Annotated in this window: 108 protein-coding genes, 1 pseudogene and 1 riboswitch; of the genes and pseudogenes, 29 read left to right on the top strand and 80 right to left on the bottom strand. The window is 70.5% G+C overall.

Annotation, left to right across the window (positions count from 1 at the left end; genetic code table 11):
- Positions 1-453 precede the first annotated feature (453 nt).
- From KBX71_RS25775 to groES, 3 genes are all read right to left on the bottom strand, one after another.
- Positions 454-2,151 (bottom strand): molybdopterin-dependent oxidoreductase, encoded by a 1,698-nt coding sequence (locus KBX71_RS25775; protein ID WP_210820418.1) that lies wholly within the window; start codon positions 2,149-2,151, stop codon positions 454-456.
- 153 nt (positions 2,152-2,304) lie between these two features.
- Positions 2,305-3,945, bottom strand: a complete 1,641-nt coding sequence (gene groL, locus KBX71_RS25770) for a chaperonin GroEL (protein WP_124821690.1) — start codon at positions 3,943-3,945, stop codon at positions 2,305-2,307.
- 70 nt (positions 3,946-4,015) lie between these two features.
- A complete protein-coding gene (groES, locus tag KBX71_RS25765) occupies positions 4,016-4,330 on the bottom strand; it encodes a co-chaperone GroES (RefSeq protein ID WP_030330046.1) in 315 nt (104 codons plus the stop codon).
- Positions 4,331-4,589: 259 nt separating this feature from the next.
- On the opposite strand from groES, the gene KBX71_RS25760 reads away from it, so the two are divergent.
- The 8 genes and pseudogenes from KBX71_RS25760 (at position 4,590) to KBX71_RS25725 (ending at position 11,786) form a co-directional block, all read left to right on the top strand.
- Positions 4,590-5,786, top strand: a complete 1,197-nt coding sequence (locus KBX71_RS25760) for a methyltransferase domain-containing protein (RefSeq protein ID WP_210820417.1) — start codon at positions 4,590-4,592, stop codon at positions 5,784-5,786.
- A pseudogene (locus KBX71_RS34870) lies at positions 5,787-5,921 on the top strand (Cys-tRNA(Pro) deacylase); the annotation flags it as partial.
- Positions 5,922-6,119: 198 nt separating this feature from the next.
- On the top strand, positions 6,120-7,208 hold the full coding sequence (locus KBX71_RS25750) for a sugar ABC transporter substrate-binding protein (RefSeq protein WP_210820415.1): 1,089 nt from the start codon (positions 6,120-6,122) through the stop codon (positions 7,206-7,208).
- A 114-nt stretch (positions 7,209-7,322) separates the two neighbouring features.
- Positions 7,323-8,141 carry an ATP-binding cassette domain-containing protein gene (locus tag KBX71_RS25745; protein ID WP_124776161.1) on the top strand — a complete coding sequence of 273 codons (819 nt, stop codon included), beginning with the start codon at positions 7,323-7,325 and terminating at the stop codon, positions 8,139-8,141.
- Entirely contained in the window at positions 8,138-9,400 is a 1,263-nt protein-coding gene (locus KBX71_RS25740; RefSeq protein ID WP_210820414.1) for a sugar ABC transporter permease, read from the top strand. The genes KBX71_RS25745 and KBX71_RS25740 overlap by 4 nt, the downstream gene beginning before the upstream one ends.
- A 22-nt stretch (positions 9,401-9,422) precedes the next feature.
- Entirely contained in the window at positions 9,423-10,604 is a 1,182-nt protein-coding gene (locus KBX71_RS25735; RefSeq protein WP_210820413.1) for an ROK family protein, read from the top strand.
- A 19-nt stretch (positions 10,605-10,623) separates the two neighbouring features.
- Positions 10,624-10,920, top strand: coding sequence for a DUF1707 domain-containing protein (locus KBX71_RS25730; RefSeq protein ID WP_210820412.1), 297 nt, complete (start codon positions 10,624-10,626; stop codon positions 10,918-10,920).
- A gap of 125 nt (positions 10,921-11,045) precedes the next feature.
- The gene (locus tag KBX71_RS25725) at positions 11,046-11,786 is read left to right on the top strand and encodes a DUF4142 domain-containing protein (protein WP_210820411.1); all 741 of its coding nucleotides are present in this window, start codon (positions 11,046-11,048) and stop codon (positions 11,784-11,786) included.
- A 33-nt stretch (positions 11,787-11,819) separates the two neighbouring features.
- Here the strand turns inward: KBX71_RS25725 and KBX71_RS25720 are convergent, their stop codons facing one another.
- The 4 genes from KBX71_RS25720 to tsaB are packed head-to-tail and all read right to left on the bottom strand — an operon-like array spanning position 11,820 to position 14,284.
- On the bottom strand, positions 11,820-12,074 hold the full coding sequence (locus tag KBX71_RS25720; RefSeq protein ID WP_210820422.1) for a hypothetical protein: 255 nt from the start codon (positions 12,072-12,074) through the stop codon (positions 11,820-11,822).
- Between the two features lie 14 nt (positions 12,075-12,088).
- Entirely contained in the window at positions 12,089-13,135 is a 1,047-nt protein-coding gene (gene tsaD / locus KBX71_RS25715; RefSeq protein ID WP_210820410.1) for a tRNA (adenosine(37)-N6)-threonylcarbamoyltransferase complex transferase subunit TsaD, read from the bottom strand.
- Positions 13,128-13,610 (bottom strand): ribosomal protein S18-alanine N-acetyltransferase, encoded by a 483-nt coding sequence (gene rimI / locus KBX71_RS25710; RefSeq protein ID WP_210820409.1) that lies wholly within the window; start codon positions 13,608-13,610, stop codon positions 13,128-13,130. The genes tsaD and rimI overlap by 8 nt, the downstream gene beginning before the upstream one ends.
- A complete protein-coding gene (gene tsaB / locus KBX71_RS25705) occupies positions 13,607-14,284 on the bottom strand; it encodes a tRNA (adenosine(37)-N6)-threonylcarbamoyltransferase complex dimerization subunit type 1 TsaB (protein WP_210820408.1) in 678 nt (225 codons plus the stop codon). The genes rimI and tsaB overlap by 4 nt, the downstream gene beginning before the upstream one ends.
- Before the next feature lie 456 nt (positions 14,285-14,740).
- Here tsaB and KBX71_RS25700 point away from each other — a divergent pair, with 456 nt between their 5' ends.
- On the top strand, positions 14,741-15,445 hold the full coding sequence (locus KBX71_RS25700; protein WP_210820407.1) for a helix-turn-helix domain-containing protein: 705 nt from the start codon (positions 14,741-14,743) through the stop codon (positions 15,443-15,445).
- A 25-nt stretch (positions 15,446-15,470) separates the two neighbouring features.
- On the opposite strand, the gene ung is transcribed toward KBX71_RS25700, so the two are convergent.
- The 6 genes from ung to KBX71_RS25670 all read right to left on the bottom strand — a co-directional run bounded on the left by ung (position 15,471) and on the right by KBX71_RS25670 (position 20,919).
- Positions 15,471-16,172 carry a uracil-DNA glycosylase gene (gene ung / locus KBX71_RS25695; protein ID WP_124815494.1) on the bottom strand — a complete coding sequence of 234 codons (702 nt, stop codon included), beginning with the start codon at positions 16,170-16,172 and terminating at the stop codon, positions 15,471-15,473.
- A gap of 65 nt (positions 16,173-16,237) precedes the next feature.
- Entirely contained in the window at positions 16,238-16,720 is a 483-nt protein-coding gene (gene tsaE / locus KBX71_RS25690) for a tRNA (adenosine(37)-N6)-threonylcarbamoyltransferase complex ATPase subunit type 1 TsaE (RefSeq protein ID WP_210820406.1), read from the bottom strand.
- Positions 16,717-17,820: an alpha/beta fold hydrolase gene (locus KBX71_RS25685; RefSeq protein WP_210820405.1), complete on the bottom strand. Its 1,104-nt coding sequence runs from the start codon at positions 17,818-17,820 to the stop codon at positions 16,717-16,719. The genes tsaE and KBX71_RS25685 overlap by 4 nt, the downstream gene beginning before the upstream one ends.
- Entirely contained in the window at positions 17,817-18,935 is a 1,119-nt protein-coding gene (gene alr / locus KBX71_RS25680) for an alanine racemase (protein WP_210820404.1), read from the bottom strand. Before alr ends, KBX71_RS25685 begins: the two co-directional genes overlap by 4 nt.
- Positions 18,936-19,025: 90 nt before the next feature.
- Complete coding sequence (locus tag KBX71_RS25675) at positions 19,026-20,495, bottom strand: NAD(P)H-hydrate dehydratase (protein WP_210820403.1); 1,470 nt, start codon at positions 20,493-20,495, stop codon at positions 19,026-19,028.
- Between the two features lie 55 nt (positions 20,496-20,550).
- The gene (locus tag KBX71_RS25670) at positions 20,551-20,919 is read right to left on the bottom strand and encodes a holo-ACP synthase (RefSeq protein ID WP_124815487.1); all 369 of its coding nucleotides are present in this window, start codon (positions 20,917-20,919) and stop codon (positions 20,551-20,553) included.
- Positions 20,920-21,093: 174 nt separating this feature from the next.
- Here KBX71_RS25670 and KBX71_RS25665 point away from each other — a divergent pair, with 174 nt between their 5' ends.
- Together KBX71_RS25665 and KBX71_RS25660 are read left to right on the top strand one after the other, a co-directional pair.
- Positions 21,094-21,390, top strand: coding sequence for a hypothetical protein (locus KBX71_RS25665; protein WP_210820402.1), 297 nt, complete (start codon positions 21,094-21,096; stop codon positions 21,388-21,390).
- Positions 21,387-22,994: an alpha/beta hydrolase gene (locus KBX71_RS25660; protein ID WP_210820401.1), complete on the top strand. Its 1,608-nt coding sequence runs from the start codon at positions 21,387-21,389 to the stop codon at positions 22,992-22,994. The genes KBX71_RS25665 and KBX71_RS25660 overlap by 4 nt, the downstream gene beginning before the upstream one ends.
- 3 nt (positions 22,995-22,997) lie before the next feature.
- Here KBX71_RS25660 and glmS read toward each other — a convergent pair whose 3' ends face one another.
- Positions 22,998-24,911 carry a glutamine--fructose-6-phosphate transaminase (isomerizing) gene (gene glmS, locus KBX71_RS25655; RefSeq protein ID WP_124816105.1) on the bottom strand — a complete coding sequence of 638 codons (1,914 nt, stop codon included), beginning with the start codon at positions 24,909-24,911 and terminating at the stop codon, positions 22,998-23,000.
- A 575-nt stretch (positions 24,912-25,486) separates the two neighbouring features.
- Between glmS and KBX71_RS25650 the strand changes: the two genes are divergently transcribed.
- The 4 genes from KBX71_RS25650 (at position 25,487) to KBX71_RS25635 (ending at position 29,000) form a co-directional block, all read left to right on the top strand.
- On the top strand, positions 25,487-26,161 hold the full coding sequence (locus tag KBX71_RS25650) for an MmpS family transport accessory protein (RefSeq protein WP_210820400.1): 675 nt from the start codon (positions 25,487-25,489) through the stop codon (positions 26,159-26,161).
- Positions 26,162-26,201: 40 nt separating this feature from the next.
- Complete coding sequence (locus KBX71_RS25645) at positions 26,202-27,401, top strand: pyridoxal phosphate-dependent aminotransferase (protein WP_210820399.1); 1,200 nt, start codon at positions 26,202-26,204, stop codon at positions 27,399-27,401.
- Positions 27,402-27,419: 18 nt separating this feature from the next.
- On the top strand, positions 27,420-28,001 hold the full coding sequence (locus KBX71_RS25640) for an XRE family transcriptional regulator (protein WP_210820398.1): 582 nt from the start codon (positions 27,420-27,422) through the stop codon (positions 27,999-28,001).
- Between the two features lie 126 nt (positions 28,002-28,127).
- A complete protein-coding gene (locus KBX71_RS25635; protein ID WP_210820397.1) occupies positions 28,128-29,000 on the top strand; it encodes a trans-aconitate 2-methyltransferase in 873 nt (290 codons plus the stop codon).
- Positions 29,001-29,052: 52 nt separating this feature from the next.
- Here the strand turns inward: KBX71_RS25635 and glmM are convergent, their stop codons facing one another.
- The 9 genes from glmM to KBX71_RS25590 form a co-directional block, all read right to left on the bottom strand.
- Entirely contained in the window at positions 29,053-30,411 is a 1,359-nt protein-coding gene (gene glmM, locus KBX71_RS25630) for a phosphoglucosamine mutase (protein WP_210820396.1), read from the bottom strand.
- A 118-nt stretch (positions 30,412-30,529) separates the two neighbouring features.
- Entirely contained in the window at positions 30,530-31,012 is a 483-nt protein-coding gene (rpsI, locus tag KBX71_RS25625) for a 30S ribosomal protein S9 (RefSeq protein WP_210820395.1), read from the bottom strand.
- Between the two features lie 20 nt (positions 31,013-31,032).
- A complete protein-coding gene (gene rplM, locus KBX71_RS25620; protein ID WP_053653864.1) occupies positions 31,033-31,476 on the bottom strand; it encodes a 50S ribosomal protein L13 in 444 nt (147 codons plus the stop codon).
- A 209-nt stretch (positions 31,477-31,685) separates the two neighbouring features.
- Positions 31,686-33,068 (bottom strand): MFS transporter, encoded by a 1,383-nt coding sequence (locus tag KBX71_RS25615; protein WP_210820394.1) that lies wholly within the window; start codon positions 33,066-33,068, stop codon positions 31,686-31,688.
- A 142-nt stretch (positions 33,069-33,210) separates the two neighbouring features.
- Complete coding sequence (locus KBX71_RS25610) at positions 33,211-33,504, bottom strand: hypothetical protein (RefSeq protein ID WP_124778100.1); 294 nt, start codon at positions 33,502-33,504, stop codon at positions 33,211-33,213.
- A complete protein-coding gene (locus KBX71_RS25605; RefSeq protein ID WP_091403518.1) occupies positions 33,494-33,751 on the bottom strand; it encodes a DUF6364 family protein in 258 nt (85 codons plus the stop codon). Before KBX71_RS25605 ends, KBX71_RS25610 begins: the two co-directional genes overlap by 11 nt.
- Before the next feature lie 114 nt (positions 33,752-33,865).
- Positions 33,866-34,561 carry a class I SAM-dependent methyltransferase gene (locus KBX71_RS25600; protein ID WP_210820393.1) on the bottom strand — a complete coding sequence of 232 codons (696 nt, stop codon included), beginning with the start codon at positions 34,559-34,561 and terminating at the stop codon, positions 33,866-33,868.
- Between the two features lie 459 nt (positions 34,562-35,020).
- Positions 35,021-35,215 (bottom strand): DUF397 domain-containing protein, encoded by a 195-nt coding sequence (locus tag KBX71_RS25595; protein WP_210820421.1) that lies wholly within the window; start codon positions 35,213-35,215, stop codon positions 35,021-35,023.
- Positions 35,212-35,979: a DUF5753 domain-containing protein gene (locus KBX71_RS25590; RefSeq protein WP_210820392.1), complete on the bottom strand. Its 768-nt coding sequence runs from the start codon at positions 35,977-35,979 to the stop codon at positions 35,212-35,214. The genes KBX71_RS25595 and KBX71_RS25590 overlap by 4 nt, the downstream gene beginning before the upstream one ends.
- A gap of 270 nt (positions 35,980-36,249) precedes the next feature.
- Between KBX71_RS25590 and KBX71_RS25585 the strand changes: the two genes are divergently transcribed.
- From KBX71_RS25585 to KBX71_RS25560, 6 genes are all read left to right on the top strand, one after another.
- The gene (locus KBX71_RS25585) at positions 36,250-36,579 is read left to right on the top strand and encodes a hypothetical protein (RefSeq protein WP_210820391.1); all 330 of its coding nucleotides are present in this window, start codon (positions 36,250-36,252) and stop codon (positions 36,577-36,579) included.
- Between the two features lie 416 nt (positions 36,580-36,995).
- Complete coding sequence (locus tag KBX71_RS25580) at positions 36,996-39,155, top strand: molybdopterin oxidoreductase family protein (protein WP_210820390.1); 2,160 nt, start codon at positions 36,996-36,998, stop codon at positions 39,153-39,155.
- Positions 39,152-40,591: an FAD-dependent oxidoreductase gene (locus KBX71_RS25575; RefSeq protein ID WP_210820389.1), complete on the top strand. Its 1,440-nt coding sequence runs from the start codon at positions 39,152-39,154 to the stop codon at positions 40,589-40,591. The genes KBX71_RS25580 and KBX71_RS25575 overlap by 4 nt, the downstream gene beginning before the upstream one ends.
- A complete protein-coding gene (gene nirB, locus KBX71_RS25570; RefSeq protein ID WP_210820388.1) occupies positions 40,588-43,125 on the top strand; it encodes a nitrite reductase large subunit NirB in 2,538 nt (845 codons plus the stop codon). The genes KBX71_RS25575 and nirB overlap by 4 nt, the downstream gene beginning before the upstream one ends.
- Entirely contained in the window at positions 43,122-43,469 is a 348-nt protein-coding gene (gene nirD / locus KBX71_RS25565) for a nitrite reductase small subunit NirD (RefSeq protein ID WP_210820387.1), read from the top strand. Before nirB ends, nirD begins: the two co-directional genes overlap by 4 nt.
- Positions 43,469-44,557, top strand: coding sequence for a uroporphyrinogen-III synthase (locus KBX71_RS25560; RefSeq protein ID WP_210820386.1), 1,089 nt, complete (start codon positions 43,469-43,471; stop codon positions 44,555-44,557). The genes nirD and KBX71_RS25560 overlap by 1 nt, the downstream gene beginning before the upstream one ends.
- A gap of 45 nt (positions 44,558-44,602) precedes the next feature.
- Here KBX71_RS25560 and KBX71_RS25555 read toward each other — a convergent pair whose 3' ends face one another.
- From KBX71_RS25555 to KBX71_RS25540, 4 genes are all read right to left on the bottom strand, one after another.
- Positions 44,603-45,226 carry an ATP/GTP-binding protein gene (locus KBX71_RS25555; RefSeq protein ID WP_030329978.1) on the bottom strand — a complete coding sequence of 208 codons (624 nt, stop codon included), beginning with the start codon at positions 45,224-45,226 and terminating at the stop codon, positions 44,603-44,605.
- Positions 45,207-45,572, bottom strand: a complete 366-nt coding sequence (locus KBX71_RS25550; protein ID WP_007465174.1) for a DUF742 domain-containing protein — start codon at positions 45,570-45,572, stop codon at positions 45,207-45,209. Before KBX71_RS25550 ends, KBX71_RS25555 begins: the two co-directional genes overlap by 20 nt.
- Positions 45,573-45,662: 90 nt before the next feature.
- Positions 45,663-46,070, bottom strand: a complete 408-nt coding sequence (locus KBX71_RS25545) for a roadblock/LC7 domain-containing protein (protein ID WP_007465177.1) — start codon at positions 46,068-46,070, stop codon at positions 45,663-45,665.
- The gene (locus tag KBX71_RS25540) at positions 46,067-49,252 is read right to left on the bottom strand and encodes a sensor histidine kinase (RefSeq protein WP_210820385.1); all 3,186 of its coding nucleotides are present in this window, start codon (positions 49,250-49,252) and stop codon (positions 46,067-46,069) included. The genes KBX71_RS25545 and KBX71_RS25540 overlap by 4 nt, the downstream gene beginning before the upstream one ends.
- A 444-nt stretch (positions 49,253-49,696) precedes the next feature.
- On the opposite strand from KBX71_RS25540, the gene KBX71_RS25535 reads away from it, so the two are divergent.
- Entirely contained in the window at positions 49,697-50,875 is a 1,179-nt protein-coding gene (locus KBX71_RS25535) for an ABC transporter substrate-binding protein (protein WP_124819800.1), read from the top strand.
- 203 nt (positions 50,876-51,078) lie between these two features.
- Here KBX71_RS25535 and KBX71_RS25530 read toward each other — a convergent pair whose 3' ends face one another.
- Positions 51,079-51,936: an ABC transporter permease gene (locus tag KBX71_RS25530; RefSeq protein ID WP_210820384.1), complete on the bottom strand. Its 858-nt coding sequence runs from the start codon at positions 51,934-51,936 to the stop codon at positions 51,079-51,081.
- A 103-nt stretch (positions 51,937-52,039) separates the two neighbouring features.
- Positions 52,040-53,071 (bottom strand): ABC transporter substrate-binding protein, encoded by a 1,032-nt coding sequence (locus KBX71_RS25525; protein WP_210820383.1) that lies wholly within the window; start codon positions 53,069-53,071, stop codon positions 52,040-52,042.
- Between the two features lie 270 nt (positions 53,072-53,341).
- Between KBX71_RS25525 and KBX71_RS25520 the strand changes: the two genes are divergently transcribed.
- The 4 genes from KBX71_RS25520 (at position 53,342) to KBX71_RS25505 (ending at position 58,722) form a co-directional block, all read left to right on the top strand.
- The gene (locus KBX71_RS25520; protein WP_210820382.1) at positions 53,342-54,127 is read left to right on the top strand and encodes an ABC transporter ATP-binding protein; all 786 of its coding nucleotides are present in this window, start codon (positions 53,342-53,344) and stop codon (positions 54,125-54,127) included.
- A 2-nt stretch (positions 54,128-54,129) separates the two neighbouring features.
- Positions 54,130-55,080, top strand: coding sequence for an LLM class F420-dependent oxidoreductase (locus KBX71_RS25515; protein ID WP_210820381.1), 951 nt, complete (start codon positions 54,130-54,132; stop codon positions 55,078-55,080).
- Positions 55,077-55,385 (top strand): cupin, encoded by a 309-nt coding sequence (locus KBX71_RS25510; protein WP_124819805.1) that lies wholly within the window; start codon positions 55,077-55,079, stop codon positions 55,383-55,385. Before KBX71_RS25515 ends, KBX71_RS25510 begins: the two co-directional genes overlap by 4 nt.
- Positions 55,386-55,461: 76 nt before the next feature.
- Positions 55,462-58,722 carry a hypothetical protein gene (locus KBX71_RS25505; RefSeq protein WP_210820380.1) on the top strand — a complete coding sequence of 1,087 codons (3,261 nt, stop codon included), beginning with the start codon at positions 55,462-55,464 and terminating at the stop codon, positions 58,720-58,722.
- Positions 58,723-58,898: 176 nt separating this feature from the next.
- On the opposite strand, the gene thiC is transcribed toward KBX71_RS25505, so the two are convergent.
- The 7 genes from thiC to thiE all read right to left on the bottom strand — a co-directional run bounded on the left by thiC (position 58,899) and on the right by thiE (position 64,718).
- Complete coding sequence (thiC, locus tag KBX71_RS25500; protein WP_210820379.1) at positions 58,899-60,491, bottom strand: phosphomethylpyrimidine synthase ThiC; 1,593 nt, start codon at positions 60,489-60,491, stop codon at positions 58,899-58,901.
- A gap of 17 nt (positions 60,492-60,508) precedes the next feature.
- Entirely contained in the window at positions 60,509-61,294 is a 786-nt protein-coding gene (gene thiD / locus KBX71_RS25495; protein ID WP_210820378.1) for a bifunctional hydroxymethylpyrimidine kinase/phosphomethylpyrimidine kinase, read from the bottom strand.
- A complete protein-coding gene (locus tag KBX71_RS25490; protein ID WP_124819818.1) occupies positions 61,291-61,884 on the bottom strand; it encodes a thiamine phosphate synthase in 594 nt (197 codons plus the stop codon). Before KBX71_RS25490 ends, thiD begins: the two co-directional genes overlap by 4 nt.
- 89 nt (positions 61,885-61,973) lie before the next feature.
- Positions 61,974-62,753 carry a thiazole synthase gene (locus KBX71_RS25485; RefSeq protein ID WP_210820377.1) on the bottom strand — a complete coding sequence of 260 codons (780 nt, stop codon included), beginning with the start codon at positions 62,751-62,753 and terminating at the stop codon, positions 61,974-61,976.
- Positions 62,750-62,950: a sulfur carrier protein ThiS gene (gene thiS, locus KBX71_RS25480; RefSeq protein ID WP_210820376.1), complete on the bottom strand. Its 201-nt coding sequence runs from the start codon at positions 62,948-62,950 to the stop codon at positions 62,750-62,752. The genes KBX71_RS25485 and thiS overlap by 4 nt, the downstream gene beginning before the upstream one ends.
- A complete protein-coding gene (gene thiO, locus KBX71_RS25475; RefSeq protein ID WP_210820420.1) occupies positions 62,941-64,095 on the bottom strand; it encodes a glycine oxidase ThiO in 1,155 nt (384 codons plus the stop codon). The genes thiS and thiO overlap by 10 nt, the downstream gene beginning before the upstream one ends.
- A complete protein-coding gene (gene thiE, locus KBX71_RS25470; RefSeq protein ID WP_210820375.1) occupies positions 64,092-64,718 on the bottom strand; it encodes a thiamine phosphate synthase in 627 nt (208 codons plus the stop codon). The genes thiO and thiE overlap by 4 nt, the downstream gene beginning before the upstream one ends.
- Positions 64,713-64,822: riboswitch (TPP riboswitch) on the bottom strand. Its footprint overlaps the gene before it by 6 nt.
- Positions 64,823-65,134: 312 nt before the next feature.
- Between thiE and KBX71_RS25465 the strand changes: the two genes are divergently transcribed.
- Both KBX71_RS25465 and KBX71_RS25460 read left to right on the top strand, forming a co-directional pair.
- Positions 65,135-70,966, top strand: a complete 5,832-nt coding sequence (locus KBX71_RS25465; RefSeq protein ID WP_210820374.1) for a ThuA domain-containing protein — start codon at positions 65,135-65,137, stop codon at positions 70,964-70,966.
- A gap of 71 nt (positions 70,967-71,037) precedes the next feature.
- On the top strand, positions 71,038-71,595 hold the full coding sequence (locus KBX71_RS25460; RefSeq protein ID WP_210820373.1) for a hypothetical protein: 558 nt from the start codon (positions 71,038-71,040) through the stop codon (positions 71,593-71,595).
- 62 nt (positions 71,596-71,657) lie between these two features.
- Here the strand turns inward: KBX71_RS25460 and KBX71_RS25455 are convergent, their stop codons facing one another.
- The 3 genes from KBX71_RS25455 to KBX71_RS25445 are packed head-to-tail and all read right to left on the bottom strand — an operon-like array spanning position 71,658 to position 74,982.
- A complete protein-coding gene (locus KBX71_RS25455) occupies positions 71,658-72,620 on the bottom strand; it encodes an aldo/keto reductase (RefSeq protein WP_210820372.1) in 963 nt (320 codons plus the stop codon).
- Positions 72,621-72,656: 36 nt separating this feature from the next.
- Complete coding sequence (locus tag KBX71_RS25450) at positions 72,657-74,336, bottom strand: ABC-F family ATP-binding cassette domain-containing protein (RefSeq protein WP_210820371.1); 1,680 nt, start codon at positions 74,334-74,336, stop codon at positions 72,657-72,659.
- A gap of 40 nt (positions 74,337-74,376) precedes the next feature.
- Positions 74,377-74,982, bottom strand: a complete 606-nt coding sequence (locus KBX71_RS25445) for a class I SAM-dependent methyltransferase (protein ID WP_124822879.1) — start codon at positions 74,980-74,982, stop codon at positions 74,377-74,379.
- 304 nt (positions 74,983-75,286) lie between these two features.
- Here KBX71_RS25445 and KBX71_RS25440 point away from each other — a divergent pair, with 304 nt between their 5' ends.
- Positions 75,287-76,228, top strand: a complete 942-nt coding sequence (locus KBX71_RS25440) for a hypothetical protein (protein ID WP_307847308.1) — start codon at positions 75,287-75,289, stop codon at positions 76,226-76,228.
- Between the two features lie 12 nt (positions 76,229-76,240).
- Here KBX71_RS25440 and truA read toward each other — a convergent pair whose 3' ends face one another.
- The 41 genes from truA to KBX71_RS25235 all read right to left on the bottom strand — a co-directional run bounded on the left by truA (position 76,241) and on the right by KBX71_RS25235 (position 109,097).
- Entirely contained in the window at positions 76,241-77,071 is an 831-nt protein-coding gene (gene truA / locus KBX71_RS25435; protein WP_210820369.1) for a tRNA pseudouridine(38-40) synthase TruA, read from the bottom strand.
- Between the two features lie 68 nt (positions 77,072-77,139).
- Complete coding sequence (gene rplQ, locus KBX71_RS25430) at positions 77,140-77,697, bottom strand: 50S ribosomal protein L17 (protein WP_210820368.1); 558 nt, start codon at positions 77,695-77,697, stop codon at positions 77,140-77,142.
- Between the two features lie 34 nt (positions 77,698-77,731).
- Positions 77,732-78,754 carry a DNA-directed RNA polymerase subunit alpha gene (locus tag KBX71_RS25425; protein ID WP_053653923.1) on the bottom strand — a complete coding sequence of 341 codons (1,023 nt, stop codon included), beginning with the start codon at positions 78,752-78,754 and terminating at the stop codon, positions 77,732-77,734.
- Positions 78,755-78,852: 98 nt separating this feature from the next.
- The gene (rpsD, locus tag KBX71_RS25420; RefSeq protein WP_210820367.1) at positions 78,853-79,479 is read right to left on the bottom strand and encodes a 30S ribosomal protein S4; all 627 of its coding nucleotides are present in this window, start codon (positions 79,477-79,479) and stop codon (positions 78,853-78,855) included.
- Positions 79,480-79,492: 13 nt separating this feature from the next.
- Positions 79,493-79,900 (bottom strand): 30S ribosomal protein S11, encoded by a 408-nt coding sequence (rpsK, locus tag KBX71_RS25415; protein ID WP_030329919.1) that lies wholly within the window; start codon positions 79,898-79,900, stop codon positions 79,493-79,495.
- Between the two features lie 87 nt (positions 79,901-79,987).
- Positions 79,988-80,368, bottom strand: coding sequence for a 30S ribosomal protein S13 (gene rpsM, locus KBX71_RS25410; protein WP_030329917.1), 381 nt, complete (start codon positions 80,366-80,368; stop codon positions 79,988-79,990).
- 265 nt (positions 80,369-80,633) lie between these two features.
- The gene (gene rpmJ / locus KBX71_RS25405) at positions 80,634-80,747 is read right to left on the bottom strand and encodes a 50S ribosomal protein L36 (RefSeq protein WP_088952025.1); all 114 of its coding nucleotides are present in this window, start codon (positions 80,745-80,747) and stop codon (positions 80,634-80,636) included.
- Positions 80,748-80,838: 91 nt separating this feature from the next.
- Positions 80,839-81,060: a translation initiation factor IF-1 gene (infA, locus tag KBX71_RS25400; RefSeq protein WP_007073013.1), complete on the bottom strand. Its 222-nt coding sequence runs from the start codon at positions 81,058-81,060 to the stop codon at positions 80,839-80,841.
- A gap of 321 nt (positions 81,061-81,381) precedes the next feature.
- Positions 81,382-81,933 carry a DUF1707 domain-containing protein gene (locus tag KBX71_RS25395; protein ID WP_210820366.1) on the bottom strand — a complete coding sequence of 184 codons (552 nt, stop codon included), beginning with the start codon at positions 81,931-81,933 and terminating at the stop codon, positions 81,382-81,384.
- 125 nt (positions 81,934-82,058) lie between these two features.
- Positions 82,059-82,910, bottom strand: a complete 852-nt coding sequence (map, locus tag KBX71_RS25390; RefSeq protein ID WP_210820365.1) for a type I methionyl aminopeptidase — start codon at positions 82,908-82,910, stop codon at positions 82,059-82,061.
- Between the two features lie 87 nt (positions 82,911-82,997).
- The gene (locus KBX71_RS25385; RefSeq protein ID WP_088950228.1) at positions 82,998-83,651 is read right to left on the bottom strand and encodes an adenylate kinase; all 654 of its coding nucleotides are present in this window, start codon (positions 83,649-83,651) and stop codon (positions 82,998-83,000) included.
- Complete coding sequence (gene secY, locus KBX71_RS25380; RefSeq protein WP_210820364.1) at positions 83,652-84,980, bottom strand: preprotein translocase subunit SecY; 1,329 nt, start codon at positions 84,978-84,980, stop codon at positions 83,652-83,654.
- 232 nt (positions 84,981-85,212) lie between these two features.
- Positions 85,213-85,656 (bottom strand): 50S ribosomal protein L15, encoded by a 444-nt coding sequence (rplO, locus tag KBX71_RS25375; protein ID WP_030329906.1) that lies wholly within the window; start codon positions 85,654-85,656, stop codon positions 85,213-85,215.
- Positions 85,656-85,838, bottom strand: a complete 183-nt coding sequence (gene rpmD, locus KBX71_RS25370) for a 50S ribosomal protein L30 (RefSeq protein ID WP_007465262.1) — start codon at positions 85,836-85,838, stop codon at positions 85,656-85,658. Before rpmD ends, rplO begins: the two co-directional genes overlap by 1 nt.
- On the bottom strand, positions 85,838-86,452 hold the full coding sequence (gene rpsE / locus KBX71_RS25365; protein WP_007465263.1) for a 30S ribosomal protein S5: 615 nt from the start codon (positions 86,450-86,452) through the stop codon (positions 85,838-85,840). The genes rpmD and rpsE overlap by 1 nt, the downstream gene beginning before the upstream one ends.
- Before the next feature lie 33 nt (positions 86,453-86,485).
- Entirely contained in the window at positions 86,486-86,863 is a 378-nt protein-coding gene (rplR, locus tag KBX71_RS25360; protein ID WP_181518401.1) for a 50S ribosomal protein L18, read from the bottom strand.
- 8 nt (positions 86,864-86,871) lie between these two features.
- Complete coding sequence (rplF, locus tag KBX71_RS25355) at positions 86,872-87,414, bottom strand: 50S ribosomal protein L6 (RefSeq protein WP_210820363.1); 543 nt, start codon at positions 87,412-87,414, stop codon at positions 86,872-86,874.
- A gap of 16 nt (positions 87,415-87,430) precedes the next feature.
- Entirely contained in the window at positions 87,431-87,838 is a 408-nt protein-coding gene (gene rpsH, locus KBX71_RS25350) for a 30S ribosomal protein S8 (RefSeq protein WP_124816396.1), read from the bottom strand.
- A 115-nt stretch (positions 87,839-87,953) separates the two neighbouring features.
- Positions 87,954-88,139 carry a type Z 30S ribosomal protein S14 gene (locus tag KBX71_RS25345; RefSeq protein ID WP_007465272.1) on the bottom strand — a complete coding sequence of 62 codons (186 nt, stop codon included), beginning with the start codon at positions 88,137-88,139 and terminating at the stop codon, positions 87,954-87,956.
- A 1-nt stretch (position 88,140) separates the two neighbouring features.
- On the bottom strand, positions 88,141-88,707 hold the full coding sequence (rplE, locus tag KBX71_RS25340; protein WP_196929473.1) for a 50S ribosomal protein L5: 567 nt from the start codon (positions 88,705-88,707) through the stop codon (positions 88,141-88,143).
- Positions 88,707-89,027 (bottom strand): 50S ribosomal protein L24, encoded by a 321-nt coding sequence (gene rplX / locus KBX71_RS25335; protein ID WP_030489591.1) that lies wholly within the window; start codon positions 89,025-89,027, stop codon positions 88,707-88,709. Before rplX ends, rplE begins: the two co-directional genes overlap by 1 nt.
- Entirely contained in the window at positions 89,024-89,392 is a 369-nt protein-coding gene (gene rplN, locus KBX71_RS25330) for a 50S ribosomal protein L14 (protein ID WP_023358185.1), read from the bottom strand. The genes rplX and rplN overlap by 4 nt, the downstream gene beginning before the upstream one ends.
- A gap of 93 nt (positions 89,393-89,485) precedes the next feature.
- On the bottom strand, positions 89,486-89,764 hold the full coding sequence (rpsQ, locus tag KBX71_RS25325) for a 30S ribosomal protein S17 (protein WP_030489590.1): 279 nt from the start codon (positions 89,762-89,764) through the stop codon (positions 89,486-89,488).
- Positions 89,761-89,997, bottom strand: coding sequence for a 50S ribosomal protein L29 (rpmC, locus tag KBX71_RS25320; RefSeq protein ID WP_007465283.1), 237 nt, complete (start codon positions 89,995-89,997; stop codon positions 89,761-89,763). Before rpmC ends, rpsQ begins: the two co-directional genes overlap by 4 nt.
- Positions 89,997-90,422 (bottom strand): 50S ribosomal protein L16, encoded by a 426-nt coding sequence (gene rplP / locus KBX71_RS25315; protein WP_053653940.1) that lies wholly within the window; start codon positions 90,420-90,422, stop codon positions 89,997-89,999. The genes rpmC and rplP overlap by 1 nt, the downstream gene beginning before the upstream one ends.
- A 3-nt stretch (positions 90,423-90,425) precedes the next feature.
- Positions 90,426-91,298, bottom strand: coding sequence for a 30S ribosomal protein S3 (rpsC, locus tag KBX71_RS25310; protein WP_196929471.1), 873 nt, complete (start codon positions 91,296-91,298; stop codon positions 90,426-90,428).
- Positions 91,298-91,756, bottom strand: coding sequence for a 50S ribosomal protein L22 (rplV, locus tag KBX71_RS25305; protein WP_007465297.1), 459 nt, complete (start codon positions 91,754-91,756; stop codon positions 91,298-91,300). Before rplV ends, rpsC begins: the two co-directional genes overlap by 1 nt.
- 41 nt (positions 91,757-91,797) lie before the next feature.
- On the bottom strand, positions 91,798-92,079 hold the full coding sequence (gene rpsS / locus KBX71_RS25300; protein ID WP_007465299.1) for a 30S ribosomal protein S19: 282 nt from the start codon (positions 92,077-92,079) through the stop codon (positions 91,798-91,800).
- A gap of 12 nt (positions 92,080-92,091) precedes the next feature.
- The gene (gene rplB / locus KBX71_RS25295) at positions 92,092-92,931 is read right to left on the bottom strand and encodes a 50S ribosomal protein L2 (RefSeq protein WP_088950237.1); all 840 of its coding nucleotides are present in this window, start codon (positions 92,929-92,931) and stop codon (positions 92,092-92,094) included.
- A 12-nt stretch (positions 92,932-92,943) separates the two neighbouring features.
- On the bottom strand, positions 92,944-93,246 hold the full coding sequence (gene rplW / locus KBX71_RS25290; protein ID WP_007465304.1) for a 50S ribosomal protein L23: 303 nt from the start codon (positions 93,244-93,246) through the stop codon (positions 92,944-92,946).
- Positions 93,243-93,893 (bottom strand): 50S ribosomal protein L4, encoded by a 651-nt coding sequence (rplD, locus tag KBX71_RS25285; protein ID WP_007465305.1) that lies wholly within the window; start codon positions 93,891-93,893, stop codon positions 93,243-93,245. The genes rplW and rplD overlap by 4 nt, the downstream gene beginning before the upstream one ends.
- Positions 93,890-94,555 (bottom strand): 50S ribosomal protein L3, encoded by a 666-nt coding sequence (gene rplC / locus KBX71_RS25280; RefSeq protein WP_088987574.1) that lies wholly within the window; start codon positions 94,553-94,555, stop codon positions 93,890-93,892. Before rplC ends, rplD begins: the two co-directional genes overlap by 4 nt.
- An 11-nt stretch (positions 94,556-94,566) precedes the next feature.
- Positions 94,567-94,875: a 30S ribosomal protein S10 gene (gene rpsJ / locus KBX71_RS25275; protein ID WP_007073037.1), complete on the bottom strand. Its 309-nt coding sequence runs from the start codon at positions 94,873-94,875 to the stop codon at positions 94,567-94,569.
- Between the two features lie 349 nt (positions 94,876-95,224).
- The gene (gene tuf, locus KBX71_RS25270; protein ID WP_124816390.1) at positions 95,225-96,418 is read right to left on the bottom strand and encodes an elongation factor Tu; all 1,194 of its coding nucleotides are present in this window, start codon (positions 96,416-96,418) and stop codon (positions 95,225-95,227) included.
- Positions 96,419-96,630: 212 nt separating this feature from the next.
- Complete coding sequence (fusA, locus tag KBX71_RS25265) at positions 96,631-98,727, bottom strand: elongation factor G (RefSeq protein ID WP_210820362.1); 2,097 nt, start codon at positions 98,725-98,727, stop codon at positions 96,631-96,633.
- A 74-nt stretch (positions 98,728-98,801) separates the two neighbouring features.
- Positions 98,802-99,272: a 30S ribosomal protein S7 gene (gene rpsG, locus KBX71_RS25260; protein ID WP_030489583.1), complete on the bottom strand. Its 471-nt coding sequence runs from the start codon at positions 99,270-99,272 to the stop codon at positions 98,802-98,804.
- 1 nt (position 99,273) lies between these two features.
- On the bottom strand, positions 99,274-99,648 hold the full coding sequence (rpsL, locus tag KBX71_RS25255; RefSeq protein WP_007465318.1) for a 30S ribosomal protein S12: 375 nt from the start codon (positions 99,646-99,648) through the stop codon (positions 99,274-99,276).
- A 507-nt stretch (positions 99,649-100,155) separates the two neighbouring features.
- Positions 100,156-100,530, bottom strand: a complete 375-nt coding sequence (locus KBX71_RS25250) for a hypothetical protein (protein ID WP_210820419.1) — start codon at positions 100,528-100,530, stop codon at positions 100,156-100,158.
- Between the two features lie 703 nt (positions 100,531-101,233).
- A complete protein-coding gene (locus KBX71_RS25245; RefSeq protein ID WP_124816387.1) occupies positions 101,234-101,602 on the bottom strand; it encodes a hypothetical protein in 369 nt (122 codons plus the stop codon).
- Positions 101,603-101,697: 95 nt separating this feature from the next.
- Positions 101,698-105,585 carry a DNA-directed RNA polymerase subunit beta' gene (locus KBX71_RS25240; protein ID WP_210820361.1) on the bottom strand — a complete coding sequence of 1,296 codons (3,888 nt, stop codon included), beginning with the start codon at positions 105,583-105,585 and terminating at the stop codon, positions 101,698-101,700.
- Between the two features lie 89 nt (positions 105,586-105,674).
- Positions 105,675-109,097, bottom strand: coding sequence for a DNA-directed RNA polymerase subunit beta (locus KBX71_RS25235; RefSeq protein WP_210820360.1), 3,423 nt, complete (start codon positions 109,095-109,097; stop codon positions 105,675-105,677).
- Between the last annotated feature and the right edge of the window lie 514 nt (positions 109,098-109,611).

Genomic DNA, 109,611 nt, shown 5'->3' with positions numbered 1-109,611 from the left:
ATGCCCCTGACCCAGGCCGCGCAGACCGTCCAGGTCTCCGCCTACCCGGACGCCTACGCCCAGTGGGAGCAGCAGGCCACCGACCTCGTCACCCAGCACTGGAACAGCTGACCCGCGAACCCGCACCACCGCACCACCACAACCAGCACGACACCGACCGCTGGCACCGGCGGAGGCGGATGACGTCGACCAACCGGATTCGCCCGCAGATCTTGGACACTTTCCGTTCTGCGCTAACGGAAAGTGTCCAAGATCTGCGTGCACGGTCCGTATCGCCGGTCAGTCGGCTGGCCCGCAGGGCAGTCGCGGGAGCGCGCAGGACAGGTCCCCGACGCAGCCCGCCGACCCGCAGGTCACGTCACGGACGCAGCCCGCCGACCCGCACAGCACGTCGCGGGCGCAGCCCGCGGGTAGCGGCTGTTGTCGACCCGGGTGGTGACGCTGGGCCGTGGATCAGCGAACGTTGACGGTGATCGTGTGCCAGCCGGTGGCGCCGTCCGGGACGACGTCCTGCGTACGTTCGGTTTGGGTTTCGCCTGTCGCGTCCGTCGCTCGGACCTGGAGCCGGTGTTCGCCCGGTGTGGCGTCCCAGCGCCAGGACCACTGCACCCAGGTGTCCACCGACACGGTTGGCGCCAGCTCGGCCTGCTGCCACTGGCCGTTGTCGACGCGTACCTCGACTCGGCGGATGCCTCGGTGCTGCGCCCACGCCACCCCCGCGACGGTCACCGGTCCGGCGGTCAGCCGGTTGCGCCCCCGGGGCGTGTCGATCCGCGACTGGGTCTTGATCGGCCCTTGGGGGGACCAGCCGCGCGGCACCCAGTACGCGTCGAAGTCAGCGAACCGGGTCAGCTCCAGTTCGGTCACCCACTTGCACGCTGACACGTAGCCGTAGAGGCCCGGCACCACCACCCGGACCGGGAAGCCGTGCTCGACCGGTAGCGGTTCACCGTTCATTCCCACGGCCAGCAGCGCGTCCCGTCCGTCGCGCAGTGCGGCGGTGGGGGTGCCGCAGGTCCAGCCGTCGACGGACCGACCAACGACCTGGTCGGCGTCGTCGTCGGGCTCGACCTCGTCCAGCAGTTCCCGCAGGGGTACGCCGAGCCAGCGGGCGTTGCCGATCAGGTCCCCACCCACCTCGTTGGAGACGCAGGCGAGCGTGACGTACCGCTCGACCAGTGGTCGAGCCAGCAGGTCCGCGTAGCTGTAGGTGCGCTCCCTGCCGACCCGCCCGTGGATCCGCAGCCGCCACGTGTCCGGGTCGACCTGGGGCACCACCAGCGCGGTGTCGATCCGGTAGAAACCGAAGTTCGGGGTGACGTACGGGGCGAGCTGGGCCAGTGAAAGGTCCGCGCCTGCCGGCACGGCCGGTGCGGGGGCGACAGGCGCGGGCAGGCGGATCGCGTCCCGGGCCGCGGACACGCCGCGCCGGCCTGCCAGCCAGCGCCCGCCGAGACCGGCCACCACCGCCGTGCCGAGCAGCACCCCGCTTCCGGTGAGGAACCGCCGCCGCGACTCCGGGTCCACTTCGACGGGCCCGACCGGCTCGACCGCGCCCGTCGGCCCAGCGGGAGTCACCGGCACCGGACCGGCGGGCGACACCGGACCAGCGGACGGCACTGGGCCGGTGGGCGACACCGGGCCGGCAGGCGACACCGGGCCGGCAGGCGAGGCTGGGCTGGCAGGCGGAGTGGGTGGTGACCAGGACCAGGGGTTCAGCTCGAACGGGCCGGCGATGAACAGCCAGAGCACCAGGGCGCCGAGACCGGCGCCGACCAGGGACGGCAGCGCGTCGGCGAGGTCCGCGCCGGATCGGGTCAACGCGGCGGCCACGCCGATGGCGCCGAACGCGGCGATGCCGGCCAGGCCGAGTGTCAGTCGGCGAACCGCCAGTACGCCGAGGAGCGCGGCGAAGCCGCCCAGCAACAGGGCCGTGCCGACCAGCAGCGCGATCTTGTCGGCGGTGCCGAAGAGGTCGATGGCGAGTTGCTTCAGCGACTCGGGGACGGCGTCGACGATGACCCCGCCGACCGCGACCAGGGGCGCCGACCGGGGGCCGGTCAACACCGCGACCGGTTCGGCGATCCCGATCGCGACGGCGGCGGCGGTGATTCCGGCCAACGCGGCGTACCGCCGTGACGTGGTGCTCATCGGCCCAGTGTGCGCGATCATCTCGCCCGGTCGCCAACAACGTCAGCGTTCGGTAATGACCTACGGGCCCGCAAGAACGAGCCGGGCCCGCAAGAACGAGCCGGGGCACACCGCCGTACGACGGTGTGCCCCGGAAGGGGTGTCGCTACCGGATCAGAAGCCCGGGCCGTGCTGGTGGCCGTGACCGTGGCCGTGCCCACCGGCGCCGGCCGGCTCGGCCTGCTCCGGCTTCTCCACCACGAGGCTCTCCGTGGTGAGCAGCAGACCGGCGATCGAGGCGGCGTTGGTGACCGCGTTGCGGGTCACCTTCACCGGGTCGATGATGCCGGCCTTGACCAGGTCGACGTACTCGCCCTTGGCGGCGTCGAGGCCGTTGCCCCACTCGAGGTCGGCGACCTTCTGCGTCACGACGTAGCCGTCGTGACCGGCGTTCTGGGCGATCCAGCGCAGCGGCTCGACGAGCGCCTTGCGCACGACCGAGACGCCGACCTTCTCGTCACCGGTGAAGCCCAGGTCGTCGTCGAGCACCGAGCGGATCTGCACCAGGGCGGCGCCGCCGCCGGGCACAGTGCCCTCCTCGACCGCAGCCTTGGTCGCCGCGATGGCGTCCTCGATGCGGTGCTTGCGCTCCTTCATCTCGACCTCGGTCGCAGCGCCAGCCTTGATGACGGCGATGCCACCGGAGAGCTTCGCCAGCCGCTCGGCCAGCTTCTCCCGGTCCCAGTCGGAGTCGGAGGCCTCGATCTCCTTGCGGATCTGGGAGACCCGGTCGGTGACGTCGGCCTTCTGGCCACCGCCGTCGACGATCGTGGTGTTCTCCTTGTCGACCACGACGCGCCGGGCGGTGCCGAGCACCTCCAGGCCGACCTGGTCGAGCTTGTAGCCCAGCTCCGGGGCGACCAGCTCGGCGCCCGTGGAGATCGCGATGTCCTGGAGCATTGCCTTGCGCCGGTCACCGAAGCCCGGGGCCTTGACCGCGCAGACCTTGAGGGTCTTCCGCAGCGAGTTGACCACCAGGGTGGAGAGCGCCTGGCCGTCCACGTCCTCGGCGATGATCAGCAGGGGCTTGCTGTTCTGCAGGACCTTCTCCAGCAGCGGCAGCAGCTCCTCGATCGCCGAGATCTTCTGGGTGGTGACCAGGATGTACGCGTCCTCAAGGACGGACTCCTGACCCTCCAGGTCGGTGACGAAGTTCGGCGAGATGAAGCCCTTGTCGAACTGGAGACCCTCGGTCACGTCCAGTTCGGTGGTGAGCATCGAGCCTTCCTCGACGGTGATGACACCGTCGCGGCCGACGCGCTCCATCGCCTCGGCGATCAGATCGCCGATCGTGGAGTCCTGCGCGGAGATCGTCGCCACGTTCGCGATCGACTCCTTGCTGGTGACCTCGGCGGCGCGGCCGAGCAACGCCTCGGAGACCTTGGTGGCCGCCGCGTCGATGCCCCGCTTGAGGCCGGCCGGGTTGGTTCCGGCGGTCACGTTGCGCAGACCCTCGCGAACCATCGCCTGGGCCAGCACGGTCGCGGTGGTGGTCCCGTCGCCGGCGACGTCGTTGGTCTTCGTCGCCACCTCCTTGACCAGCTGTGCGCCAAGGTTCTCGTACGGGTTGGTGAGCTCGATCTCCTTGGCGATGGTCACACCATCGTTGGTGATCGTCGGCGCACCGAATTTCTTGTCCAGGACGACGTTGCGCCCGCGCGGGCCGAGGGTGACCTTGACCGTGTCCGCGAGGGCGTTGACACCGTGCTCCAGCAGGTGCCGGGCGTCGTCCGAGAAGCTCAGGATCTTCGCCATTAATGTCCCTTCGAAGCGCCATTGCCCCGGCCCGGCGAGCCGGACCGGGGCAATGGAACTGATCGGTTGCTTACTTCTCGATGACCGCGAGGACGTCGCGGGCGGAGAGCACCAGGTACTCCTCGCCGGCGTACTTGACCTCGGTGCCGCCGTACTTCGAGTAGAGGACGGTGTCGCCGACCTGCACGTCAACCGGAACCCGGTTGCCGTTGTCGTCGACGCGCCCCGGGCCCACAGCGAGGACGGTGCCCTCCTGCGGCTTCTCCTTGGCGGTGTCGGGGATCACGATGCCCGACGCCGTGGTGGTCTCAGCCTCGTTCGCCTGGACCACGATGCGGTCCTCGAGCGGCTTGATCGCAACCTTGGTCGCGGTAGTCACGGGCATACCCTCCTGGGGTACTGGTTTCGTTGCTGGTCAGCGGGGCTGACCAGCGTCAATCTGCCTCATGCCACCGGGCGGTGCCGTCGTCGCGGGTGCCGGTCCGCCTGGCGTGCGCACCCGGGTCGCGAGACCCGGAAGCTGGCACCCTCATGGTGAGAGTGCTAATCGCAGGTTATTCCGTGGCTAGCACTCCGTCAAGGAGAGTGCCAGCGAGTCGCGCCCCGCCAGCCCGGATTTCCGGGTTCACCCGGACAATGGCCGGGTGGATCTCGATCAGCTGGCGGCGCTGCGTACCCCCGAAGGGTCGGCCGCGCTCACGGCGGCGGCCGGGCTGGCCGGCGGTGACCCACTGGCCGCCGCATCGGCGCTGCGCGCGGCCGGGGTGCCGCCGACGTTGGCCGCGGCGGCACTCACCCAGGCCGAGCTGCGCCACCGGGCGGTCGGCAAGTTCGGCGTGGCCGCCGCTGGGATGTTCCTCACCCGTCCTGGCCTGGAGCAGGCCACCCGCCGGGTGGTCGCCGACCGTCGGGCCGCCCGGCTGCACGCGGCCGGCGTGCGCACCCTGGCCGACCTCGGGTGCGGGCTCGGGGCCGACGCGCTGGCCGCCGCCCGTGCCGGCATCCGGGTGTACGGGGTGGAGGCCGACCCGGCGACCGCCGCGATGGCCGCCGCCAACGCCACGGCGGCCGGGCTGGCCGAGCTGTTCACTGTCGAGTGCGGCGACGCGACCGGGTTCGACGTGTCAGGTGTCGACGGGGTCTTCTGCGATCCGGCCCGCCGCGCGACAGGCACCGGGCGGCGGATCTTCGACCCGCGCGCCTACTCGCCGCCGTGGGACTTCGTCACCGGGCTGGCCGAGCGGGTGCCGCGCACAGTGGTGAAGGTCGCGCCGGGCCTGGACCACGCGCTCATCCCGGCCGGCGCGGAGGCCGAGTGGGTCGGCGTGGACGGTGACCTGGTCGAGGCCGCGCTCTGGTGCGGCGAGCTGGCGGAGGTGCCCCGCCGCGCCACCCTCTACCGCCAGCGGGGCTCCGAGGCCCAGCGTCACCAGCTCACCGGCTCGGGTGCCGACGAGGCGCCGGTCGGGCCGCCGCGCCGCTACCTGTACGACCCGGATCCGGCGGTGGTCCGCGCGCACCTCGTCGCCGAACTGGCCACCGACCTGGACGCCACCCTGGGCGATCCGAGCATCGCCTACCTCTACGCCGACCAGCCGGTCCGCACCCCGTACGCGCGCTGTCTGGAGATCACCGACGTGTTGCCGTTCTCGCTCAAGCGCCTGCGGGCGCTGTTGCGCGACCGTCGGGTGGGCCGGGTGGAGATCCTCAAGCGGGGTTCGGCGCTCACCCCGGAGCAGCTCCGACGGGATCTACGGCTGGCCGGGGACGAGGCGGCGAGTCTGGTGCTCACCCGGGTCGCCGGCGCACCGACGGTGCTGATCGGCCGGCCGGTCGACTAGCGTCGCCGGTTGCCCACAGTGCTGGACGAATCCGCGCTGGGCCTCCCGACGATCTACGTCTCGGCTGGTCGGCGCGGTCTGCAACTCGAACTGGCCGCGGCGGATCTGGTGGCGCTGACCGACGCGCGTACCGCGCCGTTGCAGACCCCACTGACGACAGTCGTTACGTCGAACGCTCCGTGGGATACCCAGGGAGTAACAGTCGCGTTGCTGAATTGTTATCGCTCCCAACAAACTAGTGACCTGCGCGGTCTTGTGGAGCTGGTGTGACGCGAAATACGTTGCCGGACACAACAAAACAACACCTCCCCCACCTCCGAAAGGACCCTGCACATGCGTAAGGGGATCCTCACCATCGCCGCCGTGGGCCTGCTCACGACCGGCGGCTTGACAGCCTGTAGCGACGACTCCGGCAACGGCTCGGCCGACTCCAAGAAGACTCCCAAGATCGGCGTGATCCTTCCGGACAGCAAGTCCTCCCCCCGCTGGGAGACGGCGGACCGCCGCTTCCTGGAAGAGGCGTTCAAGGCCGCCGGCGTCCAGTACGACATCCAGAACGCCCAGAACGACAAGACCGCCTTCCAGACCATCGCCGACCAGATGATCACCAGCGGCGTCACCGCCCTGATGATCGTCAACCTGGACTCCGGCACCGGCAAGGCCGTGCTCGACAAGGCCAAGTCGCAGGGCGTCGCCACCATCGACTACGACCGGCTCACCCTCGGCGGCTCCGCCCAGTACTACGTCAGCTTCGACAATGAGTCCGTCGGGAAGCTCCAGGGCGAGGGTCTGGCCAAGTGCCTGACCGAGAAGGGCGCCAAGAACCCCGTCGTGGCGTACCTGAACGGCTCCCCCACCGACAACAACGCCACCCTGTTCAAGGCCGGCTACGACTCGGTGCTCAAGCCGAAGTTCGACTCCAACGAATACACAAAGGGCCCGGACGACGCCGTGCCGGGCTGGGACGGCCCCACCGCCGCGACCATCTTCGAGCAGCAGCTCACCGCGACCAAGGGCAAGATCGACGGCGTGCTGGCAGCCAACGACACTCTCGGCAACGCCGCCATCTCGATCCTGAAGAAGAACAAGATCAACGGCAAGGTGCCGGTGACCGGCCAGGACGCCAGCGTGGAGGGCCTGCAGAACATCCTCGCCGGTGACCAGTGCATGACCGTCTACAAGGCGGTCCGGGAAGAGGCCAAGGCCGCCGCGGACCTGGCCATCGCGCTGGCCAAGGGCGAGCAGAAGGACACCGGCCAGTCGGTGAAGGACGGTGACCGCGACGTCCCCTCGGTGCTGCTCACCCCGAAGGCCATCTACAAGGACAACGTCAAGGACGTCATCGCCGACGGCTACGCGACCAAGGAGCAGGTCTGCACCGGGGCCTACGCCAAGTTCTGCGCCGAAGCCGGCATCAGCTGACCGACGCCGCAGTACCCGCCGGAACGACCACCGCCGCCCGGCACGGGAGCACCCTCCCGTGCCGGGCGGCGCCCGCCGGACGGGCCCCGACCCTCCCTTAAGAAGGAGACCCCCGTGTCCGCGACCCCCCTGCTGGAACTCCGCGGGATCGACAAGAGCTTCGGTCCCGTCCAGGTGCTCCGCGACGTCGCCCTGACCGTCCACCCGGGCGAGGTGACAGCACTTGTCGGCGACAACGGCGCCGGCAAGTCGACCCTGGTGAAGTGCATCAGCGGCATCCACCCCTCCGACGCCGGAGAGTTCCTGTTCAACGGTGAACCGGTGCACATCGGCAGCCCCCGCGACGCCGCCACGCTTGGCATCGAGGTCGTCTACCAGGACCTCGCGCTCTGCGACAACCTGGACATCGTGCAGAACATGTTCCTCGGCCGGGAGAAGCGCAGCGGCATCGTCCTGGACGAGCCGACAATGGAACAGCTCGCCGCCGAAACCCTGGCCGGGCTCTCCATCCGCACCGTCACCTCACTCCGCCAGCACGTGTCCAGCCTCTCCGGCGGCCAGCGCCAGACCGTGGCCATCGCCAAGGCGGTGCTGTGGAACAGCAAGCTCGTCATCCTCGACGAGCCGACCGCGGCGCTCGGCGTGGCACAGACAGCGCAGGTGCTCGAACTGGTCCGCCGCCTCGCCGACAACGGCCTGGCCGTGGTGCTCATCTCGCACAACATGAACGACGTCTTCGCCGTCTCCGACCGGATCGCCGCGCTGTACCTCGGCCAGATGGTCGCCCAGGTGAAGACCACCGACATCACCCACGCCCAGGTGGTCGAGCTGATCACCGCCGGGCGCTCGGGCGGGCTCGGCCTCGCCACCGACCCGGGCAGCAACGGCGACGGCCCGCAGCCGGCCGACTCGATCTCAGGAGGCGTCCGATGACCACCACCGCCGTGCGGAAGGACGGCCCCACGGCCGTCACACCGGCGCCGACCGTCGGAGGCCACGTCCGCAACTACCTCAGTCGGGTACGCGGTGGCGACGTCGGCGCGTTGCCGGCCGTGCTCGGCCTGATCGTGCTCTGCAGCGTCTTCGCGATCCTGCGGCCGTCGTCGTTCCTGTCGGCCGGCAACTTCGCCAACCTCTTCACCCAGGGCGCGGCGGTCACGCTGATCGCGATGGGGCTGGTCTTCGTGCTGCTGCTCGGCGAGATCGACCTCTCCGCCGGCTTCGCCAGCGGCGTCTGCGCGGCCGTGCTGGCCAATGTGGTCACCGTGCTCGGCTACCCCTGGTGGGTCGCGGTGCTCGCCGCGGTCGCCACAGGTGTGGTCATCGGCACCACGCTCGGCATGCTCGTCGCGAAGATCGGCATTCCGTCCTTCGTGGTCACCCTCGCCGGCTTCCTCGCCTTCCAGGGCGTCGTGCTGCTGCTCGTGCAGGAGGGCACCAACATCTCCATCCGCGACGAGGTGCTGGTCGCCATCGCCAACCGCAACCTCGCCCCCGTCCTGGGCTGGACGCTGACAGCTGTCGCCGTCGTCGGCTACGCGGCGGTGCAACTGCTGCGCCACCGCACCCGGGCGGCCCGCGGTCTGATCACCGACCCGATCGCGGTGGTGGCGCTGCGGATCGGCGGGCTCGCCGTCATCCTCGGCACCGCGGTGTACGTGCTCAACCTGGAGCGCAGCCGCAACGTCCTCATCGTCTCGCTCAAGGGCGTGCCGATCGTGGTGCCGATCATCGCGGTGCTGCTGGTCATCTGGACCTTCGTGCTCCAGCGCACCAGCTACGGCCGGCACATCTACGCCGTGGGCGGCAACCGGGAGGCGGCCCGCCGGGCCGGTATCGGAGTCGACCGGATCCGGATCTCCGTCTTCGTGATCTGCTCGTCGATGGCCGCCATCGGTGGCATCGTGGCGGCCAGCCGGGCCAACTCCGTCGACCCCAACACCGGGGGCAGTAACGTACTGCTCTACGCGGTTGGCGCAGCGGTGATCGGCGGCACGAGCCTCTTCGGTGGCAAGGGCCGAGTCCTCGACGCCGTCCTCGGCGGCGCGGTGGTCGCGGTCATCGAAAACGGAATGGGCCTGATGGGGTACACCGCAGGAGTCAAGTACGTGGTCACCGGCGTCGTACTGCTGCTCGCCGCCAGCGTCGACGCGCTCTCCCGCCGCCGCGCGGCAGCCACCGGCACCCGCTGACCGCGCGGGAGGTAGCACCAGCATGCGCCCAGGACCGAGCCAGGATGACGTCCGACGGCAGAACCTCGGGGCCCTGCTACGCCACGTGCACGTCCACGGGGCGACCACGCGTGCCGAACTGACCACCACGCTGGGGCTCAACCGCAGCACCATCGGCGCGCTCACCGCCGACCTGTCCGCAGTGGGGCTGGTCAGCGAAGGGGCACCGAAGGAGACCGGCCGGGCCGGACGACCATCACTTGTCGTCCGGCCCGAGTCGGCCCGGGTCTACGCGTACGCGTACTCGGTGGAGGTGGACCGGCTACGCGCGGCCCGGATCGGGCTGGGCGGCGCGGTCCTGGACCGCCGGGATCTGGACCGGCCGCGCGGCCTGCTGGCCGCGGAGGCCGCACCGCTGCTGGCCGGCGCGGTCAAGGAGATGCAGCAGCTGGTCCCGGCGGACGCGATCTGCGTCGGTGCCGGCGTCGCGGTCTGCGGCATGGTCCGCCGGGACGACGGCCTCGTCCGGCTCGGCCCCACCACCGGTTGGGTGGACGAGCCGATCGGCGCGGCCCTCGCCGACGAGTTGGGCATCGACGTGCCGGTCACCGTGGGCAACGTGGCCGACGTCGCCGCGTTCGCCGAGCACGCGCGAGGTGTGGCCGCGGGTTGCGACAACGTCCTCTACCTGTACGGCGATGTCGGCGTGGGCGCCGGCATCATCGCCGGTGGGCGCCGGCTGACCGGGCACGGCGGCTACGGCGGCGAGGTCGGCCACATGAAGGTGGTCCGCGACGGCAGGCCCTGTGAGTGCGGCTCCCGGGGCTGCTGGGAGACCGAGATCGGTGAGCTCGGGATCCTGCGCGCCGCCGGACGCTCCGACGCCCGGGGCCGCGACGCGCTACTCGGGGTCTTCGACGCGGCCGACCGCGGGGACGCCCGGGCCCAGACGGCGGTACGCCAGGCCGGCGACTGGCTCGGCTTCGGGGTGGCCAACCTGGTGAACGTCTTCAACCCCGAGATGGTCATCTTCGGCGGCACCATGCGTGACCTCTACCTCGCCGCGGCGGCCCAGATCCGCAGCCGACTCAACTCGAACGCGCTCGGCGCCTGCCTGGAGCACGTCCGGCTGCGCACACCGAAACTGGGTACTGACGCGCCGCTGATCGGCGCCGCCGAACTGGCCTTCGAACGGCTCCTCGCAGACCCCCTCGACGTGGGCTGATCCGCGTACGCTGTCCGGCGTGGATGTCGAGCTGCGCGCCTCCGACGACGACCGCAACCGGGTGGTCGCCGCGCTGCACCAACACACCGCTGCGGGCCGGCTGACGTTGGACGAGTTCTCCGATCGGGCGGGTGCGGTGTGGACGGCCCGCACCCTCGGTGATTTGGCCGCGCTGACCCGCGACCTACCGGCCCTGCCCGACCCGATCGTCGACGCCGGCCCGATCCGGCGCGGGCGTCAGGAGTTGCTGATGGTCTTCGCCGCCGCGGCGCTCACCCTGCTGCTGCTCGGCGGCCTGCTCTCCGTCACCCGCTGATCCGGGTCGCCCCGCGATGAACTGATCGCGCGATCAGTCCGTACCAGTGGGCGGACGGGCAACCGGCAGGGTACGGCTGCCCGGCCCAGACGCGTTCCGGTCCGGACCGAGGAGGCACCACAGACATGGCACCGCTCAGATCCGCCCATCGCCGACTGGGCACCCGGACCCACCGAGCGGCGATGCTGCTCATCGCGATCATCGCGGCGGTGGGTGTCCTGCCTGGCATGGCCGTCGCCGCACCAGCCGGCGGCCAGCAGCTCAACGCCGCCGACATGACGTTGCTCAACGGGGTCCGGTTGGCCGGGTTGTGGGAGATGCCAGCCGGCCAGATGGCCGCCGAGAAGGGACAGTCGGCAAAGGTCCGGGAGATCGGCGCGGGCATCGCCGGCGAGCACCAGAAGCTCGACCAACTCACGGTGGACGCGGCCAACAAGTTGGGCGCGAGCATCCCCAGCGAGCCGACGGCCGAGCAGAAGGGCTGGCTGGCCGAGATGCAGAAGGCATCCGGCGCCCGGTTCGACCAGATCTTCGTCACCCGGCTCCGGGTCGCCCACGGCAAGATCTTCCCGGTGATCGGCGCGGTCCGGGCCAGCACCCGGGACGCCACCGTCCGCAAGCTCTGCGAGGAAGCCAACGCGTTCGTCCAGCACCACATGCAGATGCTGGAGAGCACCGGCCTGGTCCGTTGGCCGGAGCTGCCGCCGGCCGCGCTGCCCGCCCCGGGTGAGGACGGGCTCCTGGCCGCCGCCTCCGCCAACTCCGGCCCGCAGGTCGGAGTCAGCAGCACCGTCGTCTGGTTGGTCTTCCTCGCCGCGCTCGGCACAGGCGGAATCGCCACCTACCGAATGTTGCGCCGCAGCTGACCAGTCAGCCAGCGGCCTGGATGGTGGCTCGCGTCAGCGGTCTACCTGGGTGAAGTCCCAGGAGTGCGGGGCGCGGGCCACCAGCAGGGCTGGCGGGTCTGGCAGTGGGCGCGGATTGCTGCGCCACTTGGAGATGACCACCACGCGGTGGTCGGTGGAGGAGAAGACCTCGCTGGAGACGTGGAGCGGGTCGTGCTCCAACTCGGGCAGTGCGTTGTCGCACACCCAGGTGATCAGGTCGGCGACCCCGTACGCCTCGGCACGCGCCTCCCACATCCGCACGATCATGTCCGACGCTCCCGTCACACGCTGACCGTTGTCAACGGCAGTGCCGAATCGGCTGGCAGGTCCAGTCGACTCGGAGCGACCCCGGCGGCGACCAGGTGCGAACCGAGCGCGGCAACCATCGCGCCGTTGTCGGTGCACAGCTTCGGTCGGGGTACCCGGACCCGGATGCCGTACTTCTCGGCCCTCTGCTCGGCCAACGCCCGCAGCCGCGAGTTCGCCGCCACTCCCCCGCCGATGACAAGCGTCTCGATGCCCTGCGCGCGGCAGGCGGCGAGCGCCTTGCTGGTCAGGACGTCACAGACCGCCTCCTGGAAGGACGCGGCGACATCGGCCACCGGCACCGGCTCGCCGGCACGCTGACGGGCCTCGACCCACCGGGCCACCGCCGTCTTCAGCCCCGAGAACGAGAAGTCGTACCGGTGGGCGGCGAGGTCCTTCGCGGCGGTCAGGCCGCGGGGGAAGGCGATAGAGGCGGCGTCGCCGGACCGGGCCTCCCGGTCGATCGGCGGACCGCCCGGGAACGGCAACCCGAGCAGCCGGGCGACCTTGTCGAACGCCTCCCCGGCCGCGTCGTCGATGGTGGCGCCCAGCGGCGTGACACCCCGGGCCAGGTCGTCGACGAGCAGCAGGGACGAGTGGCCGCCGGACACCAGGAGCGCGATGGCGGGTTCGGGCAGCGGGCCGTGCTCAAGGGTGTCCACCGCGACGTGGGCGGCGAGGTGGTTGACGCCGTAGATGGGTTTCTCGGCGGCGACCGCGTACCCCTTGGCGGCAGCGACGCCGACCAGCAGCGCGCCGGCCAGCCCGGGCCCGGAGGTGACAGCGATCGCGTCGATGTCGGCAAGCGTGACGCCGGCCTCGGTCAGCGCCCGGTCCATGGTCGGCACGATGGCCTCCAGGTGTGCCCGGCTGGCCACCTCCGGCACCACGCCCCCGAACCGGGCGTGCTCCTCGACGCTGGAGGCGAGCGCGTCGGCCAGCAGGGTGTGCCCCCGCACGATGCCGACACCGGTCTCGTCGCAGGAGGTCTCGATACCCAGGATCAGTGGTTCGTCAGCCATGGTCGTGTGGTCCGTCCCCGGTCGGCTCGGCGTCGCGCCGCATGACCAGCGCGTCGGTGTTGCTCGGTTGGTAGTAGCCGCGTCGCACCCCGACCGGCTCGAACCCGTACGTGGCATAGAGCCGCTGGGCTGCGACGTTGTCCACGGCGACCTCCAGCAGGGTGCTGCGGGCGTCGCGCCGGACCGCCTCGGCGAGCAGTTCCTCCAGCAGGGCGCGGCCCACACCGCGCCGCTGGGCGTCCCGGCGGACGGCGATGTTCTGCACCCACACCTCGTCCGGCGGAGCTCCGGCGAGTCCGGCGTAGCCGAGCACCGACCCGTCCGAGTCGACGGCGACGCGGTAGTGGTGCCCGTTGGCGAGCTCGCTCCAGAACATGGCGGGCGACCACTTCTCGGCGCCGAAGAGGTCCGCCTCGATCGGCAACACGTCGTCGATGTGCCACCAGCGGAACGGTTCGAGCCGTACCGCCGTCATGGCAGGACCGGTTTGCGGCCGGTGGCCGCCACCGCGTCGGGGCGGCGCAGGTAGAGCGGGGTGAGCCGCTCACTGGCCGCGCCCGCCCGGATTCGCTCGGCGGCCAGCAGCGCCAACACTGTCGCGTCCGGGTAGCGCGGCTCGACCCGAACGGGCAGGTCCAGCACCTCGGCGTATCGGTGTGCCCCGTCACCGACCGCGATCGTCGCGCCCAGTTCGCGAGCGCGCGCAGCGGCGACCGCCGGTGCGGACACCTCAGGCCCGACGATCCGCTGACCGGCACCGTCGTAGACGGCCCAGTAGAGCTCCTTACGCCGAGCATCGCTGGCGGCCAGGAGCGGCGCGCCGGACGCCGCCGGGTAACCGATGGCGTCCAGCGAACAGACGCCGTACGTGGGGATGCCGAGCACCTGACCCATGGTCGCGGCGGTGACCAGGCCGACCCGTAGCCCGGTGAACGGCCCCGGGCCGAGCCCGGCGACGATGGCGGTCAGGTCACGGGGGCGTGCGTCGGCGTCGGCGAGGACCGCGTCCACCTGCGGCGCGAGCAACTCACCGTGCGCGCGGGCGTCGACCGTGCACCGGTGCGCCCGCGACGCCACGCCGTCTGCCGAGACCTCCACCAGCGCCGCGGTGACCGCGGGGGTCGAGCTGTCCACCACGAGTACGAGCACGGTAAGCCAGCCTAGCCGCCTCGTCCCGCGCCCCAGTCACGCCCCGCCCCGCCAGCGGCTGCGGACCTCGCCCCGCCGCAGGGCTGCCCCGCCGTCTCGTCCTGCTGCCCCGCCGCCTCGCCCTGGATACCACCACGCCCACAGCCGGTCGCCAGGGGCCCTGCCGGGGGCGGCCCCCACCCGTCCCCGGCCCCCACCCATCGCACGGCCTCAGCTGACCGACGGCCCGCCCGCACCGCCCAACCGACGGACGGACGGCAACAGGCCACATCGCCCCAGTGAGCGTGATGTCTCTGAATCATCCTGATGACTCACAGACATCACGCTCATTGAAGTAAGGCCCGCCATCCGCCGCCAGATCACGGACCGGGCGATTCTCGGGGCCGGATCGACGGCAAGCCGCCGATCTGCCGCAACGGGATCGCGGAGTGCTCGCCCTTGGTCCATCGTGCGGAGATGTCATCCACTCGCCTTGTCACCCTTCTCGGCGCTGCCGTGCGGCAGCAACGACATCTGCGCGACCTGAGTCAGCGTCAGTTGGCCGCGCTGGCCGAGGTCGACCAGGCAGCGGTGGCCCGGTTCGAACGCGGTGAGCGGGCGCCGACCATCGCCGTGCTGGAGCGGTTGCTTGCCGCGATGGATGTGCAGTTGGTCATCGGGGTCGAGCCGTTGGACGCGCACCTCGACGCCCGGATCGACGCCTTGGCCGCCCGGCCGATCGCCGAGCGAATCGACGGGCTGGGGTTGGATCGGCTGCTGGATCGGCTCACCGACTTCCCGCAGGTGATCACCGGAAGCACCGCGGCGCTGTTGCAGGGCGCGCCGGTGCCGGTCCACGCGCTGGAGATCGCCCTGCGCTGGCAGGACTCCAAAGCGTTCACCCGCTGGCTGGAGACGTCCTACGGCCAGCGGTGGAACGCCCGCTGGGGTGAGTTCGGCGGGGTGTGGTTGGAGCCCGAAGAGCCGGGCGAACACCTGTGGTCGACCCGGTACGGGGAGATCAGGGCCACGATGTGCGACGAGTTGCCCGAGACGATCGAGGTGCGCCACGGCGGGCGGAGTTACCAAGTGGTGCCGCTTGTCGAGCTGGAGCTGAGCGAGCCGCGCGCCGCAGAGTTGTTGCGCCGCTACCGGGCCCGGCAGCAGGCCAGCGACAGCTGAGCCACCTGCCGGCCCGAGTGCCGGCTCAGCCGGCGGTGCGCTCCCAGTCGATGGTGGGCAGGCCGGCGTCGGCGAGTGCCTTGTTGGCGGCGCTGAACGGGCGGCTGCCGAGGAAGCCGCGCGGGTTCATCGGGCTGGGGTGACCCGCCTCCAGCACCACGTGCTGCGGATTGGTGACAAGTGCGGCCTTCTTGCGGGCGTAGCCACCCCAGAGCAGGAAGACCACCCGGTCCGGTGCCGCGTCCAGTGCCCGGATGGTCGCGTCGGTGAACTCTTCCCAGCCGGCGTTGGCGTGCGAGCCCGGGGTGGCCTGCCGGACGGTCAGCACCGCGTTGAGCAGCAGCACACCCTGGGCGGCCCAACCGTCGAGGTTGCCGCTGCGCGGCTTGGCGACGCCCACGTCCTCGCCCAACTCCTTGAAGACGTTGCGCAACGACGGCGGCACCGTCACACCGTCACGGACGCTGAAGCTCAACCCGTGTGCCTGCCCGGCCCGGTGGTAGGGATCCTGCCCGAGGATGAGCACCCGGGTGCCCTGCGGCGGGCAGAGCCGGTATGCCGAGAACAGGTCCTCCAGAGGCGGGAAGACGGTCTGCGTCGCGTATTCCCGGGCGACGAACTCGGCCAGCGCGGCGGTGCGTGCCGGATCGAGGTGCGGGGTGAGCACGGCACGCCACTGCTCCGGCAGCAGGGCCAGCAGATCCAGGGCGGGAGCGTCGTCGGGCATCAGAAACCTCTCACAGCACGGGTCGGTCCCCCGCACTCTAGGCACCGGGTACGACAGCCACCGACCTAGCCCAGGTCGGCGAGCCGCCGGGCCCAGTCGCCGCCGATCGGGTCCAGCTCGACGATGCGGGTGTCGTCGTCGCGGCGGTCGATGCGAACCCGCAGGTGCGCGTCCACCAACTGCTCCACCAGGCCCTCGCCCCACTCCACAACTGTCACCGAGTCGTCCACCGACGCGTCGAGGTCCAGGTCGTCGATCTCGGCGCGCGGGTCGGCGGCGTCACCCAGCCGGTACGCGTCGGCGTGCACCAACGCCACCCGGCCGCCCCGGGCCGGGTCGGGGCGGTGCACCCGGGCGATCACGAAGGTCGGCGAGGTGATGTCCCCGAGGACACCGAGCCCGGCGCCGATACCCTGGGTGAGGGCGGTCTTGCCGGCGCCCAGCGGGCCGGTCAACAGCACCAGGTCGCCGGCGCGCAGCAGCCCGGCCAGCCGCCGGCCGAAGTCCCGAGTGTCCTCCACGGTCGGCAGCTTGACGACGTGACTCACCGTTCCTCCACGATCTGCAATGACTCCAGGAACCGCGCCAGGGCGGCGTTGACCTCGTCCGCGTGCTCCAACATCACCACGTGACCGCTGTCCTCGATCTTCACGAACTCGGCGTGCGGCAGCCGGCGGACGATCTCCTCGGAGTGGGTCACCGGAGTGATCATGTCCTTGTCGCCGACCACCACCAGTACCGGAGTCGCCGCCAACGCCGCCAGCGCCGGGAAGCGCGAGTGGGTGGCCAGGGTCCGCAGGTAACGGGTCACCGTGTCGGCCGACGTCCGGGAGTTCATCGTCTCCACGTAGGACACCAGCGACGGGCTGGGCTTGCGGGTGCCGAAGCCGTACTTGCGGGTCAACAGCCAGGCCACGTTCGACGTCGACTTGCGGGCCTTGTCGATCACCGGCCCGCCGTACCGGGTGGCGTTGCTGACCATGTACAGCACCGGGCCACCGACCCGGCCGAGCAGCGCGGGCGCGACGAGCTTGGTCTCCGCGATGAGCCCGCCCGACGTGGCCATCAGAACGGTGCCCACCACCCGGTCACCGAACAGCTCCGGGTACAACTCGGCGAACGCCATGATGGTCATGCCGCCCATCGAGTGGCCGACCAGCACCAGCGGCCCTTCCGGGGCGGTTCGGTCGATCACCTGGCGCAGTGTCCGGCCGAGCACCGCGAGGTCGTACTCCCCGGTCTCCAGCCGGCCGGACCGGCCGTGACCGGGCTGGTCGTAGGCAACGATCCGGTAGTCACCACGGGCGGCCAGCATCTGGCGCTGGAAGTGGAACGTCCCCATGTCCAGGCAGAAGCCGTGCACCAGCACCACCGTCGGGCGCCCCGGCACCGGTCGGGTCGGCTCGACCACCTCGACGTGGATGTCCGTGCCGTCCGGCAGCTCCAGGCGGAACGCCTCGTCGTACCGCTGCTTGTCGAACGTCTCGTGCGCGTAGCGGTCGGCCGGGTCAGCCTTGAGCCGGCGGACCAGAGTCCGCTCGGTCGCGACCCCGGCCGCCAGGCCCGCCGCGGCCACCCCCACCGCCGCGCCGACGATCCCGGCGACCCGGCCCACGGCCGTCCGCGGACGCGGAACGCGATAGCTCATGGTCTTTCGCCGTCGTAGACCCGGGGAACCCGCGTGCCACCGAACCGGGTGACGATCTCGTAGTTGATCGTGCCGACCGCCTCGGCCCAGTCGTCCGCGGTCGGCTCGCCGTCGACGCCGCTGCCGAAGAGTGTCGCCACGTCGCCGTCGGCCACCGGGTCGTCGCCGCAGTCGAGCACGAACTGGTCCATGCAGACCCGCCCCGAGATCGTCCGGCGTACGCCGCCGAGCTGCACCGGACCGGTGTTGGACGCGTGCCGGGGAACCCCGTCGGCGTAGCCGAGCGGCACCACGGCCAGGTTCGCGTCGGCTTCCGTCGTGTAGGCGTGCCCGTAGGAGATGCCGGTGCCGGCGGGCACCCGCTTGGTGAGCATCACCCGGGCGCGGGCGGTCATCGCCGGCCGCAACCCGTACGTCTCGCCGGCCACCGGGGACAGCCCGTAGATGGCCAGGCCGGGGCGGACCAGGTCGAAGTGGGTGTCCGGGCGGGTGAGGGTGGCGGCCGAGTTGGCGAGGTGCCGCCAGCGCGGTCGCAGCCCGGCCCGCTCGACCATGGCCAGCCCCTCGTGGAAGACGGCCAGTTGGCGGTCGGTGGTGGGGTGGCCGGGCGAGTCCGCGTACACGAAGTGGCTCCACACGCCGACCACCTCGACCAGGCCGTCGGCCTGTGCCTTCGCGGCGGCGTCCAGCAGCGCGGGCCAGTCGGCGACTGTCGCACCACCCCGCGACAGCCCCGTGTCGATCTTGAGATGCAGGCGGGCGGGGCGCCCGGCGAGGCGACTCGCCTCGATCATCTCGTCCAGTTGCGCCAGGCTGGCCGTGCCCAGGTCCACCCCGGCGCTGACCCCCTCGTGCAGCGGCAACCCGGGCGCGAGCAGCCAGGCCAGCACCGGCACTGTCACGCCGGCCCGCCGCAGGGTGAGCGCCTCGTCGAGGGTGCAGACGCCGAGCCAGTCCGCGCCGGCGTCGAGCGCCGCGCGGGCGGCCGGAAGCATGCCATGGCCGTACCCGTCGGCCTTCACCACCGCCATCAACTCGGCGGTGGTGCCGGAACGGAGCCTGCTCACGTTCTCGCGGATGGCGTCAAGATCGACGCGTACCTCGGCCTGCCACATGTGCCCAGCCTACTTTCCGCCGTGATCACCGCGGGCGGCGACGCACGTCCCGACGCGGCGATCCGGTCACCGCACCCGGAAGCGACAGGTTCAGCCCAGCCGGGCCAGCACCGGACGCAGCGCGGTTGCCACGTCGGGCGCGGTCACCGGCCCGCTCCGGGCCGCCTCCCGCCCGGCGAGCCCATGCAGGTACGCGGCCGAGGCGGCGGCCCGATCGGCGGGCACCCCGGCCGCCAGCAGCGAGCCGAGCAGCCCGGCCAACACGTCGCCGGTGCCGCCGGTGGCCAGCGCCGGGGTGCCGGTCGGGTTGACGTACGCCCGACCGTCCGGCGTGCCGATCACCGTGCGGTCGCCCTTGAGCAGCACCACCGCGTTCATCCAGGCGGCCAGCCGCAGCGCGGCGCCGACCCGGTCGGCGCCCGGTTCCTCCCCGCAGAGGCGCGTGAACTCCCGGTCGTGCGGGGTGACGACGATGGGCGCGTCCCGGCCGCGCAGGCGGTCGGCGAGCGAGCCGTCCACCAGCAGGGTCAGGGCGTCGGCGTCGAGCACCACCGGCACCGGGGCGGCCAGTACGGCACGCAGCTCGGCCGCCGCGTCGGCACCGGTGCCCAGCCCGGAGCCGCAGACCCAGGCCTGCACCCGGCCCGCGTCGGCGACCCGCCCACTGGCGATCACCGAGGGGTGCTGGTGCAGCACCTCGGCGCGGGCGCCGCCGGCGTAGCGGACCAGGCCGGTGGGACCGGCCAGGGCGCCGCCCACGGAGAGCACCGCCGCACCGGGGTAGGTCGCCGAGCCGGTCGCCACCCCCACCACGCCCCGTGTGTACTTCTCCGACGCCGGGCCCAGCTCGGGCCACCAGTCGACCAGGTCGGACCACTCGGTGACCCGCAGCGCCGGGGTGCCGCGCAGCCACGGGCGCAGCCCGATGTCGACAAGCTCGACCTGCCCGGCCAGCGCGGCGGCCGGGCCGACCACCAGGGCGGGCTTCAGCGCGCCGAAGGCCACCGTCACGTCCGCGCGGACCGCTGTGGGTCGGCCGGACGCGGACAGCGGCACGTGACCGGTGTCGACCGCGATCCCGCTGGGCACGTCGACCGCCAGCACGGTGGCCCGCTCCCCGTCGCGTCCGCGCAGGTCGCCGAGACGCTGGACCACCTCGTCCGCGTTGGCCCGGAGCCCGCCGGTGCCACCGATGCCGACGATGCCGTCGAGGACCAGGTCGACCGGGCCCGCCGGGCTCGGCACCAGCCGGCCGCCGGCGGCTCGCAGCGCGGCCAGGCCGGCGGCGTGCGCCCGCCCGGGGGTGAGCAGCAGCGCGGACACCTGGACACCCCGGTGGGCCAGCCGTTCCCCCGCGTACAGCGCGTCGCCCCCGTTGTCACCGGAGCCGACCAGCAGCAGCACCCGGCCGCCGTAGACCCCGCCCCGCTCGGCGAGCAGGAGCGCGGCGCGGCGGGCCAGGCCGGCGGCGGCCCGCTGCATCAGCGTCCCCTCCGGCAGCGCGCCCATCAACCCCGCCTCGGCCGCCCGTACGTCGGCCACCCGCCACACCGCTCTCATGCCACCGTGTCCCATTCCGTTCGCGGGCGGACCTGATCGGCCCTCCCGGCCGACGTCATCGTTCCGCGACCACCATCGCCGAGGCGATCCCGCCGTCGTGCGACAACGAGAGATGCCAGTGGTTTACCCCACGCGCGTCGGCCACCGCCGCGACAGTGCCGGAGACGGCCAGCCAGGGGCGGCCGTCCGGGTCGGGCACGATCTCGCAGTCGTGCCAGTTGAGCCCGGCCGGAGCGCCGAGGGCCTTCGCCACCGCCTCCTTGGCGGCGAACCGGGCGGCGAGCGATTCGGGCGAGCGCGGGTTGCCGGAGCGGGTGTGCCGCTCCGCCTCGGTGAACAGCCGGTCGGCGAGCAGCGGCGTCCGTGCCAGGGCCCGGGCGAACCGGTCGACCAGGACGACGTCGATGCCGACAGCGACGATCACCACACCACCCTACCGGCGGTCGGGGCCGCAGATTAGCCGTCGGGCTCGCGCTGGGCAACGCCTGTGGACACCCCGGGGTACGCCTCGACGCCGGCTGTCCACAGGGCACCGCGCGACCTCTGGCACGCGCCTAGCGTCAGCGCGTCGATGCCGATCGTCCACGGGGGTGTGGTCATGTCCGACGAGCCGTTCGCCGTCCGGCTGGAGGAGTTGCGGGCGGTCGCCGTCCTGCTCGACGACGAGGCGCGCCGGTTGGCGTCTGGCCTCGCGGGGCTGCCCGGGCTGGTGGTGGCGGCACCCGAGTGGCGAGCCGGCGCGGCCCTGGCCGGGTTGGAGGCAGCGGGGCACGCCTGGTTCTGCCGGCTGGGCGCCCGGGTCGCGGCGGCCTCCGGCGGGGTTCGGGCGGCGGCCGAGGCGTACGACACGGTGGACGATCGGGCCGCCGACCGGTTCGCCTCCCTGCCCCGGTGAGCGGCGTCGGCTACCGACAGCTGTGGGCTGTCGATCCGGACGGGTGGCGGGCCGCCGGGTCGGCGTGGGCGGGGTTGACCGGGCCACTCGATCGGCGCGTCGACGGGCTGCGCGCGGCCGGCGGGCGGTTGCGGGGCGGTTGGTCGGGTGCGGCAGCCACGGCGGCGGATGCCCGGCTCGCCGGTCTTCGTGACGAGCTGGCCTCGATCGCACCCGCGCTGATCGAGGTCGACCAGGTGCTGGCCGAGTTGGCCGATCGGCTGACGGTGGCGAAGGCACGGCTCACCCTGGCGGTTGCCCAGGCCGATGCGGCCGGTCTGCTGGTGGACCGCTCGGGCGCGGTGCGGGTCGATCCCGCCCGGGTTCGGCCCACCGACCGGGCCGGCGTGGCAGCGGCGGGGGTGGCGGTGGCCGGGGTGGCCGCGGCCCTGCGGGCCGCGCTCGACGCAGCAGCGGCAGCGGACCGGGCCGCCGCCGACCGCTTGGACGAGCTGACGAGGGCCGCCGAGACCGGCTGGGCGTCCCCGCCCCCGCCGGGCCAACCGGCCCCCGGTGCCGCGCCCGCGCTGGTCAGCGCCTGGTGGTCCGGGTTGACCCCGGCGCAGCGACGGTGGCTGATCGGGCACGAGCCGGCTCTGGTCGGCCGGTTGGACGGGGTGCCGGTGGCCGCCCGCGACCAGGCCAACCGGTTACTGCTCGACGTCTGGCGCGCGGAGTTGCTGGCCGAGCGGCGACGGCTGCTGTCCCGGGTGCCGCCGGGGGCGGTCGCGTCGATCCGGCTGCGCGGGGTTGCCGGACGGTTGGCCGGCCTGGACGCGCTGGTCGAGCGGCTGACGGCCGGCGGGGCGCCGCGGGCATACCTGCTGGGGATGGATCCGGCGGGTGAGGGCCGGGTGGTGGTGGCGCTCGGCGACCCGGACCACGCCGACCGGGTGCTGACCTACGTGCCGGGGATGACCGCCGGCCTGGACGACGCCCCCGGCGAGTTGGGCAGAGCCGCTCGGGTGCTGGACCGGTGTGCCGCGCTCGCCCCGGGTGAGCGCAGCGCGGCGGTGCTCTGGTTGGACTACGACGCCCCTGATCTGCTCAACGAGGCCGCCTCGGCGGGCCAGGCCCGGGACGCCGGCCCGGCGTTGCACCGCTTCCAGGAGGGGCTGCGCGCCAGCCACGACGGCCCACCGGCACGGCAGACCGTGCTGGGGCACAGCTACGGGTCGCTGGTGGTGGGGGTGGCCGCCCGGGAGCACGGGCTCGCCGCCGACGCGCTGGTCTTCGTCGGCTCGCCAGGCGTCGGCGCGTCGCACGCCGCCGAGCTGGGCGTGCCACCCGGGGAGGTCTGGTCGAGCACCGCACCCGACGACGTGATCCGGGCGGCCCGGCCACCGGAGGAGCTGGGCCGGCGGGCCCTGCTGCGTACGGTTCCGTTGGCCGCCGTGCTGGGCTGGCCCGACCAGACCGGGCACCAGTTGTGGTTCGGGCACGACCCGTCGGATCCAGGGTTCGGCGGTCGGGTCTTCGGCAGTGGGCGAGGCGGCCACACCGGTTACTGGGACCCGGGCAATCCCGCGCTGGACGGGATGGCCCGGGTCGTCCTGGGCCGCTGAGGCTTACTCGACGGTGACCGACTTGGCCAGGTTGCGGGGCTGGTCCACGTCGTGCCCCCGGGCGGCGGCGATCTCGGCGGCCAGCACCTGCAACGGCACGGTGGTGACGAGCGGGGCCAGCAGGGTGGGCGTACGCGGCACGTAGATCAGGTGGTCGGCGTACCGGACGACGGCCTCGTCACCCTCCTCCGCGATGACGATGGTCCGCGCGCCACGAGCCCGGACCTCCTGGATGTTGGAGACGACCTTGTCGTGCAGCATGCCCCGGCCGACCGGCGAGGGCACCACGCAGATGACAGGGGTGCCCTCGTCGATCAGGGCGATCGGGCCGTGCTTCAGCTCACCGGCGGCGAAGCCCTCGGCGTGCATGTACGCCAGTTCCTTGAGCTTCAGCGCGCCCTCCAGGGCCACCGGGTAGCCGACGTGCCGGCCGATGAACAGCACTGTCGGCTCGGACTTCAGCTCCCGGGCCAGCTCGCGGACGGGCTCGATCCGGTCGAGCAGCTCACGCAGCTTGCCGGGAATCTCCTGCAACTGCGCGACCACCGCGCCGACCTCGTCGGCGAACTTGATGCCGCGCACCTGGGCCAGGTGCAGGCCGATCAGGTAGCAGGCGACGACCTGGGTGAGGAACGCCTTGGTGGAGGCGACGGCGATCTCCGGCCCACCGTGGGTGTAGAGCACGGCGTCGGACTCGCGGGGGATGGTCGAGCCGTTGGTGTTGCAGATCGCCAGCACCCGGGCCTTCTGCTCCTTGGCGTGGCGCAGCGCCATCAGGGTGTCCATCGTTTCGCCGGACTGCGAGATGACCACGATCAGCGTGGACCGGTCGAGCACCGGGTCGCGGTAGCGGAACTCGCTGGCCAGCTCCACCTCGCATGGGATCCGGGTCCAGTGCTCGATGGCGTACTTGGCGACCATGCCGGCGTGGTAGGCCGTGCCGCAGGCCACGATGAAGATCTTGTCGACGTCGCGCAGATCCTGGTCGCTGAGGCGGACCTCGTCGAGGGCGATCTCACCGGTCTCGGTGAGCCGGCCGAGCAGCGTGTCGGCGATGGCCTGTGGCTGCTCCTCGATCTCCTTGAGCATGAACCAGTCGTAGCCGCCCTTCTCGGCGGCCGAGGAGTCCCAGTCGATATGGAAGTCCTTGCCGGCGGCGGGCTGGCCCTCGAAGTCGGTGATCTCGATGCTGTCACCGGTGATCAGCACGATCTGGTCCTGGCCCAGCTCGACCGCTTCCCGGGTATGCTCGATGAACGCGGCCACGTCGCTGGCCAGGTAGTTCTCTCCGTCGCCGCGACCGACGACAAGCGGCGAGTTGCGTCGGGCGCCGACCACCGCACCGGGCACCGAGGCGTCCACGGCGAGCAGGGTGAACGCGCCCTCCAGCCGCTGGCAGACCACGCGCATGCCGGCGGCGAGAAGTTGGGGGCTGTCCGGTTGGCCGGCGGCGCGTAGGTCGGCCAGCGCGGCGGCGAGCAGGTGCGCGGCGCACTCGGTGTCGGTGTCGCTGGTGAACTGGACGCCGTCGGCCTCCAGCTCGGCGCGGAGTTTGGCGAAGTTCTCGATGATCCCGTTGTGGATCACCGCGACCCGGCCGTCGGGGGCGACGTGCGGGTGGGCGTTGCGGTCGGTCGGGCCGCCGTGGGTGGCCCACCGGGTGTGCCCGATGCCTGTGGTGCCGTCACCGATGCCGATCGGGCTCGCCGCGCAGGAGGTCGGGTCGTCGGCGGCCCGCTCGGACAGCACCTTCTCCAGGTTGGCCAGCTTGCCGGCCTTCTTCTCGGTCAGCAGCTGGTCGTCGCAGACGATCGCGACGCCTGCCGAGTCGTAGCCGCGGTATTCCAGCCGCCGCAGCCCGTCGAGGACGATGCCGAGTGCAGGGCGCGCGCCCGCGTATCCCACGATTCCACACATGGCCCGCAGCCTAACCCAGTTTCACTCATGATGGGTGCTCGAAAGTCGGGTTATCAATCACGGAATCTGAGCGATCGGTGGTTGGAGGGCCGCAACGGGACGTGCGTCACAGGCCACTCGCGCCCCGCCCGGGACGCGGGGTTGCGACACGCCTTCGGGTACGACAGTCTCTCGGCGGGTTTGGCGCTCCCGTCCACGGCCCGCTCGTCCCATACCCACTCCCGCCCGGAGCAGCCATGTCCGACACGCCCCCGCCCGATCCATCCCCCTCCTCCGCACCGGACCCGGCCTCCTCCGCGCCCCCGCCGGATCCGACGGCACCGCCCTCCTCGGCTCCGCTCCCGGCCTCCGACCCGCTGGCCCCGGCCCAGCCGTGGGCACCGCCGGCCCCATGGTCACCGTCCCCGCCGGCAGCGCCGTGGGCGCCGACTCCGCCCGCCACCCAGTGGACGCCACAACCGCCCGCGACGCCATGGACGCCACAACCGCCCGGGGCACCGTGGACGCCCGACGCACAGACGCCCCCGTGGTCGCCCGACGCCTCGGGCCCGACACCCACCGGATCGACGCCCCCGGTGGGGTGGCCCACGCCCGGCGGGCAGCCGCCGGCCGCCGGCTGGCCGCCGCCCGGCACCGGATGGCCGCCGCCCGGCTATCCGCCGCCGTACGCCTACCCCGGGTATCCGCAGGTCCCCGGCAAGACGACCACGAGCAGCGGACGGATCGTCGGGATCGTCGTCGCGGCCGTCGTGGCACTCGTCCTCCTCGTGTGTGGCTGCCTCTGCGTGGGTGGCCTGTGGCTCGGCTCGACCAACCCGGACTCGGTCGCCGAGGATCCGTGGGTCGTCCCCGACGACGACGGCTGGACCCCACCGAGCGCCGGGCCGCTCATCCCGGAGCGACCCACCACCAGGCCATCCACCGCGGCGCCCACCCCCAGCAAGAAGCCGATCACCCGACCGACCTCGGGACCGGCGCCGGTGACAGTGGTCTACGAGGTGACCGGAGCGGGCACTGTCGACCTCGCGTACTTTGACGCCGAGAGCGACCTCATCCACGTCGACGGCCAGAAACTGCCCTGGCGCACCACCATCCGCACCAACGGCAAGAGCCGGGTCATGGTGGAGGCCAGATGGGCCGACGATGAGGGTGAGAGACCACTCGACTGCACAGTCACGGTCACCGGCGCGGGCAAGCCGGTCGTCAACAAGACTCGGGGATACTGGGCGACCAGTTGCGGGCCCGAGTGAGGCTGGGGTTCGGCCGGGGGGCACCCGTAGGCTTACGCAGGTGACGACGAGCACCGATGTCGACCCGCTGGTGGCCCGGATGCGGCCGTTCGGCACGACGATCTTCGCCGAGATGTCCGCCCTCGCCGTACGCACCGGCGCGGTCAACCTCGGGCAGGGCTTTCCCGACACCGACGGCCCGCCGGAGATGCTGGCCGCCGCCGCCGAGGCGCTGCGCGGCGGGCAGAACCAGTACCCGCCCGGTCCGGGGATCCCCGCCCTGCGCGCGGCCGTCGCGGCCCATCAGCGGCGGTTCCACGACCTGGCGTACGACCCGGACGGCGAGATCGTGATCACGGCGGGCGCGACGGAGGCGGTCGCGGCGAGCATCCTCGGCCTCTGCGAACCGGGCGACGAGGTGGTCTGCTTCGAGCCGTACTACGACTCGTACGCCGCCTCGATCGCACTGGCCGGCGCGGTCCGCCGGCCGGTGACGCTGCGTCCCACGGCCGACGGCCGGTACGCCTTCGACAGGGCGGCGTTGCGTGCGGCGTTCGGCCCGCGCACCCGGCTGGTGCTGCTGAACTCACCGCACAATCCGACCGGGAAGGTCTTCACCCCGGCCGAGTTGGCGCTGGTAGCCGAGTTGTGCCAGGAGTTCGGCGCGTACGCGGTCACCGACGAGGTGTACGAGCACCTGGTCTTCACCGACGCATCGAGCCCGCACGTGTCACTGGCCAGCCTGCCCGGGATGCGGGAGCGGACGCTGCGCATCTCGTCGGCCGGCAAGACGTTCTCCTGCACGGGGTGGAAGGTCGGCTGGGCGAGCGGCCCGGCGGCGCTGGTCTCGGCGCTGCTCCGGGTGAAGCAGTTCCTCACCTATGTCAACGCCGCGCCGCTGCAACCGGCGGTGGCTGTGGCGCTGGCCCTGCCGGACGACTACTACACCGGCTTCCGGGACAGCCTCCAGCAGCGGCGCGACCAGCTCGTCGGTGGCCTCACCGACGCCGGGTTCGAGGTGCTCGACTCGGAGGGGACGTACTTCGTCACCGCCGACATCACGGCCCTCGGCGGCCGGGACGGGGTGGAGTTCTGCCGGTCGTTGCCGGAGCGCTGTGGCGTGGTGGCGGTGCCCACCCAGGTCTTCTACGACGACGCCGACGCGGGGCGGCGGCTGGTCCGGTTCGCCTTCTGCAAGCGCCCCGAGGTGCTGACCGAGGCGGTCAACCGACTGCGCACCCTGACCCCGGCGTTGCATTAAGGGCATACCATCTTGCCCATGACGCAAGAAGATGGCGAGCTGGACAGCCTCGTACGCAAACGCCTCCGCGCCCTGCGGGTGGCGCAGGGCTGGTCCCTGGAGGAACTGGCCAGCCGCGCCCACCTCAGCCAGTCCTCATTGAGCCGCATCGAGAACGGCCAGCGCCGTCTCGCACTGGATCAACTGGTCACCCTCGCCCGCGCCCTGGACACCACGCTGGACCAACTCGTGGAGACCGCCACTGACGACGTCGTCACCAGCCCGATGATCGAGGGCACCCACGGAGGGTTGCGCTGGCTCGTGAAGGGTGACCCCGGCTTGAGCGTGGTGCGCCAGCGCATGACCGAGCCACCGCCCGAGAACCCGGCGCGCATGCGCGCCCATTCGGGGCGCGAATGGCTTGTCGTCCTGTCCGGCACAGCGATTCTCATGCTCGGCCACCGCAGCTTTCGCCTCGAGACCAACCAGGCCGCCGAGTTCCCCACGATGATGCCGCACGCGATCGGCACCGCGGGGGGACCGTGCGACATCCTGGGCATCTTCGACCGCGATGCCCGCCGCAGCCACCAGCGCGACGACAGCAGCGGCAGTCCCGAATGATGACGCGGGACGCGCCACGCTCCCGAAGTGATCACCTCTTGCGCGTCAGGCAGCAGACCTGACGATCTTCTTGCGCAAACAGGAAGGCAACGTGCCGCACACGCATAATCGCCCTAGCGTGAGGGCATGACCCACGCGCACCCGCACACCTCCCACCATGACGTTCCGCACGGACATCAGCACGGACACGGCACCGACGGCCAGGCAGAGATCCTCGACCTGGACGCAGAGGTCCTCGCCGAGCACATCGCCTCGATCACCGCATGGCTGCCACTGAAGACAAAGCCACGGCAGATCGTGGATCTCGGCTGCGGCACGGGAGCCGGCACCTTCGCCCTCCTCGACCGCTTCCCCGACGCGCACGTCACCGCCGTCGACGCGTCCGCCGAACACCTTCAGCGCCTGCGCACAACTGCGTGCGCCCGCGGCGTGGAGGAACGCGTGAGCAGGGTGCAGGCCAACCTCGATGACGCCGCCTGGCCCGATCTCGGCTCACCGGACTTGGTCTGGGCGTCGGCATCGTTGCACCACATGGCCCATCCGGCCCGCGTACTGCGCGCCGTCCACGACCTGCTCACTCCCGGCGGCCTGTTCGCCGTCGTCGAACTGGCCGGCTTTCCCCGGTTCCTCCCGGAAAGCGCCCCCGAGAACCGGCCCGGCCTGGAAGAGCGTTGCCACGCCGCGACCGACCGCCGCACCGCCGAGCACCTGCCCCACCGCGGCGCCGACTGGGGCCCGATGCTGACCGCCGCCGGATTCACGATCGAGGGCGAACACGCCATCGCCGTGAACATCGAGGGCTCCCGCAGCGCGGCGATCGGCCGCTATGCCCTCGGTGGCCTGCAGCGCATCCGCGGCGCTGTCGCCGACACGCTCGCCCCCGAGGACCTCACCGCCCTCGATCAGCTCCTCGACACCAGCAGCCCGCACAGCATCCTGCGCCGCCACGACCTGACGATGCGAACCGAGCGCACCGTCTGGGCCGCCCGCCGCGCCTGACGCCGAACAGCACCCATCACCCCAGGTTGACCAAGGCCCCTGGACAGCACACCTAGGACGTGACGGGGCTCGCGGTGCGGACCAGCTCGGCGATCCGCTCGGCGACCGCACGGGCGGTCTCCTCGGTGGCCGCCTCGACCATCACCCGGACCAGCGGCTCGGTGCCCGACGGACGCAGCAACACCCGCCCGGTCTCCCCCAGCTCCACCTCGGCCCGCTCGACCTCGGCGCGCACGGCCGGCGCGGCGGCGCCGACGGTCCGGTCGCCGACCGGCACGTTGATCAGCACCTGCGGCAGCTTGGTGACCACCGAGGCCAGCTCGGCGAGGGACTGGCCGGTGGCCGCCATCCGAGCCATCAGGTGCAGGCCGGTGAGCACCCCGTCGCCGGTGGTGGCGTGCGCGGGCATGACGATGTGGCCGCTCTGCTCACCGCCGAGCGCCAGCCCGGAGGCGCGCAGCTCCTCCAGCACGTACCGGTCGCCGACCTTGGTCTCGATCAGGCGGATGCCCTGCGCGGACATCGCGAGCCGCAGCCCGAGGTTGCTCATCACGGTGGCCACCAGGGTGTCCTGGGTGAGCGTGCCGGCGTCCCGCATGGCCACCGCGAGGATCGCCATCACCTGGTCGCCGTCCACCTCGTCGCCGTCAGCGGTGACCGCCAGGCAGCGGTCGGCGTCGCCGTCGTGGGCGATGCCCAGGTGGGCGCCGTGCTCGACCACGGCGGCGCGCAGCGCCTCGATGTGGTTGGAGCCACAGTCGTCGTTGATGTTCAGCCCGTCGGGCTCCGCGTAGATGGCGATGACCTCCGCGCCGGCCTCCCGGTAGGCGACGGGGGCGACCTCGGCGGCGGCGCCGTTGGCGCAGTCGACAACGACCTTGATCCCGTCGAGCCGGTGCGCGACGGTGCCCACCAGGTGCTGGACGTAGTGGTCGGCACCGTCGAGCAGGTCGTGTACGCGGCCGACGCCGGCGCCGATGGGCCGGTCCCAGGCGGTGGTGGCGTTCGTCTCGACGGCCGCCTCGATCTGCAGCTCGATCTCGTCGGGCAGCTTGTGGCCACCGGCGGCGAAAAGTTTGATGCCGTTGTCCGGCATCGGGTTGTGCGACGCGGAGAGCATCACACCCAGGTCGGCCTTGGCCTCGGCGGTGAGGAACGCCACCGCGGGGGTGGGCAGCACGCCGACCCGCACCACGTTGGCGCCGGCACTGGTCAGACCGGCGACCACCGCGGCCTCCAGCATCTCGCCGCTGGCACGGGTGTCCCGGCCGACGACGGCGAGCGGCGGATGGCTGCGGTCCTTCTCGGCCAGTGTGTGCGCGGCGGCCACCGCGAGCGCCAGCGCCAACTCCGGGGTGAGATCCGCGTTTGCCCGCCCGCGTACGCCGTCCGTGCCGAACAACCGACCCATACCCGCCAACCTCCGAATGAGCACTGCCTGTGAGGAGAAAGCGGAACGGCCGACCCGCCTCCCCCGCAGAGGGGAGGCGGACCGGCCGTCCGTCAGAAGTACAACGCGCTGGGAAAGATCAGCGCTTCGAGTACTGGGGAGCCTTACGGGCCTTCTTGAGGCCGTACTTCTTGCTCTCCTTGACCCGGGCGTCCCGGGTGAGGAAGCCGGCCTTCTTCAGGGCCGGGCGGTCGTCCGGCTCGTTGATGATCAGCGCGCGGGCGATGCCCAGCCGGAGCGCACCGGCCTGGCCGGTGGTGCCGCCGCCACGCAGGTTGGCGATGACGTCGAACTGCTCGGGCTTCTCGGCGGTGACCAGCGGGTCCTTGATGAGCTGCTGGTGCACCTTGCTCGGGAAGTACGCCTCGAGGTCCTGACCGTTGCAGGTGATCTTTCCGGTGCCCGGGACGAGGCGAACCCGGACGATGGCCTCCTTGCGGCGGCCCACGGTCTGGATCGGCCGGTCACCACGAGGCGCGCGGGCAACGGGCGCCGGCGCCTCGGTGACCTCGGGGGCCTCCGTGGCTTCCGGGGCGACCTCGGTCTCGATGATGTCCGTCATGCTGCTTCCTTCGCCCGCGCTCACTGCGCGATCTGCTTGATCTCGAACGGCACCGGCTGCTGCGCGAGGTGCGGGTGCTCGGCACCGGCGTAGACCTTCAGCTTCTTGATCAGCTGACGGCCGAGCTTGTTGTGCGGGAGCATCCCCTTCACGGCCAGCTCGATGGCCCGCTCGGGACGCTTGGTCAGCAGCTCGTCGTAGCCGATCTGCTTCAGACCACCCGGGTAACCGGAGTGGCGGTAAGCGACCTTGGTCTGGCGCTTGTTGCCGGTCAACGCAACCTTGCCCGCGTTCACGATGACGACAAAGTCGCCCGTGTCGACGTGCGGCGCGAAAGTCGGCTTGTGCTTACCACGCAGCAACGTGGCGGCGTGGGTGGCCAGGCGGCCCAGCACGACATCAGAGGCGTCGATGACGTGCCACTGACGCTCGATCTCACCCGGCTTCGGGCTGTACGTACGCACAGGTCTACCTTGTCTCGTCGTCGGTCTGGGGTCGCGCGCCGAGGTGACCAGATCTTGCAGGCCGGACCAGCGCGCACGAACGACCAAGCGTACCTGATGGGGCACGCCTCTGGATGTCGTACAACAGCAGGCAACGATACCCGGCGCCCCGTCCGCAGGTCAAAACGGGGGTGCGCTGCCGCGCGGCGACGCGCCGAGGGTGACCCGGCTCACACGTTGGCGAGTCGACCGGCCCGCGGCCGAAGGTAGACGACCCAGGTGACCGCGAAACACAACGCGTACCAGACGATGAACGCCAGATAGGCGGCGTCGGCGTTGCCCGAACTGAGGAACGACTGGCGGAACGCGATGTTGACCAGTACGCCACCGAAGGCGCCGATCGCACCCGCGACGCCGATCAACGCGCCGGTCATCCGACGCGCCCACCGCGCGGCGGCCTCCGGATCACGGTGACCCGTGGCCACCGCCTCCGCCGCGCGGGCCCGGAAGATCGCCGGGATCATCTTGTACGTGGAGCCGTTGCCGATCCCGGAGAAGACGAAGAGGGCCATGAACCCGGCCAGGTAGAGCCCGAACGAGCGTTCCCGGGCCGCGTACAGCACGATGCTCGCGCCGGCCGCCATCGCCACGAAGTTCCAGAAGGTCACCCGGGCCCCGCCCAACCGGTCGGCGAGGTGCCCGCCCAGCGGCCGGATCAGCGAGCCGACCAGCGGGCCCAGGAAGGTCAGCCAGGCGGCGTCGACCGGGGTGGGGAACCGCTCGGCGAACTGGAGCTGGAGCACCTGACCGAAGGCGAAGCCGAAGCCGATGAACGAGCCGAAGGTGCCGATGTACAGCAGCGACATCACCCAGGTGTGCGGGTCACGGGCCGCCGCGCGCAACGCGCCCGGCTCGTTGCGCGCCCCGGGCACGGTGTCCAACCAGCGGGCCGCCGCCAGTGCGGCCAACACGATCAGCGGCAGGTAGACCGCCGGCACCAACCGGGGGTACGCCGCGCCCGCGGTGGCGAGGACCGCCAGACCGACCAACTGCACGACGGGTACGCCCAGGTTGCCACCACCGGCGTTGAGCCCGAGCGCCCGACCCTTGAGCCGCTGCGGGTAGAACAGGTTGATGTTCGCCATCGAGGAGGCGAAGTTGCCGCCACCGACCCCGGTCAGGCAGGCCAGCACCATCAGGGTGGAGTAGGACACCCCGGGTTCCAGCAGCACAGTCATCGGCACCGCCGGTACCAGCAACAGCAGTGCGCTGATGATCGTCCAGCGTCGTCCGCCGAAGCGGGCCACCGCCAGCGTGTACGGCAGCCGCAGCACCGCGCCCAGCGCGGCCGGCACGGCGGTGAGCAGGAACTTCCCGGCCGGATCGATGCCGTACGCGGGGCCGAGGAAGAGCACGGTGACCGACCAGAGACTCCACACCGAGAAGCCGACGTGCTCCGCGAAGATCGAGACCCAGAGGTTGCGCCGGGCGATCGGCGCTCCGGTGGCCTGCCAGAAGTCCGGGTCCTCGGGGCGCCAGTCGTGCAGCGGTTGCCGGCGACCGGTGACGGCGGGCGGCTCGGCGGTGACTGCGGTGCTGGTGAGCGTGCTCACGGCGGCTCCTCCTCGTCGATGTGACGAGGGGAAACGCTAGGAACACCCGGTTACCTGGCAGTGCCCGTCGCGGGTCGGGCCGGAAACGGCTAACGCACCACGGGCCGGCGGCGATGGTGAGCACGCCACCAGGGTCGCGCGGTCAGAGCTGCTGGAGAATGCGCAGCGCGCGGCCGACCCGGAGCATGGTGTCGGTGTCAGCGACGTCCACGCAGCCGGTGAACCACTTCTTCATGGGCGAGGAGATCCGATCGGGCATCACGACGTACCGGCCCATCGACACGGCGAGCGGCGAGTCCCGGAGGAGCGACTCCTCGACCACCTCGACCACGATCACGATGGGCACGTCGGTGGAGTTGTAGACGTCCGAGCTGATCACGAGGCCGAGGCGTTCCCGGGCGCCCTCGATGCGCCAGATCTCACCCCTACGCAGCACGCGGCCGTCCGCCGGAGAACAGGTCGTTGACCATGCCCACCTCGCGGGCGTCGGCGAGGGCGGCGGACTCCAGATCGAGGCTGGCGCGGCCCACGGCGGCGGCGTGCGCGGTGAAGACCTCGCGCAGCGCCTTCTCCCGGGCAGCCTGGTCCATCCACGCGGAGAGCGACAGCCCCTCACGCTTGGCGAACCGCCGCGCCTCCTCGATCGTCTCGTCCGTGAACGAGAGAGTCACCTTGGCAGTCATGCCGAGCAGATTACCCACCGGTGTGACCAATAGTCATCCCCGCGTTTACCGGCTCACCCCGAGCGACGAAACGCACATTCCGCCGGGGCCTTACCCGGCCTGGCCACGCCGGGTCTACCCGGCCCGGCCGCCGAACACCGCGAAGCGCCACTCCTTGAAGTAGCAGTCGACGTCGACCAGGCCCGCCTCGGCGAGCCATCGGCACTGGTCGGCCACGGTCGCCGGTCGGTCGTGCCGCATCCGCTCCCGGGATGCCGCGATCTCGTCGGGCGACGCCCCCAGCTCGGCGATCCGCTGCATCCACACCTCGTCGTAGCGCCGGTCCAGCTCCGGCGTCGGGCCAGCAACCTGCTCGGCGTTGACGAACACCCCGCCCGGTGCCAGCGCGGCGGCGGCCCGCCGGTAGAGCGCACGCTTGCCGGCGTCGTCCAGGTGGTGGATCGCCAGGGCGCTGACCACTGCGTCGTACCGGCCGGGCGGCAGCTCGTCGGCCAGGTCGGCCCGGACCGTTCGGTGCGGCACGGACCGCGCGTCCAACTGGTCGGTGGCGCGGGCGAGCATCGCCGGTGCCCCGTCCACCAGGGTCAGCCGGACTCCGGGCACCGCCGCGGCCAGCAGCAGCGAGAGCAGCCCGGTGCCGGCGCCCAGATCCAACACCTCGGGGGTACGACCGGCGGCGAGCGCGGCGCGCAACGGCGGTGTGGCCACCTCGACGGCGGTGCCGTAGAAGGCGTCGAAGCAGGGAATCAGCCGCCGACGCGCCTCGTCGTAGGTGCCGGCAACCGCGTCGAAAACGTCCGTCACACTCATCGCGGACTCCCAAACTTTGAGACTGATTTCCCACATTATAAGCGCGCTGCGCCGGACGATGACGCTGATGTCGTCAGCGATTCAGCTCCAAAGGCTTCGGCTCACAGCTCCCGTCGCACGCCGAAGGCACCGCAGAGTCACCGCTCGATGCACGACCGCGCACGGGATCATCGACGTCACCCCGTGCGGCTCAAGGGCGCGCTCGACGAGGGTCCTTGGCCATCGTGACCCCGCCGATCTTGCACTTTCGGTCGCCGTTTTGTCGTACTCATCCTTTATGCCGCCACAGAAACTGCAAGATCGCCGCAGGGAGGGGGCGAGTCGGCGTCGTCGCGAGCGTTCTATGTGGTCAGTCTGGCCACGCTTGCGCTGCCTCGCGGTGGTTGACCTCGAACACGCAAAAGGCCCCCGGCGCTCCCCTTGGGTTCTAGGAGCCGGGGGCCGTTTGTGCTGCGTTGGTCAGCTGACGGGACCGATCGTCTTCGCCAGGTCCAGGAAGCCGGCCCATGCCGCCGGTCCGAAGGTCAGCGTCCCGCCGTCGCGGTCTTTGGTGTCGCGGACGAGGACGACGCCGGGGAGGTTGTCGGCAACCTCGACGCAGTTACCGCCGTTGCTGCCGCTGCGGGTGCTCTTGCGCCACTGCACGCCGGTCATGTCCATGCTGCCGCCGCTTTCCTGACGAGATCGAGAGACTGCGCCCTAGGTAGGGCTTCGCCAACTATGCGCGCCCACCTTCGCCCAAGGGTAGCAATTTCCGTCGTTTCGTCGATGATCTGAGCCCTGACCTGGCCGTCCACATGCGCAACCTGTGCGCCGTCGGGCATCTCGGCCATGGTGAACGGCCCACCGAGGCCGAGGTACATCGGCGTGTCAGCGGGTACGACGTGCACCTGCACGTGCGGCAGCTCGGCACACGTCGCGATGTGTTCGCACTGCTCCCGCATCAGCTCGGCACTGCGCCCGGCCCGTCGCCGCAGCACTGCCTCGTCGAGCACGGCAACGACCAGCGGCGGGCGGGATCGGTGCAGGATCGCGTGCCGCAGCATCCGCGCCGACACCTGGTCGTCGATCTCTTCAGAGGTCAGCGATTCCATGGCGAGCGTCGCCCGCGCGTACGCCTCGGTCTGAAGGAGGCCGGGCACCCATGCCAGCTCGAACCATCGCAGCGCGACCGCCTCGCGCTCGATGTCGATCCACGGCCGGAACCACGCTGGTTCCCGTCGGGTGAGGACGTCCGGCCAGAGGTCGGCGACTTCCCGACCGAGCACCTTGGCGACCTCGGCGCGGTGCCGGCTGCGCGGGATGCGTCCTGGATTGGCCCACCGTGCGGCGGTCTTCGGATCGACCCCGACCTGACCAGCAAGACTCTCGGCGGTCTCCCCCGCCTCGGCCATCGCCGCGATGAGTACCTGATTCATTCTCAGCCCCTGCCCGACGTCCCGAACGTCCCGAAGGAATGCTGCTACGGAGTGTGTGCGTCCCGCAACCCTGCGAGAGGGTGCTCTGTAGACGGCGCGGCCGGTAGGGAACCCGTAACCCGGCGGACGCGTTCGTACCGGGGCCGCCCTTGGCCTGCTAGAGATCTTGGACAGTTTCCGTTACGCGAGAACGGAAACTGTCCAAGATCTCCATGGGCGAGCACGCACGGGGCGGCCCCTTCCCAAGATGACGACCAGGGGGAGAGCGCCGTGCCGGACGAGCCGCCCGATCGGAAATCCAAGCCGAGGCCCGAACCGCGGAAGCCGCACACGGGCGACGTCCTGCACCTGACCCGCGCCGCGAGTGTGCAGTTCCTGTGCCCGATCTTCGTCCGCGTGATTCGGGTTCTCGACTGGCCGACGTACGACGGGTGGCTGTGGATTGACGGCTACGAGCTGGCCGCGAACGGTGATGCGGTCGCACGCCGGTCCCTGTTCGTGATGCCCGCGGGCCTGATCTGGCCGGACACGCCCGCCCCGGCGGCCCGTCGCCCAGCCACCCGCGCGCACGTGAGGCGCGGTCCGGTGAGGGTCGGATGAGTCGCCGCCCTCGCCCGCACCAACCGATGCGCCCGGCGTGGCTCTGCCGCAACTGCGCCGCCCCCTGGCCGTGCGCGCCGGCTCAGCTTCACCTCGCGACCGAGTTCTACGGCCATTCGATCGCCCTGGCGTTCTATCTGGCAGCGAACATGCAAGACGCGGTCGACGACCTGTACTCCCTCGGCGTTCGTCCTGACCCGCGAGCACTTCACGCCCGGTTCCTGGGCTGGCTGTCCCTGACCCGCCGACCACGCCGCGTCGACTTGCGCTGACCGTGGGATGAAGGCCGCCGCCGCCGCACCGATCGACCAGCTACCCGTCACACCTGCTGCTCCTGTGCGGTGTGAGCCCCACTTGACAGGACCGAAACAGAAGGGACCCGGACCGGAAACCGCCCGGCGGCACGCTTTCCCGACATGACAGACGGTGCACGGTCGGCAACTCCACCAGGGCTACTGCCCCGGGAAGTGGCGACGCACTGCCCGTACTGCGCACTGCAGTGCGGGATGACGCTGCGCTCGGACGACGCCGGGGTGACGGTCCACCCACGCCAGTTCCCCACCAACCGGGGCGGTCTCTGCCAGAAGGGTTGGACCGCCGCCGAACTGCTCGACCACCCGGAGCGGCTGACCACCCCGCTGGTGCGCGACCCGGCCACCGGCGAACTACAGCCAGCAAGCTGGGACACCGCGCTCGACCGGGTTGTCGCCGGCATCCGCGCCGTCCAGGACGACGCCGGCCGGGACGCGGTCGCCGTCTTCGGCGGTGGTGGCCTGACCAACGAGAAGGCGTACGCGTTGGGAAAGTTCGCCCGGATCGGGCTGCGCACCCGCAACATCGACTACAACGGACGGTTCTGCATGTCCTCGGCGGCAGCCGCCGGGATGCGCGCCTTCGGCATCGACCGAGGGTTGCCGTTCCCCCTCGCCGACCTGGGCCGGGCCGACACCCTGCTGCTGGTCGGGGCGAACCCGGCGGAGACCATGCCGCCGCTGGTGCGCTGGCTCACCGAGCAGCGCCGCAACGGCGGGAAACTGATCGTCATCGACCCCCGGGTCACCGCCACCGCCCGCCAGGCCGACCTGCACCTGCAACCGCTGCCCGGCACCGACCTCGCGGTGGCCAACGCGCTGCTGCACATCGCCCTCACCGAGGGTTGGGTCGACCGGGCGTACGTGGCCGACCGCACCACCGGGTTCGACGCGGTCCGACGGGGCGTCACCGCCTGGTGGCCGGCCCGCGCGGAACAGCTCTCCGGGGTGCCGGTGGCCGACCTGGAGGCGACCGCCCGCGCGCTGGGCACCGCCGGTCGCGTGATCATCCTGACCGCCCGCGGCGCCGAGCAGCACGCCAAGGGGGTGGACACGGTCACCGCGTACGTCAATCTCGCCCTCGCCCTCGGTCTGCCCGGCCGCGACGGTTCGGGGTACGGCTGCCTCACCGGCCAGGGCAACGGCCAGGGCGGGCGGGAGCACGGGCAGAAGGCCGACCAGCTCCCCGGCTACCGGAAGATCGACGACCCGGCGGCCCGGGAACACGTGGCCGGGGTGTGGGGTGTCCCGGCTGACGAGTTGCCCGGCCCGGGGGTGCCCGCCTACCAACTGCTCGACTCGCTCGGCACCCCGGGTGGCCCGCGCGCGCTGCTGGTGTTCGGGTCGAACCCGGTGGTCTCGGCGCCCCGGGCGGCCCGGATCGAGGGCCGGCTGCGCGACCTCGACCTGCTGGTCGTCGCCGACCTCCTGCTCTCCGAGACGGCCGCGCTGGCGGACGTGGTCCTACCCACCGCGCAGTGGGCCGAGGAGGACGGCACCATGACCAACCTGGAGGGTCGGGTGCTGCGTCGGCGTGCGCTACGCCCACCCCCGTCGGGCGTCCGGACCGACCTCGCCATCATCTCCGACCTGGCGGCGCGCCTGGCCGACGCCGAGTCGACGGACGCCAACCCGGCCAGCGTGCGACCGGCCGCCGTCGCGGCGGCCCGGTTCCCGGCCGACCCGGCCACCGTCTTCGCCGAGCTGCGTCGCGCCTCCGCCGGTGGGGCCGCCGACTACGCCGGCATCAGCTGGGACCGGATCGACGCCGACGACGGGGTCTACTGGCCCTGCCCGACCGAGGACGGGCCGGACACGCCCCGACTCTTCGCCGACCGGTTCGCCACCCCGGACGGCCGGGCCCGCTTCCACCCCGTCGACCACCGGCCGGCCGCCGAGGAGGTCTGCGCCACGTACCCGCTGCACTTCACCACCGGTCGTGTGCTGGCGCAGTACCAGTCGGGCACCCAGACCCGACGGGTGGCCGCGCTGCGGCGCGCCGCACCGGAGGCGTTCGTCGAGCTGCACCCCGACCTGGCCGCCCGGCTGGACATCGACGACGGCGACCCGGTGCGGGTCACCTCGCGCAGAGGTGAGTTCTCCGCTCCGGCCCGGCTCAGCGCCGGGATCCGACCCGACACCGTGTTCGCCCCGTTCCACTACGCGGGGAAGGGACGCGCCAACTCGGTGACCAACGACGCGGTGGACCCGATCTCCGGGATGCCCGAGTTCAAGATCTGCGCGGTCCGGGTGGAGAAGGCATGACCGCCCGGGTGGTCATCGTCGGCAACGGGATGGCGGGCGCGCGCCTCGCCGGTGAGCTGCACGCCCGGGAGGGAGACCGGAAGGTCACAGTGCTCGGGGCCGAGCCGCACCGCGCGTACAACCGGATCCTGCTCTCCACCCTGCTGGCCGGCCGGATCGACGAGCCGGACGTGGAGCTGACCGAAGCCGCCGGGCACGGCGTCGACCTGCGCAGCGGCGTACCGGTGACCGCTGTCGACCGGGCCGCCCGGGAGGTCCGCACCGACGACGGCGAACGCATCGGGTACGACCACCTGGTGCTGGCCACCGGCGCCCGTGCGGTGGTGCCGCCGCTGCCCGGCCTCGATCCGGCGAACCTGCCGGAGCGGGTGGTCCCCTTCCGGACCCTGGACGACTGCCGGCGGATCCTCGCCGCCGCGGACGGCGCCCGCACCGCGCTGGTGCTCGGCGGCGGGCTGCTCGGTCTGGAAGCCGCCCGAGGGCTGGCCACCCGGGGTCTGGCCACCACTGTGGTGCACCCGAGAGAGCACCTGATGGAACGGCAACTGGACCCGACGGCCGGCGCGGTGCTCGCGGGCACACTCGCCGGCTTCGGCGTCACCGTCCAACTGGGGGTGCCGGCGACCGGCGTGGCCGCGGACGCCAACGGCGTCCGCCTCGACCTGGCCGACGGCCGATCGATCCGCGCCGACCTGCTGGTGCTCTCCTGCGGTGTACGCCCCGACACCGCCCTCGCGCAGGCCGCCGGCCTGACCGTGCGGCGCGGTGTGGTGGTGGACGACCGGCTCCGCACCAGCGACCGGTCCATCTCGGCGATCGGCGACTGCGCCGAGCACGACGGCGTACTCACCGGGCTTGTCGCTCCGGCCTGGGCCCAGGCCCAGGTGCTCGCTGATGTGCTGACCGGAACGGAACCACTGGCCCGGTACCGGCCCCGGCCGGTGGTGACCCGGCTGAAGGCAGCCGGGATCGACCTGGCCTCGATGGGTGACGCGGCCGGTGCCGGGCCGGACGAGGAGTTGACCTTCGCCGACCCGACCCGGGGCACCTACGCCCGCTTGCGGATCCGGGACGAGCGGCTGGTCGGCGCGATCCTGCTCGGCGACAACCCGGCGGTCGGCACGGTGATCCAACTCTTCGACCGTGCTCAGCCGGTGCCGACCGACCGGCGGGCGCTGCTGCTCGGCCGGGCGCTCGGCGCGGTCGGCGCGACCCCGGCCGCCTCACCGGCGCTGATGCCGGACGCGGCCACGGTCTGTCAGTGCAACACGGTGAGCAAGGGCGCACTGGTCAGAAGTTGGCGCTCCGGCGCCCGGACTGTCGATGCGGTGGTGGCCGCGACCCGGGCCGGCACCGGATGCGGCGGATGCCGGGACGCGGTGAGCGGCATCGTCGACTGGCTGAGCCAGGCGGAATCGGTGGAGGTGACGCGATGAGCGGCGGCGAACTGGTCGTCATCGGCAACGGCATGGTCGGGCAGCGTTTCGTGGACGCGCTGCACGCCCGTGACCCACAGGGCAACTGGCGGGTGACAGTGCTGGCTGAGGAGGGGCGCCCGGCGTACGACCGGGTGCGGCTCTCGGCGTACTTCGACGGGGTGAGTGAGAGCGAACTCAACCTGCACACCCCGTACGACGGGGTGCGGCTGCGACTCGGCGAGCCGGCCACCGCCGTCGACCGGGACCGACAGGTGGTGACCACCGCCGTCGGCGAATACCGCTACGACGCGCTGGTGCTGGCCACCGGGTCGTACGCGTTCGTGCCGCCGGTGGCCGGCACGGAGCTGCCCGGGGTCTTCGTGTACCGGACCCTGGACGACCTGGCGGCGATCCGGGCGTACGCGCGGGGCCGGCGGGTCGGCGCGGTGATCGGTGGTGGGCTGCTCGGCCTGGAGGCCGCGAACGCCCTGCGACTGCTCGGCCTGAGCACCGACGTGGTCGAGTTCGCGCCCCGGTTGATGCCGGTGCAGGTGGACCAGGCCGGCGGGGCGATGCTCCGCCGCTACGTCGACGACTTGGGCGTACGGACTCATCTCGGGGTGGCGACCACAGCGATCCGTCAGGGCCCGGACGGCGGCGTCGCGGCCCTGGAACTCTCCGACGGCACCGCCCTCGACGCGGAGCTGGTGGTGGTGGCCGCCGGCATCCGGCCCCGGGACCAGTTGGCCCGGGAGGCCGGTCTGCCGCTGGGCCCGCGCGGCGGGGTGCTTGTCGACGCGACCTGCCGCACCGCCGACGAACGGATCTGGGCCGTCGGAGAGTGCGCGGCGGTCGACGGCACCTGCCACGGTCTGGTCGCGCCGGGGTACGCGACGGCCGAGGTGGTGGCCGATCGGCTGGTCGGTGGCGCGGCGACCTTCCCGGGCGCGGACACCGCCACCAAACTCAAGCTGCTCGGCGTCGACGTGGCCTCGTTCGGCGACGCCCACGGCGCGACCGAGGGCTGCCTGGACGTCACGTTCACCGACCCGGCCACCCGGGTCTACGCGAAGCTGGTCCTCTCCGACGACGCGCACACCCTGCTCGGCGGGGTGCTGGTCGGTGACGCCAGCGCGTACCCGACGCTGCGCGCCAGTGTGGGCGGTCCGCTGCCGGCCGCGCCGCTGGCGCTGCTGGCCCCCGACGGTGGCGGCGCGGACGCCGGGGCGCTGCCCGCCGCCGCGCAGGTCTGCTCCTGCAACGCGGTGACCCGGGGCGACGTGGACGCCGCCATTGCCGACGGTTGCGCGGACGTGGCGGCGGTGAAGGCGTGCACCCGGGCCGGCACCAGTTGCGGCTCCTGCGTGCCGATGCTCAAGCAGCTCCTGGACGCGGCCGGGGTGACGCAGTCCAGCGCGCTCTGCGAGCACTTCGACGTCAGCCGGCGGGAGCTGTTCGAGATCGTCCGCGTCCGCGGCATCCGCACCTTCTCCCGGCTGGTCGCCGAGCACGGCCGGGGCCGCGGCTGCGACATCTGCAAGCCGGTGGTGGCGTCGATCCTCGCCTCGCTGGGCAGCGGACACGTGCTCGACGGCGAGCAGGCGTCGTTGCAGGACACCAACGACCACTTCCTGGCCAACCTGCAACGCGACGGCAGCTACTCGGTGGTGCCCCGGATCCCGGGCGGCGAGATCACCCCGGAGAAGCTGATCGTGATCGGCGAGGTCGCCCGGGACTTCCAGCTCTACACGAAGATCACCGGTGGGCAGCGGATCGACCTGTTCGGGGCGCGGGTGGAGCAGCTGCCGCAGATCTGGCGGCGGCTGGTCGACGCCGGCTTCGAGTCCGGCCACGCGTACGGCAAGGCGCTGCGCACTGTGAAGTCGTGCGTGGGCGAGACCTGGTGCCGCTACGGGGTGCAGGACTCGGTGGGGCTGGCCGTGGCGCTGGAGTTGCGCTATCGCGGGCTGCGTGCGCCGCACAAGCTCAAGTCGGCGGTCTCCGGCTGCGCCCGGGAGTGCGCGGAGGCGCGCAGCAAGGACTTCGGCATCATCGCCACCGAGACCGGTTGGAACCTCTACGTCGGCGGCAACGGCGGCTTCCGGCCCCGGCACGCCGACCTGTTCGCCACCGACCTGTCGACAGATGCGCTGATCAGGCTGATCGACAGATTCCTGATCTACTACATACGCACCGCCGACCGACTGCAACGCACCGCCGGCTGGCTCGAGGCGATGGATGGCGGCCTGGACCACCTGCGCTCGGTGATCGTGGACGACTCGCTCGGGCTCTGCGCCGACCTGGACGCGGCAATGGCCCGGCACGTGACGTCGTACTCCGACGAGTGGCGCGACGTCCTGGACGACCCGGATCGGCTGCGCCGCTACACCTCCTTCGTCAACGCCCCCGACGTACCGGACCCGTCGATCACCTTCACCCGGGAACGTGGCCAACCGGTACCCGTACGCGACCAGTCCCCGACCGGATCCGAGCCGACCAACGGTCACCGTCGGCAACCGGTCACCCTCGGCCTACCGGAGGTACGGCGATGACCCAGACCCTCACGCTGACCTGGACCACCGTCTGCCTCCTCGACAGGTTGGAGCCGGACCGGGGCGTCGCCGCCCTGGTCGACGGGGTGCAGATCGCTCTCTTCCGGACCGCCGACGGGCTGTTCGCGATAGACAACCGCGATCCGGTCTCCGGGGCGTACGTGCTGTCCCGGGGCATCGTCGGCAGCCGTGACGGAGTGCCGACGGTCGCCTCACCGCTGCACAAGCAGGTGTACGACCTGCGCAGCGGGCACTGCCTCGACCTGCCCGGGGTGGCCGTGGCCCGACACGAGGCGCGTTGCCGCAACGGGCTGGTCGAGGTTCGGCTGCGACAGGAGGGTTGATGCGGGAAGAACTGGCGGGCTTCACCATCGGGGTGACCGCCGACCGGCGGCGCGACGAGTTGGCCGCGCTGCTCGAACGCCGGGGCGCCCGGGTGGTGCTCGCCCCCGCGTTGCGGATCGTGCCGTTGTCCGACGACACCGAGCTGCGCGAGGCGACCCGTGCCTGCCTCGACCAGCCGCCGGACATCCTGATGGCCAACACCGGAATCGGCATGCGCGGCTGGCTGGAGGCGGCCGAGGGCTGGGGGCTGGCCGAGCCGTTGCGCTCCGTGCTGGCCAGCTCGTACGTGGTGGCGCGCGGCCCGAAGGCACGGGGCGCGATCCGGGCGGCCGGGCTGCACGACCAGTGGTCACCCGCCTCGGAGAGCTGCGACGAGGTGGTCGACCACCTGCGCCGGCGGGGCGTCGCAGGGCAGGTGATCGCCATGCAGCTGCACGGTGAGCGGCAGCCCGAGTGCACGCTCGCGTTGGAGGCGGCGGGTGCCACTGTCATCGAGGTCCCGGTCTACCGCTGGGCGCCGCCGACCGACCCGGCACCGCTGCACCGGTTGATCGACCTGATCGCCGCCCGGCTGGTGGACGCGGTGACGTTCACGTCGGCGCCGGCGGCCGAGGCGTTGCTGCGGGCCGCCGGGGACCGCTCTGACGCGGTGCTGTCCGCGTTGCGCGGTGACGTGCTGGCCAGCTGCGTCGGGGCGGTGACCGCCGAGCCGTTGCTGCGGCACGGGGTGCCGGTGAGCGCGCCCGGTCGGGCCCGGTTGGGCGCGCTGGTGCGGACCATCGTCGACGAACTGCCCCGCCGGACCGTGACGTTCAAGGCCGGCGGGCACCTGCTCACGTTGCGCGGGCACGCCGCGGTGATCGACGGCGAGCTGCGGCCCCTCGCGCCCGCGCCGATGGCGGTGCTGCGAGCACTGGCCCAGTCCCCCGGCCGGGTGCTGTCCCGCACGGCGTTGCTGCGGACCCTGCCCCGGGGCGCGGACGAGCACGCCGTGGAGATGGCCGTCGCCCGCCTACGGGCCGGCTTGCGCGCGCCCCGCGTGGTGCAGACAGTGGTGAAGCGCGGCTACCGGCTCCGGGTCGACTGAAGCGCGTCACGGCCGGCACGCGAATGCCGGCCGTGACGCGATGGTTCAGCCGACCGGCGTCGGGAAGCCCCGCCCGTGCTCGGACTGGAGCCGGAGCATGGCGTGCTCGACCACAGTCACCAGCACCTGCTTGACCGAGTCCCGCTGCCGGGCGTCGGTCATCACCAGCGGCACCTGCGGCGAGATGGCCAGCGCCTCGCGGACCTCCTCCGCCTCGTACTGCGGTGCGCCGTCGAACTTGTTCAGCGCCACCACGTACGGCAGGTTGCGGTTCTCGAAGTAGTCCAGCGGGGCGAACGCGTCGGTGATCCGGCGGGTGTCCACCAGCACGGCGGCACCCACCGCCCCCCGGATGATCTCGTCCCACATGAACCAGAACCGGGTCTGACCCGGTGTACCGAAGAGGTACAGGATCAGGTCCTGGGCCATGGTGATCCGGCCGAAGTCCATGGCGACCGTTGTGGTCTCCTTGCCCGGCACCTTGGACGGATCGTCGATGCCGACACCCGCCGCGGTCATCAACGCCTCGGTGGTCAGCGGTGTGATCTCGGAGATCGCCCCGACCAGTGTTGTCTTACCGACGCCGAAGCCGCCCGCGACGACGATCTTCGCGGATACGATTCCCCGGCCCGGCCGCCCCCCTGCGGGGTCATAGCCTGCGAAGTCCACTTAGCACCCTTCCAAGCAGTTCCATCCGCTCCTCGAACCCCTCGGCGGGAGCAGCAGTGTGTAACGTCAGCAGGCTCTCGGCCACCATGTCGGCGACCAACACCCGGGCAACGCCCAGCGGCATCCGGGTGTACGCGGCGATCTCCGCCAGCGACTGTGCTCGGCCCTCACAGACCGTCGCGATGCGGTGCTTGTCATGCCCGGCGAAGCGGGACTCGGCGACCTGGGTGGGAGACGCGGTGAGGACGGCCTCGAGGGCGATGTCCTGCCGGGGCTCGGTACGACCACGGGTGACCGCGTACGGACGCACCAGCGCGCCACGCGGGTCAGCGCGTCGTTGGTCCATCCCCGATCACCTCCTCGTCCCCCTGCGGAGCCGGACTGTGCCGCCTCTCGTCCCTGGTCCGGCGCTCGGAACGAACGCCGTATTCCGGTGCTAAGAACGCACCGCGTCGCGCGGCAGTGGCACCAGCGCGGCACCCACCCGCTCGACCAGCAGCGCCATCTCGTAGCCCACCTGGCCCACGTCGCAGCTGCGCGCGGCCAGCACGGCCATCGAAGAACCGTCGCTGATCGACATCAGGAAGAGGTACCCGCTGTCCATCTCGATGACTGTCTGCAACACCCCGCCCGCGCTGAACATCCGGGCCGCGCCCTCGGTCAGGCTCACCACCCCGGAGGTGATCGCGGCGAGCTGGTCCGCCCGGTCCCCCGGCAGATCCCGGGAGGACGCGAGCAACAGCCCGTCGGCGGACACCGCCACCACGTGGGCGATACCCGCCACGCTGTCGGCGAAGTTGGTGAGCAGCCAACCCATGTCCTGCATGGCAGCTGGCCTGTTCATCGGCTCTCCTTGGTCGAGGTGCTGTTCAGGTCCGTTCCGGCCGTCCGACCGCGCTGCACACCGCGGTGGTAGGCCGACAGCAGACCACGTACTTCATCCGGGGTCCGCCGGCTGCGGTCCCGGCCGCTCTTCGGTTCGATGCCACCCGGCACGAGTTGTGCCTGCGGCACCCGCTTGGGCAACCCGGAGCGGGTGGTCCCGGCGGGAGCCGGCTCGGCAGCCCGGCTGGCCCGGGACCAGCCCTCGTCCGCCGCCGTACGCCAGGCGTCGGGGTCGGGCGCGGGGGCGGGCGCGGGCGCGGGCGCGGGCGCGGCGGCCGGAGCCGTCCGGCCGGCCGGGGGCTGGTTGTACGACGGTGGCGCCGACGGCCGTGTTCCGAATCCGTCCATCGTGGTGCCGAGACCTCCGGCACCCGGCGTGGTCGTACCGTCGGTGCCGGAGCTGCCCGGGGTACGGGTCGGCAGCTTCGGTCGGGCCGGCGGCGCGGCCGGCGCGGACGCCGCGCTCGGCTGGCTGCCGTTGCCGGTGCGCAGCCCGGCCTCGGCCGGAGCGGCGGTGGTGGGCGCGGGCGGCTCATCGAAGTTGGGCCGGGTGAAGATCGCGGTGGCGTCGTCGCCGTGCGACCGGAACCAGACCGCCTCCATCTCCCGGAAGATGGGAGCCTCGGCGGGGAAGTCGGGCCGGGTGCTGACCGGTGCGGCGGGCACCGAGGGCGCGGCCGGCGGTGCCACCGCGCCCAGCCCGGCGACCGGCCCGACCGGGAGGCCCTGGACGCCGCGCCCGTCGGCGGCATCCGCGGCGTCCGCGGTGGAGCCACGCCGAGGCAGCGGGTCGACGGTCGGGTAGGCCACGGTCGGGCTGCCCAGCGAGGCACCCGCGCCGTTGCTGTACGCCGGTCGTGCCGGCGAGAGCGGGGCGGCGGGTGCCGGAGCCGGGGGTACGGGAGCGGCGGGCGCGGCCGGCGCGGGTGGCATGGTCGAGCGCGGACCGGTGTAGCCACCAGCCTGTACGGCAGGGGTGGTGTCCCGCGAGTCCAGCGGCGACTGCCACTGGGCGGGTGCCGGGGTGCTGGTCCGCCACTGGTCGGGCAGCGTCGCCGCCGACGTGGCGGCACCGGCGAACTGCTCGGCGTGACCGACAGGGGTGAGCGGGTTCTGCTCCACGGCCATCGGCTGACGCGGCCGGGTGAGCACCTGCTCGCGGCCCCGGTTGCTGGGCAGCACCACGGTGGCGGCGGGCAACGTCACCTGTGCGACGGTGCCGCCCTCGACGTTGCGGCGCAACTCAACCCGGACGCCGTAGCGGGAGGCGAGCCGACTCACCACGGCCAGACCCATCAGGCGGAACGCGGCGACGTCGACGCTCGGCGCGGCGGCCAGCCGACGGTTGAGCGAGTCGAGCTGATCGTCGGTGAGGCCGAGCCCACGGTCCTCGATCTGGATCAGGACGTAGTCGCGGATCCGGCGACCGTCGGCGACCACAGTGGTGTTCGGCGGCGAGAACCGGGTGGCGTTGTCGAGCAGCTCGGCGACGAGACGTACCACGTCGTTGACCGCGTGCGCGGCCACCGAGATGTCGGTGTCCACCGTCCCGAACTCGATGCGGTTGTACAGCTCCACCTCGGACTGGGCGGCGCGCAGGATATCCACCACCAACGCGTTGTCGTGACGCGGTGCGGCAGAGTCGGCGCCGGCCAGGACCAGCAGGTTCTCGTCGTTGCGGCGCATTCGGGTGGCCAGGTGGTCCAGTTCGAAGAGCTGCGCGAGCCGCTTCGGGTCCTCCTCGCCGCGCTCGATCGCGTCCAGCTCGCCGATCATCCGGTCGACCAGGGTCTGACTGCGGCGTGCCAGGTTGAGGAACATCGCCGAGACGCTGGTACGCAGTGCCGCCTGCTCGGCTGCGACCCGTACCGCCTCCCGGTGTACGACGTTGAAGGCCAACGCCACCTGACCGACCTCGTCGCGGGTGTTGAGCTGGATGGGGTCCCGGACCTGTCGGACGATCTCGTCCACTCCGCCGTCACCCACGCTGCCCATGTTCTGCAGCCGCTGCACGGCGTCGGGCAGGTCGTGGTTGGCCACCGAGAGGGCGCCCTCACGCAGCCGGCGCAGCGAGTGGTTGAGCGAGCGGGCCAGCACCACGGCCAGCGACACGGCGATGATCAGGGTCAGCAACACCAGGATCGACTCGACCACGGCCTGCCGGATGACGTCCGAGCGCGCCTGGTCGGCCTGCTGGAGCAGTCGGTCCTGCAGTTGGATCTCGGCCCAGCGCATCAGGTCGTTCACGGCCCCGATGGCCGCGGTGGCGTCCTGGGCGGTGACCAGGGGGCGCTGCCCGACCGAGCGGGTGATGTCGGTGGCCACCCGGTCGGCCAGGCCGACCGCGTCGCCGGAGACGGTGCTGTCGACCAGGGCGCGCTGCACCGGGTCGGCGGCCAGCGAGAAGGCGACCAGGGCCTCCTGCTGACCGGTCAACGTTGCCACGAAGGAGGAGAACTGCTCCGAGTCGAGCTGGCCGGCCGACAGCGCGGTGAAGGCGACTGCCTCTTCCTCGGCGACGGAAGCCTTGGCGCGGGCGAAGGCGGAGACCGCGCGGCGGCTGTCCGCCAGGCTCTCGTCGCCGGGCAGCTGGGCCAGACCGTCACCGTACGAGACCAGGTCGGTGAGGATGACGCCGTAGCGGAGCACCGCCTCGGCGACCGCCATCTGCCGGCGGTCCAGCACTTCCTGACGGGTGCCGTCCAGGGTGGCCAGGTGGTCGTCGATGGCGGCCAGCCGGTCGCGCACTGCGGCCGGCACCTCGCCGATCCGGCCCCGCTCGGCGCGGTACTTGTCCACCTGCTGCTGCGTCTGGCGGACCCGCAGGTTGTACGCGTCGGCCGGCTGCTGCGGAGCGGCCAGGTAGGCGGCTGCGGCCATCCGTTCGGCCTGGAGGTCCTGGGTGAGGGCGCTGACGTCGACGGAGAGGGCGGTCAGTGACCGGGCCCGGGTGGCGTCGAATGCGCCCTCGCCGACGGCGATCAGGCGGACCGTGGCCAGCGCGATCACCGCCGCTACCGGGACGACCAGAATCAGTGCCAACTTGGACCGGATCCGGGCGTCACGCAGTCTCGGCATCCGCCGGCGCGCGCGCCGACCGCTATCGCCGAGCGCGGGCAGGGTCGTCGGTCCGGTGCTCACGACATCGCCTCCGTCGTTTCTTCCCCGCCTGAGCCGCCGAGCCATGCCGTAAGCGGAGGGGACCACGCGCGGCACGGCCGCGATTTCATCAGAGATGATCGTGTTTGGGAAGCCGCAGTGAGGTAGGAAACGGTCGGACGGAGCGCATCCCGTGATCCGGTCAACTGATACCTTCATTTCCGCAAGCCCCTGAACAGGGCATGTAACTCCAGAGTGGTCACGCGTGTATGCAAAGTGAGCTTTTGCAAACATTGCGTTACCCCAGCATGTGGGATGGCCGTCCCGAAAATGCTGCCGGGGTCCGCGCTTGACCACAGCGCCGGCCATTGGCAAGGTTTTGCAGGCTTCGCGCACACCGTACGGCAGAGGAGATCCCGTCCTCCACTGAGGACGGATTAGCGGCGGTGACCGGGCAGCGCCCGCGCCCGCACCTGGAGGACTGAGTTGAGCCCCATCCGCTCCGCGACCATCGCGGCGCTCGCATCGGCCGTAGTGGCCACCACGCTCACCGGCTGCCAGTTTGGCGAGGCGGAACAGGACACGAGTCCGATCGTGATCGCCGCCGATCTCGAACTCTCCGGCGCCGGAGCCACGGTTGGCCAGACATACCAGCGAGCCCTCAAACTCAAGGTCGATCAGTTGAACGCCTCCGGAGCACTGAACGGCCGGAAGATCGACCTGAAGGTGAAGGACAACCGTTCCGACTCCGCCGAGTCACTTCGCAACATCGTCGACTTCAGCAGCGATTCGAAGGTCAGCGCCATCATCATGGGCGGCTGCAACGAATGCGCGGTCGGAGCGGTCGGGACCATCAACGAGAAGCGGATTCCCACCATTGCGCTAGCCGCTTCCGGCGCGATCGCCGCGCCTGCCGCCCAACGGCGCTACGTGTTCAAACTGGGCCCTAACGCCCCGGACAGCGCCGCCGCACTGACCACCGAACTGCGCCGCAACAACATCCGCAAGGTGGGGATGCTGGTCAGCGACGACGACTATGGCCAGGAGGGTGCGACAGCACTCAAGAGCGAGCTGGACAAGGCCAACATCACGCTTCGACAGCAGAAAATCAAGACCACCGGCACCGACGTCAGCCAGCAGGTCCAGCAGCTCGCGTCGGGCAAGCCCGACGCGATGGTCTTCTGGACCCCGCCGGAGCAGGCGACACTGGCCGCCACCAGCGCCCAACAGACCACCTTCCGCGGGTCGATCTACTTCGACGCGGCGGCAGCCGGGGATCTCTTCCTCGGCGCGGCGGCCAAGGCGACCGAGAAGGCCACGTTGATCTTCACGCAGACGATGGTGATCGACGACGTGATCGCGACCACGCCGGCCAAGGCGGCGCGGCGGCAGTGGTTCCAGGACTACACGGCACGCTTCGGTGGCTACAACGGGTCCTCGTCCTTCGCCGCGGACGCCGTCCAACTGATCGCCGACGCCGAACTGCGCGCCGGTGGCGAGATCGGGAAGGTGGACCGCGACGGCATCCGGGACGTGCTGGAGACGTCCCAGATGGACGGCCTCTCCGGCCCGATCCGCATGACGCCGGACAACCACAGCGGCCTGATGCCGCAGGCGCTCACCACGCTTGTCGCCCGCAATGGTCGCTGGCGGTTGGCGGGGTAAACGCTGGGCTTGTGGTTCCGGCGCTTCATCGGGTGCCGGGTGGGGGTGTGGCCGACCGTGCCCGGCTCCGGGCGGTCAGGCTTGATCCCTCCGCCGGGCACGGTCGGCCACACCCTTTGTGCCAGCAGCGTCAATGGAAAGGGCCGGCCTCCCAGTGGGGGGCCGGCCCTTCGCGTTTCTTGTGATTGATCTCTTATGTTGGGTTAGCGGCTGCTTGTGGTTTCTCGCACCCAGGGCAGGGCGATCCGCTCGATCAGCAGGAGCGCCGAGTAGAGCAGGATGCTCACCAGCGCCACCAGCATGATCGCCGCCCAGGCGGTGGCGGCGTCGCCGATGCCGGCGTACTGCGTGATGACGTAGCCGAGACCGCTCTCGCCGGCCTGGAACTCACCGATCACCGCACCGATCGCGGCCAAGGGCATGGCCACCTTGAGCCCGACGAAGATCTGCGGCAGCGCGGCCGGGAAGCGCACCTTGCGGAACGCCTGCCAGCGGGAGGCGTTCCAGGAACGCACCAGTTCGGCCAGGTCGGCCGGCGTGGTGGTCAGCCCGGTCGCGGTGGACAGCACGATCGGGAAGAAGCAGAGCAGGAACACCATGGTCAGGATCGGCTTCTGGCCCCAGCCGAGCGCCACCACCAACAGCGGGCCCAACGTGATCTTCGGCACCGCGTTCACCGCGACCAGCAGCGGCGTGAACATCCGCTCCACAGTGCGGGAGCTGGCCAGAGAGAGCCCGATCAGCACACCGGCGGCCACCGAGAGGGCGAAGCCGGTCAGGATCTCCAGCGTGGTGTCCCAGGTGTGCTCCAGCAGTTGGGCCGGCTTCTCGACGAACGCGGTGAGCACGTCACCGGGCGGCGGGAGGGCGAAAGGGTGGACCAGTTCCAGTCGGGCGATCAGCCACCACGCCGCCAGCGCGATCAGGATGCCGACCGCGGGCAGCACCGCCTCGGCCCCGGCCCGCAGACCGGCACCTCGACCCGTGCGCTTCGCCTCGGGGCCGGGACCCGGGGGCGGAAGTTCCCCCACCGCTGGGTCCGCTGACCGGACGTCGGTCATCTCTGTCCTCCTCGAAATCCCACGGCCCACCGGGGGCCGACGAGCGACGGGGGTACGCCCCACCGAGTTCGGCGGGACGTACCCCCTGATGACGACCGGACGATCAGGCCTTCGGCGCGAGGCTGAAGTCGATGATCTGCTCGGGGGTGATGGTCTGCTTCAGCGCGCCGGCACCCTGCAGGATGGCGATGCTCTTGGCGACCCGACCGCTGTCCAGGGTGCCGATCGCGGTACCGGTGTTGCCGGAACGGACGTACGCGGCCATCAGCTCCAGCTCGGCGGCGGCGGAGACCGGGTTGGTGGCGTCGACGTTCTTCTTCAGGATGTCGGCGGCCTCCTTGGAGTTTGCCAGGCTGTACTCCAGGCCCTTGAGCAGCGCCGCGGTGAACCGCTTCACCATCTCGGGCTTCTCCTTGGCGATCTTCGAGGAGGTGATCAGCACGTTGCCGTAGAGGTCCTGCATCACGTTGCTGTACGGCAGCATGATGGCCTTCTTCTTGGCCACCGCCTCGATGGTCGGCTGACCGACGACGAACTGACCGATGCCGTCGACCGACCCGGAGGCCAGCGTGCCGATCAGGTTCTGCGCCTCACCGTTGACCCAGGTCACCTTGTTCACGTCCACACCGGCGAGCCGGGCGTACGTCGGGAAGAGGTTGCGGACCACGGACCCGGGGGTGTCGGCGAGCTTCTTGCCCTCCAGGTCCTTCGGCGAGCTGATGTTCTTGCCCTCGACGGTGGCGATGCCCGCCATGGTGCGCTGCTGAATCGCGGCCACCACTGTGAAGTCCTTCGCCTGGCCGTTGCCGAACTGGAGCAGGCCGCCGGTGAGGTCGATCGGGCCGAAGTCGGCCTGACCGCCGACAACGGTCTGGATCACGCCACCGGTGCCCTGACCGGCCTTGATCTCGACGTCGAAGCCGGCGTCCTTGAAGAAGCCCTTGTCCTTCGCCACCCAGGCGTAGGAGTCACGGCCGAAGTTGCCGAACGAGGTGAGGTAGGTCACCTTGTCCAACGTCTTGCCATTGCCGCCCTTGGCGTCGTCGGCCGAATCCGACCCGCTGCTGCAGGCGGAGACAAGGGCGAGGGCGGTGGCCAGCGCGGCCGTAGCGACCGTACGGGTCAGCCTTCTCATCAGTGCACCATGTCCTTTCCGACCGGGGCCGGCAGGCCACCGGAGGGGGTTGTCGTGACGGGCCGGCGGGAGGGGTGGAAGCCGGGCGCCGCCGTCGTGAGGGGACTCTTCGCGGGCACAGCGTACGAGAAACCCACAGTTGCGACGCCAGGCGTATCGGGTTGCGGAACGGAAACAACCTGACGACCACCCCACGCGGTGCGATACCTCGACCGGGCAGCTAGCCTTTGTCGGATTCCTGACCGTCGACTCAGCGGAGGTACGCCGGAGATGATCCGACTGTCCGGGGTGTCCCGTACCTTCGAGGGCCGATCCGGCCGGGTTGAGGCGCTGCGCGGCATCGACCTCGACGTCGCCGAGGGCGAGTTCGTCGCCGTGCTCGGCCGCTCCGGCTGCGGCAAGTCCACCCTGCTGCGGCTGATCGCCGGGCTGCTCCCGCTGAGCGCCGGTGAGATCACCGTCGCCGGTACGCCGATCACCCGCCCCCGCCAGGACATCGCCATGCTGTTCCAGAAGCCGGCGCTGCTGCCCTGGCGCACCGTGGTGGACAACGTCCTGTTGCCCGTGGAGATCTTCGGCTGGGGCCGTGCCAAGCACCGGGAGCGGGCCCGGCAACTGCTCGACGTGGCCGGGTTGGCCGGCTTCGAGAAGCGGCTGCCGCACGAACTCTCCGGCGGCATGCAGCAACGGGTGTCGCTGTGCCGGTCGTTGATCGGTGAGCCCCGCGTGATGCTGATGGACGAGCCGTTCTCCGCTTTGGACGCCCTCACCCGCGAGGAGCTCTCCGGCGAACTCCAGCGGGTGCACATGGAGAACAAGCCGACAATCGTCTTCGTCACCCACTCGATCGACGAGGCGGTGCTGCTCGCCGACCGGGTGGTCGTGCTGAGCCCCCGCCCCGGCCGGATCCGCAAGGTCGTCGACGTGACCATCCCCCGGCCCCGCACCCTGGGCCGCAACGCCCACCTGGCCGACGTCGCCCAGGTCAGCGCCGACCTGCACGAACTACTGATGGAACGCGAGCAGTCGGCCACCGCCGGCACGGAAGGACACTGACCATGCGGGTGTCGGTCTTCACCGAGCCGAACCGTGGCGCCAGCTACGACACCCAGCTCCGGTTCGCCCGGCTGGTCGAGGCATGCGGTTACGAGGGCTTCCTCCGCGCCGACCACTACCAGTCGATGGGCGCCGACCCGGGCCTGCCCGGCCCCACGGACGCCTGGCTGACCCTCGCCGCGCTGGCCCGGGAAACCGAACGGATCCGGCTCGGCACCCTGGTGACGTCGGCCACGTTCCGCCTGCCCGGTCCCCTCGCGGTGATGGTCGCGCAGGTCGACCAGATGAGCGGTGGCCGGGTCGACCTGGGCATCGGCGCCGGCTGGTACGAACGCGAGCACACCTCGTACGGCATCCCGTTCCCGCCCGTCAGCGAGCGCTTCGACCGACTGGCCGAGCAGCTTGAGGTGCTCACCGGGCTGTGGGCGACCCCGCCCGGCCAGACCTACAGCTACACCGGCGACCACTACCGGCTGGTGGACGCTCCCGCCCTGCCCAAGCCGGTTCAGGTGCCCGGCCCGCCGATCATCGTGGGCGGACGTGGGCCCAAGCGCACACCCGAACTGGCCGCCCGGTACGCCGACGAGTTCAACATGCCGTTCAAATCCGTGGCCGCCACCGCCGAGGCGTACGACCGGGTGCGCGAGGCGTGTGAGCGCACCGGACGGACGGAGTCCGGGCGCGACCCGTTGGTGCTCTCCGCCGGGATCGTCGTCGCCATCGGCCGGACCGACGCGGAGGCCCAGCGTCGGGCCGCGCCCCTGCACGAGAAGAGCGCGCTGCCACCGGAGGACCCGGTGGTCGGGTCCCCCGCGCAGCTCGCGCAGCGGATCGGTGAGTTCGCCGCGATCGGCACCACGCGGGTCCACCTACGCCTGATCGACTTCGATGATCTCGACCACCTTGAGCTGATCGCCGCCGAGGTGCTGCCCCAACTGGACGGAGCACGATGACCGACGTGATCGACGGAACCGAACTCGGCCCGGTGGGTCAGGAGATCGTGTACGAGAACGACCGGGTCCGGGTCTGGCACATCCGGCTCGAGCCGGGCGAGCGGCAGCCGCTGCACCGGCACGACCACCCCTACCTGGTGGTGGCGATCGAAGGCGCCAAGAACGTCATACAGACCGTCGACGGGACCCGGATCGACGCCGACGAGCCCACCGGCGGAGTGGTCTACCGGGACCCGGGCGCGGTGCACATGTTGACCAATGTCGGAGATACGACTTACCTGGCCCGGCTGGTCGAACTCAAGTAGACCCGCCGATGGCCACCGGCGTGCCGCGCGGCGCGCCGGTGGCGATCGGGTGTACCAGGTGCGTAACGTGCCGGACATGGCCTTTCGGACCTGGGGCAGACTGCTGCTCACGGCGCTCGGGGTGAGCGTGCTGGCCGGAGCCGGCCAGCTCGGCGTCGCGTACGGTTTCGGCATTGTTCGCCTGACCGGCGCATTCACCGGTACGACAGTCAACCAGTGGCCGGCCCAGCTGGTCTGGGTGGGCTGGTTCGCCGCGAACGCCGCCGTCGCCGGTGCCGTCGTAACCGGACGCCTCGCTCGCCGCGACGCCCCGGCAGCCAGCACCGGTCGGCAGTTGGCGGTCGCTGGCGCGGCAGCGCTCGGCGCCACAGTCATCGCCCCGCTCTGCATGCAGCCCGCCCGCGCCGCGGAGCTGATCTCCGTCGACCCGGTCTGGGCGGTGGGCATCTGCGCCGTGGTCGGCGCGGTGATCGGGGCAGGCGCGGCGATCGCCGTCCTGTTCCGGCCCGAGCTGGGCTGGAACATGGCCGCCGTGGCCGGCGCGGTCTGGCTCCTGGCGCTGATCTCCGTCCTACCGTCGCTCGGCACCGCCGGCCCACTGCCGACCGTCCGACTCGGCGTACTGGAACCGAGCTGGCTCGACGACGACGCCGCACAGCGGCTGGCGCTGCTCCTGCTGCCCACCGTGGCGCTACTGGCCGGCGCGGCGACCGCCGGGCTGGCTCGCTGGCGAGGTCAGGTCCCACTGGTCAGCGGGGCCACCGGGGTGGCCGGTCCGGTACTGGTGGCGTTCGCCTACCTGACCGCCGGTCCGGGCGACGCGGTGGATCGCTACCAGGCCGCCCCCTACTACGGCTCGTTGATCGCGATCCTCGCCGGGGCGCTCGGCGCGGCCGCCGCCGCGCTGCTGCGCTGGCCGACGAGCACCCGTACCGCCGACCCGCAGGCCATCGAGCCCACCGCCATCCTGCGCCCACTGCCCGCCGGCCCGGCGCTGCCCAGCGCCACGAACGACCGGGACACCGCCGAACGCCCCGACACGGAGACAACCAACGCCGAGCTGGCCACCACGCAGCCCGGCGGCGTCGTTGCGGGTCCGCGGGCAACGGGCGACCCCGATGGCGTACGCACAGTCCCGGCCCACTGGGACTGGCCGACGACCACCGCGAGCGGCCAGCACGGCCCGACTCCCGCCGCTCCTTCGTCTCCCGCCGCGCCTCCGTCTCAGGCCGCTCCTCCGTCTCAGGCCGCCCCGACTCAGCCCGCCGCCTGGCTGACCGCGCCGACCGGTGAGTTCACCGCCGGCGGGCAGACGCCTCCGGCGCGCCGGGATGGTGTCCCGGCCACGGCCGAGCCCTCGGCCCGCACCGACGTCAGCAACGTCGCCGACGCCACCCCGACCAGCACCACGGCCGGACGCACCGACGCCGCGACCCCGACGGGTGGCCGAGCGGTCGACGAGCCGGCCGGCAGCGCGGCGACGGGCACGAACGGCAGGCCGACCGGTAGTGGGCGCACCACCCGCAGGTCCGCAGCCGTTCCGACCAGCCCGGACGCACCCAGCGCCGGCACGCCCAGCGCTGCCGCGCCCATTCCCGCCACCAGCAGCACGGCCCGGACCAGCACTGCCGCGAGCGGCACCGGCAGTGGCACGGATGCGACAAGCACATCCCCGACTGGCAGGAGCGCTTCCAGTTCCGTCGCCGCCGCCACGGGCACGACCCCGTCGGCGGCCCCGACCGGCACAGGCACGACCAGCGCGAGCGCGGGGTCGGGCACGAGCACGGGGCCGACCGGCGCGGGAACGGCCGACCACGGCACGCCCGAGGCGCCGCTGACGATCAAGCCGCGACGGCCCCGCAAGTCGAAGGCCAACCCGGACGCCACCGCTTCCGACACGGCTGACGGTGTGTCCCCTGCCGGCTCGGCGACCGCCAACGAGACGACCACCCGCGAGACGACCCCCGGCGAGACGGTCACCCGCGAGACGGCCACTGACCGCGCCACGAAAGGCACCCGGCCGGGCAGGTCCGCCGACAGCACCGGCTCCGACGCGGCCGCCGACATTCCGGTGGCCAGCCAGGGGAGCCCGGGTGAGCGGTCGAGTTCGACGACCGAGGCTGCCTCGGCTGCTGTCGCCGGCACGGCAGCAGCCACCGGCACCGCCACCGGCACCGGCACCGCCACCGGCACCGGCGCCGCCACCGGCACGAAGCGAGCACCGGCCACCCCCGTCACCGGGTCGAAGCGAGCGCCGGCCACCTCGGCGACCGCCGGAGCCGACGCGACGCAGGCGCCGGTCAACCCGGAATCCCCGACCACGGCAACCAACGCCACACAGGAACCCACCACCGCGGCCGAGGCGCAAGCACCTACCACCGCGACCGGCACGACGCGAGCACCGGCGGTACCGACCACGGCGACCGGCCAGGCTGGTGCGGAAGTCACGGCTTCCGGGCGCGTCCCGAAGGCCGGCCCGGGCAGCAAAGCAGCACCGGCCGACGCGACCTCCCCGGCCAGCGATTCTGCAATCACCGGGGCCCGTGACACCGACAGCGCACGGCCCGCCGCCGAGGACGTTCCCACCGCCGGGTTGTTCGGGGCCACCGCCGACAGTGACCCGGATGCGGACCGCTGGACGCCCGCGCCGTCGGCCTGGCCGGTCACCTCGACATGGACGGTGCCACCGCAGACCGCCGAGCCGGGGGCCACTGGGGCAACGGCATCGGAGGAGTCGAGCGGGCCCGACGAGCCGAGCGAGCCGATGCCCAGGCCCCGGCATCGGGCACCCTTGCCGGACCTGAGCCGGGCCGGCACCTGGAACGCATTCGACACCTCTCGGCGCGCCAGGTCGGCAGGATCGCAGGACAGTTCGACGGCACGGACAGCGCCGACCGAGGCCAGCACGACGACCGCTTCGGCCGAACACCCGGGCCGGACAGAGTCCCCAGGCGCGTTGGGCGCGCCCTCCGGCACCGCCAACAGCGCCACCGCCAACAGCGCCACCGCCAACAGCGCCACCACGAGCAGCGCTATTACCGACGCCGACGCCGACGATTTGGCGCCTACTGACGCCACGTCGGCAGCGCCGACGCCCCCGAAGCTGGCAGAGCAACCCTCCCGGCGAGGGCGGCTCGGCGGGTTGTTCCGCCGCAACCGGTCCCGCGCGGACGAGGAGAGCCCGACAATGTCGGACTCGGCGGAACCGCTGGCGACCCAGGACGAGGAATTCGTCGACTGGGTCACCGGTCTGAGCAAGCCGGTGTCGGACAACGAGCCCGAGCAGGAAAACGGCCGCCGGTCGTTGCGCTCCACCGGTCGACACCATCGCGAGTGACCAAACGCGACTGGCGTCACCGCGTCTCACGCAACGCACCGACCGGTCGCGGCTTGATCGACTCGGGTTCACGGAAACCGGGCTATCCCAGCGACCCGGACACCCCGACATCCATGAACCCGAGTCGACCATCCCGCGACACCCCGCGCAGCGGTCCACCCAGGCCGACCCGCGGGTCAGGCGAGCGGTAGGTAGACCCGGCTGCCGCCGGACACGAACTCCTCCGACTTGTCCTTCATGCCGCGCGCCGCGTACTCCTTGAGTTCTTGGGTGATCTTCATGGAGCAGAACTTCGGGCCGCACATCGAGCAGAAGTGCGCGGTCTTCGCCGGCTCGGCGGGCAGGGTCGCGTCGTGGTACGAGCGCGCGGTCTCCGGGTCCAGCGAGAGGTTGAACTGATCCTCCCAGCGGAACTCGAACCGGGCCTTCGACAGGGCGTCGTCCCAGTCCTGCGCGCCGGGGTGACCCTTGGCCAGGTCCGCCGCGTGGGCCGCGATCTTGTACGCGATCACGCCCGCCTTCACGTCGTCCCGGTCCGGCAGGCCGAGGTGTTCCTTCGGCGTGACGTAGCAGAGCATCGCCGTGCCGAACATGCCGATCATCGCGGCGCCGATCGCCGAGGTGATGTGGTCGTACGCGGGCGCGATGTCGGTGGTCAGCGGACCGAGCGTGTAGAAGGGCGCTTCGTGGCACCACTCCTGTTGCAGGTCCACGTTCTCCTTGATCTTGTGCATCGGTACGTGGCCGGGGCCCTCGATCATCACCTGCACGTCGTACGCCCAGGCGATCTTCGTCAGCTCGCCGAGGGTGCGCAGCTCGGCGAACTGCGCCTCGTCGTTGGCGTCGGCGATCGAGCCGGGGCGCAGCCCGTCACCGAGAGAGAACGTCACGTCGTACTTCGCGAGCAGCGCGCACAGCTCCTCGAAGTTGGTGTAGAGGAAGTTCTCCTCGTGGTGCGCCAGGCACCACGCCGCCATGATCGAACCGCCTCGGGACACGATCCCGGTCACCCGGTCCACGGCCAGCGGCACGTACGGCAGGAGCACGCCGGCGTGCACGGTCATGTAGTCGACGCCCTGCTCGGCCTGCTCGATCACGGTCTCCCGGAACACCTCCCAGCTCAACTTCACCGGGTCGCCGCCGACCTTCTCCAGCGCCTGGTAGATCGGCACCGTCCCGATCGGCACCGGCGAGTTCCGCACGATCGCCTCACGGGTTTCGTGGATCCGCTTGCCGGTGGACAGGTCCATCACGGTGTCCGCCCCCCAGCGGGTGGCCCAGGTCAGCTTCTCCACCTCCTCCGCGACCGACGAGCTGACCGCGGAGGTGCCGATGTTGGCGTTCACCTTGACCAGGAACGCCTTACCGATGATCGCCGGCTCGCACTCCGGGTGGTTGACGTTGAGCGGGAGCACCGCCCGACCGGCGGCGATCTCGGCCCGTACGAGTTCCGGGTCGACGTTCTCCCGGATCGCCACGAACTCCATCTCCGGGGTCACCACACCGGCCCGCGCGTACGCGAGCTGGGTGGGCCGGTGACCGTCCATCCCGGCGAGCGGCGTGCCCGCACCCCGGGCTGGTGCCACGTCACCCCTCTCGGCGATCCACGGTCCGCGCAGCGGCGGCAGCCCAACCTCCGGGTCCGAACCGGGACCGGACGTGTCGTAGAGCCGCACCGGCGGCAGGTCTCCGGTCAGCCCCACCTCCGCGAACGGCACCCGGACATCCGGCCGCGAACCCTCGACGTACACCTTGCCTCGTGCGTGCATGACAGCCTCCCTGGTGATCAAGCGGACCAGCCGAAGTGGTTCAGCGGCCCACGTCCCGCGCCCAGCTCCCAGCCCCGCGCGCCGGTCAGCGCACGGAGCACGTACTCCTTTGCGGCCCCCACGGCGGCCGGCACCGGGTCGCCCAGACCGAGCCGCACCGCGATCGCCGCCGAGAACGAACACCCGGTGCCGTGGGTGTGCCGGGTGGTCACCCGGGGTGCGCGCAACAGGGTGGTGACGCCGCCGCCGTGCAGCACGTCGACCGCCTCACCCCCGTCGAGGTCCCCGCCCGTGACCACCACGTACTCCGGGCCGCCGGCCACCAGGGCCTCGGCGGCCACGACCATCGCGGCCACGTCGTCCACCGGGCGTCCGGTGATCGCCGCGGCCTCCGCGCAGTTCGGGGTCGCCACCCTGGCGTACGGCAGCAGCCGCTCCACGGCGCCCACCACGCCGAGCCGGTGACCACTCGTGGCGACCAGCACCGGGTCGACGACGAGTTGAGGCAGCCGGCCGTCCCGGGCCGCCTCGGCCACCACGTCCGCGATCGCCGGGGTGCCGAGCATCCCCGTCTTCACGGCGCAGACGGTGAAATCGGTGAGGACGCTGTCCAACTGCTCGATGACCGTGCGCGGGGGTAGCGGCAGCACCGCGTCGACACCGCGAGTGTTCTGCGCGGTGACAGCCGTGAGGACGCTTGTGCCGTACGCGCCCAGCGCGGCGAAGACCTTGAGGTCGGCCTGGATGCCTGCGCCGCCGCCGGAGTCCGAACCGGCGATGGTGAGGATGGTGCGCGGGGTCATGTGGCCTCTTTGGTTGCGGTTTGGAGAGCTCTGCAGAGCGTGACGGGGTCTTCGGCTCGCATGATCGCGCCTTGGACCGCCACACCTGCCGCTCCGGCCCGTAGGCACGCGCGCACCTGGTCCGGGGTTTCCACGCCGCCGAGCGCCAGGACGGGGACAGGGCTGCGCCGGATCAGGCTCGCGAGACCGTCGGGTCGCAGGGGCGGGCCATAGCCGGGTTTGCTGCGGCTCGGGAAGACGGGCGACAGGGTCGCGTAGTCCTCACTGGTGAGTCGGAGCAACTCTGCCTCGTCATGGCAGGAGCGGCCGACGAGGCGGCACCGCGGTGCCGGGTAGGGGCCGGCGGCCGGCAGGTGCACGGCGTTGCCGTCGAGCGGGTCCGGGCCGGCCACGATCAGCGTCCCGCCCGCCTCCGCGAGGATCGGGCGCAGATCGGCGGCGAGGGCGGCGCGCTCCGCTCGGGGCAGGTCCTTCTCGCGCAGCACAACAGCACGCACTCCCCCGGCCACGGCGGCCGCCACGACCTCCACCAGTGGTCGCCGTGTCTGCCAGCGGTCGGTCAGCACGACGATCCCCCGGATTGCCGAGATCTTGGTGAGGATGTGCCCCTCCAGGGGCCGTTTCGTACCAAGATCTGGAGCCGCCGAGCCCGTCGGCCCGGCCGACGCCACCGGCCCGCTCACAGGTCGGGTCTTCCCTCGTCGGGAGTGGAGGCGAGGGCGTGGAAGCGGCGGGCGATCCGGCCCGCGCCCGCGGCCAGGCGACCGGCCTCGACCGCGTACCGCATCGCGGTGGCCATCGCCACCGGGTCGGCCGCCCGGGTGACAGCGCTCGCCAGCAGCACCCCGTCACAGCCCAGCTCCATCGCCAGCGCGGCGTCGGAGGCGGTGCCGATGCCGGCGTCGAGGATCACCGGCACGTCCACCATCTGCCGGATGAGTCGAATGTGGTGCGGGTTGCCGATGCCGAGCCCCGAACCGATCGGCGAGCCGGCCGGCATCACCGCGGCGCAGCCCACGTCGGCGAGGCGGCGGGCGAGCACCGGGTCGTCACTGGTGTACGGCAGCACTGTGAAGCCGTCGGCGACCAACTCCTCGGCGGCGCGGAGCAGCTCCACCCCGTCGGGCAGGAGGGTTCGCTCGTCACCGATCACCTCCAGCTTGACCCAGTCGGTGTCGAACGCGTCCCGGGCCAGCCGGGCCACCTTCACCGCCTCGGTCGCCGTGTGGCAGCCGGCGGTGTTCGGCAGCAGGCGTACGCCGCACCGGTCCAGCAGCTCCAGCAGCCCGCCGGCGGAGCCCGGCGCCGTGCCCACCCGGCGCAGCGCCAGTGTGACCAGCTCGGTGCCGGACGCCCGGATCGCCTGCTCCAACACGTGCAGGTTCGCGGCGCCGCCGGTGCCGAGGATCAGCCGTGAGGTGAAGGTCTCCCCACCCAGTTCGAATGGCACGCCGCTCACCCGCCCTGCGCCGCGGTGAGCACCTCGACCCGGTCACCGTCGCGCAGCACCCGCCCCGGCCAGCCGGCCCGGGGCACCACCTCGCCGTTCACAGCGACCGCCACCCCACGCGGGTGCGGCACGAGGTCGCGGACCAGATCCGCCACCGACGCGCCAGCGGCGACGCTGCGCCCGGTCCCGTTCACGGTCAACTCCACAGGTCCCCCTCCGTCGTCGCTTCAGGTCCGCCCGACGCGGCACCGCCGAAGCGGTCGGCCCGGAAGGGCGTGAGCAGCGGGTCGGGTACGCCGCCGAGCACCAGATCGGCGATCAGGTCGGCGGTGATCGGGGTCAGCACGATGCCGTGCCGGTGATGCCCGGTGGCGGCCAGGACGTCCGGCCGGTCGGGCAGCGGGCCGAGGATCGGCGCGTTGTCCGGCGTACCCGGGCGCAGCCCGGCGATCGCCTCGACCAGTTCGTACTCGGCCAGTTCGGGCAGCAGGTCGACCCCGGCGCGCAGCAGCCGCTGCACAGCGCCTGCGGTGACAGTGGTGTCGGAGCGTTCCTCGACCGTCGCGCCGAGCACGACCTCGCCGTCGGCTCGGGGCACCAGGTAGACGTGCTCGCCGTCGGCGTACCCCCGGATCACGTGCCGGAACCCCGGCGCGACGCCGTCGGGCGCGCGGAGTCGGAGGATCTGGCCCTTCACCGGCCGCACGGGCAGGCCGGTGAGCGCGGCGGCCCCGCAACCGGTGGCTACCACGGTGACCTCGGCGTCCACATCGGACAGCTGTCGGACCGGCCGCGGCACGAGCACCGCGCCGGCCCGCTGCGCGGCCGCGCGCAGGGCCGGCACCAGCAGCCGGGGGTCGACCTGGTGGTCGGTGGGCGCGAGGGCGCCGCCGCGAACCCGTGGGGCGAGCGTCGGTTCGCGGTCGCGCAGCTCGCTGGGGCGCAGCGGCGTCACGGGCAAACCCAACCCCTGCTGGTACGCCCACAGCCGGCGCGCCTCGGCCAGGTCGTCGCCGGTGAGCCCGACCATCAGGGTGCCCTCGGTCCGGTAGCCGATCTGGCATCCGGTCGTCTCGGTCAGCTCGGCGGCGAACGCCGGCCAGCGGGCGGCGGACGCCAGCAGCAACCCGGTCAGCTGCCGCTCACCGAAGTACGCCTCGGCGACCGGGGAGAGCATGCCGGCGGCCACCGCCGACGCCCCCGAACCTGGTGCCGGATCGTGTACCTCCACCCGCAGCCCTCGCGCGGCGCAACGCCAGGCGATCGCCAGCCCGATCGGCCCCGCCCCCACCACTGCCACGTCCGGCCGGACCCGGTCGCTCGACGGCGGTGACGGGGACCGGCCGGTCAGCACGTCAGGGCCTCGATCAGCTCGGCGGTGGCCCGTGCCGGGTCGGCGGCGGCGGAGACGGCACCGACCACCGCCACCCCGTACGCCCCGGCGGCCCGCAGCGCCGGCACCCGCGCGGCGGTCACTCCGCCGATCGCGATGACCGGAACGTCGACGGCGTCGACGACGGCGCGTACCCCGGCGGGCCCGATGGGATCCGGCAGGCCGGTCTTGGTGCTTGTGGTGTGGCACGGCCCGACGCCCAGGTAGCTGGCGCCCGCCGCGACGGCGTCGCTCGCCGGGCCCGGGGCGCGGGCGGTGGCGCCCAGCACGCCGGTGGGGCCGAGCACCCGGCGGGCGGCGGCGACCGGCAGATCGTCGGCGCCGACGTGCCCACCGGCGGCGCCCACCGCCAACGCCACGTGCAACCGGTCGTTGACCAGGCAGGTCGCCCCGTACGACGCGCAGAGCGCAAGCACCCGCCGGGTCAGTTCGTACGCCTCGCGGTCGGTGGCGGAGTCCTCGACCCGGACCTGCACCACCAGCTCGGCGTGGGCCACGGTGAGGGCGGCGCGAACCACGGCGAGTGGGTCGCGACCGGGTCGGGTGTCGGTGATGAGATGCAATCGCCCCAGAGACGGCACGGCAACGCTCCTCCCTGCGCCGGCATTACCCGGATCAGGTTCAACGGTCGGGGGCTGTCAGCCCCCCTCTCAGCCCGGTACACCGGGCTCCCGTGGGTTACTTGCGTGTCACCGTACGACAGATCCGCCGGCCTGCCAAGGCGCGGGGTCGGCGGCGGCCGGCGACCGGGCCGCGCCAAAACGAGCTAGATCCAATGGGGCACTTCATACGGTCCTGTTCGGAATGTCGCCCCCCGTTGCAGAACCGTTACCCGTCCGCATCTTGCCCGACATCGAGTCAGCCGAATTAATTTGTTCAGCGATTCGACAAAATGTCGGTGGGGGCACCTTGGCAGGGTGTGACCACCGGCTCCATCAGGGAGGGCCTTCGGCGAGCCGACTCCCGCGATCTCCGTCACTACGACACAGGAGGCGGCGTGTCCCGTTCTCGTCGTGCCCGTTTACCCATCACCGCAACCCTGATCTCCCTGGCCATGGCCTCGACCACCCTGTTCGGCGCGCCCGCCCAGGCGGCCGCCCAGGTCCCCCCACGGGATGCGAAAGCCGCAGCCCCGGTCAGCCAGGTGGTGCCGAAGGCGCCAAAGGCCGCAGCCGATCCCTTCTCCGTCCTCGTCTTCTCCAAGACCGCCGGCTTCCGGCACGACTCCATCCCCACCGGCATCGCGGCCATCCAACAGCTCGGCGTCGCCAACGGATTCACAGTTGACAACTCTGAGGACGGCGCCGCATTCAGCGACGCCAACCTGGCGAAGTACAAGGCCGTGATCTGGCTCTCCACCACCGGTGACGTGCTCAACGCCGACCAGCAGGCGGCGTTCGAGCGCTACGTGAAGGCCGGCGGCGGTTACGTCGGCATCCACGCCGCGTCGGACACCGAGTACAGCTGGGCCTGGTACGGCGACCTGGTCGGCGCGTACTTCGCCAACCACCCGCAGAACCAGCAGGCCACGGTCAAGGTGGAGGACCACGCCCACCCGTCCACGGCCGGTTTGCCGGACCGCTGGTCCCGGTTCGACGAGTGGTACAACTACCAGACCAACCCCCGGCCGGACGTGCACGTGCTGGCCAGCCTGGACGAGAAGAGCTACACCCCCGGCGCCGGCGCGATGGGTGCGGACCACCCGGTCTCCTGGTGTCAGGACTACGACGGTGGCCGATCCTGGTACACGGGCCTGGGGCACACCCGGGAGTCGTACGCCGAGCCCGAGTTCCTCTCCCACCTGCTCGGCGGCATCCGCACCGCGGCAGGTGTCGAGAACGCCGACTGCGGCGCCTCGAAGACCTCGAACTTCGAGAAGGTCACGCTGGACAGCAACACCAGCAACCCGATGGAGTTGGACATCGCCCCCGACGGGCGGGTGTTCTACATCGAGCGCGACGGTCGCGTGCAGATCGTGAAGCCGGACACCGGCAACACCGTCACCGCCGTCGACCTGGACGTCTTCACCGGCAACGAGGACGGCCTCATCGGCATCCGGCTCGACCCGGACTTCGCCACCAACAACTGGGTGTACCTGTACTACGCCCCGAACGACGGGGTCACCCGCAACCTGCTGTCCCGTTTCACGGTGACCGGGGACACCATCAACCTGGCAAGCGAAAAGCAGGTGCTGCGGGTCGACACCCAGCGCAACACCTGCTGCCACGCCGGCGGCAGCATGACCTTCGACGGCGACGGCAACCTCTACCTGGCCACCGGTGACAACACCAACCCGTTCGAGTCGAACTCGTACTCGCCGCTCGACGAGCGGGCAGGCCGCCAGGACTACGACTCGCAGCGCACCTCCGCGAACACGAACGACCTGCGCGGCAAGGTGATCCGGATCCACCCGGAGGACGACGGGACGTACACGGTTCCGTCGGGCAACCTCTTCGCTCCGGGCACCGAGAAGACCCGTCCCGAGATCTACGCGATGGGCTTCCGCAACCCGTTCCGGATCGGTACCGACCCGAAGACCAACACGCTGTACGTCGGCGACTACGGGCCGGACGCCAACACGGACAACCCGAACCGGGGCCCCCGCGGTCTGGTCGAGTGGAACATCGTCACCCCGGGCAACTACGGCTGGCCGTACTGCACGGGCACGAACGAGGCATACAACGACTACACGTTCCCGTCCGGCCCGAGCGGTGCGAAGTTCGACTGCGCCGCGCCGGTGAACAACTCGCCGAACAACACCGGCCTGACCAACCTCCCGCCGGTGGTCCCGGCGACCGTCGACTACGGGTACGCCGGTGACGCGCGCTACCCGGAGATCGGCGGCGGCGGCGCCCCGATGGGTGGCCCGGTCTACCGCTACGACGCCGACGTCAACTCCAACCGCAAGTGGCCGGCGTACTACGACGGCAAGGCTCTGCTCGGCGAGTGGAACCAGAACAAGATGTACACCATGCAGGTGACCCCCGACGGCAAGTCGTTGGTGGACATCAACCAGCTGCTCACCGGCATGAGCATGATCCGGCCGATGGACTTCGAGTTCGGCCCGGACGGCGCGCTGTACCTGATCGAGTGGGGCAGCGGCTTCGGCGGCAACAACGACAACTCGGGCGTCTACCGGATCGACTACACGGCCGGTGACCGTGCCCCGATCGCCGCGGCGTCCGCCAACCCGACCTCGGGTCCGGCGCCGCTGACGGTCACCTTCTCCAGCGCCGGTTCCCGGGACCCGGACGGTGGCACGCTCACCTACGCGTGGACGTTCGGCGACGGGCAGACCTCCACCGAGGCCAACCCGACCCACACGTACGCCACGGCGGGCAACTTCACCGCCCAGCTCACCGTCACCAACCCCAAGGGTCGTACGGCGGTGGCCAACGTGCCGGTCACCGTTGGCAACACCGCCCCGACGGTCACCATCGAGTTCCCGCCGGACGGCGGGTTCTTCAACTGGGGCGACCAGGTCCGCTACACGATCAAGGTGACCGACCCGGAGGACGGGGAGATCGACTGTGACCGGGTGGGGCTGCAGGTGCTGCTCGGTCACGACGAGCACGCCCACCCGCTGGAGCAGCACACCGGCTGCACCGGCACCGTCCAGACGTCGCTCGCCTCCGGGCACGGCGCCGAGGCGAACGTCTTCGCGGTCTTCGAGGCCACCTACACCGACGAGGGTGGTGCCGGCGGTGCCGGCGCCCTGACCGGCCGGCAGATCGAGGTCCTTCAGCCGAAGCAGAAGCAGGCCGAGTACTTCACCGCCACCGGGCGTGCCCCGGTGAGCACCGGCGGCGGAGACGCCGGCGTGACGCGGGAGGCCGGCGCCGACACCGCCGGTGGCGGCCAGAGCATCGCGTTCATCGAGGACGGTGACTGGTGGTCGGTCGCCCCGGCGAACCTGACCAACATCACCGAGATCCGGTTCCGGGCCGCCTCCGCCGCCGCTGGCGGTCGGATCGAGGTCCACGCCGGTGCGGTTGACGGACCGGTGGTCGCCACGGCCGTCGTACCGTCGACCGGCGCGTGGCAGACGTACACGGACGTGAGCGCACCGGTCACCGGTGCCGCGAGCGGCTCGCTGTACTTCGTGGCCCGCGATCCGAACGGCGGAACGGGTTCGCTGTTCAATGTCAACTGGATGGACTTCGTCGGCCGCGGTGTCACCGAGAACGGGCCGCCGACGGTCAGCGCCACGGCCACCCCGGCCACCGGCACCGCACCGGTCACCGTCGCCTTCGACGGCACGGCCACGGACGCCGAGGGCGACACCCCGCTGACGTACGCCTGGGACTTCGGTGACGGAGGCACGGCGACCACACTGGACGCCAGCCACACCTACACCAGCGCGGGCACCTTCACGGCCACCCTCACGGTGACCGACAGCAAGGGCGCCAAGTCGTACGCCGCAGTGCCGGTGCGGGTCGACGCGCCGGACACGTCCTGCTTCGGGGCGCGTTCGGACGACTTCAACGGCAACAGCCTCGACAAGGAGCGCTGGACCAGCGTCATCCGGGAGAACCAGCTCTACTCGCTCAGTGGCGGCGCGCTGCGGCTGCCCACCGGCGTGGGTGACCTCTACGGCGCTCGCAACGACGCCACCAACCTGGTGCTCCAGGCGGCCCCGACCGGCGCGTGGGAGATGACCACCAAGGTCACCCTGCCGGTGACGGCCAACTACCAGCAGGCCGGCGTCCTGGTGTACGGCGACGACGACAACTACGCCAAGCTGGACCTGCTGTACAACGGCAGCCGGCGGGTGGAGTTCATCCGGGAGACCGCGGCCACGCCTCGCAACGAGGCCGCCGACGCCGCCGACGCTCCGGCGGGTGACACCGTGTACCTGCGGATCACCAGCGACGGGACGAACCTGACCGCGGCCGTCTCGGCCGACGGGCAGACCTTCACCCCGGTCGGCCGTTCGGCCGCGCTCGAGGGCATCACCAACCCGCGGATCGGGGTCTTCGCGCTCAACGGAGGCACCGAGGCGCCGGTTGTCGACGCCGCGTTCGACTCGTTCCAGGTCACGCCGGACGCTCCGGCCGGCCCGGTCGACCCGTCGGACGAGTTCACCGGCAGCACGTTGGACAAGTGCCGGTGGGACGCCGTGACGCGGGAGGACCCGAGCGGTTACCGGGTCACCGATGGCGCGTTGCGGATCGACGTGCCCAACGGTGACATCTACGGCACCGACAACACCGGGCCGAAGAACTTCATCCTCCAGACCGCGCCGTCGGGCGACTGGACCCTGGAGACGAAGGTCGACGGCAGCCTGCTGAACGAGCAGTACCAGCAGGCCGGTCTGCTCGTGCAGGCCGACGACGACAACTACGTGAAGTTCGACTTCATCGCGGACAACCAGGCCGGCCAGGCGGTGACGCGGCGGATCGAGTTCCGCAGCGAGATCGCCGGGGTGGTCCAGAACCCGCAGCCCGAGGCGGGCAACCTGACCTCGGCGGTGTGGCACCTGCGGCTGGCCCGCACGGGCGACACGTTCACCGCGTCGTACTCGGCCGACGGGACGACCTGGACCGCATTGCCGACGCTGACCACCAGCGCGGTCGGGGCCACCCCGAAGGTGGGGCTGTTCACCCTCGGCGCCAACCAGACGGCGTCGAAGACCGCCTCGTTCGACTACTTCCGGCTCAGCACGAAGGTGGCCGACGAGACCGCGCCGGTCACCACCTCGGCGGTTTCCGGCACCCCGACCGACGGGTGGCACACCGGGCCGGTGACGATCACGCTCACCGGGGCCGACGAGGCCGGCGGTAGCGGGCTCGCCGGTACGGAGTACCAGCTGGACGGGGCCACCACCTGGACGGCGTACACCGCTCCGGTGGCGGTCAGCGGGGACGGCGAGCACGAGCTTCGGTTCCGCTCGACGGACAAGGCCGGCAACGTGGAGGCGACGAAGACCGTCTCCGTCAAGATCGACGCCACCGCGCCGGTGACCTCGGCGACGTTCGCTCCGGCGAACGACGACGGTTGGCACAACGGGACCATCCCGGTCGTGCTGGCCGCGACCGACGCCGGTTCCGGCGTCAAGACGGTCGAGTGGTCGCTGGACGGTGGCGCGTGGACGCCGTACTCGACGCCGGTCGAGGTGACCGGTGACGGGCAGCACGAGCTGCTGTTCCGCTCGACGGACAAGGCGGGCAACGTCGAGACGCTGAAGTCGGCGGTGCTGCGCATCGACGGCACCAAGCCGACGCTGCTGGTGTCCGGTCTCGCCGACGGCCAGCTCTACGGCGACAGCCAGGACGTCCGGGTGGCCTGGCAGGCCGTCGACCCGTCCTCGGGCATCGCCAGCGTGGTCGGCCAACTCGACGGCCAGGCGTACGCGAGCGGCACTCTGCAGGCCATGTACGACCTGTCACTCGGCCTGCACGAGTTGACCGTGACCGCGACCGACAAGGCGGGCAACAAGACCACCTCGACGGTCCGGTTCTTCGTCACCACCTCGTTCCGGGACATGCAGAGTCTGCTGGACCGGTTCAAGGCGACGGGGCGGCTCTCGACCAAGGCGCACAAGCAGCTGTCGAACAAGCTCGACGCTGTTCGCGCGTCCGAGGCGGCCGGCGACGACAAGGCGGCGGTCCGGCAGCTGACCGCATTCCGGACGCTCGCCTCCGACGCCACGTTGGTGCCTGAGGCGGAGGTTCGGGACGTCCTGGTCCGGGACGCCGACGCCATGATCGTTCGGCTCGGCGGCGCGGCCAGCAAGGCCGGGGTCAAGGCGAACGACGGTGACTCGGTCAAGGGCACCGGGCGGCTCGGTGGCGACGCCACCCGGCTGGCACCCGGTCGCCAGCTCTGATCCGACGAGGCCCCTCCCCGGCGCTGCGGCGTCGGGGAGGGGCCTCCCTCATCGGTAGTGAGGAGATGTCCGTGACGGGTATCCGCAAGGTGTTGGCCGCCGTGTTCGTCGGACTGGCCCTGACCCTGTCCGCCGCCGCCCCGGCGGCGGCACAGGCCGCTCAGGCCGCTCAGGCCGCCCCGGCGGCTCCGGCCGACAAGCTCAAACTCACGGTGGCCGGCGACGGGGCTCAGGGTGTAACCATCCAGGCCACCCACACCGACGGCCGCCGGCTGGAGCAGGTGGTGCGGTTGGTCCTCACCGCCACCGGCCCGGACGGGCAGCGGATCGGGCCGGTGCAGCTGGAGCCGCAGCCTGAGGGGCACGGCTTCTACAGCAGCGGCCCAGTGCTCTCCACCGGCACCTGGAAGGTGACGGTGAACTCCCCCGCTCCGCTGCAGAGCAAGGCCACCGCCACGGTGCAGGCCCAGGCGGCACAGTCACCGCCGGCGCCCAAGCCGGTCGCGGTGACCGAGCCGGCCGACGGCGGGGCGGGCACCGGTTGGTGGCCGTTCGCGGCGGCCGGTCTCGTGCTCGTCGCCGCGGCGATGGGGGTGGCCATGCTCTTCGGCCGCCGGCGCTCCGACTGACCAAACAGCATCCACCGAACGGGCCGGGCCGCGACGAGCGGCCCGGCCCAGTTTCTTTCGACTCAGAGGACGGTGCGCAGCGCCGCCAGATCGTCGTCGCTGGGCTCCCAGGTGCCGGCGGCGGCGTTGGCACGCACCTGCTCGGGCGTGGTGGCACCGGCGATCACCGAGGTCACCGCCGGCTGGGCGGCCAGCCCGCCGATCGCCACCTGGAGCATCGTCAGACCCCGCTCGGCCGCGTACGCCTCGATCGCCTCGATGGTGTCCCAGTCGGCCGCGGCGAGCCGCTCCGCGTACCGGCCACCACCGGAGAGCCGGCTGCCGGCCGGCGGCTGCCCCTCGCGCTTGTACTTGCCGGTGAGCAGACCGTTGGCGAGCGGGAAGAACGGCAGCATGCCGAGGCCGAACCGCTCACACGCCGGGATCACCTCGGCCTCCACCGAGCGCTCCAGCAGGCTGTAGTGGTTCTGCGCGCTGATGAAGCGGGACCGGCCGTTGGACGAGGCGACCCAGTCCGCGTCGGCGATCTGCCAGCCGGCGAAGTTGGAGTTGCCCAGGTAGCGCACCTTGCCGTCCCGGACCAGGTCGTCCAGGGCTGCGAGGGTCTCGTCGATCGGGGTGCCCGGATCGGGCTCGTGCATCTGGTACAGGTCGATGTGGTCGGTGCCGAGCCGGCGCAGCGACGCCTCCACCGCGCGGGCGATGTAACGCCGCGCACCACGCGCGCCGTAGTCCGGCCCGTTGAGGCCGTTCATGTCCATGCCGAACTTGGTGGCCACCACCACGTCGTCCCGGCGCCCCTTGAGCGCCTGCCCGAGCAGCTCCTCGGAGCTGCCCTGCGGCTCACCGTAGATGTCGGCGGTGTCGAAGAGGGTGATCCCGGCGTCGAGGGCGGCGTCCACCACGGCCCGGGTGCCGTCGAGGTCGAGCTTGCGGCCGAAGTTGTTGCAGCCGATGCCGACCACGGACACCACGAGCCCGGAGTCGCCCAGCCGGCGATAGGTCATCTCAGTCACGCGATCCACCCTATGCCCGCTGGACGCACCGCCGCCGAGGACCGCTCACCCGACGTCCCAGACCGGTTCCGGGGTCTCCACCACCTCGCTGTCGCCTCGGAACAGCAGGAACCGGTCGAAGGATCGGGTGAACCAACGGTCGTGGGTGACAGCGATCACCGTCCCCTCGAAGGCGTTCAGGCCCGCTTCGAGAGCTTCCGCGCTGGCCAGGTCGAGGTTGTCGGTGGGCTCGTCGAGCAGCAGCAGGGTCGCCCCGGACAACTCCAGCAGCAGCACCAGGAACCGGGCCTGCTGTCCGCCGGAGAGCGTGCCGAACCGTTGGTCGCCCTGCGCGGCCAGCTCGTAGCGACTCAGCACTCCCATCGCCGCGTGCCGGTCCATCCCGGTGCGGTGCTCGTCACCCCGCCAGAGGATCTCGACGAGCGTCTTCGACATCAGCTCCGGCCGGTCGTGGGTCTGGGAGAAGTGCCCGGGGCGGACCCGGGCGCCGAGGCGGGCGGTGCCGTCGTGCGCCACCGGGGCGAGCGCCCCTGCGCCGTCGACCGGCCCGTTCGCCGGGTCCGGGTCGGTGCCGCCGCGGGCCAGCAGCCGCAGGAAGTGCGACTTGCCGGTGCCGTTGGCACCGAGCACCGCCAGCCGATCGCCGTACCAGATCTCCAGGTCGAAGGGGAATGTCAGGCCGTCGAGCTCCAGCTGCTCGCAGACGACCGCGCGCTTGCCGGTCCGTCCGCCGCTGAGCCGCATCCGGATGTCCTGGTCCTTCGGCGGTACGGGCGGCGGCCCGGCCTCCTCGAACTTGCGCAACCGGGTCTGCGCGGCCTGGTAGCGCGAGGCCAACCCGTCGTTGTACGCGGCTTTCTGCTTGTACATCAGCACCAGGTCACGCAGCTTCTGGTGCTCCTCGTCCCAGCGCCGGCGCAGCTCGTCGAGGCGGGCGTGCCGAGCCACCCGAGCCTCGTGCCAGCTGGCGAAGCCGCCCGGATGCACCCAGGCGCTGCCACCCTCGACGGCGACCACCCGGTCGGCGCTCTGAGCCAGCAGCTCACGGTCGTGCGAGACGTAGAGCACCGACTTCGTCGACTCGCGCAGTCGCGCCTCCAGCCAGCGCTTGCCGGGCACGTCGAGGAAGTTGTCCGGCTCGTCGAGCAACAGCACCTCGTCCGGGCCGCGCAGCAGCAACTCCAGGGCGAAGCGCTTCTGCTGGCCACCGGAGAGGGTGCGCACCGGCCGGTCCCGTACGGCGTCCCAGGGCTGGCCGAGCACGATCGTCGCGACGGTGTCGAAGAGCACCTCGACGTCGTACCCGCCGGCCTCGCCCCAGGCGCCGAGCGCATCGGCGTACGCCAGCTGGGCCTTGCCCGCGGCGTTGCTGAACTTGCCGTGGGCCTCGGCGGCCCGCATGGCCGCCTCGGTCTCGCCGAGCCGCCGGCCCGCGTCTCGCAGCGCCGGCGGGGCCAGCGACAACGCCAGGTCGGCGAGGGTCGACTCGTCGCCGATCATGCCGATGAACTGGCGCATCACGCCCAGCCCGCCGGCCCGCGCGACGACGCCGCTGCGCACCGGCAGGTCACCGGCCACCATTCTCAGCAGCGTCGTCTTTCCCGCGCCGTTCGGCCCGACCAGGGCGACCTTGCTGCCCTCACCGACCCGGAACGACACGTCGGCGAAGAGTTCCCGACCGTCGGGCAGGATGTGCCCGACCGCTGCCACGTCCACGTATCCCACGCCGGGATCCTGCCCCAGCGAGGGTCGGGGGTATATCCAATTACCGGGTGACGCGCAGCACCCGGAAGCCCTTTTGGCTGGCGTACCGCTCGACCTGCCAGCTCTGCTCGGTGAGCCAGCGTTGCAGCGAGTCGCCGCCGAGGTGCCGGGCGACGACCAACCAGCCGACACCGTCCGGGGCGAGTCGGGGCAGCCAGCGCAGCAGCAGGTCGTGCAGCCCGTCCTTGCCGATCCGGATGGGTGGGTTCGACCAGAGCTGGGCGAAGCGGACGCCGTCCGGAACGTCGTCCGGGGCGCTGACCCGGACCCGGTCGGCGGCACCGATCCGGGCCGCGTTGGCGGCGGTCAGCTCGCGGGCCCGGGCGTTGACGTCGACGGCCCAGATGGTGCTCGTGGGCGCGAGGTCGGCCAGCACGCAGCTGATCGGCCCGAACCCGCAGCCGAGGTCGAGCAGGTCGCCGCCGGTGTCGGCGGCGGGCAGCTCGGCCTTGCGCAGGAGGACGGCGGTGCCCGGGTCGAGCCGGCTGGCGGAGAAGACCCCGCCGGCCGAGGTGAGCCGGTAGTCGCGGTCGGCGACGGAGAACTCGACCTCGCGCGCCGGGGCGTCGCTGGTGGGCTGAGCGGTGAAGTAGTGGTCGCCGGTCACTCGGCAATTCTCGCATCGGCCCGAAGACGACCGCCGGGGCGATCCTCTTCTCCACGGACCTGGCACGGCACACGCGCACATTTACCCGAAATTACCCCCTAAAGGGACAACGCCTCCTACTCTGGGCGACATGGTGTATCGGTACCAGTCCGATGAGGACGCTTTCGAGGAGTACCCGGAGCCCGGGTCCGATCTGTCGGTGCCCGGCGCGACTCCGCCCCCGCCTGCCGGGCCGTCTCCGTCGCGCTTCCCCGCGCCGTCGCTGCCCCGGCCGAACCAGCTCTCGCTGCCATCCTCGGCGCCCGTGCCGACTCGCACGGACCTGTCGCAGCCTGTGCCGACTCGTGCCGACGTGCCGCAGCCACTGCCGACTCGTGCCGACATCCCAGCCGCCCCGCCCCGCAGCCAGGTCTACACCTCGGCGACGCCTGTGGAGCCGCACGCCCGACGCGGGGGCGGCCGACTGTGGCAGGTACTGATCGGCGGCGCAGCCGTTCTGGTGCTGCTCGCCCTCTGCGGCCTCGGTGCCGCCGCGCTGCTCATCGACCGCGACGGGCAGCCACAGAGCAACCCGACGTACCAGCCGAACGCCGCACCGACGTCGGCCTCGCCGGAACGGCTGGCCCTCGACTCCCGGGACACCGACCAGGCCCCGCTCACCGCCAAGGAACTCTTCCCCGGCAAGGAGCTGAAGCTCACCGACGGCCAGCCCAGCTACCAGGTACTCAAGACCCAGTCCAGCGGCAGTTGCGCCGTCGCCGCCACCGACGAGGTCGCCGACCTGCTGGTCCGGCTCGGCTGCAACCAGGTCGTCCGGGCCACGTTGAGTACGCCCGACGACGGCCACCTGGTCACCGCCGGCCTGTTCAACCTCACCGACAAGGTCAGCGCGGAACGAACCCGAGACCGGCTCCGGCAGCTGCTCGACGAGCGGCAGGGCCGCTTCCGTGGCCTCACCGCCGACGACGTCGACGGCACCGATGTCCTGGCCAGCGCTCCGGCACGCGTCGGCTGGCAGGTCCGTGGCCACTACCTGGCGTACGCCTTGGTCGTGCGCAAGGACGGAGCGGCGGTCAAGGCCGGTGACGCCAAGGTCCGCGAGATCCTGTTCGACATGATCGAGCTGCACCTCAGCCGGGGTGTGCTCCAGAGCCGGGCCGACGGTGGCACCGCCGCACAACCGACGGCGGTCCCGACCGGCAGCAACGCGAACCAGGGCGGCGACGGCGGCCTGCCGGGCGACTGACCCCGGGGGCGGTCAGCCCTCGACCGGGACCCGCAACCGGCGGGTGAGGGTGGCGCGATGGGCGTACTCGGCCGGATCGCTCGGGTAGCCGACGGCCACCAGGGTCAGCCCGCGCGCGGGAGCCACCGTCACCTCGCTGGACCGCTCCCGCTGGGTGAGCAGCGTGCCCGGCCACTCGACCGGGCGGCGGCCGTCCCCGGCCACCAGCATGGCCCCCACCAGGCTCCGCACCATCGCCTGGCAGAACGCGTCGGCCTGCACGGTGGCGACCAGGATGCCGTCCGGGTCGCGACGCCAGTCCAGCCGGGTCACCTCGCGCAGCGTCGTCGCGTGCTCCTTGCGCCGGCAGTACGCGGCGAAGTCGTGCTCCCCCACCAGCCCGGTCGCTGCGGCATTCAGCGCGGCCAGGTCCAACGGCTTCGGCCACGCCAGCACCTCGTGCCGGCGCAGCGGCTCGGCACCGAAGGTCGCATCGGTGACCCGGTACTCGTAGCGCCGGAAGGTGGCCGAGAACCGGGCGTCGAAGTCGGCCGGCACCTCGGTCATCGCCCGCACGCGCACGTCGGTGGGGAGCAGCCGGGCCAGGCGACGCAGCAGCCGCCCCTCGTGCTGTCGCCACACCTCCACCGGCAGGTCCAGGTGGCACACCTGCCCCGTGGCGTGCACCCCCGCGTCGGTCCGTCCCGCCACCGTCAACCCGGTGGCCGTACCGACGCCGAGGACCAGGTCCAGGGTTTCGACGAGCACCCCCGCGACGGTGCGCCGGGTCGGCTGGGCAGCCCACCCGGAGAAGTCGGTGCCGTCGTACGAGACGTCCAGCCGCAGCCGGATCCGCTCGTCCACCCTCGTACCTCCTGTTACGGGTCGGGCCCGACACCCCGATGGGGTGCCGGGCCCGACAATGCCCTTGATCAGGCCTTGTTCTCGGTGGCCTCGTCGCTGTCCTCGCGGGCGGCGTCGGTGTCACCGGACGCCGACACCGGCGCCTCAGAGTCCTGGTCGGCCGGAGCCGACTGCGGGGCCTCGTCGGCCGGGGCGAGCGCCTCGACCTTGTCCTGCTGCGCGGCCTTGCGGGCGGCGGTCTTCTTGTTCACCTTCGGCTCGGCGACCTGAAGCTCCTCCACCAGCTCGATGATGGCCATCGGAGCGTTGTCACCCTTGCGCGGACCGGTCTTCACGATCCGGGTGTAACCGCCGGGGCGGTTGGAGTACCGGGGCGCGATCTGGTCGAACAGGGCGTAGACCACGTCCTTGTCCTTGACGACACCCAGCACCCGCCGCCGCGAGGCGAGGTCACCGCGCTTGGCCTTGGTGATGAGCTGCTCGGCCAGCGGGCGCAGCCGCCGGGCCTTCGTCTCGGTGGTCTGGATCTTGCCGTGCTGGAACAGCGCGGTCGCCAGGTTGGCGAGCATCAGCCGCTCGTGCGAGGGGCTGCCGCCGAGGCGGGGGCCCTTGGTGGGCGTGGGCATTTTTGGTGCTCCTCAGTTGTGGCGGCAGCGCGGACTAGAGCTGCTCGGTCTCGCGGTAGTCGTCGGTGTCGTAGTCGGCCTCGCCGAAGGTGTCCACGACGTTCGCCGGGTCGAAGTTCGGAGCCGAGTCCTTCAGCCCGAGACCCATCCCGGCGAGCTTCATCTTGACCTCGTCGATCGACTTCTGACCGAAGTTGCGAATGTCGAGGAGGTCGGCCTCGGTACGCCCGATGAGCTCACCAACGGAGTTGATGCCCTCGCGCTTGAGGCAGTTGTAGGAGCGGACGGTGAGGTCCAGCTCCTCGATCGGCAGGGCAAGGTCCGCCGCAAGTTGGGCGTCCTGCGGGGACGGCCCGATGTCGATGCCCTCGGCGGTCTCGTCCAGCTCCCGGGCCAGACCGAACAGCTCCACAAGCGTCGAACCGGCGGAGGCCAGCGCGGTACGCGGACCCATCGACGGCTTGGTCTCGACGTCGATGATCAGCCGGTCGAAGTCGGTGCGCTGCTCGACACGGGTCGCCTCGACGCGGTAGGTCACCTTCAGCACCGGCGAGTAGATCGAGTCGACCGGGATCCGGCCGATCTCGGCGCCGGACTGCTTGTTCTGCGCCGCCGTCACGTAGCCCCGGCCCCGCTCGACGGTCAGCTCCATGTCGAGCCGGCCCTTGCCGTTCAGGGTGGCGAGCTTGAGATCCGGGTTGTGCACCGAGACGCCGGCCGGCGGCTGGATGTCGCCCGCGGTCACGTCGCCCGGGCCCTGCTTGCGCAGGTACATGCTGACCGGCTCGTCGTGCTCGGAGCTGACGCACAGCTCCTTGATGTTCATGACGAGCTCGACCACGTCCTCCTTGACACCGGGGATCGTGGTGAACTCGTGCAGCACACCGTCGATCTTGATCGAGGTGACGGCCGCGCCCGGGATCGACGACAGCAGCGTGCGCCGCAGCGAGTTACCCAGGGTGTAGCCGAAGCCCGGCTCCAGCGGCTCGATGGCGAACCGGGACCGGGTCTCGTTGATCGACTCCTCGGAGAGGGAGGGTCGCTGGCTGATGAGCATCTTTTCTCTTCTCTTCCGGGGCGCCCGCTATTTGACGCCCACGACACAAACTGTTCCGGTGGCCCGCCCCGAAGGGCGGGCCACCGAACGAGCTCGGACTACTTGGAGTAGAGCTCGACGATCAACTGCTCCTGGACCTGCGTGTCGATGACCTGCCGGGCCGGGAGGGAGTGCACGAGCACCTTCATCTGGCTCGGGATGGCCTCAAGCCACGCCGGAACCGTCTTCGAGCCGGCCTGAGCCTGCGCGACGACGAACGGGGTGAGCTCCTTGCTCTTGCCCCGAACCTCGACGATGTCGTGCTCCTTGACGCGGTACGACGGGATGTCGACCTTCTTGCCGTTCACCGTGAAGTGACCGTGCTTGACCAGCTGGCGGGCCATGTCCCGCGAGTGGGCGTAGCCGGCCCGGTAAACGACGTTGTCCAGCCGCGACTCGAGGATCTGCAGGAGGACCTCACCGGTCTTGGCCTGCTTGCCAACGGCTTCCTCGTAGTAACCGCGGAACTGCTTCTCCAGCACGCCGTAAACCCGGCGGGCCTTCTGCTTCTCACGGAGCTGGAGCAGGTACTCCGTCTCCTTGGTGCGGCCGCGGCCGTGCTGCCCGGGCGGGAACGGCCGGGACTCGAACGGGCACTTCGGACCATCGCACTTGCTGCCCTTGAGGAACAGCTTCATCTTCTCCCGCCGGCAACGGCGGCAGTCTGCACCGGTGTAACGAGCCATCTCTCTCTACCTCTCAGACCCGGCGACGCTTCGGCGGACGGCACCCGTTGTGCGGCTGCGGGGTGACGTCGGCGATCTGCCCGACCTCGAGGCCCACTGCCTGCAGCGAACGGATGGCGGTCTCCCGGCCGGAGCCGGGACCCTTGACGAACACGTCGACCTTGCGCATGCCGTGCTCCATGGCGCGACGCGCGGCAGCCTCGGCGGCCAGCTGCGCGGCGAACGGAGTCGACTTGCGGGAGCCCTTGAAGCCGACCTGGCCAGCGGAGGCCCAGGAGATGACCGCACCGGTCGGGTCCGTGATGGACACGATGGTGTTGTTGAACGTGCTCTTGATGTGCGCCTGCCCGTGGGCGACGTTCTTGCGTTCCTTGCGCCGGACCTTCTTTACAGCGGCTCCGGCACGAGCCTTCGGTGGCATAAGTCTGTGCGCTCCTAGTTGACTGTCCGGATCGGGTTGCGGCCTGGCCCACCTTGGCGGCGGCCACCCCCGTCATCCGGTCAAGAACTACTTCTTGCCGGGCTTCTTCTTGCCGGCGACGGTCCGCTTCGGGCCCTTGCGGGTCCGTGCGTTGGTCTTGGTCCGCTGGCCACGCACGGGCAGACCCCGGCGGTGCCGGATGCCGGCGTAGCAGCCGATCTCAACCTTGCGGCGGATGTCAGCGGCGACCTCGCGGCGCAGGTCGCCTTCAACCTTGTAGTTGCCCTCGATGTGGTCGCGGAGCTGCACGAGCTCCTCGTCCGTGAGGTCCCGAGCGCGCTTGTCCGGCGAGATGCCGGTAGCGGCGAGTGTCTCCAGGGCGCGGGTACGACCGACCCCGAAGATGTAGGTGAGCGCGATCTCCAACCGCTTCTCGCGGGGGAGATCCACGCCGACTAGACGTGCCATGTGCGGGCGTACTCCTCGTGATGTGTGGCGGAGGTGTGGACCCGTCCCACCCCGCTCCCGGCCGTCCCGTCTTTCCGACGCGGTGAGCGCCGGCGACCGGGATCGGTCGCTGCCCGAGCGGGCCCCGGCCTCCGACCGGGGGTCAGCCACGCTGAGGTACGTCTCCGTACCGCTCGTGGCTGGGACGAGCATGTGTGATGTGCGTGTCGCTGAGGAACTGCCTGGACCAACGCCACCCGGCCGTGCTCCGGCCGGACGGGCTGAGTCAGCCCTGGCGCTGCTTGTGACGCGGGTCGCTGCAGATGACCATGACCCGGCCGTGCCGGCGGATAACCCGGCACTTCTGGCAGATCCTCTTGACGCTCGGCTTGACCTTCACGGTTGCCTTACTTCCCATCTGGCCCGGGGACGCGCGTTGCACGACACCAGACGTCGAAGACGGACACGGGACTTCCCGGCCGTCGTCAGGACTACTTGTAGCGGTAGACGATGCGCCCGCGGGTCAGGTCGTACGGCGAAAGTTCGACGACGACCCGGTCCTCCGGAAGGATGCGGATGTAGTGCTGCCGCATCTTGCCGCTGATGTGAGCCAACACCTTGTGGCCGTTCGCGAGCTCCACCCGGAACATGGCGTTCGGCAGGGGCTCGATGACCCGACCCTCGATCTCAATGGCTCCGTCTTTTTTCGGCATGTCCTCCGCTGTCCTGACGTCGATTGCTCCGGGCGGCCCACAACGTCTTACACGGAAATCTGATCAGAGTCAGAAGCCCGCGCCAGCCGCGGCTCCAGCTCCCACCGAAGCGCAGGGTGGGCATGCCGGAGTGGACGCTGTGCGCCGATCTGAAAGTGTACGCCCGCCTGCAGTCCGCCGCCAAACCGACCACCCACCAACCCGCCCAGCGCCCCAAACAACCCCACCCCGAGCGCCGTTGATCATGAAGTTATTGTCACGACACGCCGACGCCGGCGGCAATAACTTCATGATCAACGGGCGGGGTGGGTGCGGAGGACGCTAGGAGGTTGGTGGGGGGTTGTCCGGTTTAATGGCGCGCTTTGCCTGCTTGCGGTCTCGGCGGCGTTGGCGCTTGACGGCTTGGCGCTGGGGCTCGTTGGCGGCCAGCCCCGTGAACGTACGGACCGCCAGCACCGCGCCCCACGGCCCCGCCACCCAGGCCGGCCAGAAGTAGAGCAGATCCTGGCTGAGCAGCGACGTCACCGCCCAGATGGTCACCACGATGGCGATCACCCGCAGGTAGGGGAACCACACCTCAGCCAACCAGCGGGCGGTGACGCCCCTGGTGGCGGCCGGGCCGGGCTGGTCACCCAGCAGGCCCACCGTCGCTCCGGCGACCGGCGCCAGGCCCGACCGCTGCGCCGGCGTCACCGGCGGCAGGTCGGTGAGCAGTGCCGCAAGATCTGCGTACGTGCGTGCCGCGTAGGCCCGCTGCAACCGCTCGTCGTACTCGTGCAGATCCAACCGGCCCTCGTCGAGGGCGACCCGCAACCGGTCGGCCACCGCCGCACGGTCCGAGTCCGCGGCTCGCATCCCGTCGCGCCCGTCCATGCCGGCAAGCATGCCACCGTCGCGCCAGTCCCGTCCGACCCCAACATCTGGTCGATCATGAAGTTGTTGCCAGCCTCACCGGCGTGTCAGGGCAATAACTTCATGATCAACGGGCATAGGTGGGATTAGGGGGTTCTTGTGGCTGCTGGCTGGCGGGCAGTTACCAGGTCGCCCAGGCGGGTTCGGCCGCCGTCGAACGCGGTGAGCACCCAGACGCCGTCCGGCAGCAGCGCCATCGAGTGCTCGACGTGCGCGGCCACCGAGCCGTCCCGGGTGACGACCGTCCACCCGTCGGCCAGCTCGGCCGTACGCGGGGACGCCATGGTGATCATCGGTTCGATGGCCAGCGCCATGCCGGGGACCAGTCGCGGGCCCTTACCCGGCCGACCGTGGTTGAGCACGTGCGGGTCCTGGTGCATCTCGGTGCCGATGCCGTGCCCGCCGTAGCCGTCGACGATGCCGTACCGGCCGCCCTTGCGGACAGCGGTCTCCACGGCGTGCGAGATGTCGGTGAGGCGGCCCTTGCCGCTGGCCGCGCCACGCGCGGCGGCGGCGATGCCAGCCCACATCGCGTCCTCGGCGACCTCGGCCATCTTCAGCAGCGCCGGCTCGACGTCACCGACCCCGACCGTGATCGCGGAGTCGCCGTGCCACCCGTCCAGCACCGCGCCGCAGTCGATGGAGATCAGGTCACCGGCCTGGAGCACCTGCTTCGGCGACGGGATGGCGTGCACGATCTGCTCGTTGACCGAGGAGCAGATCGACGCCGGGAAACCGTGATAGCCCTTGAACGACGGAACGCCGCCCGCCTCGCGGATTGTCGTCTCGGCGATGGCGTCCAGATCGGCGGTGCTCACGCCGGGGGCAACAGCCTCCCGCATCCGGCGCAGCGCCTCGGCCACCACCAGCCCGGCAGCCCGCATCTTCTCGATCTGGTCAGGGGTCTTCAGCTGGATGTCCAGCTGGGGACGACGCATGGAGCGGTTACCTTTCGTTGCCGAACAGCGGGGCACATAACGCGTACCCCGCTGTTCGCACTCTATCCGCCGTGGCCCGGCCGGACCTCAGCCGCCGTACGACCGCAACGCGTCGATGGCCCGGGTGGTGACGTCCTCCACCGGCCCGGTGGCGTCGATCCCGACCAGCTTGCCCTGAGCGCCGTAGTAGTCGACCAGGGGTGCGGTCTTCTCGCTGTATTCGCGGAGGCGCGTGGCGATCGTCTCCGGCTTGTCGTCGTCGCGCTGGAACAGCTCGGCGCCGCACCTGTCACAGATGCCCGGCCGGGTGGTGGCGTCGAACTCGACGTGCCAGATCTTGCCGCAGCCCCGGCAGGTACGCCGACCGGAGAGCCGCCGGATCACCTCGTCGTCGTCGACGACCAGCTCCAGGACCAGATCCAGGGCGGTGCCCAGATCGGCGAGGAGCTTGTCCAGAGCGGCCGCCTGCGGAGTCGTCCGCGGGAAGCCGTCGAGCAGGAAACCCTCGCTGGCGTCGGGCTCGGCCAGCCGGTCCCGGACCATGTTGATGGTGACCTCGTCCGGGACCAGCTCGCCTGCGTCCATGTACCGCTTCGCCTCGACACCGAGCGGCGTGCCCTGGGTGACGTTCGACCGGAAGATGTCTCCGGTCGAAATCTTCGGCACCGAGAGGTGCGCGGCGATGAACTCGGCCTGTGTGCCCTTGCCCGCCCCCGGCGGGCCAACCAGAACGAGTCTCATCTACCGCAGGAACCCTTCGTAGTTCCGCTGCATGAGTTGGCTCTCGATCTGCTTCACGGTCTCCAGACCGACGCCGACCATGATGAGCACAGCGGTGCCGCCGAACGGGAAGTTCTGGTACTGCTGGTTGTCCAGCCAGATGAAGAAGAAGTTCGGCAGGATCGAGATGACGCCGAGGTAGAGCGCGCCCGGCAGGGTGATCCGGCTGAGGATGAAGTCGAGGTAGTCGGCGGTCGGCTTACCCGGGCGGATGCCCGGCACGAACCCGCCGTACTTCTTCATGTTGTCCGCGACCTCGGTCGGGTTGAACGTGATCGAGACGTAGAAGTACGTGAAGAAGATGATCAGCAGGAAGTAGACAGCGATGTAGATCGGGCTGCTCGGGTTGACCAGGTTGTTCTGGATCCACGACTGGGTCTTGCCCGGGTCGGTCTGGTCGAAGAACTGCAGCGCCAACTGCGGCAGGTAGAGCAGCGACGACCCGAAGATGACCGGGATCACACCCGCCTGGTTGACCTTGAGCGGGATGTAGGTCGAGGTGCCGCCGTACATCCGCCGGCCGATCATCCGCTTGGCGTACTGCACCGGGATCCGGCGCTGCGCCTGCTCGATGAAGGTAACCGCGGTGATGACCACCAGGACCAGCGCGATGACCAGGGCGAACATGTCCCAGCCCTTGCTGGTCTTGATCTGCCAGCCCTCGCTGGGCAGCCGCGCCGCGATCGAGGTGAAGATCAGGACGGACATGCCGTTGCCGACGCCGCGGTCGGTGATCAGCTCACCCAGCCACATGACCATGCCGGTGCCGGCGGTCATCGTCATCACCAGGATGGCCAGGGTCAGCCAGTCCGGGATGCCGGTGCCGGTGGGGATGATCGGGAACTGGTCGCACCTGTTCTGGAACAGCTGACCCGAGCGGGCCAGGGCCACGAACGCCGAGGCCTGCAGCACACCAAGACCCAGGGTCAGGTAGCGCGTGTACTGGGTGATCTTCGCCTGACCGGCCTGGCCCTCCTTGCGGAGCTGCTCCAGGCGGGGGATCACGACGGTCAGCAGCTGCAGGATGATCGACGCGGTGATGTAGGGCATGATGCCCAGCGCGAAGACCGAGAGCTGTAGCAGCGCTCCGCCGGAGAAGAGGTTCAGCAGGTTCACCACCCCGGTGGTGTCACCCTGGATGGTGTCGAGGCACTTCTGCACGTTGCCGTACGAGACGCCCGGGCTGGGGAGCGTTGCACCCAGCCGGTAGACCGCGATGATGCCTACTGTGAACAGCAGCTTCTTGCGCAGGTCAGGCGTACGGAACGCACTGAGAAAGGCGGACAGCAACTTCTTCCTCCTGCGCGAGGCGGGCCGCCGGTGATCCCTGGCGGGTCGGGGTGGATCACGGGCGAGTGCCCGCAATCCATGGCTGGGATGGGACTCTAACAGCCTCACCCCGGTCCGGGCAGATGCGCCCGACTACATAAATCGATTCCGATGTTACCGGGCGCTCAGGGCCCAGGCACACCATGGCGCCCGCCAGTTGCTCTCAACTGGACGGGCGCCATGGTCGTACGCCTTACAGCTCGGTGACGGAGCCACCGGCGGCGGCGATCTTCTCCTTGGCCGACGCACTGAACGCGTGCGCAGACACCTGGAGCGCCACACCGCCGAGGTCCCCGGTGCCGAGGACCTTGACCGGGTGACCCTTGCGGACCGCGCCGGACTCGACGAGCTCCAGCGGGCCGACCTGACCACCGTTCGGGAACAGCTCAGCGAGTCGGTCCAGGTTGACCACCTGGAAGACCACCTTGAACTTGTTCTTGAAGCCCTTCATCTTCGGCAGGCGCATGTGGATGGGCATCTGCCCACCCTCGAACGCCGCCGAGATGTTCTTGCGGGCCTTTGAACCCTTGGTACCGCGACCAGCGGTCTTGCCCTTGGAACCCTCACCGCGACCCACACGGGTCTTCGCGGTCTTGGAACCGGGTGCCGGGCGCAGGTGATGCACCTTGATCGTCATTACTCGACCTCCTCGACCTTCACGAGGTGGCTCACAGTGAAGATCATGCCGCGGATCTCGGGCCGGTCCTCCTTGACCACCACGTCGTTGATCCGCTTGAGACCGAGCGAACGCAGCGACTCACGCTGGTTGTGCTTGGTCCCGATACCGGACCGGAGCTGGGTGACCTTCAGGCGTGCCATCAGCGCGCCACCCCCGCACGCGACGCCAGCATGGCAGCCGGCGCGACGTCCTCCACCGGCAGACCACGACGCGCCGCGACCTGCTCGGGGGACTCAAGCCCCTTCAGGGCCGCCACGGTGGCGTGCACGATGTTGATCGGGTTCGACGAGCCGAGGCTCTTGGAGAGCACGTCGTGGATCCCGGCGCACTCCAGCACGGCACGCACCGGTCCACCGGCGATGACACCCGTACCGGCCGAGGCCGGCTTGAGCAGCACCACACCAGCGGCGTCCTCACCCGTCACCGGGTGCGGGATCGACTGACCGATCCGCGGAACCTTGAAGAAGTGCTTCTTGGCCTCCTCGACGCCCTTGGCGATGGCCGCGGGCACCTCCTTGGCCTTTCCGTAGCCCACGCCGACCGTGCCGTCGCCGTCGCCCACGATCACGAGGGCGGTGAAGCTGAAGCGACGACCACCCTTCACGACCTTGGCGACGCGGTTGATCGCGACGACCCGCTCAAGGTGCGGGGTCTTCTCGACGGGCGCGTTTCCGCGGCCGCCCTCACGGCGGTTGTCGCGGCGACCACCCTCGTTGCCACCGGACCCGCCGCCACGGCGCTGTTGACCTGGCATCAGCAGCCTTCCTTCTCTCTCGTGACGGGGTTGTTAGAACTCGAGCCCGGCTTCGCGGGCGGCGTCGGCAAGCGCGGCGACTCGCCCCGCGTACCGGTTGCCACCGCGGTCGAAGACGACCTTGGAGACGCCGGCGGCCTTGGCCCGCTCGGCGAGCAGGGCGCCCACCTTGCCAGCCAGGGCGCTCTTGTCGCCCTCCGCACCGCGCAGCGAGGCGTCCAGGGTCGACGCCGACGCCAGGGTGTGACCCTTGGTGTCGTCGACGACCTGGGCGACCATGTGCCGCAGCGAGCGGGTGACGACCAGGCGCGGACGCTCGGCCGTACCGCTGACGTTCTTGCGGACGCGGAAGTGTCGACGCGCACGCCCAACGGCGCGCTTGGCGGCGACACCGCGGCGGCGCTTGAGCAGCGTGGCGCTCACTTCTTACCTGCCTTTCCAGCCTTGCGGCGGATGACCTCGCCCTGGTACTTGACACCCTTGCCCTTGTAGGGCTCCGGCGGGCGGATCTTCCGGATGTTGGCGGCGACCTCACCGACCTGCTGCTTGTCGATGCCAGCCACGTGGAACAGGGTCGGCCGCTCCACCGTGAAGGTGATGCCCGCCGGGGCGGGGACGACCACCGGGTGCGAGAACCCGAGCGCGAACTCGAGGTTCGAACCCTTGGCGGTGACCCGGTAACCGGTGCCGGCGATCTCCAGGCTCTTGCGGTAGCCCTCGGTGACCCCGACGATCATGTTGGCAACCAGCGTACGGCTCAGGCCGTGGAGTTCCTTGGCCTTGCGCTCGTCGTTCGGCCGGTTGACGCTCAGCTGCCCATCCTCGGCCCGCTCGACCGTGATCGGCTCGGCGAGGGTGTGCTGGAGCTGGCCCTTGGGGCCCTTGACCTTGACGGTCTGCCCGTCGATCGTGATGTCGACGCCGGCTGGTACCGGGATCGACTTACGTCCAATTCGCGACATTTCTACCTGTCTCCCGTTACCAGACGAAGGCGAGGACTTCCCCGCCAACACTCCGCTTGCGGGCCTGCCGGTCGGTCAGCAGCCCCTGGGACGTCGAAATGATCGCCACACCCAGCCCACCGAGCACCCGCGGGAGCCCGTCCGACTTGGCGTACACCCGGAGACCGGGCTTGGACACGCGCTTGATGCCGGCCAGGCTCCGCTCGCGGCTCTGGCCGTACTTCAGCTCGACGACCAGTCGCTTGCCGACGGCGCCCTCCTCGGGCTCCTCGACCGACCAGGTGGAGATGTAACCCTCGGCCTTCAGGACCTCGGCGATGTTCGCCTTGATCTTGGAGTAGGGCATCTTCACCTGATCGTGGTACGCCTGGTTGGCGTTACGCAGACGCGTGAGCATGTCTGCGATCGGGTCGGTCATCGTCATGGATTTCGTCAGCCTTTCTCGCCGGGGTTCCCGGGGCATCAGCCCCGGGCCTACGGCGAAGAGCAATACCTAATCGGTGCAGGAGTCCCGGCCGACGGCCGGGACGCGGTCGCCCTTACCAGGAAGCCTTGGACACGCCCGGCAGCTCACCGCGGTGAGCCATCTCCCGGATGCAGACCCGGCAGAGCCCGAACTTGCGGTAGACCGCCTTCGGACGCCCGCACCGCTGGCAGCGGGTGTACGCGCGAACCGAGAACTTCGGCTTCGCGGCCGCCTTGATGATCAGCGCCTTCTTGGCCATCTCAGTTCTCCTTGAACGGGAAGCCCAGGAGCTTGAGCAGCGCCCGGCCCTCGTCGTCGGTCGTGGCGGTCGTGACCACCGTGATGTCCATGCCCCGCTGGCGATCGATCCGGTCCTGGTCGATCTCGTGGAACACCGACTGCTCGGTCAGACCGAACGTGTAGTTGCCGTGCCCATCCAGCTTGCGCCCGTCCAGGCCGCGGAAGTCGCGGATACGCGGCAGCGCGATGGAGAGCAGCCGGTCCATGAACTCCCACATCCGGTCGCCACGAAGGGTGACCTTCGCGCCGATCGGCATGCCCTCGCGGAGCTTGAACTGCGCGATGGACTTGGTCGCCCGCCGCACCTGCGGCTTCTGGCCGGTGATCGTGGCGAGGTCGCGGACCGCGCCGTCGATCAGCTTGGCGTCGCGAGCAGCCTCACCGACACCCATGTTGACGACGATCTTGACCAGCCGCGGCACCTGCATGGGGTTGCCGTAGCTGTGCTGCTCACGCAGCTGCGCCGCGATCTCGTTGCGGTACCGCTCCTTGAGGCGCGGCATGGTCTTTTCGGTAGCCGTGGTCATCACAGGTCCTTACCGGTGCTACGCGCGATGCGGACCTTCTGGCCGTTGTCGTCGAACCGGTAACCGACGCGGGTCGGCTTGCCGTCGGAGTCCAGGACCTGCACGTTCGAGACGTGGATCGGGGCCTCCTGAGTGACGATGCCGCCGGTCTTGGCGCCACGCTGGGTGGTGCTGATTCGGGTGTGCTTCTTGACCCGGTTCACGCCCTCGACCAGGACCTTGTCCTGCCGCGGGTAGGCCGCGATGACCTTGCCCTTGGCACCCTTGTCCTTGCCGGCGATGATGACGACCGTGTCGCCCTTCTTGACCTTCACGGTCACAACACCTCCGGCGCGAGGGAAATAATCTTCATGAACCGCTTGTCCCGCAGCTCCCGGCCCACCGGGCCGAAGATGCGGGTACCACGCGGGTCCCCGCCGTCCTTGATGATGACGGCGGCGTTCTCGTCGAAGCGGATGTACGAGCCGTCCGGCCGACGCCTCTCCTTGGCCGTGCGAACGATGACCGCCTTGACGACGTCGCCCTTCTTCACACCGGCACCCGGGATCGCGTCCTTGACCGTGGCCACGATGACGTCGCCGATACTCGCGTAGCGCCGACCCGAGCCGCCGAGAACCCGGATGCACAGGATCTCCCGGGCACCCGTGTTGTCGGCGACGCGCAGTCGCGACTCCTGCTGAATCACGTCTATCTCCTATGTCTGCCGGTTCTCCGGCCGCCGTAGCGGCCGGAGCCTGGCGGAACCTACGCCCGACGCAACGCCGGGCTCGAGCCTTCGCTACTTGGCCTTTTCCAGGATCTCCACGATCCGCCAACGCTTGGTGGCGCTCAGCGGCCGGGTCTCCATGATGAGAACCCGGTCACCGGTGCCAGCGGCGTTCTGCTCGTCGTGCACCTTCAGCTTGGCCGTACGGCGCATGATCTTGCCGTACAGCGCGTGCCGAACCCGGTCCTCGACCTCGACAACGACGGTCTTGTCCATCTTGTCGCTGATCACCAGGCCCTCGCGGACCTTGCGGCGCGACCGCGCGGCGGCGGTGGCGGTCTCTTCGGTCATGATGCAGTCACCTCAGTCGGCGCGGCCGAGAGCCCCAGCTCGCGCTCACGCATGATCGTGTAGATCCGGGCGATCTCCCGACGGATGACCTGCAACCGCCGGTTGTTGTCCAGCTGCCCGGTTGCGGCCTGCACGCGGAGGTTGAACAGCTCCGCCTTGGCCTCCCGCAGCTTCGTGACCAGCTCCTCTTCGGAGAGCTCACGCAGCTCGGTCGCCTTAACGCCCGCTGCCATCAGGATTCACCCACTTCGCGCGTAACAATGCGGCACTTCATCGGGAGCTTGTGGATCGCGCGACGCATAGCCTCTCGCGCGGTCTGCTCGTTGGGGAAGGACATCTCGAAGAGAACCCGCCCCGGCTTGACGTTGGCGACCCACCACTCGGGCGAACCCTTACCGGAACCCATCCGGGTCTCGGCAGGCTTCTTGGTGAGGGCCTGGTCCGGGAAGATCGTGATCCAGACCTTGCCACCACGCTTGATGTGGCGAGTCATCGCGATACGTGCCGACTCGATCTGCCGGTTCGTCACGTACGCCGGCTCGAGAGCCTGGATCCCGAACTCGCCGAACACCACCCGGTTACCACCCTTGGACGCGCCACTGCGGTCCGGGTGGTGCGGCTTGCGGAAGCCCTTCGGAGGCTTGCGCGGCATCAGCATCTGTCAGCCCTCCTGCTGCGTTTCTGCCGGAGCAGCAGTGGCGGCGACAGCTGCGCTGTCGACCGGCTCGCCGCTCGGCGTCTCGGCCTGCTGCGCGATGGTGGTCGCAGCAGCCCGACCGGCCTCGGTGCCACCAGCCGTGGTGCCGGACGAACCCGACCGGCCACGACGCGGACGCTCGGGACGGTCGCCACGCTCACCACGACGCGGGCGGGACGGACCGGCCTCGGCCGGAGCCTCCCGGCCGCCCATGACGGCGTCGCCCTTGTAGATCCAGACCTTCACACCGATCCGACCGAACGTGGTACGAGCCTCGAAGAAGCCGTACTCGATGTTGGCCCGCAGCGTGTGCAGCGGAACCCGGCCCTCACGGTAGAACTCGGTCCGGCTCATCTCGGCGCCGCCGAGGCGACCCGAAACCTGAACCCTGATGCCCTTGCAGACCGGGTTCTTCATCGCCGACTGCATGGCCTTGCGCATCGCCCGACGGAAGCTGACCCGGCTGGACAGCTGCTCGGCCACGCCCTGCGCGACCAGCTGAGCGTCCGACTCGGGGTTCTTCACCTCGATGATGTTCAGCTGAACCTGCTTGCCGGTGAGCTTCTCGAGCTCACCGCGGATCCGGTCGGCCTCCGCACCCTTACGGCCGATGACAATGCCCGGCCGGGCGGTGTGGATGTCGACCCGGACCCGGTCGCGGGTGCGCTCGATGTCGACCTTGGAAATCCCGGCACGCTCGAGGCCCTTGGACATCATGCGGCGGATCTTGACATCCTCGCCGATGTAGTCCTTGTAGAGCTTGTCCGCGAACCAGCGGGACTTCCAGTCGGTCGAGATGCCGAGCCGGAACCCAGTGGGGTGAACCTTCTGACCCATTACTCGGCGTCCTCCGTCTTGCTCTGCGCTTCGGCCGGTGCGGCCTCCGTGGCCGGGGCGGCCTTCTTCGCCGCGGCCTTCCTCGGCGCCGCCGGCGCGACCGCTTCGACCGCCACGGTGATGTGGCAGGTGCGCTTGCGAATTCGGTACGCCCGACCCTGCGCCCGCGGCTGGAACCGCTTCATCGTCGGGCCCTCGTCCACGAAGGCCTCGCTGACGAGCAGCGCGTCGGGGTCCAGCCGCTCGTTGTTCTCCGCGTTGGCGATCGCGCTAGCGAGCACCTTGTACACCTGCTCGCTCGCAGCCTGCGGCGCGAACTGCAGCACCGTGAGCGCCTCCTTCGCGGGCAGGCCGCGGACGAGGTTGACCACCCGGCGCGCCTTCATCGGCGAGATGCGCACGTGCCGCGCAACCGCCCGCGCGCCCGGAAGCACCGGAGCGTCGCCCTTTCCTGGCATCGCTGTAACCCCTTGTTCCCTCTATCCGTATGCCCGCGGCGTCAGCGCCGACGGCTCTTCCGGTCGTCCTTCTCGTGACCCTTGAACGTGCGGGTCAGCGCGAACTCGCCGAGCTTGTGCCCGACCATCGCCTCGGTCACGAACACCGGGACGTGCTTGCGTCCGTCATGCACGGCGATCGTGTGCCCCAGCATCTCGGGGATGATCGTCGAGCGCCGCGACCAGGTCTTGATCACGTTCTTGGAGCCCTTGTCGTTCTGAACTTCCACCTTCTTGAGCAGGTGGTCGTCTACGAACGGGCCCTTCTTCAGGCTGCGAGGCATGTCTTATCTCCCTCAGCCGCGCTTACGCGTGGCGTAGCGGCGGCGGACGATCAGCCGGTCACTCGGCTGGCCCTTACGGCGGGTGCGGCCCTCGGGCTTACCCTGCGGGTTGACCGGGTGGCGACCACCGGAGGTCTTACCCTCACCACCACCGTGCGGGTGGTCGACCGGGTTCATGGCGACACCACGGACGGTCGGGCGCTTGCCCTTCCACCGCATCCGGCCGGCCTTACCCCAGTTGATGTTCGACTGGTCGGCGTTGCCGATCTCGCCGACGCTGGCGCGGCAGCGCACGTCCACACGCCGGATCTCACCGGACGGCATACGAAGGGTCGCGTACGCGCCCTCGCGGCCGAGCAGCTGGATGCCGACGCCTGCGGAACGGGCCAGCTTGGCCCCGCCGCCCGGACGCAGCTCCACGTTGTGGATCGTGGTACCGACCGGGATGTTGCGCAGCGGCAGGTTGTTACCCGGCTTGATGTCGGCGCCCGGACCGGACTCGACGCGGTCGCCCTGCTTCATGTCCTTCGGCGCGATGATGTACCGCTTCTCGCCGTCGGCGTAGTGCAGCAGCGCGATGCGCGCCGTGCGGTTCGGGTCGTACTCGATGTGAGCGACCTTCGCCGGAACGCCGTCCTTGTCGACCCGCTTGAAGTCGATCAGACGGTACTGACGCTTGTGACCGCCACCGTGGTGTCGCGTGGTGATCCGGCCGTGGGCGTTACGCCCGCCCTTCTTCGGCAACGGAGCCAGCAGCGACTTCTCCGGCGTGGACCGGGTGATCTCGGCGAAGTCAGCGACACTCGAGCCACGTCGGCCCGGCGTCGTCGGCTTGTACTTACGGATAGCCATTGTCTACACCCCTCAGCTGACCGGGCCGCCGAAGGCCTCGATACGGTCACCGTCAGCCAGCTTCACGATCGCCCGCTTGGTCGCCTTGCGCTGACCGAAGCCGGTCTTGGTGCGCTTGCGCTTACCCTGGCGGTTGAGCGTGTTGACCGTCAGGACGCGGACGTTGAAGATCTGCTGGATAGCGATCTTGATCTCGGTCTTGTTCGCGTCCGGGTGCACCAGGAAGGTGTACCAGTTCCGGTTCAGCTCGCTGTAGCTCTTCTCCGAGACGACCGGCGCCACGATGATGTCGCGCGGGTCGGCGATGGTGCTCACTTGCCACCCTCCTCGGTGGTCTCGGCGGGCACGCCCAGGAACTCGTCCAGGGCGTCCTTGGTGAAGACCACGTCGTCGGCCACCAGCACGTCGTACGTGTTCAGCTGGCCGGACTCGATCAGGTGCACGCGCGGCTCGTTGCGCAGCGACACCCAGTTCAGCTCGTCGGTGCTGCTCAGCACGACCAGGACCCGACGGGCCTCGGTGAGCTTGGTCAGCGTGGCCAGGGCCGCCTTGGTCGACGGCTTCTCGCCCGAGACGAACGCCTCGACGACGTGCACCTGCCCGGCGCGGGCCCGGTCGGAGAGGGCACCGCGCAGAGCGGCGGCCTTCATCTTCTTCGGGGTCCGCTGGCTGTAGTCGCGCGGCACGGGACCGTGCACGACGCCACCGCCGGCGAACTGCGGCGCGCGGATCGAGCCCTGCCGGGCGCGACCGGTGCCCTTCTGCTTGTACGGCTTCTTGCCGCCACCGGCGACCTCGCCGCGGGTCTTGGCCTTGTGCGTGCCCTGTCGGGCCGCCGCGAGCTGGGCCACCACGACCTGGTGCATCAGCGCGACGTTGGCCTGCACGTCGAAGATGTCCGCCGGCAGCTCGACCGAGCTGCTGGTGGTGCCTTCGACGGTGCGCACGTCAACGGTGGTCACTTGGCCGCACCGCCCTTCTTCACCTTGCTCTTGGCCGCGGTCCGGACCAGAACCAGCGCGCCCTTGGGACCAGGAATGGCACCCCGGACGAGCAGCAGGTTGTTCTCGGTGTCGACCGCCTGGACGGTGAGGTTCTGCACGGTGTATCGCACGCCACCCATGCGGCCGGCCATCCGGGTGCCCTTGAAGACACGACCCGGAGTGGCGCAGGCGCCGATGGAGCCGGGCGAGCGGTGCTTACGCTCGACACCGTGGCCGGCGCCCAGGCCGTGGAAGCCGTGCCGCTTCATCGGGCCGGCGTAGCCCTTGCCCTTGGTCTTGCCGGTGACGTCGATGGTGACGCCGGCCGGGAACTCCTCGACAGTGACTTCCTGGCCGAGCGAGTATTCCCCAGCGTCCGTGGTGCGCAGCTCGACGATGTGCCGGCGCGGCGCCACATCCGCCTTGGCGTAGTGCCCGCTGATCGGCTTCTTGACCTTGCGCGGGTCGATGGTGCCGTATGCCAGCTGGACCGCTGAGTAACCGTCCTTCTCGGCGCTACGAACCTGGCTGATGACGCACGGGCCGGCCTCGACCACGGTCACGGGAACAACACGGTTGTTGTCCCAGACCTGGGTCATGCCGAGCTTGGCGCCCAGGATCCCCTTGACTTGCCTGTCCATTTGTCCGGTCCCTACAGCTTGATCTCGATGTCGACGCCAGCCGGCAGGTCGAGGCGCATGAGCGAGTCGACCGTCTTCGGGGTCGGGTCGATGATGTCGATCAGCCGCTTGTGCGTGCGCATCTCGAAGTGCTCGCGCGAGTCCTTGTACTTGTGCGGCGAGCGGATAACGCAGAAACGGTTGATCTCCGTGGGCAGCGGCACCGGGCCCGCGACCTGCGCCCCGGTGCGCGTCACCGTCTCGACGATCTTCCGAGCCGAGGAGTCGACGACCTCGTGGTCATAGGCCTTGAGCCGGATGCGGATCTTCTGTCCCGCCATGGTGGCTTCTGTTCCTTCTCTCGATGCCGCTGTGTTGCGGGCGCCTGTACCGGCTGGCACAGGCCCACTTCGCCGACCCCCGCGGTCGGGCGTGTCGCGCCCTCGGGGCGAGCTCCGCCCCGAGGTTCCGGAGTGGTGCTGACCGTGTGGGGGTCAAGGCGCCGATCGCACTACCGCGACCTGAACGCCGTGCGAGGGTGGTTGGCGACTGGGCCGCCAACCACCCTACGCTCGACTGCCTCGCCACCCGGAGGTTCAGCGAAAGCCGAACACAGGCGACGAACTGTCTTTACGCAACCTGACTAGTATGCCGCACGACCGGCGGCGGGTCTAATCGGGGTTACCTAGTTCACTTGTTAATTTTGGTGACGAACCCGGCGCCGACGGTGCGGCCACCCTCGCGGATCGCGAACTTGAGGTTCTCCTCCATGGCGATGGGCTGGATCAGCTTCACCGACATGGACGTGTTGTCACCCGGCATGACCATCTCGGTGCCCTCGGGGAGGGTGACGACACCGGTAACGTCCGTGGTCCGGAAGTAGAACTGCGGACGGTAGTTCTGGAAGAACGGGGTGTGCCGGCCGCCCTCCTCCTTGGAGAGGATGTAGACCGTCGCCTCGAACTCCGTGTGCGGGGTGTTCGAGCCCGGCTTCACGACGACCATGCCGCGCTCGACCTCGTCGCGCTTGGTGCCACGCAGCAGCAGGCCGACGTTCTCGCCTGCGCGGGCGTCGTCCAGGGTCTTCCGGAACATCTCGATCGCGGTGACCTTGGTCTTGAAGCTCTTCTCCTTGATGCCGACGAGTTCAACATCCTCGTTCGGCAGGAGAACGCCGCGCTCCACGCGACCGGTGACGACGGTGCCACGACCGGTGATCGTGAAGACGTCCTCAACCGGCATCAGGAACGGCTTGTCAATCTCGCGCTCCGGCTGCGGAATCGAGGTGTCGACAGCGGCCATCAGGTCCAGCAGCTTGCCGGTCCACTCGGGGTCGCCCTCGAGGGCCTTCAGCGCCGAAACCCGAACGACCGGCAGGTCGTCACCCGGGTACTCCTGCGAGGAGAGCAGCTCACGGACCTCGAGCTCGACGAGCTCCAGGAGCTCCTCGTCATCGACCATGTCGCTCTTGTTGAGCGCCACGACGATGTACGGCACACCGACCTGACGGGCCAGCAGCACGTGCTCGCGGGTCTGCGGCATCGGGCCGTCGGTCGCCGCGACCACCAGGATCGCGCCGTCCATCTGCGCGGCACCGGTGATCATGTTCTTGATGTAGTCGGCGTGCCCAGGGCAGTCGACGTGCGCGTAGTGCCGCGACTCGGTCTGGTACTCGACGTGTGCGATCGAGATCGTGATGCCGCGGGCCTTCTCCTCCGGCGCCTTGTCGATCTCGTCGAACGGCGTGTAAGGGTTCAGGTCCGGGTACTGGTCGTGCAGGACCTTGGTGATGGCCGCCGTCAGCGTCGTCTTACCGTGGTCGATGTGACCAATGGTGCCGATGTTGACGTGCGGCTTAGTCCGCTCGAACTTAGCCTTCGCCACTGGTGTCCTCCTGTGGACTTCTTGGTTCGTACGCCCGGCGCGCCGGTCGGCGCTTAGGACTCTGTCGACAGCCTTTCCGGCCTGACGGCCGGAGAGCCTTTGTGGGTTCTGCGGCGATGAAGCCTACAGGCCCGGTCTCACGCGATCCGATCGTGGTGGCCGCAGGCGGGCGAACCCTCCCGCGACCAACCACGAATCACCTGCTCAGGGAGCTACTCGCCCGTCGCCTTTGCGATGATCTCCTTCGCGACGCTCTGCGGAACCTCGGCGTAGGAGTCGAACTGCATGCTGTAGCTAGCCCGGCCCTGGGTCTTCGACCGCAGGTCGCCGACGTAGCCGAACATCTCCGACAACGGCACCAGAGCCCGGACGATGCGGGCGCCGCTGCGCTCCTCCATCGCCTGGATCAGGCCGCGGCGGGAGTTGAGGTCGCCGATGACGTCACCCATGTTCTCCTCAGGAGTGGTGACTTCAACGGCCATCATCGGCTCGAGCAGTGCGGGATCGGCCTTGCGGGCCGCGTCCTTCATCACCATCGAGCCGGCGATCTTGAATGCCATTTCCGACGAGTCGACCTCGTGGTACTGGCCGTCCAGCAGGGTCAGCTTCACACCGACCAGCGGGAAGCCCGCCAGGATGCCGTACTGCAGCGCGTCCTGCGCACCGGCGTCCACCGACGGGATGAACTCCCGGGGGATGCGGCCGCCGCTGACGCCGTTGGCGAACTCGTAGGTCGGCGAGTCGTTGTCCAGCGGAAGCGGCTCGACGCTCACGATCACGCGGGCGTACTGGCCGGAACCACCGGTCTGCTTCTTGTGCGTGTACTCGACCTTGTCCACCTTGCGGCGGATGGTCTCGCGGTACGCCACCTGCGGCTTGCCGACGTTGGCCTCGACGTTGAACTCGCGGCGCATCCGGTCGACCAGGATGTCCAGGTGCAGCTCGCCCATGCCGGAGATGACCGTCTGACCGGTCTCCTCGTCCAACCGGACGCGGAAGGTCGGATCCTCCTCGGCCAGCCGCTGGATGGCCGTGCCCAGCTTCTCCTGGTCGGACTTCGTCTTCGGCTCGATCGCCACCGAGATGACCGGCTCCGGGAAGGTCATCGACTCCAGGATGACCGGGTTCGCCGGGTCGGAGAGAGTGTCGCCGGTGGTGGTCTGCTTGAGACCCTGCACCGCGATGATGTCGCCGGCCTGCGCCGACGGACGCTCTTCCCGCTTGTTGGCGTGCATCTGGTAGATCTTGCCGATCCGCTCCTTGCGGTCCTTGGTGGAGTTGACCACCTGGGAACCGGAATCGAGCGTGCCGGAGTAGACCCGGACGTAGGTGAGCTTGCCGAGGTGCTTGTCCGTCTGGATCTTGAAGGCCAGACCGGAGAACGGCTCCGACTTGGACGGCTTCCGCACCACAGGGGTCTCGCCGTCGGTGGCCGTGCCCTCGATCGCCGGAACGTCCAGCGGCGACGGCAGGAAGTCGACAACGGCGTCGAGCATCGGCTGGACGCCCTTGTTCTTGAACGCCGAGCCGCACAGCACCGGGTTGGCCTTACCGGCGATGGTGGCGCGCCGGATGGCGGCCTTGATCTCCTCGACGGAGACCTCCTCGCCTTCCAGGTACTTCTCCATCACCGAGTCGTCGACGTCGGCCAGGGTCTCCATCAGCTTCTCGCGCCACTCGGCCGCGGAGTCGGCCAGGTCGGCCGGGATCTCCTCGATGGCGTAGTCGTCACCCTTCTGGGTCTCCCCACGCCAGGTGAGAGCGCGCATGCCGATCAGGTCGACGACGCCGATGTGGTCGCCCTCGAGCCCGATCGGGATCTGGAGCACCAGCGGGGTGGCGTTCAGCCGATCGATCATCATCTGCACGCAGCGGAAGAAGTCGGCGCCGGTCCGGTCGAGCTTGTTGACGAAGCACATCCGCGGGACGTTGTACTTGTCGGCCTGCCGCCAGACGTTCTCCGTCTGCGGTTCCACGCCGGCGACACCGTCGTAGACCGCTACCGCACCATCCAGGACCCGCAACGACCGCTCGACCTCGACCGTGAAGTCGACGTGGCCAGGCGTGTCGATGATCTGGATCGTGTGGTCTTTCCACTCACACTTGGTAGCAGCGGAGGTGATGGTGATACCACGCTCCTGCTCCTGCTCCATCCAGTCCATGACGGCAGCGCCCTCGTGGACCTCACCGATCTTGTACGTGATGCCGGTGTAGAAGAGGATTCGCTCGGTGGTCGTGGTCTTACCAGCATCGATGTGCGCCATGATGCCGATGTTGCGTACCTTGGCGAGCGCGTCTGCGGCGGCCACTTCAATCCCTACTTATCGTCGTCTCGACTCAACTGGTGGCGGTTCCGGCGCCCGGAGGCGCCGGAACCAGGGTGTTACCAGCGGTAGTGCGCGAAGGCCTTGTTCGACTCGGCCATCTTGTGCGTGTCCTCGCGCCGCTTGACGGCGGCACCGAGGCCGTTGCTCGCGTCCAGCAGCTCGTTCATCAGCCGCTCGACCATGGTCTTCTCGCGGCGGGCGCGGGAGTACGTGACCAGCCAGCGCAGGCCCAGGGTGGTCGCCCGGGTCGGGCGGACCTCGACCGGAACCTGGTAGGTAGCGCCACCGACACGACGGCTGCGCACCTCGAGGGTCGGCTTGACGTTGTCCATCGCCCGCTTGAGGGTGACGACCGGGTCGGTGCCGGACTTCTCGCGGCAGCCCTCGAGGGCCGCGTACACGATGGTCTCGGCGAGCTGACGCTTGCCGCGCAGCAGGATCTTGTTCACCAGCTGGGTGACCAGCGGCGAGTTGTACACCGGGTCAGCGACCAGTGGCCGCCGCGGAGCGGGTCCCTTACGCGGCATGTCAGCTCTTCTCCTTCTTCGCGCCGTAACGGCTGCGCGCCTGCTTGCGGTTGCGGACGCCCTGGGTGTCCAGCGAGCCGCGAACGATCTTGTAACGCACGCCGGGGAGGTCCTTCACCCGGCCACCGCGAACGAGCACGATCGAGTGCTCCTGCAGGTTGTGACCGACGCCGGGGATGTAGGCGGTCACCTCGATCTGGCTGCTGAGCTTCACGCGAGCGACCTTGCGCAGCGCCGAGTTCGGCTTCTTCGGGGTGGTGGTGTACACGCGAGTGCACACGCCGCGCCGCTGAGGGGAACCCTTCAGCGCCGGGGTCTTGGTCTTGGTCGTCTTCGCCTGGCGGCCCTTTCGGACCAGCTGCTGGATCGTGGGCACCGGGTTTCTCCGCTCCCTTCGGCCGCATCCGCGGCCGCGCCGTCTGCTCGTTAGCCGGCCTGATGACCGGCTCTCCTACATTCCGACCAGGGTCACCTTGCGGAGACCCCGGCACCCGCGGTCGGGCGTGTCGCCCTCGTCACGGCCCCGTTGCGACGCTTTCGCGTGCGCACCGGGTTTGTCACCGGCGCGCGGGTCGCCCCGCCCCGGATCTTTGGCTTGTCGTGCCGCCGTCCGTCAGCCGGAAACAGCGCACGCACGAGTTGCCCGGGCATGCCCGGGCACAAGGGGAAAGAGTACCTACCACAACCGCCCAGGTCAAAACGGAATGGCCCGGCGACCGTCTCACACCCGCCGGCCGGATCTCGTCCTGCCCCGTCGCCCGCGATGGGCACCTACGAATACAAGTGTACCGGCTTCCCCGCAGAAGCACCCATCGCCCCCGGGGGGACCGGAAGCCTTCCGCGGGAAACTCCGGTCAGGTGCCGGATCTATCGGTGATCACCCTCACGTCACTGTGAGAAGCAGGGCCAGACCCAGGCCCAGCACGCTGAGCAGTCCCCCCGCCGCGCCGCAGCTGATCCCGGCCATCGCCAGCCCGCGGCCGGTGAACTGGACCGCCGAGGGCGCGGTCGGCCGGCGGATCTGCCGACGGCCGAGCAGCCCGATGACGACCGCCGCACCGCCGGCCAGCACACCCAGCGCGGCGAACGCTCCGGAGGCCCAGGCCCCGCCGTCGTTCGTGAAGGCCACCCCGAAACAGATCACCAGCAGCGAGACCAGGACCGAGGCGATCCCCGCCACCAACGCCCCGATGGCGAGCCCCGAGGTGACCGGCGCCACGTCCAGGTGTACGACGCCGAACGGCGTACCCGAAACCATCTCCACCCGCTTCGGTGGCCGGCGTTGGTCGTCGGTGGGCGGCGCCACCGAACGCCCCGGCGTGCCACCCCACCCGGGAGCCTGCCCCGGCGGCGGACCCCACCCGGGCGGCATACCGGGCCCGGACGACGGCGGACCCCAGCCGTACGGCACACCCGGCCCGGACGACGGCGGACCCCAGCCGTACGGCACACCCGGCCCGGACGACGGCGGACCCCAGCCGTACGGCACACCCGGCCCAGTTGCCGGCGGGCCCCAGCCGGGCGGCACACCGGGCCCGGACGACGGCGGGCCCCAGCCCTGCGGCGTCGAGGTCGGCGCGCTGGAGACCGGGTACGGCTGGCCGGAGCCGGGCGCCGTGGTCGGACTCCAGCCGGTCGGACCCCAGCCGGGGTGCGGTGCCGAAGGCGGCGGTGCGTCCGCGGATGACACCGGCGGGTGTGGCTCGCCGCTCGGACCCGGTCGCGCCCAGTCACTCAGCTCGGACGGAGGAGCCGGCTCCTTCGCAGGGCCGGCCGCCTCGTCCGCAGAGGGCCGCGCCGCCTCGTCCGCAGGGGGCCGCGCCGCGTCGTCCGCAGGGGGCCGCGCCGGGTCCGTCACGAGGTCCTCCTGTCGAAAGGCCGCCGCCGCCACACGGCGGACATCGGCCAGGCTACCGCCGCGAGCGCTGCCACCCGCGCCGGGCGCGGCCTCCACCGGCGGCTCAGTCCATGTTCGCCGGGTAGTCGTGACCGAACGGGGCGCCGGCCAACCGGACCACCCCGATGACCACCGCGGCCACCACGCTGACCGCGACCAGCACCAGGCCGGTCCAGGCCATCCACTCCCCCCGTCGCAGCCAGACGCTGCCGGTCAGGAAACCCCCCGAGGCGTACGCCTCGCGACGCGCCTGCCGGGCCAGTTGCAGGGCCACCGTGGCCGGCACCACGCCACCGATGAACAGCCCGGTCAGCATGCCGAGCAGGCCCAGCGCGAAGACCGCCCGTGCCTTCGTGGCGCGGGCCGGGTCCGGGTCCAGCGGGTGGCGCAGGCCCTGCTGGGCGACGGACACCTGCCCGGGTGCGGTCGTCATCCCCCCATCATGCCGAACCCGACCCGAGGGTGGGTGGGCACGGACACGACGAGGCCCCCGGCTTTCACCGGGGGCCTCGTCGTGTGACTGGTGCTTTAGCGGTACGACCCGAAGTCGAAGTCGTCCAGCGGCACTGCCTGCCCGCTGGCCGGCCCGAAGCCGTAGTCGGTCTCCGGGTAACCGGTCATCGAGTAGACCTTGGCCTTGGCCTCCTCGGTCGGCTCGACCCGGACGTTGCGGTACTTGCTGATGCCGGTACCAGCCGGGATGAGCTTTCCGATGATCACGTTCTCCTTGAGGCCGACCAGCGAGTCGCTGCGCGAGTTGATCGCAGCGTCGGTCAGCACCCGGGTGGTCTCCTGGAAGGAGGCCGCCGAGAGCCAGGAGTCGGTGGCCAGCGAGGCCTTGGTGATACCCATCAGCACCGGACGACCGGCGGCGGGCTCGCCGCCCTCCGAGACGAGCCGGCGGTTCTCCGACTCGAACAGCGCCCGGTCGACGAGCACACCCGGCAGGAACTCGGTCGAGCCGGAGTCGATGACCGTCACCCGCTTGAGCATCTGGCGGATGATGATCTCGATGTGCTTGTCGTGGATGAGCACACCCTGCGAGCGGTAGACCTCCTGGACCTCACTGGTCAGGTGGACCTGGACCGCCCGCGGACCCATGATCCGCAGCAACTCGTGCGGGTCGATGGTGCCCTCGGTCAGCTTCTCGCCGACCGCGACGTGACCGCCGTCGTGGGTACGGAGCTTGACCCGCTTCGAGATCTTGTCGTAGACGATCTCTTCGCTGCCGTCGTCCGGCACCACAATGATCTTGCGCGAGCGCTCGCCGTCCTCGATCCGGATCCGACCCGGGGTGTCGGCGATGGGCGCCTTACCCTTCGGGACCCGAGCCTCGAAGATTTCCTGAACACGCGGCAGACCCTGGGTGATGTCCTCACCCGCGACACCACCGGTGTGGAAGGTACGCATCGTCAGCTGCGTACCAGGCTCACCGATGGACTGGGCGGCGATGATGCCGACCGCCTCGCCGATGTCGACCGACTTACCGGTCGGCAACGACCGGCCGTAGCAGGCCGCGCAGACGCCCAGCTTCGACTCGCAGGTGAGCACGCTGCGCACCCGGACGGTCTCCACACCAGCGGCGACGATCTTGTCGACCCCGATGGAGTTGATGTCCTGACCGCGCTCGGCGACCACGGTGCCGTCCGGCCCCTTGATGTCGTCGGCGAGGGTCCGGGCGTGCACGCTGGTCTCGGCGTGGGTGTGGACGACGAGCTTGCCGTCCAGCTTCTCGCCGATCTGCATCGGGATCGCCCGGTCGGTGCCGCAGTCCTCTTCGCGGATGATGACGTCCTGCGAGACGTCCACCAGACGACGGGTCAGGTAACCCGAGTCGGCGGTCCGCAGCGCGGTGTCGGCGAGGCCCTTACGGGCACCGTGCGTGGAGATGAAGTACTCCAGCACGGACAGACCCTCCCGGTAGCTGGCCTTGATCGGCCGCGGGATGATCTCGCCCTTGGGGTTGGCCACCAGACCACGGATCGCCGCGATCTGCCGGAGCTGGAGCAGGTTACCGCGAGCACCCGAGTTGATCATCTTCCACAGTGGGTTCTCCTGCGGCAGCGCGGTGTCCATCTCCTTGGCGACCTCGTTGGTCGCCTTGGTCCAGATCTCGATGAGCTCGCCGCGACGCTCCTCCGCGGTCATCAGACCACGCTGGTACTGCTTGTCGATCTGGTCGGCGTCCTTCTCGTACTTCGCCAGGATCTCCGCCTTGCGCGGCGGAGCGATGACGTCCTCCATGCCGATCGTCACGCCGGACCAGGTGGCCCAGTGGAAACCGGCCTCCTTGAGCCCGTCCAGGGTGGCGGCCAGCGCCACCTTGGGGAAGCGCTCGGCGAGGTCGTTGACGATCGCGGAGAGCTGACCCTTGCGGATCTCGTAGTTCACGAAGCGGTAGCCCTGCGGCAGCGTCTCGTTGAACAGCACCCGACCCAGGGTGGTCTCCACGGTCAGCGGGTCACCCTCGACCCAGCCCTCCGGAGCGGTCCACGCCTCGGCGCCGGCGCCGTTGTCGACACCGACCACGCCACGCAGGCGGATCTTCACCGGCGCCTGCAGGTGCAGCTCGCCGTTGTCGAAGGCCATCCGCGTCTCGGCGTCCGAGCTGAACGCCCGGCCCTCGCCCTTCTCACCGGCGGTGAGGTGGGTGAGGTGGTACAGACCGATGACCATGTCCTGGGTAGGCATGGTGACCGGCTTACCGTCGGCCGGCTTGAGGATGTTGTTCGACGACAGCATCAGGATCCGTGCCTCGGCCTGCGCCTCGGCGGACAGCGGCACGTGCACCGCCATCTGGTCACCGTCGAAGTCGGCGTTGAACGCGGTGCAGACCAGCGGGTGGATCTGGATCGCCTTGCCCTCGACCAGCTGCGGCTCGAAGGCCTGGATGCCCAGGCGGTGCAGGGTCGGTGCACGGTTGAGCAGCACCGGGTGCTCGCCGATGACCTCTTCCAGCACGTCCCACACGACCGGGCGCTGACGCTCGACCATCCGCTTGGCGGACTTGATGTTCTGCGCGTGGTTGAGGTCGACCAGCCGCTTCATCACGAACGGCTTGAACAGCTCCAGCGCCATCTGCTTGGGCAGACCGCACTGGTGCAGCTTGAGCTTCGGGCCGACCACGATGACCGAACGGCCGGAGTAGTCGACGCGCTTGCCCAGCAGGTTCTGGCGGAACCGGCCCTGCTTGCCCTTGAGCATGTCGGAGAGCGACTTGAGCGGGCGGTTACCCGGGCCGGTGACCGGCCGGCCGCGACGGCCGTTGTCGAACAGCGCGTCGACGGCCTCCTGGAGCATCCGCTTCTCGTTGTTGACGATGATCTCGGGCGCGCCGAGGTCGATCAGCCGCTTGAGGCGGTTGTTCCGGTTGATCACGCGGCGGTACAGGTCGTTCAGGTCCGAGGTCGCGAAGCGGCCACCGTCGAGCTGCACCATCGGGCGCAGGTCCGGCGGGATGACCGGGACGCAGTCCAGCACCATGCCGAGCGGCGAGTTGCGGGTGTTCAGGAACGCCGCGACGACCTTGAGTCGCTTGAGCGCCCGGATCTTCCGCTGGCCCTTGCCGGACCGGATGGTCTCCCGCAGGCTCTCGGCCTCGGCGTCGAGGTCCATGTTCTGGACCAGCGCCTTGATCGCCTCGGCGCCCATGGAACCGGTGAAGTACTCACCGAACCGGTCGCGCAGCTCGCGGTAGAGCAGCTCGTCGGTGACCAGCTGCTTCGGCTCCAGCTTGCGGAAGGTGTCCAGCACCTCGTCCAGGCGGTCGATCTCGCGCTGGGCCCGGTCGCGGATCTGGCGCATCTCGCGCTCTCCGCCCTCCTTGACCTTGCGCCGGACGTCCGCCTTGGCACCCTCGGCCTCCAGCTCGGCCAGGTCGGCCTCGAGCTTGGCGGCCCGCTTCTCGATCTCCGAGTCGCGGCTGTTCTCGGACTGCCGCTTCTCGGCCAGGATCTCGTTCTCGATCGTCGAGAGGTCACGGTGACGCGACTCCGCGTCCACGCTCGTCACGACGTACGAGGCGAAGTAGATGATCTTCTCGAGGTCCTTGGGGGCGAGGTCCAGCAGGTAGCCCAGCCGGCTCGGAACGCCCTTGAAGTACCAGATGTGGGTCACCGGAGCGGCGAGCTCGATGTGCCCCATCCGCTCACGGCGGACCTTGGAGCGAGTCACCTCGACGCCACAGCGCTCACAGATGATGCCCTTGAACCGGACGCGCTTGTACTTACCGCAGTAGCACTCCCAGTCCCGCTGCGGACCGAAGATCTTCTCGCAGAAGAGCCCGTCCTTTTCCGGCTTCAGGGTGCGGTAGTTGATCGTCTCAGGCTTCTTGACCTCGCCGTGCGACCACTGACGGATGTCGTCGGCGGTGGCGAGACCAATGCGCAGCTCGTCGAAGAAGTTGACGTCGAGCACTATGTCCCCTATGTCGTCGTCTGTACTGCTAATTCTCGGGTGGGGTCGGGGGCCCGCGCGCCCGCCCCCCACCCCTCACCTCAGACCACTTAGACCCAGCTCGGCTCGCGCCGGGACAGGTCGATGCCCAGCTCCTCAGCGGCCCGGAACACCTCGTCGTCGGTCTCGCGCATTTCCAGGGCCACACCGTCGCTGGAGAGCACCTCAACGTTGAGGCACAGCGACTGCAGCTCCTTGAGCAGCACCTTGAACGACTCCGGGATGCCCGGCTCCGGGATGTTCTCGCCCTTGACGATGGCCTCGTAGACCTTCACGCGGCCGAGCACGTCGTCGGACTTGATCGTGAGCAGTTCCTGCAGGGCGTAGGCAGCGCCGTACGCCTGCATCGCCCAGCACTCCATCTCACCGAAACGCTGACCACCGAACTGCGCCTTACCACCCAGCGGCTGCTGCGTGATCATCGAGTACGGGCCGGTCGAACGAGCGTGGATCTTGTCGTCGACCAGGTGGTTGAGCTTCAGGATGTAGACGTAGCCGACCGCGATCGGGTCCGGCAGCGGCTCACCGGAACGACCGTCGAACAGCTGCGCCTTGCCGGTACGCCCGATCAGCTGCTTGCCGTCCCGGTTGGGCAGGGTCGACTCGAGCAGACCGGAGATCTCCTCCTCGCGGGCACCGTCGAAGACCGGGGTGGCCACGTTGGTGTCGCCCTCGGACTCGTGCGCGTCGATCGAGCGCAGCTGGCGCTTCCAGTCGGCGTCGTCACCCTCGACCTTCCAACCGGTCTTGGCGACCCAACCGAGGTGGGTCTCCAGAACCTGGCCGATGTTCATCCGGCTCGGCACACCGAGCGGGTTGAGCACGATGTCGACCGGGGTGCCGTCCTCAAGGAACGGCATGTCCTCGATCGGCAGGATCTTGGAGATGACGCCCTTGTTGCCGTGCCGACCGGCGAGCTTGTCGCCGTCCTGGATCTTGCGCTTCTGGGCGACGTAGACCCGGACCAGCTCGTTGACACCCGGCGGCAACTCGTCGCCGTCCTCGCGGGAGAACGTGCGCACACCGATGACCGTGCCGGTCTCGCCGTGCGGCACCTTCAGCGAGGTGTCCCGAACCTCACGCGCCTTCTCACCGAAGATCGCGCGGAGCAGCCGCTCCTCCGGGGTCAGCTCGGTCTCACCCTTGGGCGTGACCTTGCCGACCAGGATGTCACCGGGGACGACCTCGGCACCGATCCGGATGATGCCGCGCTCGTCGAGGTCAGCGAGCATTTCCTCGCTGACGTTCGGGATGTCGCGGGTGATCTCCTCCGGACCGAGCTTGGTGTCCCGGGCGTCGACCTCGTGCTCCTCGATGTGGATCGAGGTGAGCACGTCCTGCTGCACGAGGCGCTGCGACAGGATGATCGCGTCCTCGTAGTTGTGGCCCTCCCAGCACATGAACGCCACCAGCAGGTTGCGTCCGAGTGCCATCTCGCCCTCGTCGGTGCACGGACCGTCGGCGATGACCTGACCGGCCTCGACGCGGTCGCCCTCGAAGACCACCGGCTTCTGGTTGACGCAGGAGCCGGCGTTGGAGCGGCGGAACTTGTGCAGCAGGTACGTCCGGCGGTGGCCGTCATCCTGGTGGATGGTGACGTAGTCGGCGCAGAGATCCTCGATCACACCGCCGACCTCGGCGACCACCACGTCGCCAGCGTCGACCGCGGCCCGGTATTCCATGCCCGTACCCACGAGCGGCGCCTCGGCCTTGACCAGCGGCACAGCCTGGCGCTGCATGTTCGCGCCCATCAGTGCCCGGTTGGCGTCGTCGTGCTCGAGGAACGGGATCATGGCGGTCGCGACCGAGGTCATCTGCCGGGGCGAGACGTCCATGTAGTCGACGGCACCGGGGAGCACGTCCTCGGTCTCGCCGCCCTTACGACGGCAGAGCACCCGCTCCTCGGCGAACGTGCCGTCAGCCTTCAGGCGCGCGTTGGCCTGGGCCTTGACGAACCGGTCCTCCTCGTCCGCGGTCAGGTAGTCGATCTGGTCGGTGACCCGACCCTCGACGACCTTCCGGTACGGCGTCTCGATGAAGCCGAACGGGTTGACCCGGGCGAAGGTGGACAGCGCGCCGATCAGGCCGATGTTCGGGCCTTCCGGCGTCTCGATCGGGCACATCCGGCCGTAGTGGGACGGGTGCACGTCGCGGACCTCGAAGCCGGCCCGCTCCCGGGACAGACCACCCGGGCCGAGCGCGCTCAGCCGACGCCGGTGGGTCAGGCCCGCCAGCGGGTTGGTCTGGTCCATGAACTGGGACAGCTGGGACGTCCCGAAGAACTCCTTGATCGCCGCCACCACCGGGCGGATGTTGATCAGGGTCTGCGGGGTGATCGCCTCGACGTCCTGCGTGGTCATCCGCTCACGGACGACCCGCTCCATCCGGGACAGGCCGACCCGAACCTGGTTCTGGATCAGCTCGCCCACGGTACGGAGACGCCGGTTGCCGAAGTGGTCGATGTCGTCGGCCTCGTAGCCGTCCTCACCGGCGTGCAGCCGGCACAGGTACTCCACGGTGGCGACGATGTCGTCCTCGGTCAGCGTGCCGGTGGTGATCGGCACGCCAACTTCGAGCTTCTTGTTGAACTTGTAGCGCCCGACCTTGGCGACGTCGTACCTCTTCGGGTTGAAGAAGAGGTTGTCGAGCAGGGTCTGGGCGTTCTCGCGCGTCGGCGGCTCGCCAGGGCGCAGCTTGCGGTAGATGTCGAGCAGGGCCTCGTCGGCGCCGGCGATGTGGTCCTTCTCGAGCGTGGTCATCATCAGCTCGGACCAGCCGAACTTCTCACGGATCCGCTCGGCCGACCATCCGATGGCCTTGAGCAGGACGGTGACGGCCTGCCGACGCTTGCGGTCGATGCGTACGCCGACCGTGTCGCGCTTATCGATGTCGAACTCCAGCCAGGCACCCCGACTCGGGATGACCTTGACGCTGGAGAGGTCGCGGTCGGAGGTCTTGTCCGGCTGCTTGTCGAAGTACACGCCCGGAGACCGGACGAGCTGGCTGACCACGACGCGCTCGGTGCCGTTGATGACGAAGGTGCCCTTGGGCGTCATCATCGGGAAGTCACCCATGAACACCGTCTGGCTCTTGATCTCGCCAGTGGTGTTGTTGGTGAACTCCGCGGTCACGAAGAGCGGAGCGCAGTAGGTCAGGTCCTTCTCCTTGCACTCCTCGATCGAGGCCTTGACCTCGTCGAAGCGCGGCGCTGAGAAGGAGAGCGACATGGTGCCGGAGAAGTCCTCAATGGGACTGATCTCTTCAAGGATCTCCGCGAGACCCGAGCGTGCGTGCGGGTCGTCCGCCGACCGGCCCTGCCAACCCTCGTTGCCGACGAGCCAGTCGAAGGACTCGTTCTGGATGGCAAGGAGGTTGGGGACCTCGAGGTGTTCGGTGATCCTGCCGAATGAAACTCGGCGGGGAGCGAATGCGCTCGACGTACGACTGGTCTTCGCAGGGCGGGAAGCTGCCAAGATGCGTCCTTCCGAGGACCGGTGCTGCAGAACGGCTGGTACGCGTGCACTCCAATGACCCCACCAGAAATATCCGTAAACGGACATTTCCGAGCAGGGGTCAAGTCGGAAGGCAGCGCAAACTAGCAGTGTAGCCGAGAGGCTAACCGCTGTCCAGCCCACCCCGCAGGTTGTTTGCGGAGCGCGCCTCGGCCCCCGTCAACCGGGGTCTGCCGGGCCGCTCAGAACGCAACTCCCCACTGGGCCGCTCGGGTTACCGCGGCCGATGGTGCCGCCGCTGTCATACCCACGTCGTGGCCGTCGCAAGCGCGGTGTCTTGCTGGTGTCAGCGTGCCTGGCAGCCCCGGGCCGCGTCAAGGGCCGGTATTGCCCTCGCCCCGTGTTTCCCCCTGGAGAGCGACCCGCCGCCCCCGTTCCGATCGACGGAGCGGCTGGTCGGAGCCCAGCTCAGGGCCGATCGGAGCCAGCTCCACCAATACGGCGTGCGGGGGTTCGTGTGGGAGCAACGCCCGGC

This window comes from Micromonospora sp. D93 (assembly GCF_018070365.1).
Lineage (GTDB): Bacteria > Actinomycetota > Actinomycetes > Mycobacteriales > Micromonosporaceae > Micromonospora > Micromonospora ureilytica.
Note: the sequence above shows the minus strand (reverse complement) of the source record. Positions and strands in the feature narration are given on the sequence as shown.

Excerpts from the sequence above, each read along its gene's own strand:
- KBX71_RS25775 (WP_210820418.1), bottom strand. The coding sequence starts at position 2,151 with ATGAGCACCACGTCACGGCGGTACGCCGCGTTGGCCGGAATCACCGCC.
- groL (WP_124821690.1), bottom strand. The coding sequence starts at position 3,945 with ATGGCGAAGATCCTGAGCTTCTCGGACGACGCCCGGCACCTGCTGGAG.
- groES (WP_030330046.1), bottom strand. The coding sequence starts at position 4,330 with ATGCCCGTGACTACCGCGACCAAGGTTGCGATCAAGCCGCTCGAGGAC.
- KBX71_RS25750 (WP_210820415.1), top strand. The coding sequence starts at position 6,120 with ATGCGTAAGGGGATCCTCACCATCGCCGCCGTGGGCCTGCTCACGACC.
- KBX71_RS25740 (WP_210820414.1), top strand. The coding sequence starts at position 8,138 with ATGACCACCACCGCCGTGCGGAAGGACGGCCCCACGGCCGTCACACCG.
- KBX71_RS25735 (WP_210820413.1), top strand. The coding sequence starts at position 9,423 with ATGCGCCCAGGACCGAGCCAGGATGACGTCCGACGGCAGAACCTCGGG.
- KBX71_RS25725 (WP_210820411.1), top strand. The coding sequence starts at position 11,046 with ATGGCACCGCTCAGATCCGCCCATCGCCGACTGGGCACCCGGACCCAC.
- KBX71_RS25720 (WP_210820422.1), bottom strand. The coding sequence starts at position 12,074 with ATGATCGTGCGGATGTGGGAGGCGCGTGCCGAGGCGTACGGGGTCGCC.
- tsaD (WP_210820410.1), bottom strand. The coding sequence starts at position 13,135 with ATGGCTGACGAACCACTGATCCTGGGTATCGAGACCTCCTGCGACGAG.
- rimI (WP_210820409.1), bottom strand. The coding sequence starts at position 13,610 with ATGACGGCGGTACGGCTCGAACCGTTCCGCTGGTGGCACATCGACGAC.
- KBX71_RS25700 (WP_210820407.1), top strand. The coding sequence starts at position 14,741 with ATGTCATCCACTCGCCTTGTCACCCTTCTCGGCGCTGCCGTGCGGCAG.
- ung (WP_124815494.1), bottom strand. The coding sequence starts at position 16,172 with ATGCCCGACGACGCTCCCGCCCTGGATCTGCTGGCCCTGCTGCCGGAG.
- KBX71_RS25685 (WP_210820405.1), bottom strand. The coding sequence starts at position 17,820 with ATGAGCTATCGCGTTCCGCGTCCGCGGACGGCCGTGGGCCGGGTCGCC.
- alr (WP_210820404.1), bottom strand. The coding sequence starts at position 18,935 with ATGTGGCAGGCCGAGGTACGCGTCGATCTTGACGCCATCCGCGAGAAC.
- KBX71_RS25675 (WP_210820403.1), bottom strand. The coding sequence starts at position 20,495 with ATGAGAGCGGTGTGGCGGGTGGCCGACGTACGGGCGGCCGAGGCGGGG.
- KBX71_RS25665 (WP_210820402.1), top strand. The coding sequence starts at position 21,094 with ATGTCCGACGAGCCGTTCGCCGTCCGGCTGGAGGAGTTGCGGGCGGTC.
- glmS (WP_124816105.1), bottom strand. The coding sequence starts at position 24,911 with ATGTGTGGAATCGTGGGATACGCGGGCGCGCGCCCTGCACTCGGCATC.
- KBX71_RS25640 (WP_210820398.1), top strand. The coding sequence starts at position 27,420 with ATGACGCAAGAAGATGGCGAGCTGGACAGCCTCGTACGCAAACGCCTC.
- KBX71_RS25635 (WP_210820397.1), top strand. The coding sequence starts at position 28,128 with ATGACCCACGCGCACCCGCACACCTCCCACCATGACGTTCCGCACGGA.
- glmM (WP_210820396.1), bottom strand. The coding sequence starts at position 30,411 with ATGGGTCGGTTGTTCGGCACGGACGGCGTACGCGGGCGGGCAAACGCG.
- rpsI (WP_210820395.1), bottom strand. The coding sequence starts at position 31,012 with ATGACGGACATCATCGAGACCGAGGTCGCCCCGGAAGCCACGGAGGCC.
- KBX71_RS25605 (WP_091403518.1), bottom strand. The coding sequence starts at position 33,751 with ATGACTGCCAAGGTGACTCTCTCGTTCACGGACGAGACGATCGAGGAG.
- KBX71_RS25600 (WP_210820393.1), bottom strand. The coding sequence starts at position 34,561 with ATGAGTGTGACGGACGTTTTCGACGCGGTTGCCGGCACCTACGACGAG.
- KBX71_RS25595 (WP_210820421.1), bottom strand. The coding sequence starts at position 35,215 with ATGACCGGCGTGCAGTGGCGCAAGAGCACCCGCAGCGGCAGCAACGGC.
- KBX71_RS25590 (WP_210820392.1), bottom strand. The coding sequence starts at position 35,979 with ATGAATCAGGTACTCATCGCGGCGATGGCCGAGGCGGGGGAGACCGCC.
- KBX71_RS25580 (WP_210820390.1), top strand. The coding sequence starts at position 36,996 with ATGACAGACGGTGCACGGTCGGCAACTCCACCAGGGCTACTGCCCCGG.
- KBX71_RS25575 (WP_210820389.1), top strand. The coding sequence starts at position 39,152 with ATGACCGCCCGGGTGGTCATCGTCGGCAACGGGATGGCGGGCGCGCGC.
- nirB (WP_210820388.1), top strand. The coding sequence starts at position 40,588 with ATGAGCGGCGGCGAACTGGTCGTCATCGGCAACGGCATGGTCGGGCAG.
- nirD (WP_210820387.1), top strand. The coding sequence starts at position 43,122 with ATGACCCAGACCCTCACGCTGACCTGGACCACCGTCTGCCTCCTCGAC.
- KBX71_RS25560 (WP_210820386.1), top strand. The coding sequence starts at position 43,469 with ATGCGGGAAGAACTGGCGGGCTTCACCATCGGGGTGACCGCCGACCGG.
- KBX71_RS25550 (WP_007465174.1), bottom strand. The coding sequence starts at position 45,572 with ATGGACCAACGACGCGCTGACCCGCGTGGCGCGCTGGTGCGTCCGTAC.
- KBX71_RS25545 (WP_007465177.1), bottom strand. The coding sequence starts at position 46,070 with ATGAACAGGCCAGCTGCCATGCAGGACATGGGTTGGCTGCTCACCAAC.
- KBX71_RS25530 (WP_210820384.1), bottom strand. The coding sequence starts at position 51,936 with ATGACCGACGTCCGGTCAGCGGACCCAGCGGTGGGGGAACTTCCGCCC.
- KBX71_RS25525 (WP_210820383.1), bottom strand. The coding sequence starts at position 53,071 with ATGAGAAGGCTGACCCGTACGGTCGCTACGGCCGCGCTGGCCACCGCC.
- KBX71_RS25520 (WP_210820382.1), top strand. The coding sequence starts at position 53,342 with ATGATCCGACTGTCCGGGGTGTCCCGTACCTTCGAGGGCCGATCCGGC.
- KBX71_RS25515 (WP_210820381.1), top strand. The coding sequence starts at position 54,130 with ATGCGGGTGTCGGTCTTCACCGAGCCGAACCGTGGCGCCAGCTACGAC.
- KBX71_RS25510 (WP_124819805.1), top strand. The coding sequence starts at position 55,077 with ATGACCGACGTGATCGACGGAACCGAACTCGGCCCGGTGGGTCAGGAG.
- KBX71_RS25505 (WP_210820380.1), top strand. The coding sequence starts at position 55,462 with ATGGCCTTTCGGACCTGGGGCAGACTGCTGCTCACGGCGCTCGGGGTG.
- thiC (WP_210820379.1), bottom strand. The coding sequence starts at position 60,491 with ATGCACGCACGAGGCAAGGTGTACGTCGAGGGTTCGCGGCCGGATGTC.
- thiD (WP_210820378.1), bottom strand. The coding sequence starts at position 61,294 with ATGACCCCGCGCACCATCCTCACCATCGCCGGTTCGGACTCCGGCGGC.
- rplQ (WP_210820368.1), bottom strand. The coding sequence starts at position 77,697 with ATGCCCACGCCCACCAAGGGCCCCCGCCTCGGCGGCAGCCCCTCGCAC.
- KBX71_RS25425 (WP_053653923.1), bottom strand. The coding sequence starts at position 78,754 with ATGCTCATCAGCCAGCGACCCTCCCTCTCCGAGGAGTCGATCAACGAG.
- rpsD (WP_210820367.1), bottom strand. The coding sequence starts at position 79,479 with ATGGCTCGTTACACCGGTGCAGACTGCCGCCGTTGCCGGCGGGAGAAG.
- rpsK (WP_030329919.1), bottom strand. The coding sequence starts at position 79,900 with ATGCCACCGAAGGCTCGTGCCGGAGCCGCTGTAAAGAAGGTCCGGCGC.
- rpsM (WP_030329917.1), bottom strand. The coding sequence starts at position 80,368 with ATGGCACGTCTAGTCGGCGTGGATCTCCCCCGCGAGAAGCGGTTGGAG.
- infA (WP_007073013.1), bottom strand. The coding sequence starts at position 81,060 with ATGCCGAAAAAAGACGGAGCCATTGAGATCGAGGGTCGGGTCATCGAG.
- KBX71_RS25395 (WP_210820366.1), bottom strand. The coding sequence starts at position 81,933 with ATGGACGGGCGCGACGGGATGCGAGCCGCGGACTCGGACCGTGCGGCG.
- map (WP_210820365.1), bottom strand. The coding sequence starts at position 82,910 with ATGCGTCGTCCCCAGCTGGACATCCAGCTGAAGACCCCTGACCAGATC.
- KBX71_RS25385 (WP_088950228.1), bottom strand. The coding sequence starts at position 83,651 with ATGAGACTCGTTCTGGTTGGCCCGCCGGGGGCGGGCAAGGGCACACAG.
- rplO (WP_030329906.1), bottom strand. The coding sequence starts at position 85,656 with ATGACGATCAAGGTGCATCACCTGCGCCCGGCACCCGGTTCCAAGACC.
- rpmD (WP_007465262.1), bottom strand. The coding sequence starts at position 85,838 with ATGGCACGCCTGAAGGTCACCCAGCTCCGGTCCGGTATCGGGACCAAG.
- rpsE (WP_007465263.1), bottom strand. The coding sequence starts at position 86,452 with ATGCCAGGTCAACAGCGCCGTGGCGGCGGGTCCGGTGGCAACGAGGGT.
- rplF (WP_210820363.1), bottom strand. The coding sequence starts at position 87,414 with ATGTCGCGAATTGGACGTAAGTCGATCCCGGTACCAGCCGGCGTCGAC.
- rpsH (WP_124816396.1), bottom strand. The coding sequence starts at position 87,838 with ATGACGATGACCGACCCGATCGCAGACATGCTCACGCGTCTGCGTAAC.
- KBX71_RS25345 (WP_007465272.1), bottom strand. The coding sequence starts at position 88,139 with ATGGCCAAGAAGGCGCTGATCATCAAGGCGGCCGCGAAGCCGAAGTTC.
- rplE (WP_196929473.1), bottom strand. The coding sequence starts at position 88,707 with ATGACCACGGCTACCGAAAAGACCATGCCGCGCCTCAAGGAGCGGTAC.
- rpsQ (WP_030489590.1), bottom strand. The coding sequence starts at position 89,764 with ATGACCGAAGAGACCGCCACCGCCGCCGCGCGGTCGCGCCGCAAGGTC.
- rpmC (WP_007465283.1), bottom strand. The coding sequence starts at position 89,997 with ATGGCAGCGGGCGTTAAGGCGACCGAGCTGCGTGAGCTCTCCGAAGAG.
- rplP (WP_053653940.1), bottom strand. The coding sequence starts at position 90,422 with ATGCTGATGCCGCGCAAGCCTCCGAAGGGCTTCCGCAAGCCGCACCAC.
- rpsC (WP_196929471.1), bottom strand. The coding sequence starts at position 91,298 with ATGGGTCAGAAGGTTCACCCCACTGGGTTCCGGCTCGGCATCTCGACC.
- rplV (WP_007465297.1), bottom strand. The coding sequence starts at position 91,756 with ATGCCAGGAAAGGGCGACGCTCCGGTGCTTCCGGGCGCGCGGGCGGTT.
- rpsS (WP_007465299.1), bottom strand. The coding sequence starts at position 92,079 with ATGCCTCGCAGCCTGAAGAAGGGCCCGTTCGTAGACGACCACCTGCTC.
- rplB (WP_088950237.1), bottom strand. The coding sequence starts at position 92,931 with ATGGCTATCCGTAAGTACAAGCCGACGACGCCGGGCCGACGTGGCTCG.
- rplC (WP_088987574.1), bottom strand. The coding sequence starts at position 94,555 with ATGGACAGGCAAGTCAAGGGGATCCTGGGCGCCAAGCTCGGCATGACC.
- rpsJ (WP_007073037.1), bottom strand. The coding sequence starts at position 94,875 with ATGGCGGGACAGAAGATCCGCATCCGGCTCAAGGCCTATGACCACGAG.
- rpsG (WP_030489583.1), bottom strand. The coding sequence starts at position 99,272 with ATGCCGCGTAAGGGACCCGCTCCGCGGCGGCCACTGGTCGCTGACCCG.
- KBX71_RS25250 (WP_210820419.1), bottom strand. The coding sequence starts at position 100,530 with ATGGTTTCGGGTACGCCGTTCGGCGTCGTACACCTGGACGTGGCGCCG.
- KBX71_RS25245 (WP_124816387.1), bottom strand. The coding sequence starts at position 101,602 with ATGACGACCGCACCCGGGCAGGTGTCCGTCGCCCAGCAGGGCCTGCGC.